Raw genomic sequence first — 113995 nt, 5'->3', positions numbered from 1 at the left:
CAGTCCCAGATCTGGACGGCCGTGCCCGGGGTGGTGCTGACGCCGTTGACGTCGAGGCACTTGTTCGCGCCCACCGCGTGCACCGCGCCGGTGCTGCCCGTGCCACCACCGGTGCTGTAGCCGGCCGCGGTGACGCTGGCCTGCACCGCGTTCTCCGTGGCGTCGCTCGGGTAGCCGCTGGTCACCGCGCCTTCGAAGAACTCGCCGACCCCGGAGACGCTGTTGTCCCCGCCCGTGCCCAGCAGGATCGACGGCTCCAGCTTCATCGGCGAGTAGCCGTTGGGCAGCCCGCCCGAATACGGCGTGGTGAGGCCGCCGGTGGTGGCGTCGCCGTACTTCAGGGTGAAGTTGGAGGTGCCGTTGTTCTTCAGCCACGCGCTGACGAACGGGTGGTGCACACCCGGGTTGTTCGGGTCCTTGTTGGAGCCGGATCCGGTGTGGTACATGCCGTTCTCCAGGTCGGCCTCGACCCACGGGCCGGTGCCCGTGCAGCCGTTGAACCAGCAGGCGGTGCCCCAGTAGATGGCGTTCATGGTGGCGTTGCCGGTGTCGTTGTGGGAGGTTTCGCCGCTGCCGTAGTCGAAGCAGCACCACTGGTTGACGTAGTTCGACGAGGTGATCATGTAGATCCCCTCCGGCTGGGCCCCGACCGGTGCGCCCTTGGCGTTGTCGATCCGGTAGCCGACGCCCTGGGTGACCTTGATGCCGAACACCGGGTGCCCGCCGGCGGTCACCGGCAGCGCCATCGCGTCGGCGCCGACGTCCGAGCCGTTGGGGCCGGGGCCCTTCCAGAAGCCGCCCCACGAGATGGGCAGGTCGTTGTGGTTGGCGGTCTGGTCGTAGATCTTCGTGACCGTGCACTTGGCCCCGGCGCAGAAGGACACCTGCGGGGCGGAGTCGGCGTAGCCGCCCGCCTCCAGCAGGTGGATGTCGAGGTACTTCTGGTCCGACGCCCGCTGGATCTGGTACAGCGGGCCGTTGTAGGCCGCGAAGAGGGCACGGGTGGTGCTGTGCGCGGTGACGCACGGCGTGCCGCCGGCGGCGTAGAGGTCGCACGCCTGCTGGGTGGCCGCCTGGGCCGCGGGAGCCGTGGCGGCCACCGCGCCGGCGGTCAGCAGGAGGGCCGCCGCCACGGCGTGGAAGGTTCTGAGCAGGGAACGCTTGCGGAAGACCATGGCCGAACTCCTTCGTTCGTCAGCCGAGAGCCCACTTCTGGTTGTTCGCGCCGGTGCAGGCGGCGAGCTGGACGGGGGTGCCGTTCGCGGTCGCGGACCCGGTCACCTCCAGGCAGAGCCCGGACTGGACGCCGGTGATGCTGCCGTCGGTGCCGGGCTGCCACCGCTGGTTGGCCTGGCCGTTGCAGGTCCAGATGACGACCTTGGTGCCCGGCGTCGTGCCCTGGCCGGAGGCGTCGAGGCAGCGCGTGCTGTCGCCGCTGTAGACGGTCAGCTCGCCGGCGCTCGTGCGGGCCCAGGCCTGGTTGGTGCCGCCGTTGCAGTCCCAGATCTGCACGCTCGTGCCGGGGGTGGTGCTGACGCCGTTGACGTCGAGGCATTTGCCCAGCGCGCGGACCGGGCCCGCGGCCGGGACGCTGCCGCCGCCGGTGCCGGCCGCGGCGATGACCTGCTGGGCGCCCGTGGGCCAGTTCGTGCCGCTGACCTGGACGTTCCCGGTCAGCACGTTGTTGTGCGGTGCGCCGGTGGCCACCTGGGTCGCGCCGCCGTTGTACCAGTTGCCGCTGAAGGTGTTGTCGTTGGTGTTGTTGGACCCGTTGGCGTTCGTGAAGGCCCAGACCCCCGAGTCCTGGATGACGTTGGCCGACAGCGTCACGTACCGGGAGCCCTCGTCGAGGTACAGCCCGACCGTGCGGTTGTTGTCGTAGACGTGGTTGTGGTCGATGGAGCTGCCGGGGTTGGCGGAGAGGTTGTAGATGCTGCCGCCGTCGTGCATCAGCTTCTTGGTGCCGTGCACCTTGTTGTAGCTGACGACGGTGTCCCGCAGCGTGGTCGGCGTCGTGTAGACGGGCTGGTAGTCGTACAGGCCGCGGTTGCGGTAGTCCTGGCTGCCGCCCTGGTCGTTGGCGCCCCAGCCCCAGCCGACGTCGATGCCGTCGTAGGTCAGGTTCGAGACGTCGTTGTGCGTGATGACGGTGTGCGTCGCGTACGTAGAGAGGATGCCGGCCATCTCGCGGTAGTCGAGGGCGACCCGGCTGACCGTGTTGGAGGAGATGGTGACGTCCTTGTTCGTCATCGCCGGGTTCGAGGGGTGGTGGGCGTCGGGGCGCACGCCGCCGACGATGACACCGCCGCCGGAGTCCTCGGTGAAGGTGTTGTGGTCCACGGTGATCGACGACGCACCCAGGCCGACGCCGGTGGCGTGCGCGTTCGCGTCGTTGCCGATGCCCAGCGCCACCTGGCCGAGGTGGGTGAAGGTGTTGCCGTTGAAGGTGATCCCGGCGGCCGCCGACACCTGGACCGCGGCCGGTGCCTGGGCCCAGGTGTTGCGGGCGCCCTCGAACTGGCGGCAGCCCGACTGGCAGGAGGTCAGGAAGTCGCCCGGCATCGGGGCCGCGGCGGGGAGGAAGGTGCCGGTCTGCTGGTTCGCGTACCCGACCGACGTGCTCGGCGTGAGCCAGGTGGTGTGCTCGAAGTTCAGGCCCTGGAAGGCGAGGTTGCGCACCGGGCTGTCGTAGGTGCCGCCGATCTGCAGCAGCGACGTCAGCCGCGGGAGCTCGACGTCGTGGCTGCCCGGCTCCCAGCCGCCGGGTGCCTTGTAGTACAGCTTCCCGGCCTGCGGGTCGAGGTACCACTGGCCGGTGTTCTTGAGGAAGGAGTAGGAGTTCTCGAGGAACAGCTGGCCGCCGCCGAACGGCTTGGCGAGCGTGTCGTAGCCCCAGTTGTTGTTGTTCCAGGCGGGCTGCTGCATGACGATCGAGGTGCCGCTGATGTGGTCGACGGGGGAGTACCGGTCGGTGAAGGAGTTCTGGCTCTCCACTTCGATCCGGTTCTGCTGCGGCAGCGTGGCCAGGTAGTTCAGCGCGGAGTTCGTGATCGTCATCCCGCTCGTGGTGAACTGCACGTCGTTGCGGGAGATCGTGATCCCCGCCCGCGGGGCGAGCGCGCCGTCGACGAACAGCTGCCGGGAGTCGGCGCCCGCCGGCACGGAGGCCACCCAGATGTTCTGGCCCGCGTCCTGCACCGACCAGCCGGTGACCTGGCTGCCACCGGAGAGGACGGGCCGCTGGCCCGGGGCGGCCTGCCAGGTGACGGTGTGGCCGTTCTGCCCGGAGTCGGCGGCGGCGAACCGCAGCGGGGCCGCCAGCCGGTAGGTGCCGCCGGCCAGCTGCACGACGACGTCGCCTGAGGCCGACTGGGCGCGCGCCAGCTGCTGGGCCTTCGCCGGGGTGGCGACCGGCTGGGCGGGGGTGCCGGGGTTGGCGTCGTCGCCGCCGGGCGCGACGGCGATCGTGACGGTCGCGGCGTGGGCGGACGGCGTGGCGAGCGCGGTCACCACGAGGGCGGTGACGAGCGCGGTGGCGATGCGCGACGGCATGGGCGGGGACCTCTCCGGGGACGGGGTGCGCCCGGTTCGGCAAGTCGTCCACTGTGGACAGCTTGCGGGCACCCGGCGCCGGGTCGCCCGGGCGCCCCGCCGTCGGCGGGTCTCGGTCCGGCGGCGGACCGGGCAGATGTGTCAGACTCATCCGCGGCGGCAAGGTGGGTCGGCGATCGAAAGTTTCGCCGTCCGCCGCCGGATTTCCGTTGGTGGGTCGGTGATCTATGAGAACAGTGCACCACCCCGGCGTCAAGCGATGAGCACGCTCATTGCTCCGTACTGCCGCTGCACCGGTTGTCCTTACTGTAAGTTTCAGGCCGCTCTGACAAAGATTGACCGGGTGGTGGGTCGGCGAGGTAAGGTGCTGCCCGGAGTTGCTGAGTCATACTCATTGCGTGACCAGTGACGAGGAAGTAGCACCGCCTGTCCCGTACCGCCCCGGCTACGAAGTGGTGGCGGAGCAGATCCTTCGGCTGATCGCCGAACTGGAGCTGCGGCCCGGCGACCGGATGCCGACGGAGAACGAGCTGGCGGCGCGGATGGGAACCAGCCGGACCGTGGTGCGGGAGGCCGTCAAGATCCTCTCGGCCATCGGCCGGGTGCGAGCGCACAAAGGACGTGGGCTGTATGTCTCCGACGACGAGGGCATGCTCGGCGGGTCCCGGTGGGGCGCGTTCTTCCTGCCCGCCGATCTCGACCACGTCTACATGCTCTTCGAATTCCGCCGGATCCAGGAGACCGCGGCGAGCCGGCTGGCGGCGGCCAACGCCACCCCGGCCGAGCTGCGCGCGATCGAGGCCGCCGCCGAGACCTGCCGGCACGGCCACCTGACCGGCCAGACCTCGCTGTTCGACCGGGGCGACGACGCTTTCCACGCCGGGATCGCCACCGCTTCGCACAACCAGTTCCTCGTCGCGGCCGTGCGCGAAGCCCGCCGCCTGCAACGCCAGTCGAACATCATCGGGATGTCCGGCGCCATCGGCGGGCACGCGGTGGGCGCGATCGAGGAGCACGCCGCGATCTACCGGGCGATCTGCGACGGCGACCCGGACGCGGCGGCCCACGCCGCCGGCGTCCACCTGGACAACACCCTGGAGGACTACCGCCGGGAGATCCAGCGCCGGCTCTTCGGCCGGTGACCGCAGTGACATTCCATTGTGGACCATTCTGCTCCCGGGCCCCACCCGCCCGGGGGGACGACGACGTCCGTTGACAGAGGGAGCCGTAAATGGTGAAGCCGAGATCCCTGTTCGTCTCAGCCGTGATCGGAGCCGTGCTCGCACTGCTCGCCGGCGGCACCGCCCAAGCCGCTCCGCCCGGCGGGAACACCCCGGCCGCCGCGGCCGCCGCCACCGCCGGCTGCGGGAAGGCACCCGGGCTGGCGAGCGGCAACCACACGATTTCCAGCGGCGGCCAGAACCGCAGCTACATCCTGCGGGTCCCGAACAACTACGACAACAACCACCCGTACCGGCTCTTCGTCGGGCTGCACTGGCGGGGCGGGACCGCGAACGACGTCGACTCGGGCGGCACCGACGGCTACAACTGGTCCTACTACGGGCTGCGCCGGCTGGCCGACAACGCGGGCAACGGCACGATCTTCGTGGCGCCGCAGGGCAACGGCAACGGCTGGGCCAACCCCGGCGGCCAGGACGTCACCTTCATCGACGACCTGCTCAGCCAGCTCGAATCCGCGCTGTGCGTCGACACCTCGCAGGTCTTCGCAGGCGGCTTCAGCTACGGCGCCGCGATGAGCTACGCCCTCGCGTGCGCCCGGCCCACCGTGTTCCGCGCGGTCGCCGTCTACTCGGGCGCCAACCTCAGCGGCTGCAGCGGCGGCACCCAGCCGGTCGCCTACATCGGTCTCCACGGCCTTCGCGACAACGTGCTGCCCATCGCCTCGGGCCGCGCCCTGCGCGACCAGTTCGTCCGGAACAACGGGTGCACACCGCAGAACCCGCCCGAGCCGGCCAACGGCAGCCTGACGCACATCGTGACGGCCTACTCCGGCTGCAAACCCGGCTACCCGGTGGTCTGGGCCGCCTTCGACGGCGCCGGGCACGACCCCGGCCCGCGGGACGGCTGCACCTGCGACGGCTGGCAGACGTGGACCTCGGGCGAGGTGTGGAAGTTCATCACGCAGTTCGATTCGAACACCCAGCCGCCGGGACCGCCGGTCCAGACCGGCGTCAACTACAAGCTGGTGGCCCAGCACAGCAACAAGCTCGTCGGGATCACCGGTGCCTCGACGGCGGCCGGTGCGCTCATCGAGCAGGAGCCGGCCACCGGCGGGCTCAGCCAGCAGTTCGACTTCGTCGACTCCGGCGACGGCTACTACCGGGTCCGGGCACGCAACAGCGGGCTGGTGCTGCAGGCCGCGAACGCCAACAGCGGTGCCGACATCAGCCAGCAGGCCGACACGAACGCCACCGCCCAGCAGTGGCGGGTCGTCGACCAGGGCGGCGGCGCGGTCAGCCTGGTCAACCGGCTGAGCGGCCTGGCCCTGGACGTCTGGGGCGTCTCGACCGCCGACGGCGCGCGGATCTCCCAGTGGACGTTCACCGGGAACCCCAACCAGCGGTTCCAGCTCCAGCGTGCCTGACGCCGTGTCCGTCGCCGAACAACCGCCGGGGTTCCGTCCCACCCTGGCCGACGTCGCGCGGGCGGCCGGGGTGTCGATCGCCACGGCCTCCCGCGTGCTGAACGGGTTCCCCCGGGTCAGCCCGGAACGCCGCAAGCAGGTCGAGTCCGCGATGCTGGCGCTCGGGTACGCCCGGCAGCGGGCGGCGAAGGCCGGCAGCGCGCGGCAAACCGGCTCGATCGCCCTGGTGGTGTGCGAGGAGGTGCCGCGGCTGTTCACCGACCCGTACTTCCCGCGGATCGCCGCGGGGGTCGGCCGGGAGCTGACCGCGGTGGGCGTGCAGCTGGTACTGCTCACCGTGCCGGCCACCGACGACTACCAGTCGCCGGTGGTGCGGTACCTCGACGGCGGCCACGTCGACGGCGCGCTCGTCGTCGGCATGCACGGCCGCCGCCCGCTCGACCTGGACTGGCTCGGCATCCCCGTCGTGTTCGGCGGGCGGCCGGTCCAGGCGGGGCGGACGGCCCGCCGGCCGTACGTCGACGCCGACAACCAGGGCGGCGCGCGGCTGGCGACCCAGCGGCTGCTCGACGGTGGCCGCCACACCGTGGCGACCGTCGCCGGGCCGCAGGACATGACCGCGGGCGTGGACCGGCTGGCCGGGTACCGGCAGGCGATGACGCGGGCCGGCCGGTACGACGAAACGCTCGTGGTGTGCGGGGACTTCGGCCAGGCGTCCGGCGAGTACGCGACGTCCCGGCTGCTGACCCGCCGCCCGGACGTCGACGGCATCTTCGCGGCGTCGGACATGATGGCGGTCGGCGCCCTGCGCGCGCTGCGCCGCGCGGGCCGGCGGGTGCCGGAGGACGTGGCCCTCGTCGGGTTCGACGACCTGCCGATCAGCTGCTGGACGGACCCACCGCTGACCACCGTGCGCCAGCCGGTCGAGGAGATGGGTGCCCGGATGACCGCGGAACTGCTGGCGATGATCGACGGCGCGTCACCGCGCCGGTGCACGGTGCTCGACACCGAACTGGTGCCGCGCAAGTCGGGGTGAATGTGGGAGGAATAGTGCGGGTATTCGTGATGGTCGCCGCGCTGCTGCTGGCGGCGCTGGCCGGGGCGCCCCCGGCTTCGGCGGCTCCGGCGCCGCTGGTGGGTGCGGCGTCGGGGCGGTGCTTGACCGTCCGGGGCGGCACCGACGCCACCGGAACGGCACTGGAGATCCAGGACTGCGGCGGGCAGGCCGGGCAGGCGTACGAGTTCACCGCGGCGGGGGAGCTGCGGACGGTGAACGGCACCCGGTGCGTCGACGCCTACGGGGGCCGGACAGCGCCGGGGACCGCGGTCATCATCTGGTCCTGCAACGGCCAGGCGAACCAGCAGTGGCGGCAGAACGCCGACGGGACGATCACCGGTGTCCAATCCGGACTGTGCCTGGACGTGACCGGCGCCGGCACGGCCAACGGCACCGCGGTCGAGCTGTGGACCTGCAACGGCCAGAGCAACCAGCGGTGGAGCGCGGGAACGACCCCGCCACCCCCGAGCGGCACGGCGCCGTGCGACATCTACGCGTCCGGGGGCACGCCGTGCGTCGCCGCGCACAGCACGGTCCGGGCGCTCTACGGCAGCTACGCCGGAAACCTGTACCAGGTCCGGCGGTCGTCCGACAACGCGACGAAGGAGGTGGGCGTCCGGGCGGCGGGCGGGACCGCCGACGCGAGCGTCCAGGATTCCTTCTGCGCGGGCACGTCCTGCGTCATCACCGTGGTCTACGACCAGTCCGGACGCGGGAACGACCTGTGGTACCAGGGATCGAGCGCGGTACCGGGGTCCAGCCAGAGCAGCCCGGCGAAGGCGACGTCGGAGTCGCTCACCGTCGGCGGCGCGAAGGCGTACTCGCTGTACATCAACCCCGGCAACAGCTACTGGCGCGACGGGCACCTGACCGGCGTGCCGACCGGCAGCGCACCGGAGGGCATGTACATGGTGACCAGCGGGACGCACGTCAACAGCGGCTGCTGCTTCGACTACGGCAACAGCGAGACGACCCGCAAGGCCGACGCGGCCGGCGCGATGGACGCGATCAACTTCGGCACGGAGTGCTGGTTCGGCGGCTGCACCGGCGGCGGCCCGTGGGTCCAGGCCGACCTCGAGTGGGGCCTGTACCCGGGCGGCAGCCAGCAGTGGAACCCGAACCAGCGGCCCCTGCCGAGCAAGTTCGTCACGGCGGTGTTGAAGAACAACGGCACGTCACGGTTCGCGCTCAAGGGCAGCAATGCGCAGTCGGGCAGCCTGACGACGATGTGGGACGGGGGGCTCCCGAGCGGGTACAGCCCGATGAAGAAGCAGGGTGCGATCGTGCTGGGCAGCGGTGGTGACTGCTGCAAGCCCGGTGGTGGGGCGAATCTGAGTGCCGGGACGTTCTACGAGGGTGCGATGGTGGCCGGTTATCCCTCGGATGCGACGGAGAACGCCGTGCAGGCGAATGTTGTGGCGGCTGGTTACCGCTGAGCCCGGTGGGGTGCGGGAGGGGGCTTTCCTCGCCTTGGTGCGGGGGAAGCCCCTTCCGTTGCTCGTGTGGCTTTGGATCTCGGTGCCGGGGTTTCGGCTTTGGGAAGGTTTCGGCTTTGGTGGAGGGCTCGGCTTTGGTGGACCCTCCACCCCGAAGCTTGATTGTGACTACGGACGGTGGCGCCGGGTCAAGGCGGGAAAGCGTGCCTTGACCCGGCGCCACCGTCCGTGTTTTTGGCTTCGTATCGGGGTGGCGGGGGAGGTCTGGGTGGGGTGCCGGTCGTGCTTTCGGGTGGCGGTCGCGTTGGGGGTAGTGCCTGGACACTTGCGTTGCGGGTCTGCCGGACTTTGCTGGGCCCCGGCCTGCGGCCGGAGCCGGATTGCTGCCGGAGCTGGGCCGCCGCCCGCCGCCCGCGGCCCGCTGGCCGCGGCCCCGGGCGCGGTGAGCCGTGGCCGCGGTAAGCCTGCCGCAGCCGTCGGCTCCCGGTCGCCGCCGCCGAACCGGTTCGCCTCCATTCGGCCGATTGTCGGTGAATTGCCCGCAGGCGTACCGTCTTCGTTAGTCGAACCGGTTCGATGATTGCGTTCGCTCACCGTCGTCCACCGCCAAAGGAGTCGTCTGTGGACCTCTTGCGTCAGCGGCCTCGCGCTCGGCGCGGCCTGGCCGCCCTTCTGCTCGCCGGGGCACTGCTCGGTGCCTCCGCCGTGGCCCTTCCCGCGCCGGCCGGGGCCGCGGACGAATCCGTCTCCGTGGACTTCTCCGTTGTCGGCGGCTCGCCCACCTTCCGGGCGTCCGGGTGGATCTACGGCATGACCGAGAACGCCTCGAACCCGCCCGATCACTTCTACCGGGACGTCAACTTCCAGGCGATGCGGGCCGGCGGGGCGCAGCTGGACAGCCCCGGCGGCTGGGTGTCCGGCCGGTACGACCGGCGGTGGAACGCCACCCGCGCCCAGCTGCTGCGCACCCGGTCGCTCGGCGGGCAGTTCGTCCTGCTCGTGCACGATCTCTGGGGCGCCGACGGTTACCCCATCTCCCGCTTTCCCGGCGACAACGGCGACTGGTCGGACTACGACGCCTTCCTCACCCGGCTGATCAACGATGTGCGGGCGACCGGCGCCCCGGTGGAGTGGGACATCTGGAACGAGCCCAACATCTCGCTGTTCTGGAACCGGCCGCAGAGCCAGTACTTCGCGATGTGGCAGCGCGCGTACCAGCGCATCCGGGCGGCCTTCCCGGCCCAGGCGATCGTCGGTCCGAGCCTGGCCGGGGTGCCGTCCACCTCGGCGAGCTGGTGGACGCAGTACCTCGACTTCGTCCGCGGCTCGAACACGGTGCCGGACATCGTCAGCTGGCACTCGCTGCCGGGTGATCCGGTGGCGAACGTCGCCGCGGCCGATGCGTCGCTCGGCTCGCGCGGCATCGCGCACCCGCGGCCCTACCAGATCAACGAGTACGGCGCTTCGAACGAGCAGAACCCCGGGGACGGCGCCTGGTACATCGCCCGGCTCGAACGGGCCGGCGCCGACGGGCTGCGCGCCAACTGGGCCAGTGCCGGGAACCTGCACAACGACCTCGCCAACCTGCTCGTCCGCAACTCCGCGGGCCGGTACCAGCCCAAGGGCGAATGGTGGGCCTACCGCTTCTACGCCTCGCAAACCGGCCAGCTCGTCGGCACGAAGGCCAGTCCGGCCTACGACCCCTTCGCCACGAAGGCGCCCGGCGTCGCGAAGGTCCTCGTCGGCGGGGGCGGCACGACCGGGAACGTCGCGGTCGCCCTGCAGCGCCTGGACACGACCACCGGCGTCGTCCAGAACAACCAGGTGCGGGTCGTCGTCCAGCAGATCCCGTTCAACGGCGGTGCCGCCGTCCAGAGCCCGGTCACCATCCGGGACTCGGTGGTGGCCGTCTCCGGCAACGCCGTCACCGTGAACCTCCCGCACACCACCGTCGACGACGCGCTCGACATCACGCTGCTGCCGCCGTCGGACGGGAGCTTCCAGTCCGTCGCCGTCGCCCAGCACTCCCAGCAGTGCCTGGACAACACCGACCTCGGCACCGCGGACGGCAACCGGCAGCAGCAGGACGTCTGCGAAGGCGGGGGCCAGCAGCTGTGGAACTTCCGGCCGGTGGCCGGGGCCGCGGGCACGTACACCGTCGTCAACCAGCAGAGCGGCAAGTGCCTCGAGGTGGCCGGCGCTTCCGCCGACGACGGTGCCGCCGTCCAGCAGCGGACGTGCACCGACGGGGCCGCGAACCAGCAGTTCTCGCCGCGCCGGGTGACCTACGGCGGCAACGACGTCCACGACTACCAGCTCGTCGCCCGGCACAGCGGCAAGTGCCTCGACGTCAACGGGGTTTCGACGGCCACGCGTGCCCCGGTCATCCAGTGGACGTGCAAGCCGGTGAACCAGAACAGCCCGCTCAACCAGACCTGGCGGCTGTGGGGGCGGGGACCGGCCTGACCCCGGCTCCCGGCCGGCCCGGCGTGCTCAGGCGCCGGGCCGGTTGCCGGTGGGGATCGTGATGGGCGTGCTCGTCGGGGACGTTCCCTTGTTGAGGAACAACATGGCGAGCGCGCGGATGAACTGGTCGAAGAGGTAGAAGCCGGCCGGGGCGATGGGCAGCAGGCCTTCCCGGAAGGCGATGTACGCGGGCCAGCCGGTGCGGACCAGGGTGGCGGCCGCGTAGTCGCGCGGCAGGCCGAGCCAGTCGCCGACCTCGTTGCTGAGCACGTACCGCACGAACTCGTTCAGGAAGCCGCGGGTGACGCCGAGGTCGACCTGGGCCGTCAGCCCGAGCAGGTCGGCGGCCAGCTCCTTGCCCTCCGGCGTGGGGGCGAGCAGCGGGGTCAGCACCTGCGCCGACTGCGCGTCGGCCGCGGCCCACGTCTGCGGGATGAACTCGTCCCGCACGCCGAGCAGGTGGATCGCGACCTGCCACTGGTGGAGGAAGGCGTCCTCGTCCGCGGCGGACATCGGGACATGCCACTCTTTGAGCTTGCGGTGCACGAAGGTGCCGAGGCTGTGGAAGGTGACCAGGATGTCGCCGTTGCTGATCGGCACCCGCTCGTCGGCCACCGCCCGCCAGTGCGGCGACTGCGGCAGCAGGTGGCGCACCGCGGCGTGCACCAGGCGGGTCTTGTTGGCGGTGACCACGAACTGGCCCGAGGGTTCGAACGCGCCCGCTTCGCCGAGGTCGTAGCCGAAGGTGAACGTCTTGGCCGCGCGGTCCTGCATGGCGGCGCCGCCCGCGGACCAGTAGACCGACCGCGCCTCCCGCGGGATCACCGTGCTCATGATGCCGCTGCCGAGGCCGTAGAGCACGAACAGGTAGGTGTCCTTGCGCCGGTTGAAGTCGGCGGCGCGGCGCAGCTTGGCGGGGTCGGCCCAGGCGGGCAGCCGGTTGACCCGCTGCAGCCAGGCGGTGAGGTCGGCGGGCAGGCCGGACGGCAGCGGGTCGGCGTTGTCCACCCACGACCGCAGCGCGGTGTTGACCGCGGGCACCCGGCCGCTGTCGACGACGCCGGCCATCAGCGGGTCGAGCTCGTCGTCCCAGACCCACCACGGGTCGGCGCCCGCCGGCGTGGCCGTGGTGGACACGGTGGCCGCCCCGGCCGGGACGACGTTCGCCGCGCCCGCCAGGCCCAGCGCGACACCGAGCGAGAGCGCGTTCCTCCTGCTGAGATTGCTCATTTACTTACCTAGCTTCCTTGGTAGGCAGTAGCCGGTTCGACGTGCGTATGAGCGGTGCTTGAGAGGAGATTCCTCATTAACATAGAAGCTCGCTCGCGGGTCGGCAAGACCCCGCGCGCCTGTGGTTGACTGGCAGGCATGGCCCGAACCCCGCGCACCGCGGCCCGGCGGCCGCGGTGACCGCCGAGCCGGCCGCGGCCCTCCGGCCGCGCAACCGCAGGCAGCTCGTCGTCGAGGCGGGCGCCGCGGTGTTCAGCGAGCGCGGCTACCACGCGGCGTCGATGGAAGAGATCGCGGCGCGCGTGGGCATCACCGCGGCCGCGCTGTACCGGCACTTCCCGAACAAGTACGCGCTGTTCGCCGAGTGCGCGAACGTCATGGCGGACCGGCTCGTCGCCGCGCTCGCCGAAGTGCCCTCCGACGCGTCCCTCGCGGCCGTCTTCGCCGCCGTCACCCGGGTCACCGTCGCCCACCGGGAGACCGGCGGCGTGTACCGCTGGGAGGCCCGCTACCTCGAGCGGGCCGACCGCAAGCAGCTCGCGGAGAAGTTCGCGCACGTCGTCGAGCGCGTGGCGGACGCGGTGCACCGCGAGCACCCGGGTCCCGAAGAGCACCTGCGGGCCGTCGCCGCCCTCGGGGCCATCGGGTCGGTCACGATGCACCACAACGCGATCGCCCAGCGCCGGGTCGGGGAACTGCTGCAGGCCGCCGCCCGGCGGGTGGCCGCCACCGAGCCGGCCGCGGCGACGGCGCCCGCGGTCGAGATCCCGGCCCCGCCGGTGCCCCGGACCCGGCGTTCGGAGATCCTCGCGGCCGCCGTCCCGATGTTCGAACGGGACGGGTTCGCCACGGTGACGAACGGCCGGATCGCCGAAGCGGTGGGGCTGGTGCCGTCCGCGCTCTACCGGTACTTCCCCGGCAAGGCCGACATCCTGGCGGCGGCGTGCCTGCAGGCCGCGGCGCTGCTGGCCCAGGCGGTCGAGCACAACCTGCGCGGGAGAACGGATCCGCACGAGGCCCTGAGCGCGTTGACGGCGACGTACGTGGCGTACAGCTTCGAGCACAGCGCCCTCAACAGCGTGGCCAACGCGGAAATCGCCGGGTTGCCCGACGGTTTGCGCCGCCCGCTGGTCGCGGCGCAGCGCGAGCACATCGCCGTCTGGGAGCAGTACCTGCGCCAGGCCCGCCCGGACCTCGACCCGCGCCAGGCCCGCGTGCTGGTGCACGCGGGCTTCGGCGTGGTGGTCGAGGCGGGCCGCCGGCTGCGCTGGGCGGACCGCCCCGAGCACCGGGCGGCGGTGGCCGCCTTGCTGGTGAGTGCGCTCGGGGTGTGAACCCCTCAGGCGCAGGGCAGCGTTCCCGTGCGCAGGGCGTGGCCACCGTCGTTGCCGTCGTCGGACCAGACGACCGCGCGGCGCCCGGCGGAGCAGCGCGGGGTGATCGCGAACCCTTCGTTGTTGTAGTTCGGCATCTTCGACGGCCGTGCGTAGGTCGCGGTGACGGTGAACTTGCCGCCGCTGAGCTTCAGCGTCGCCGTCTTGCCGGAGCAGGTGTCGTCGCAGACCGACCAGAGGCTGCCGCTCGCGGGGTCGAACTCCAGCTCCATCACCTTCGGGAAGCCGGCCGGGAAGGACGCCACCCGGGTGAAGCCGCCGCCGGTCTGGTCGAGGGCGTAGGCGTAGATCCGGCCCGCGTCTTCGAGGCCGAGGAAGTAGAGGCCGGTGCCGTGGCGCGGGTAGGCGGCTGGGTCGTACGGCGCTTTCGCGTGCTCGTCGCGGAAGCCGCCGGCGGTGAGGAAGGAATCGGGGATCCACGCGATGCCCTCGAAGCCGCCGTTGTCGTCGACGGCGGGCAGGTCGCCGGTGAGGTCCCACTCCGCGGCGGCGTCGAGCTCGGTGGCTGCCGCCCGCGGGGCGTACCGCAGCACCTTGAGCAGGCTGCCGTCCCCGTCGTTGTCGCGCTCGGTCGCGGCGAGCACGCCGTCGGGCGTGACCACGACCCCTTCGGCGTCCGGATCGCCGTGGCCGTCGCGGTAGTGCAGCTTCCAGTCGTCGGCGGGGCGCCAGCCGCTGCCGTCGCGGACGAGCCGGTAGAGGGTGCCCGGGCCGTTCTTGACCGCCCAGAGCACATCGGGGCCGTCGAAGGAGAGCCCGCTGACGTTGTCGCCGAGGACACCGGCGGCGTCGGCGACCGCGACGGCCGGATCGCCGGGCCACTTCAGCGGCGTGGCGGCTTGGGCGGTGCCGGTGGGAACGAGGAGAAGGACAGCGGCGAGAGAGAGGAGGGTACGCACGTCGTGCTCCAGGGGCCGGAGGGCGGGGGGCAGCGCGGCGTTGTTCCGGACTGTACCGAGCCGATCACCTCGCGGGCAACTTCGTCTCGCACCGCACCTGCGGCGCGGCCTCGGTCCCGGAAGCCACGCAGTCGACGCCCCGCCCGGGCGCCGGAACGGGGTAGCCGAAGACGACCGGCGCGTCGGAGTCCGCGCCGGCGGCGAACTTGAGCACGGTCGGCTTCCGGGTTCCGGTGCCGTGCAGGGTTTTCGAGTAGAACGTGGTGTGCGGACCGATGGCGGTGCTGATGCCCTCGCCGTCGTCGTCGAGTTCGTGCACGGTGAGCACGTAGTCCCCGGTGGTGTACTTGCCTTCGTCGCCGTGCCCGGCGTCGGCCGGGGTGGCGCCGAGGACTTCGGGGGAAACGGGATCGGCGGCGGTGGCGATCACGGTGGCCCCGACGGCCACCACGGCGGCCCCCGCCACGGCCGCGGCCACGACGATGATGCGCTTCACGGGTCCCCTCCTCCCGGCTTCGGTGCTCAAGCTAGGGGAGCGGAGGGCCGGGCCACCTCGGCCGAAGGGGCGGTTCGGCGGCCGCGGCCTCGTCCTTTCGGCCGAGGTCGCCGGGCGCGGTCAGTCGGTGCAGACGGGCGCGGTGTAGGCCAGCTTCGCTTCGTCGACGTACCCGCTCACGCCGGTCCGGGCGACGGTGCCGAAGTACCGGTGCGGATACCGGTCGTGGGCCAGGCTGCGGACCTGCACGACATCGGCGACGCGCACCTCGCCGACGGGACTGCCGACGGCGTCGAGCACGGCCCCGTCCCGGGTGACCCGGTATTCGCGCGCGGGCACGCACGGTTCGCCGCGCGCACCGAGGAGAGCGACCGCGCCGCCGAGCAGCCCGGCAACGGCGCCGGCGACCAGCGCGGTGACGACGCTGACCCGGCGAGCGCGCAGCCACCCGTCACGACGGGGTGGGGGTTCGCCGAGGGCGGTGGAGACGGTGGGCGATCCGCCGGATGATTCCGGACGGCCGCCGGACACCGCCGGACGCGCGTGTGGGGCGCTGGGCCGTTCCGCGGCACTGGTGGGGGCGACCTGAGGCGCGGGGTGCTGTTGGTCGGGGCCGCCAGGGTGTTCCACTGGGACCGCTTCGAATGCCGGGTGTCCTTCGCCTGGGATGTGGGGGTGGTCGCCGGAGTTGGCTGGGGCTGGTGGTTGTCGGCCGCCAGGGGCGGGTCCGGGTGCCGGGGGCGGTTCGACCTCGGCGGAGGCCGCGATCCAGCGCTCCTTCCACGCCGGACCCGGTTCTCCGCACGCTTCGGCCAGTGCCACCACCAGGTCGCACGCCGGCAGGCGGCCACCCTTCAGGGCGTCGTGCAGCGTGCTGCGGGGGTAGCCGGTTCTCCTGGCCAGCTCGGAGAAACTCGGCATGCCGTTTCTTCGGCGGATCCCGCGCAGATCATTGATCAATTGTTCGGTCGTTCCGGTCGGCATCTTCTCCCCGTTTCCGTCCGGATCCATCCGGATGCGTCCCGAACCCTAGCCGCGGCCGCCAGCCGTTCACTAGGAACCATTCGGTGAGGTCACCGATTACCGAATGAGAGGAGGGAGCGAATGGGGAAACTCCGAATGCCGGCCGGGCTCGTGGCGGCGGTGCTCGCCACATCGGCGCTGCTGACGGCCGGGCCCGCGGCGCACGCCGGGGAAGTGCACCGGATCGTCACGGCGCCGTCGCCGAGCACCGGCGCGCCGATCGACGGTGGCGGCAGCTGGATCGTCAATAAGCCGAGCGGGTACTACCTCGGCCGCGCCATGCCGGGGGACAGCTTCGACGACGAGGTCACGACGAGCGCCAATTGGCACTTCGGCCGGGCGCAGTCGACGGTGAACATGTGCGGCTGGGTGCTCCCCGGCTCGATGGGCGCCGATCTCGGGCCGACCGCGGACAGCTGTTCCACCACCACGCAAGGGACGATTTCCCACCGCCTGACGGTGGGCCGGGACTACAACGCCCCGGCGCACCAGGCGACCGACGGGAGCCCGGTGCCGGCCAACACGGCCTGCACCCTGTCCTTCAACTACTTCTACGGAACCGATTTCACGGCGAACGGCGGCCACTGGGCCACGCCGGCGGGCGCACCGCAGAGCAGCGTCCGCTACCGCTTCACCACGCGCGACGGCCAGGCGGTCGTCGTCCGCGATCCCGTGCTCGGCTGGGGTTTCCTGCCGATCGGCTGCGTCCAGCGGCCGGCCTCGCTCTACAACGACGACGACTGAGGAAGGAACCATCATGCGCAGTGCGAAGACCGTGATCGCCGCCGGTGTCCTGGCGGCCGCGACGCTCGGCCTGACCCCCGCCGTCGCCGGGGCTTCGGTGCAGGAAGTCCGCTGGCAGTGCGGCGCGCCGGACAGCGTCACCGTCCGGTATTCCCCCGGCGGGGCGGCCATCCCCGGCGAGACGATCGGCTACGGCGTCCGCGTCAACGTCGACAACCACAACGACAACGTGTGGTGGCACATCAACTCGCCCTACGGCGGCTACGTCCTGGCCCAGTACTTCTGCTGACCCGGACCGGCCACGGCCCCGGCCCCCCGCCGGGGCCGTGGCGCGGGCGGGGTCACGACCGGGCCCGCCGCCAGACCGCCAGCGCCGCCGCGGCCAGCGCGCCTCCCGCCGCGGCCACGACCCCGTGGTGCCGGCTCGCCCACAGCTGCGCGCTCCTCGGGGTCGCTTTCGCGTCGAACTGGCCGTGCGCCCCGAAATCGCGCGCCTGGTCCGCCGGCGACCACAGGTTCTCCGGCTGGTCCGCCGGCTTCTTCTCCCCGGTCTGCTGGGAGCGGTAGCCGGTCCGGGCCAGGTACCGGTCGAGGACGCCCGGCGCCACGGCGTTCGCGATCAGCGTGCCCGCCGTGCTGCCGCCGACCCAGTACTCGCGGCGGCGGGGGTGGTCGGCCGCGTGCAGCACCGCGCGGGCGGCGACCTCCGGCTGGTAGATCGGGGGTACCGGCTGGGCCTGGTCCGGGAGCTTCGACCGGACCCAGGAGAACTGCGGGGTGTTGACCGCCGGCATCTGGACCATCGTCGTGCGGATGTGGCTGCCGTCGTGCAGCAGCTCGCAGCGCAGGGCCTCGTTGAACCCCTGGATCGCGTGCTTCGCGCCGCAATACGCGCTCTGCAACGGGATCCCGCGGTACGCCAGCGCCGAGCCGACCTGCACGATCGTGCCGCGGTCACGGGACTTCATCCGGCGCAGGGCGGCCATCGTGCCGTGGACGTAGCCGAGGTAGCTGACTTCGGTGACGCGCCGGAACTCGGCCGGCTCGATCTCCCCGAACGGCGCGAACACCGACGTGAACGCCACGTTGACCCACACGTCGATCGGGCCGAGTTCCCGCTCGACCCGGGCCGCCGCCGCGTCGACCTGGTCGAAGTCGGCGACGTCAGTGGGGATGGCCAAGGGCGTTCCGCCCTCGCGGGTGACGTCTTCCGCGGCCGCTTCGAGGCCTTCCTTGCCCCGGGCCAGCAGGGCGACGCTGGCCTGGCGGGCCCCGAACGCCCGCGCGACCGCGCGGCCGATGCCTCCGCTCGCCCCGGTCACGACGACGACCTGGTTCATTTCTGCCTCCGTTCTCCGGTGCGGGCCGCGCGGGCCCAGGCGGCCGCGACCACCGCGTTCGCCAGTGCCGCGGCCCGCCACCGGCGGGACACCGCGGCCAAGCCGAGCATGCTGGCGCTGTGCGCCACGTCGATCGTCCAGCCCCAGCGGGCCACCACCCCGTCCGGCCGCCGCAGGACGGCCGTGGCCTGGGCCAGGTGGCGGACGCCCAGGGCCAGCGCCACTTTCCGCGGGACCGGCAGCACCCGCGAGGCGGCCACGATCCCGCCGCCCCACAGCGCCCGCGCCGTCGCGACCCGGCGCGTCATCGGGCCCACCGCCAGACGGCGATCCCGAGCGCCGCGACGCCGACCGCGGCGGCCATCGCCCTGCGCCGGCGCCGCGGTGGCTCCGCCGGGGTGTCGAGCCCGCGGGCCAGCAACTCGGCCAGGTGGACGCCTTCGCGGCCGCCGCTGTCGAGTTCGTGCAGCTGCGTGCGGCAGCTGAAGCCGTCGGCCAGCACCGCCGTCTCCGGCGAAGCGGCCCGCACGCGGGGCAGCAGGACCCGCTCGGCGCACGCCTTCGAGACGTCCAGGTGGCCCTTCTCGAAGCCGAAGTTGCCGGCCAGGCCGCAACACCCCGAGTCGAGGTGCTCGGCGTCCACACCGGCGGCCTGCAAGAGCTTCCGGTCCGCGTCCCAGCCCATGACCGCGTGCTGGTGGCAGTGGACCTGCGCGATCGCCTCGGCGTCCAGGCGCGGCGGCCGGTAGCCGGGGGAGTGCTCGGTGAGCAGCTCGGCCAGGGTGACCGTCTGCGCGCGCAGCCGCCGGACGTCGTGGTCGCCCGGGAAGAGCTCGGCCGCGTCCGAGCGGAACACCGCCGTGCAGCTGGGTTCCAGGCCCACCACCAGCCCGTCGTCGTGCAGGTGCGCGGCCAGTTCGCGGACCGTGCGCGCCAGGATGTGCTTGGCCACGCCCAGCTGCCCGGTCGAGATCCAGGTCAGCCCGCAGCACAGCGGCGCGGACGGCAGCCTCACCCGCCACCCCGCGTCCTCGATCACCCGGACCGCGGCCCGCCCGACGTGCGGGTGGAACGAGTTGGTGAACGTGTCCGGCCACAGCAGCACCGTCCCGCGGGCGCCGGTGCCGGACGGCCCCCGCCGGGCGAACCACTGCTGCAGCGTTTCCCCGGCGAACATCGGCACTTCGCGGTCCTCGACGCCGGCGATCCGGGTCGCCAGCCGGGCCAGCCCGGGCGCGTACGTCACGGCGTTCACGACACGGCCGGCCCGTAGGCGGCCCACGATCTGGGCGAAGGCGGGCAGCCAGCCCATCGTGAAGTCCGACCGCGGCCGCCGCCACGGCCGGCCCTCGTAGTGGTGGGCGAGGAACTCCGCCTTGTACGTCGCCATGTCCACATTGGCCGGACAGTCGGTCTTGCACCCCTTGCAGGCCAGGCAGAGGTCGAGTGCCTCGCGCACGTCGGTCGAGCGCCAGCCGTCGCCGACCGGGCTGTCGCCGTGGCCGTTGAGCATCTCGAACAGCAGCCGGGCCCGGCCGCGCGTGGAGTGCTCCTCCTCGCCCGTCACCTGGTACGACGGGCACATGACCTGCCCGCCGCTCGTGGTGTGCTGCCGGCACCGGCCGACGCCGACGCAGCGGTTGGCCGCCTCGGCGAACGAGCCGCCGTCGTGCGGGAAGCGGAAGTACAGGTCCTGCGGGTCGGCGGGCGTCCAGCCGCTGCCCAGGCGCAGGTTCTCGTCGAGCCGGTAGGGGGCGACGACCTTGCCGGGGTTCATCCGGTTCCCCGGGTCGAACACCGCCTTCAGCCGGCCGAACGCCGTCACCAGGTCTTCGCCGAACATCTTCGGCAGCAGTTCGCCGCGCGACTGGCCGTCGCCGTGCTCGCCGGAGAACGACCCGCCCAGCTCGGCGACGAGGTCGGCGGCGCGCTCCATGAACCGCCGGTAGGTGGCGACGCCGTCGGCGGTGTAGAGGTCGAACGGGATCCGCGTGTGCACGCAGCCCTGCCCGAAGTGCCCGTACAGGCTCGGGCCCGTTTCGCCCGCGTAGCCGAACTCTTCGTACAGCGCGGTCAGCTTCCGCAGGTACTCGCCGAGCCGCTCCGGCGCGACGGCGGAGTCTTCCCAGCCTTCGAAGGTGTCGGGCCGGCCCGGCAGGTGCGCGGTGGCCCCGAGCCCGGCTTCGCGGACCTGCCACAGCTCGTCTTCGCGGGCCGGGTCGTCGAGGAACTCGGCGTCGGCCTCGTGCTCGGTGCCGTGCAGGGCGTCGAGCATCTTGTGCGCCTGCTGCTCGGCTTCCTCGTGGGTGGCGGCCGCGAACTGAACCATGAGGAACGCGCGCCCGTGCGGCAGCTCGCGGAGGGCGTCCGGGTTCATGTCCTTGAGCTGCTCGTCCCGGATCAGCTTGTGGTCGACGCCTTCCAGCGCGACCGGCTCGTGCGGGAGGACCGCGGGCACGGCATCGGCGGCGGTGGCGATGTCGCGGTAGCCGAGCACCACCAGCGTCCGCTCCGGCAGCACCGGGACGAGCTCCAGCTCGGCCCGCAGCACGGTGACCAAAGTGGACTCGCTGCCGACGAGCAGCCCGGCGACGTCGAAGTGGTGCTCCGGCAGCAGGGAATCGAGGTTGTAGCCCGAAACCCGGCGCGGGATGCCGGGGTAGCGGCGGCGGATCTCCTCGGCGTAGGTGTCGCGCAGCCGGCGCAGCTGCCGGTAGATCGCCGCGCGCGGGTCGCCGCGGCGCTCGATTTCGGCGTACTCCTCGTCGCTGGTTTCCCCGCACCAGAAGCGGGTGCCGTCGGAGGTGACGACTTCCAGACGGGCGATGTTGTCGACGACCTTGCCGGTCCGCTGGGCCGTCGCCCCGCACGAGTTGTTCCCGATCATCCCGCCGAGCGTGCAGTTCATGTGCGTCGCCGGTTCCGGCCCGAACCGCAGCTTCGTGTCGGCCAGTTGCCGGTTGAGCTCGTCGAGCACGATCCCCGGCTGGACAATGCAGGTCCGGGCGTCGGCGTCGACCGACTCGAGCCGGTGGCAGTACTTGGAGAAGTCGAGGACGACGGCGGTGTTCGTGCACTGGCCGGCGAGGCTCGTGCCGCCGCCGCGCGAGAGCACCGGGGCGCCGAACTCCCGCGCGACCGCGAGCGCCGCCACAGCGTCGTCGGGCGTGTGGGGCAGCACGACGCCGAGGGGCACCTGCCGGAAGTTGGATGCGTCGGTCGAGTACGCGGCGCGCGTACCGCGGTCGAAGCGCACTTCGCCGTCGACGCGTTCACGCAGTGCCGCGGCGAGTGCGTCCGTGTCGATGTCTTCGTGGTCCGCGTGGCGCACCACCGGATCGGGGAGCTGGACGGGTCCCATCGCGGATCCTCCTTCAGAGTGCGAATTCGGCCGCCGCGTCGGCGCGGAAGGTCAAGCCGTGCCCGGGGGCGGCCATGGACGGCGTCACGGTGCCGCCGACCGGGTCGAGGCAGCCGTCGAAGAGGCGCTGTTCGATGCGGTCGTGGTCGGCGAACCACTCGATGTGCCGGAAGTTCTGCGTGGCCACGGCGGCGTGCGCGGAGAGGTTCGGCGCGCAGTGGGCCGAGACGTCCCGGTTGGCCGCGGCGGCCAGCGCGGCGGCCCGCCGCCATTCGGTGTAGCCGCCGCAGCGGGTGACGTCGACCTGCAGGCAGTCGACGACCGGCACCATGCGCGCGAAGTACGGCAGGTCGTAGCCGTACTCGCCGGCGGCGATGTCCGGGCCGCCGGGCAAGCGCGTCGCCGCGAGCCCGGGCAGGTCGTCGCTCGAAACGGGCTCCTCGAACCACGTGACGTCCCACTCCGTCAGCCGCTTCGCGACGCGGCGTGCCCGGCCGGGGGAGTAGGCGCCGTTGGCGTCGACGTACAGCGCCGCGTCGTCGCCGATCGCCGTGCGAGCCAGCGCGATCCGGTCGTAATCGCGGTCCGGCGACTCGCCGATCTTGATCTTCACCCGCGGGATGCGCTGCTGCCGGACCCAGTGGTCGAGCTGCGCGGTCAGTTCGTCACCGGACAGCGTGGTGAAGCCGCCGCTGCCGTACACGGCGACCTCGTCGTGCACCCGGCCCAGCAGCCTGCTCAGGGGCAGCCCGAGCGAGCGGGCCGCGGCGTCCCACAAGGCGATGTCGACGGCGGACATCGCGCACGAGACCAGGCCGGGCCGCCCGAGGTTGCGGATGGCGTGCTGCATGGCCGCCCAGCAGGCCGGCACGTCGAGCACCGGGCGGCCGCGGACGGCGCTGGAGAGCACGCCTTCGACCAGCGGCACGCAGGCCGCGTCGGCGTACGTCCAGCCCAGCCCGCGGATCCCGCCGGCCTCGACGTGCACGACGACGATCGTGGTGGCGTCCCAGGCCAGGGTGCCGTCGGCCTCGGGCGCCGGAGCCGGCACCCGGTAGGCCCGGGCGTCGACCCGTTCGACGCTCGTCACCGGTTCTTCCCGGGCAGGAACTCCTGCAGCTTCGTCTTGACGCCCTGGGCGACGAGGTGCAGGGCGTCCGGGTCGCCCTTCAGGACGGCTTGGGCGGCCGACTTCACCTGCTCGAAGGTGGCGTGCGGCGGGATCGGCGGTACGTCCGGGTCGCAGCGGACGTCGAGCACCGCCGGCTTGCCCGCGGTGAGCGCGGTGTCCCAGGCCGAAGCCAGCTGGTCCGGCTTGTCGACGGTGACGGCCGCGAGCCCCAGCGACAGGGCGAAGCCGGCGTAGTCGACGTCCGGCAGGACCTGGGACTCCTCGAACTTCGGGGCGCCGCCCATCGCGCGCAGCTCCCAGGTGACCTGGTTGAGGTCGTTGTTGTGGAAGACGCAGACCACGCAGCGCGGGTCGCTCCAAAGGTGCTGGTAGCGGGCGATGGTGATCAGCTCGGCGAGGCCGTTCATCTGCATGGCGCCGTCGCCGACGAGGGCGATCACCGGCCGGTCCGGGTGGGCGAACTTGGCGCCGATGGCGTACGGCACGCCCGGCCCCATCGTGGCCAGCGTGCCCGACAGCGACCCGCGGATGTCACCGCGGATGCGCAGGTTGCGGGCGTACCAGTTGGTCGACGAGCCGGAGTCCGCGGTGACGATGGCGTTCTCCGGAATCCGCTTGGACAGCTCGGACACGATCGCCATCGGGTTCACCGGGTCGGCGTCGACGGCGGCTTCCTTCTCGACGGTTTCCCACCAGGAGGCCACGTTCTTCTCGATCGTCCCCCGCCACGACCGGTCCGGTTTGGACTGCAGCCGCGGCAGCAGGGCACGCAGGGTGGCCGCGCTGTCGCCGACGAGGTTGACCTCGGTCGGGTAGCGCATCCCGATGAACCGGCCGTCGAGGTCGATCTGCACCGCCCGCGCCTGCCCGAAGTCCGGCAGGAACTGGCTGTACGGGAAGTTCGAGCCGACGATCAGCAGCGTGTCGCAGTCGCGCATCATCTCGTAGCTCGGCCGGGTGCCGAGCAACCCGATCGAGCCGGTCACCCACGGCAGGTCGTCGGGCAGGACGTCCTTGCCCAGCAACGCCTTCGCCACGCCCGCGCCGGTGACCTCGGCGACCTCGCGGACCTCCTCGGCCGCGCCGCGCGCGCCCTGGCCGACCAGGATGGCGACCTTCTCGCCCGCGTTGAGCACCTCGGCCGCCGCCTCGATGTCCGCCTCGGCCGGGACCGGCCGCGACCACGCCGTGCTCGGCGGGCTGGAGGGCACCTGCTTGAAGGCGTGCTGCGGCGGCGTGTACTCCTCTTCCTGCAGGTCGGTGGGGATGATCAGGGCGGTCGGGCAGCGGGACGCCTCGGCCGTCCGGATGGCCCGGTCGAGCGCGTTCGGCAGCTGCTCGGCGACGTTGACCTCGACGAGGTATTCGCTCGCGACGTCCTTGTAGAGCGCCTGGAGGTCGACCTCCTGCTGGTAGCTGCCGCCCATCGCGCTGCGCGCGGTCTGCCCGACGATCGCGACCACCGGGACGTGGTCGAGCTTCGCGTCGTAGAGGCCGTTGAGCAGGTGGATCGCGCCCGGGCCCGAGGTGGCCATGCAGACGCCGACCTTGCCGCTGAACTTCGCGTAGCCGACCGCGGCGAAGGCGGCCATCTCCTCGTGCCGGGCCTGCACGAAACGCGGCTGGTTGTCGGCCTTGCCGAAGGAGGCGACGATCCCGTTGATGCCGTCGCCCGGGTAGGCGAAGACCTGCTCGACGCCCCACTCGCGCAGGCGCTGGAGCAGGTAGTCACCGACTGTCTGGCTCATGAGTACTCCCTTTGGCGTGCGGTGCCGCTTCGGTGAGCGCCTCGTGCACCCGGCGGGCCACCACGGCGGGGTGCGGCTGCACCGGTTCCGGCCACCGGGCCAGTACCGACGGCGTTTCCGCGCCGTCCGGCTCCACGGCCAGGGACCACCCGCTGCGGTCGGTCCACGACAACATCAGGAACCGCCCCGCGCGCCGGGCGGCGAGGGCGATGTAGGCGGTGGACGGACTGCCGTGTTCGCTCCACGATGCGGCCGGCTCGACCCGCAGCAGCTCGGCGACGGTCTCGACGTAGTCGCGCAGGGCCGTGGCTTCGACGTGCCCGGGATCCGGTTTCACCGGCGCGGACGCCTCCTTTCGCTCTCGCCTTCGGCGCTCACGATTCGCTGTACCCGCTTTCGCCGTCTACCATACTTGCGTGACGCAAATTTGGCCGGACGACGACGGCACGGGTGCGGCGCTGGCGGCGTTGCGGGCGATGGTGCTGATCGCCGACTCGACCGTCGAGCGGAACACCGAGCAGCTGACGCTGACCCAGTTCCGCGCGCTGCGGGTGGTGGTCGACCTGACCCCGGTGACCATGGGCCGGGTCGCGCGCGAACTGGCGCTGAACCCGTCCTCGGTCACCCGGGCGTGTGACCGGCTGGTCGCCCTGAAGTTGCTGGAAAAGGCGCCAAACCCGCTGAACCGGCGGGAGACGCTGCTCGCCCCGGCCGCGGCGGGGCGGCAGCTGGTGGACCGCGTCGACCACGACCGCCGCCAGGTGCTGGCCGGCGTCCTCGCCCGGCTCGACCCCGGCACGCGCCAGGCCGCGATCGCCGCGTTCGCGCGGTTTGCCCGGGTCGTCGAAGCGGACGAATCGGATTCGCGATCACCGTTGCGTCGCGCAAATTAAGTCGGACGGAAAGAGGTTTGGCCCGGGACGATCGGGGTATCCGGTGCCAGCTCAGGCACGATCGGAGGTCCCTGCCGTGGGAAAGCGCGACGGAATCGGCCGGCCCTGGGGGACCAGGACGCCGTACGGGCCGGGGGAGACGTGGCCGGTCCGGGTGGACAGCCGCCTCGCCGACGGCCTGGCGGCGGCGGACGTCGACCGGTGGGTCCGCAGCGCCGCGGTGCTGCACTCCAACGGCGACGGGCTCGACATCGCGGTGAAGGACGGCCGGATCGCCGGCGTCCGCGGCCGCGCCGACGACCGCGTCAACCACGGCCGCCTCGACCCGAAAGACCTCTTCGCCTGGCAGGCCAACTCCTCGCCCGACCGGCTGACCACGCCGCTCGTGCGCAAGGACGGCGAGCTCGTCGAAGCGAGCTGGGACGAGGCGATGGACCTGGTCGTCCGGCGCAGCAAGGAGCTTCTCGACGAGCAGGGCCCGGCGCGCTCGGCTTCTACACCAGCGGCCAGCTGTTCGCCGAGGAGTACCACACGCTCGCCGCGATCGCCCGTGGCGGCCTGGGCACCAACCACCTCGACGGCAACACCCGGCTGTGCACGGCGACCGCGGCCGCGGCGCTGAAGGAGTCCTTCGGGTGCGACGGCCAGCCGTCGTCCTACACCGACATCGACCACGCCGACGTCATCGCCCTCTTCGGGCACAACATGGCCGAAACGCAGGTCGTCCTCTGGTCGCGCATCCTCGACCGGCTCGCCGGGCCGAACCCGCCGGCGGTGCTCTGCGTCGACCCGCGCGACACGCCGGTCGCCCGGGCGGCGACGCTGCACCTGGCGCCGCTGCCCGGGACCAACGTCGCCCTGATGAACGGCATCCTGCACGAGCTCATCGAGCACGGCCGGATCGACCGCGAGTACGTCGACCGCTGCACGATCGGCTACGACGACGTCGCCGCGATGGCCGCGCAGTACCCGCCCGAGCGCGCCGCGGAAATCTGCGGCGTCGACGCCGGGGAAATCCGCGAAGCCGCCCGCCTGCTCGGCTCGGCGGAACGGCTGTTGTGCACGGTGCTGCAGGGCTTCTACCAGTCGCACCAGGCGTCGGCGGCCGCGGTGCAGGTCAACAACGTCGTGCTGCTGCGCGGCATGCTGGGCAAGCCCGGTGCCGGCGTCCTGCAGATGAACGGCCAGCCCACCGCGCAGAACACGCGCGAATGCGGCGCCGGCGGCGACCTGACCGGCTTCCGCAACTGGGCGAACGACGCGCACGTGGCCGAGCTCGCGTCGGTTTGGAACGTCGACCTCGAGAAGCTGCCGCACTTCGCGCCGCCGACGCACCTGATGCAGATGCTGCGCTACGCCGAGACCGGCTCCATCCGGTTCCTCTGGGTGTCGGCCACGAACCCCGCCGTCTCGCTGCCCGAACTCAACCGCATCCGGTCCATCCTGGACTCGCCGCGGTTGTTCCTGGTGGTGCAGGACGCGTTCCTCACCGAGACCGCCGAGCTGGCCGACGTCGTGCTGCCGGCGGCGATGTGGGGCGAGAAGACGGGCACGTTCACCAACGTCGACCGCACGGTGCACCTGTCGGAGAAGGCGGTCGAGCCGCCCGGGCAGGCGCGGGCGGACCTCGACATCTTCCTGGACTACGCGCGGCGCATGGACTTCCGCGGCAAGGACGGCGAGCCGTTCCCGCAGTGGCACGACCCGGAGACGGTGTTCGAGGCGTGGAAGCGGGCGTCGGCGGGCCGTCCGTGCGACTACAGCGGCCTGAGCTACGCGAAGCTGCGTGAAGTCAGCGGGGTCCAGTGGCCCTGCACGGCCGAGCACCCGGACGGGACCGAGCGGCTCTACACGGACGGGAAGTTCCCGGCCCGGCCGGACTACTGCGAGAACTACGGCCGGGACCTGATCACCGGAACCCCGCTCGACCCGGTCGAGTACCAGGCGAAGAACCCCGAGGGCAAGGCGATGCTCAAGGCCGCCGAGTACTTCCCGCCGCACGAAACACCCGACGACGACCACCCGTTCCACCTGATCAACGGCCGCACGATCTACCACTTCCACACGCGCACGAAGACCGGCCGAGCGCCGCAGCTGCGCGCGGCGGCGCCGGAGGTGTGGCTCGAGGTGTCCGAACGGGACGCGGCCGCGGCCGGGCTCGCCGAAGGCGACCTCGCGGAGGTGTCGACACCCCGGGGCGCGGTCCGGGCCCGCGTCCGCATCGGCGGCATCCGCGACGGCGTGCTGTTCCTGCCGTTCCACTACGGCTACTGGGACACCGACCACCCGGCGGGCAAGGACGGCGACCGCGCGGCCAACGAGCTGACGTTCACCGACTGGGACCCGGTGTCCAAGCAGCCGCTGTTCAAGACGGCCGCGGCCGCGTTGCGCCGGGTCGGCCCGGTGCCGGCCCCGGCCGTCGAGCCGGTGCCCGCCGACGTCGAGGAGGAGGTCGTCCGATGAAGCTGGACCTCGTCCTGCGGGAACTGCACCGCGCCGAGACGGCGCTGGCCAAGGACCTGCGGAAGGCGTCCGACCGCCACCACGCGGAACACGAGATCCACCACCTCGCGCGTGACCTGGCGGGCTGGTCGGCGGCGCACGTCCGCGACATCGCGCGCGCGGGCCGGGCGCACGGCCTGGACCTCGCCGAGGACGTCCCGGGCCCCGGCCCGCTGGAGCCGCTGCGGACGGCCCTGTCCGAGCTGGGCGGCCGCCGCCCGGAGCCGGGCCTGGTGCTGCTGGCGGACCTGCGCCGCCTGCACCGCCGCGCGGCGGGCGTGTCGCTCGACTGGGAGCTGCTGGCGCAGGCCGCGCAGGCGGCGCGCGACCGCGAGCTCGAGGAGCTGGCGAGCCGCTGCCACCCGCGGACGCTGCGGCAGCTGAAGTGGACGAACGCGATGTTGAAGGTGCTCTCGCCGCAGATCCTGACCAGCTAGGTTAGCGACCACGCGCCCGGGTACAGCGTGATCATGCTGCCCACCGTGCGGGACCTGACCGAGCTGACCCGGCTCTTCGAGGCCGGTCGCGACGAGGAGCTGTACGTCCGGTGGTCTCGGGGCCCGGAGGTCGACCTGGCGGACTCGGGCACGAGCCGGGACGGGCTGACCGGGATCGCGCTGCCGGGTCTGTCGGCGAACTCCCTGCGGCTGGAGCGCTGGTGGCACGACCGGTCGCTGCGGCTGTGGCTGGCGCGCCGGCTGTACGACTACGAGCACCTGCGCGACCTGCGCAGCCCGGGTGTGCGGCCGTGGGTCCTGCGCGGCCGCGAGATCGCCCGCGGCCCGGACAACGAGCCGCTGGTCGTCGACGTGCAGCCGCTGGCCTGGGTGGCGGACGAGGTCCTGCAGGAAGCCCAGCTGCTGGTAAACGAGCAGGGGTCCCGCGAGTGGGGCCCGATGGACCGCCGAGTACCCCGCTGACCCGCCACCCCAGCCCAGCCCCGCAACTCGCGAGTTCCGGCTCCAATCACGCGAATGACGGCTTCAATCACGCGAATGACGGCTTGGATCACGCGAGTTACGGCTTGGATCACGCGAGTGACGGTTTGGGTCACGCGGGTTGCGGACTCCGTCACGTGCGGGTTTCCGGTCCGGCGTCGCCGTCGGTTCGGTGCTGGTCGGCGACCTGCCGGAGGAAGGCCACCGGGTCCTCGTCGAGGCGGGTGAGGCTGCGGTGGCGGAGCACCGCCGTCACCACGGCCATCGCCACCGCCCACCCCGCGACCGCCAGCACCACCGCCGGGGCCGGCAGGACCCGGTCCAGGAACGCCAGGCTCACCGTCGCCGCCAGCGTCGCCACCCGGGCCAGCGCGAAGTACCAGCGGTGCGAGCCCGCCGCGAAGACCCGCGTTCCGGTCAGGTAGATCGCCAGGCCCACCGTCGTGAACCACACCGCCGCCGAGGGCGGGGACTCGTGCAGGGCGAGGTTCACCCCCGCCGCCATCAGCACCAACGCGAACGCCGGCGGCAGGTGCCCGCCCGCGTACAGCGAATACGCCAGCGCCGGGTTGCCGCCCGAAAAGCCGAGCAGGCGCTCGTAGATCTCCACCGCCGAGGAGAAGTACACCCACCACAGCGCGCCCGCCAGGACGAGCCCGCCGGCCAGGGCCAGCCAGTACCCCAGGTCGTCGGCCGGGCGCTCGAGCGCCGCCGTGCCCACCGTGATCACCAGCTCGCCGAGCAGCAGGATCAGGAACAGCCCGAACCGCTCGGCGAGGTGCGCCGAGTCGACCGTCAGGCTCGGGTCGCGCGGCGGCGTCAGCATGGCCCGCCACCGCGTCTCGCGCGTGGGCCGTTCGCCGCGGCGCCGGTCGTGCCGGTCGCCGAGCAGCAGGAAGCCGGCCTCCTGCACCAGCGCCAGCGTCCACAGCAGCCCGTAGTGCGGCAGGATCGCCGAGACGCCGAACAGGACGGCCGAAAACGCGTAGCCCCAGCTGATCCGCCGCTGGTCGGCCCCGCCGCGCGGCCACCGGTGCGCGGCCGCCAGGATCAGCCGGACCGCGGCCATCGCCGCGGCGAAGATCGCCGGGTGCCCCTCGAAGACGTGGTGGGCCTGCGTCGCGGCGATCCCGCAGGGGATCGTGCCGGCGAGCACGAACAGCCGGTCGGCGACGCGGCTGTCGTCGCCGCGCCGGTTGTACAGCACCGCGAAGCCGATCCACGTCCACCAGAGCGTCGCGAACAGGCCCAGCGCCGCGGCGGCGCGCGCCCAGTGCGGGTCCGCGACGATCCCGTGCGCCACCTGACCCACCGCGAACACGAAGACGAGGTCGAAGTACAGCTCGACCCACCCGACCCGCTTGCCGCTCCGTTCGTCTGTTTCGGTCACGGGCAATTAATAACACACCGTCCGAACAATGCCCGAATTCGCCCCGCCGATGGCTGTGGGTAATTCTGCCGCCAGTGTGAAGTTGGTGCTTGGATGCCGTTTGACAGGCCCCGGAGCTGCGCGAATTCGCTTGTACGATGTGCAAGCAGCGACCGCCGGAACACGATGCGTGAACCGCGCAAACAATTCGATCCCCGCGTTCCGAAACGCCGCTCCGCAGGGTTGACAAGGACGCCGGACGTGTTGTCTTCTGCTGATCGGCTCGATCAACGCCACGTCTTCCTGGGGTTCCTCGTCCTGTCCGAGTTCGACGTCAGCCGCCCGCGCGGCTGGGAATCGAGCGGTTCCGCCATGCACGAAAGCAGATCCACGTCCCGCCGCCCGGCGGACGCCGCGTGGTGGCCGGCGCACTGGAGCGTCCGCACGAGGATCAGCGTCGTCCTGCTGCTGCCGGTGCTGGTCGCGGTCGCGCTCGCGGAAGTCCGGATCCAGGGCGAACTCGACCGGGCGACGGCGCTCAGCGCGGCCCGCGACCGGCTGCCGGTGCTGCGCGACACGATCGACCTGACCGGCTCGCTCGGCGAGGAGATGGTCGCCGCGGTCGCGGTGCCGGCGGGCGCGCCGGACACGCTGACCGCGGCCGTCGACGCGAAGGTGGCCGCGATCCAGCGCGACGCCGGCTTCGCGCCCCTGCCCGGTGACACCGGCCGGGCGTTGAACACCGCGCTGGGCAAGCTTTCCGGGATCCGCGCGGCCGGCGCCGGTGGCGGCGACGTCCGCACGAAGGCCGCGGGCTACAACGACGTCATCGCCACCCTCGGCGACCTCGTCCCGGCGTTCGTGCCGTCCGACGCCGGCCCGGAAACCGCGGCCGGTGCCGAAACCGCCCGGCTGCTGGTGCACCTGCGCGGCGAGCTGGCCACCGAAGAGACCTACCGGCGGGCCGCGCAGAACAGCCCGGACGACGCTTCCCTGCGCCCGGCCGTCATCCAGACCGCCGCCGAGCAGGAGGTGCTGGCCGAACAGGCGGAGCACCAGCTGACCGGCGACCAGCTGGCCCGGTTCACCGCGGCCACCGGCGCCGCCGACGGCCGGCTCGACGCCCTGCAGGAGCCGGGCGGCGGCCGCCCGCTCGCGGCGCTGCTGCCCTCGATCACCGCCGAGGCCGCGGGCGTGACCGGCGTGCTGAACGACGTCACCGGGCGGCTGTCGGCGAACCTGGGGACCGCGGCCGACGAAGCCCGGTCGGACTCCCTGCGCGACACCGCGCTGGTCTTGGGCGCGCTGCTCGGCGCGCTCGCGATCGCGCTGCTGGTGGTGCGGTCGCTGGTCACGCCGGTGCGCCGGCTGCGCGCGGCCGCCCTGCACGCGGCCAACGACCAGCTCCCGGAGACCGTCCGGCAGATCCGCGAAGGCCACGAGGTCGACTGGCGCGCGGTGCCCGGTTCCGGCGTCGAGACGGACGAGGAGATCGGCCAGCTGGCGCGGGCGTTCGACGACATGCACCGCCAGGCGGTCCGGCTCGCCGTCGAACAGGCCGAGCTGCGCAAGCAGGTCAGCGAGATGTTCATGACGCTGTCGCGGCGGAGCCAGTCGCTGGTCGAGCAGCAGCTGTCGATCATCGAGGACCTGGAGGCGGGCGAGGAGAACCCGCGGCGGCTCGACGAGCTGTTCCGCATCGACCACATCGCGACCCGGCTGCGCCGCAACGGCGAGAACCTGCACGTCCTGGCGGGCGGCCGCCCGGTCCGCCACGGCCGCGAACCGGTCCCGACGCGCGACCTGCTGCGCGCGGCGACGTCGGAGGTCAAGGACTACCGGCGGGTGGCGCTGGGCAACGCGCCGCGCAGTTCGGTCCAGCCCGAGGCGGCCGCGGACGTGGTGCACATCCTCGCGGAGCTGCTGGAGAACGCGACGCGCTTTTCGCCGCCGGAGCAGAAGGTGGCGCTGACGGCCGACCGCGGCGCCGACGGCGGCCTCCTCATCGAGGTCGTCGACCAGGGACTGGGCATGACGCCGGCCGAGCTGGCCACGGTGAACGACCGCCTGGCGGCGGCGGGAACGGTCGGCCCGGAGACGACCCGCCGCATGGGGCTGTTCGTGGTGGGCAGGCTGGCGGCACTGCACGGGGTGACGGTCCGCCTGCGCGCGACGGGAGCGGCGGGCCGCCACGCGGGGGTGACGGCGAGCGTCCACGTCCCGGGCGCGCTGGTGATCGCGGACCTGGCCCGCCCGATCGGCGCGGGCCGCCTGGTCCCGGCGAACCGCAACGGCCACCCGCGCCCCCCGGTGGTCCCGGCCCAGGCACCGACGCCGATCTTCGAGCAGGTGGTGACGAGCTGGTTCACCGAGCCGGCGGCGAAGCCGGTGGTCCGCCGCAACGGAACGGCGGGACCGCTCGCGTGGCCGTCGGTGGGGGAGCGGCCGCCGCTCGAGCTACCCGCGGCCTCGGTGGCTTCGGAGACCTCGGTCAATTCGGTGGCCTCGGTGCATTCGGTGCCGGAGGAGGAGCCTGCGCAAGAGTCCGCCGCGGCGTACCGCGCGTCGGCGGTCGAGCAATTGGGCCTCGCGGAGGCGGTGGACTCGGGTGCCCTCGATGCAGCGGCGGACCGGGCGAGCGGAGGCGGATCTCTTGCCGCGCCTCGAGCTGCCGAGCTGGTGGATTCGGGTGCTTCGGATGCCGCGGGTTGGTCGAGCGTTGCGGGATCTCCCGCGGTACATCGCACCGCCGAGGCGGTGGACCCGGCTGCTTCCGATGCGGCGGCGGGTTGGTCGAGCGTTGCGGGATCTCCCGCGGTACATCGCACCGCCGAGGCGGTGGACCCGGCTGCTTTCGATGCAGCGGCGGGCCAGTCCAGCCGAGCGGGATCTCCCGCCCTACATCGCGCCGCCGAGGAGGTGGCCTCGCCCGCTCTCGACGCAGCTGCAGGCCGGGTGAGCGAAGCCGGAGCATCCGCCGCGCACCGAGCCGCCGAGCCGGTGGATCCCGCCGAACCGGCGGAGTGGGCCGGAATCACCGGAACCTTCGCAGTACCGGCCGAGCCGAACCGGCCAGGCCGAGCCAAAGCCTCTCCGGCGCACCGAGCCCCGGCCGAGCCCGTGGCCGCGACCGCGGACCAACCGGCGGACGGGCGTGCGCCGGCGGAGCCGAACCAACCCGAACCCGCCGCCACCCCCGCGCACCCGGCCGAAACCCGCGACCAACCCGTCGTCGGCGGGTGGGACACCCCGGCCGACCGGACCCGCCAAGCCGCCGAAAGCGCGCTCGCGCCGGCGGCCGCCCAGCGGCTCACCGATGCCGGGCTGCCGACCCGCCGTCCCGGGGCCCAGCTCGCGCCCGGGGCCGTCGTGCCCCGCGTGCGCGAACAGCCCGGCGGGTCCTTCCGGGACGCCGCCGCCGTGCGCAGCAGTCTGTCCCGCCACTACCAAGGCATGCGCGCCGCCCGGCTCGAAACCGCCGCGCGCGCCGAACGAAAGGACGAAGTGGATCCGCGATGACGGAACTGCACCCCCGGCGCGCCGCCACCGAGGCGGCGGCCCGGTCGCTCAGCGGGACGCTCCCCGCGCCGCCCGAACGGTCCGCGACGCTGAACTGGCTGGTCAACGGGTTCGTCCAGGACGTCTCGGGCGTCGCGCACGCCGTGCTCGTCTCCGCCGACGGCCTGCTCGTGGCCGCCGACGAGGCCCTGCCACGTGAACGCGCCGACCAGCTCGCGGCCATCGCCGCCGGTCTGTCCAGCCTTTCGCTCGGCACCGCCGAGCTGTTCACCGCCGGGCGGGTCGTGCAGTCGGTCATCGAGATGGAGCAGGGGTTCCTGCTGCTGATGAGCGTCGGCGACGGCTCGAACCTCGTCGTGCTCTCCTCGACCGGCTGCGACATCGGGCTGGTCGGCTACGAGATGACGATGCTGGTCGAGCGGGTGGGGCAGAAGGTCGACGTGCCCGCGCGCGAGATACCGGTGGCCCAGGACCACCGGTGATCGACGACCCGCCCGGGGACGAGCCGCGCCGCAGCCCGGCGCTGGCCCGTCCCTACGCGTGGACGGAAGGCCGGACGGCCCCGGCGGTCGAGATCGCCGTCGAAGCGTTGGTCGAGACCACGGCCGAGGGCCGGGCCGAAGCCGGCTACCAGCCGTCGAGCGCGCTGGCGGAGGTCCTCGAGCTGTGCGCCCGGCCGCGGTCGCTGATGGAGATCGCGGCGCTGCTGGCGCTGCCGCTCGGCGTGGTCCGCGTGCTCGTGGCGGACCTGATGCAGGAAACCCTGGTGATCGTCCGCGGCACGCTGTCGGACACCGCCACCTGGGACGAGCGCCACGACCTGATGGAACGCGTGCTGCACGGGCTGCGCGACCTGTAGAGAGGACTCGCCATGGAGCACTTCGCCCTGGGGCACTGGCTGCTGGTGCTGGCGTACCTGACGTCGGTGGTCGGCTGCGCGCTCGGGCTGGCCTGCGCGGTCCAGGCCCGCCACGCGGCCGATCCCCGCCACCGCGTGCGGTGGCTCGTGCTGGCGGCGATTTCGATCGGCGGCGTCGGCATCTGGCTGATGCACTTCGTGGCGATGCTCGGCTTCAGCACCCCCGGCATGCCGGTCCGCTACGACATCTTCCGCACGGTGCTGTCGGCGGTCCTCTCGGTGACGGCGGTGTTCGCGGGCCTGCTGGTGGTGGGCGGCCGCGCGAAGTTCGGCTGGTGGCGCCTCGCCGTCGGCGGGGTGGTCACCGGCCTGGCGGTGAACGTCATGCACTACACCGGGATGTCGGCACTGCGGGTCAAGGGCGACTTCGGCTACGACGGCGGCCTGGTGGTGCTGTCGGTGGTGATCGCGGTGGTGGCGGCGACGGCGGCGCTGTGGTTCGCGGTGTTCCTCGACCGCCTTTCGCTGCGGCTGCTGGCGGGGTTCGTGATGGGCGCGGCGGTGACCGGCATGCACTACACGGGCATGGCGGCGGTCCGGATGCACATGGACATGTCCGCCCCGGACCCGGCCGGCGCCGAGGTGTTCTCCTTCCTGTTCCCGGTGTTCGTGCTGGCGGCGATCGCGATGGCGGTCCCGCTGTGCGCGGTCCTGATGGCGCCGGCGGTCTCGCCGAAGGCCGCCGAGCCCGTCGCGGAAGCCTCCGTCACGGTGTGAGCCGGGCCCACGGGGGGACTCCCGCGGGCCCGGCTGTCTCACCTCCTCACAGGCTGCACAGCAGCGAACAGGCCTTGGCCGACGACCAGTCCGTTGTGGACGGAGGCGTCCCCGGCGGCACGTTCACCGGCACGTAGGTCACCTTCGCCTTGTTGGTGATCGGGAACAGGTTCAGCAGGGCGTAGGTGGCGCAGTACACCTGCTTCGACTGGCCCGCGGCCAGCGCGAACGGGCCCGTCTGGCACGACGGCTCCACGGTGTCCACGACCTGCGCGGACGTGATGCCCACCGGACCCTGGTTCGTCACCGTGATCCGCCAGTACGCCGAGGCCGCGAGCACCCCGAGCAGGCCCACCGGGGCCTGTTTCGCCCACGGACCGGCGCCGCCCGGACCGCAGTCGGCCGGGTGGATCGCCGTGCAGATCTCCTTCTCCACGGTCACCTTCGGGGTGCAGGACGCGCCCGGCGCCACCGGGAGCGTCACCGTGTTGGACGTGAACGAACCCGTCGAGTCCGACCCCGTCGCCGTGTCGGCCACCGAAGTCACCGTGCAGTCCGCCGAGATCGTCGTGCGGAAGCACAGCTGGGGCGCGTCGCCCGCGAAGTCGACCACCAGCGAACCGCTGAAGCCGGCCGCGCTGTGCAGCACCAGTGTCGTCGTCACGGTGATCGACGGGTGCGCCGCCACCGAGACCCCGGTCAGGTCGACCGAGCCGTCCGGGGCGAAGCCCGGGGTCGGCACGACCGCCCCGTCCTGGTCGACCACCGTCACCCGCGACGCCGCGAAGTCGACGTTCGCCGGATCGACGCCGGTCAGCCGCGCGGACGTGTAGCCCTGGACGTGGCTTCCGCCGTCGCAGTAGAAGTCACCCGGACGCAGGGTCACCTGCCCGCCGGAGCGGACGCACGGGCTGGCGCCGGTCGCCGGGTCCATCGAGAACAGCACGCCCGCGTCGCCCAGGCCGATCAGGCAGCCCGACGGCGGGTCGTACGTGTAGCCGTAGTCCCGCGTGGCGCCGCCGTTCACCGACGGGTGGGTGATCCGTGCCGGAAGTCCCGCGCACGCCGTCCCGGTCGTCCAGTCGTGGCAGACCGCGGCACCCGCGATCCCGCCGTTCCAGACCGGGAGGTAGCTGCGCACGTGGCCGCCCGGGTCGGTGACGACCTCCGGGTTGAAGACGTAGGTCCCGTTCGGCAGCGCGGCCGCGCCCGGCGGTGCGGCCAAGGCCGAGCCGTCGAGGGCGAAGCACGTCGTGACGTTGGTACCGCCGGTCGTCGACGAGCACACGCCCACCGGCGCCCCGGCCGTGCTGAACGCCGTGTAGGCGTTGTAGGTGAAGTTGCCCGCCGGTCCCGTCGGCCGCCAGGTCGCCCAGCCGGCGCACGACGTGGCCGTCGCCGGGTCGAAACAGCCGAGCGAGGGCTGCTGCGCGGTGCTGGGGTTCGACGACGACGCGAACACCTTGCCCGCGATGACGTCCAGCGCGCCGTAGACGTAGGCGTTGCCGCTGATGGCCGGCGCGATCGGCGCGTACGGCTGGCCGCCGCAGGCGCTCTGCGTGGCGATGGTCCAGCAGACCACCGCGCCGCTGCTGATCAGGCCGTAGACGTTGCCGCCGGTTTCGACGAGCCCGGTGATGCTGTTCACCGCGGGCGAACCGCCGGTGGCGGCCAGCGGCCAGTACCCGCAGTTGGCCGCGGCGGCCATGTCGAGGCAGCCGACGCCGACGGACGCCGCCGTGACGGCCGGGTAGTAGACCTTCGCCGGCGTGGCGGGATCGCGCACGTACTGCTCGACCATCGTGCTCGCGATGTCGCCCGTCGCCCCGGAGCCGAGCGGCCCGGTCGCGGTGTTGAGCGGCTTCGGCCACGGGCCGCCCGCGCACCGGGTCCCGGTGGCGAGGTCGGTGCAGACCACCTTCGGCGAAGTGGCCCCCAGGTGGTGGTAGATGTTCCAGGCCTGCAGCGCGCCGCCCGGCGTGCGGTACAGGATCGGCGAGAAGCCGTCGCCGCCGGTCGCGGTGGTCACCGCCTGCACGGGCGGGGTGAGGGCGCCGGACAGCTGGGTCGCGTCGGGGCCGGCAGCGGGGTTGGTCGCGCGGACGGCGGTGACCCCGGACGCCGGTTCGGTGCCGGTGAACGTGGTGCCGTCGGTGGACCACGCCGGCGTCCAGCCGGGCGGGGCGTGCAGCGAGCCGGACTGGTAGGCCTGGCCCGCGCCGACGGCGTCGGTGATGGTGGCGGGCCCGGTCGTGGTGGCGTGGTCGTCGTAGCCGATGACCCAGTTCGCGGTGGCGCCGTGGTCGGCGGGGGAACCGGTGCCCTGCACGGACTTCGTCAGCGCCGAGACCGCCGGGGCGGGGTCGGCGGCCGCGGGCAGCGGGACGGCGGCGGCCGCGGCGAGCACCAGGGGCAGGACCGCCCCCAGCATGCGTCTTCGCATGGTTGGTCCTCGATTCTTTGTTTTCCGGGAAACGTTTTCCCGGCCGAGGGAAAATCCTATGTCGAACCGGCAGTCCGGTTGAAGAAGTCTCACCCGGGCGCCGAAAAGGCGATGCCAATAGCGCAGTTTCGGGCCGATTCATCGGCGGACGCACTTGGCCTGACGAAGGAATTTCCGGCACGGGTCACCCGGATGCCGACCGCGTTCACTCGATCGGGTAACGAGGGCACGCTAAAAACCGGTGTTTCCGGAGGCCGGTGAAGAATTATTTACCGGAAGCTAACCGGATTCGGCGTCGAAGCGGAGTTTCGACGTGATGCGGTAGCGGTCGCCGCGGTAGACCGACCGGGTCAGTTCGACGGCCCGGCCCGTCGTGTCGCGGGTCAGCCGTTCGATGTGCAGGATCGGGGCGTACACGGCGGTTTCCAGGAGCTCGGCCTGGCCGGGGTTCGTGACGGCGGGCTCGATCGTCTGCACCGCGTCCTGCACCGCGATCCCGAAGCGTTCCCGCAGCAGCCGGTAGAAGTTGCCGGTTTCGAGGTCCGCCGGCTTCAGCCCGGGGACCAGCCCGGCGGGCAGCGCCAGGTCCTCGATGGCGATCGGTTCGTCGTCGACGTCCCGGACCCGGGTGACGCGCAGCACCGGCGTCCCCGGCTCGAGTTCCAGCTCGGCGGCCAGCGACCGCGCGGCGGGGGAGACGGCGAACGCGACCACCCGGCTGGTCCAGTGCCCTTCCGCCGGTGGCACGGCCAGGCCGGTCGCCAGTTCCTGGGTGACCTTGTGCGGGCTGGTGAAGGTGCCGCGGCCGCGCTGGCGCACCAGCAGCCCGGTGCGGGTGAGCTCGTCGATGGCGGCCCGCACGGTCGGGCGCGAGACGCCCAGCTCCGCGGCCAGGTCGCGTTCGGAGGCGAGTCCGGTGCCGGGACCGGCGTTTTCGATCACCTTGAGCAGGTGCCGCCGGACGCGGTCGCGCTTCACCGTGGGCGGCCGGTCCGCCGGCTCACCAGCCTCTTCGCGGCTCCGGGTGGTGGAGCTCGCGGCCGCGGATGCCGCAGCTTCTTTCCCGGTGGGTCGGGCGGTGGGCCGTCCGGCGTGGGGTGGAGTCGCGGTGGTCGTGGTTTCTTTGCGGGGGTTGCGGGCGGTGGGGCTCGCGGCCTCAGGTGTGGCCGGGGATGCCGGGGCTTCTTTCCCGGTGGGTCGGGCGGCGGGCCGCCCGGCGCGGGGTGAAGTCCCGGTTGTCGCGGTTTCTTCGCGGCGGTTCCGGGCGGTGGAGCGCCCCGCCTGAGGTGTGGTCGCCGGTGCCGCAGCTTCTTCTCCGGCGTTGCGGGTGGTGGAGCGTCCGGCTCGGGATTTCACGGCTTCTTTCCTGCCGCGTCGCCCGGTGGGCGTCCCGGCGTGGAGCGAAGCTCCGGTGGCCGCGGTCTCTTCGCCGGGGTTCCGCGTGGCGGGTCCCTCGGCGCGGGGCGAAGCCCCGGATGTCACAGCGGTCAAGGCACCGTCTTCCCGGGTACTCCGAGCGCGCCGGCGAACCGGACGCGCTCCTTCGGCAGGGCGCCCAGTGCCCGCAGCCGGGGGAGGTGCCCGGTCAGGCGCTGGTGGAAGTCAGCATAACCGCGGCCCGGCGGGGACCACGCCCGTTCGGCCAGCGCGCACAGCCGCGGGAACGCCAGGTGCCGCACGTGATCAGGCGTCGGTGCGTGTTCCGTCCACAGCTGGGCCTGCGTGCCCAGCACCCCGGGCGTCGTCCCGTCGCTCACCGGCAGCCCGCCCGCCAGTGGGTCGAAGCGGTAGACGTCCGCCAGTGTCGTCACCGGCTCGCGCGGTGGCTCGCCGGGGTCCTCGCTCTGCCGGTAGTCGAAGTACGTCGCCGTGTGCGGGGCCATGACCACCTGGTGGCCGCGGGCGACGGCGAGCGCGCCGTGGGCGGCGTCGCGCCAGGCCGTGACGACGAGGTCCGCCGGCAGCCGGCCCGCCGCGTGGCCGGTCTCGTCCCAGCACACCGCCCGGCGGCCCAGGTCCGCGACGATGTCGTGCAGCCGCCCGAGGAACCACGGGTGCAGTTCGGCGGGGCGCACTCCGAGCTGCGCCGCCTTCTCGCGCGCGAACGGGTTCGCCTCCCACTGCGTCGTCGGGCACTCGTCCCCGCCGATGTGCAGGTACGGCGCCGGGAAGACGTCCGCGACCTGGCCGAGCACGTCCCGGCAGAACGCGAACACCCCGTCGTGGACGCCGAGGATGTCCGGGCTGATGCCCCACTCCGTCCACACCGGCAGCGCCACCTCGGGCCGGTTGCCCAGCGCGGGGTAGGCGGCCAGCGCCGCGCGGACGTGCCCGGGCAGGTCGATCTCCGGCACGATCCGCACGCCGCGCGCGGCGGCGAACGCGACCAGCTCGCGCAGCTCCCGCCGCGTGTAGAACCCGCCGTGCGGGACGCCGTCGAAGACGCCGCTGCCCGCGGCCCCGACCATCGATTCGGCCCGCCAGGCGCCGACCTCGGTCAGCCGCGGCCATCCGGCGATTTCGATCCGCCAGCCCTGGTCGTCGGTGAGGTGCAGGTGCAGGACGTTGAACTTGTGCAGGGCCAGCAGCTCGACGAACTCGCGCAGGAACGCCGGCGGCATGAAGTGCCGGGCGACGTCCAGCAGCACCCCGCGCCAGGGCAGGCGCGGCGCGTCGCGGATGCTCAGGCACGGCAGCCGCGGGTGCAGCTGCCGGACCGTCTGCACGCCGGCGAGCAGCCCCGCCTCCGTGGACGCGGTGAGCAGCGCGCGGCCCGGCGTGACCTCGAGGGTGTACTCCTCCGGCCCGAGTCCCGGTTTCCGCGCGAGCCGGATGACGGGCCCGTCGGCGACCAGCGGGAGCCCGGTGTACGCGGCGAGCAGCCGGGCCGCGCCGTGGGTGCCGGGGCCCGCCAGGATGCCGGTGGGCACGCAAGAACCGGCGCGGCGGGTCAGCCGCGCGGGGAACGGGATGAGCATCAGCCCTTCACCGCGCCCGCGGTCATGCCCTCGACCAGGTGACGTTGCACGAGCGCGAAGAAGACGACGACGGGCAGCGCGAACAGCGTCGACGCGGCGATGAGGCCGCCGTAGTCGGTGCCCGTGCTGGTGCTGAACGAGACCAGCCAGACCGGCAGCGTGTAGCCCGAGCTGTCCTTCATGATCACGTAGGCGAACAGGAAGTCGTTCCACGCGGTGATGAAGGCGAACACGCTGGTCGCGATCAGCCCGGGCAGCACCAGGGGCAGCAGGACCGAGCGCAGCACGCGCCCGCGCGTGGCGCCGTCGACCATCGCCGCTTCCTCCAGTTCGACCGGGATGCCGTGCAGGAAGCCGCGCAGGGTCCAGATCGTGAACGGCAGCACGAGCGCCACGTAGGTCAGGATCAGCCCGGGCAGCGTGTCGAGCAGGTGCGCGCTCTTGAGGCCGAGGAACAGCGGGATGACCAGCGCGGGCACCGGCACCATCTGCAACACGAGCACGCCGACCAGGAAACTTCGGCGGCCGAAGAACCGGAACCGCGTCAACGCCGTCGCGGCGAGGAAGGCGACCACGACGGACAGCGCGACGACGACCACGACGACCACGACGCTGTTGAGGAGGTCCTGGGCGAAACCGGGTTTGGCGAGCGCGCCGGCGAAGTTGTCCAGCGTGACGTCGAAGGGCAGGAACTGCGGGGTGGGCTGCAGGATCCGGCCCGCGGGCTTGAACGCCGTGAGCACCATCCAGTAGACCGGGAAGATCCACACGAGGCAGAAGAGGACGGCCGCGGCGTTCCGGCCGAAGCGCCCGATCACAGGTCCTCCCCGGAGCGGACGAGCCGCCGCACGTACACGGCGGTCAGGCCGACGAGCAGCGCGACCGAGACGACGGCGATCGCCGCGCCCTGGCCGAAGTCGTTGCGGCTGAAGGCGCGGGTGAACGTCCAGATGCCCAGTGTCGTCGTGCCGCCGCCCGGGCCGCCCTGGGTGAGGATCCAGATCTGGTTGAACACGGTGAAGTCCCAGATGACCGAGAGGATGGTGACCAGCCCCAGGATCGGCTGCAGGAACGGGACGGTGATCGTGCGGTGCACCCGCCACGGCCCGGCGCCGTCCAGCTCCGCGGCTTCGTAGTAGGACCGCGGGATCTGCGAGAGGCCGGCGTGCAGGGTGAGCGCCACGAACGGGACCGACTGCCACACGACCAGCAGCCAGACCAGGGTGAACGCCGAAGCCGGCGTCGTCGTCCAGTCGTGCTGGGTCAGGTCCCCGAACCCGAGCCGGGTCAGCAGCCAGTTCACCACGCCGTAACCGGGCTGGAAGAGCCACTGCCAGACCAGCGTGGACGCCACGTTCGGCAGCGCCCACGCCGCGATCAGGCACAGCGTGACCGCCGTGCGCATCCGGCGGCCCAGCCGCCGCAGCAGCAGCGCGACGCCGAACCCGATGACGAGCGTGCCCGCCACCAGCGCGGCGCAGAACCCGAGGCTGCGCACGAGGACTCCGACGAGCTGCGGGTCGCCGAGCACGGCGGTGTAGTTGTCCAGGCCGGCGAACCCCGTCCTGCCGGTGAACAGCGACCGCAGGCCGTACTGCTGCAGGGAGATGACGACCAGCCGGACGAGCGGGTAGCCGAGCACGAGCCCGAGCAGCACGGCCGCGGGCAGGAGCAGGCCGTAGGGGAGCAGGGACGGACGTCGCGTTCTTTCCCGGGTGCGCGCCTTTTCGAGCAGCACGGGGACTCCTTCGCGGAAGCAGGGGCGGGGTGGCCCGGTGGGGACGGCGGTCGGCCGGGCCACCCCGCCGGTCAGCGGGCGCCCAGCGCCTCGGTCAGGTGCGCGTCGAACTCCCGGGCGGCGTCGGCGACCGGCCGCCGTCCGGTGGCGATGTCGGCGAAGAAGGTGTTGATGGACTTGTCGCTTTCGATGGTCGCCCAGCCGGGCGCGGCCGGGGTGGCCACACTGGTCTTCGCCGCGGTCGCGAAGGCGGCGTTGAGCGGCGGCAGCGCCGGGGTGATCCGGTCGATCAGCTCGGTCGAGATCGGGGTCCAGCCGTCGATGCCGGCGATGGCGGCCCGCTGCACGGCCGGGTCGGCCGCCGCCTTCAGGTAGGCCAGCGCGAGGTCTGGGTTGCGGCTCTTGGCCGCGACGGCGAGGTCCGAGCCGCCGAGGAACACCGGCTGCGTCTTCCCGGGCGTGGCGCCGGGGAAGGGGAACGTGCCCAGCCGGTCCTTCAGCTCCGGCTTGTTCTTGAGCACGGTGTTGACGCTCGTGTCGAGGATGGCCGCGGCGCCGCCGGAGGAGAAGATCGCGGCCTGGTCCGGGGCTTTGGTGTCGACGTTGCGGGACGCGGGCGAGGAGTAGGCGTTCTGGAAGTCCTTCCACGCCTGCAGGCCCTTCAGCGCTTCGGGGCTTTCGAGAGCGCCGGTCCACTTCCCGTCCTTCTGCGTGGCGAGCTGCCCACCGGCGTCCCAGACGAACTGCAGGGCGCCGAACCAGTACCGGCCGGGGAAGTGGAAGGCCGAGTAGTCCGGCGCGGGGTGCTTCGCCTTGATCTTGCCGAGAGCGGCGGTGAGTTCGGCGAACGTCTTCGGCGGGGCGGTGACCCCGGCGTCGGCCCAGACCTGCTTGTCGTAGATCACCGCGCGGTTGCCGGCGAACAGCGGCGCGGCGTAGAGCTTTCCGTCCACAGTGGCCGGTCCGGCCAGGCCGGGCAGCCAGGTCTGGCCCGCGGCGAGCTCGTCGCGGTGCGGGGTGAGGTCGGTCAGCGCGCCGTTGGCGGCGAACAGCGGGACGTCGGTGTTGCCGATTTCGATGACGTCCGGCGTGTTGTCCTGGGCCAGTGCGGTGCTGATCTTCGTGTTGATGTTGTCCCATTCCTGGATCTGCACGGTGACCTTGGCGCCGGTGGCCTTCTCGAAGGCCGCGCCGATCGCGGCCGTGGCCTTGTCGCTGAGGTCGCCGTTCATCAGCCAGACGGTGAGCGTGCCGCCACCGGCGGCGGGTGCGGGGGTGTCGGTGCCGCAGGCGGTGGCGGTGACGGTGACGGTGACGGTGGCGAGCGCCAGTGCGGCGGCGAGGGTGCGTCTGCGCATGGAGGACTCCCGGGAGATCAGCAGTGGCCGAGGTCGCGCCACTGGGCGGTGAGGCCGGGTTCCGAGCCCTGGGTCCACCAGTTCGCCTGCCACAGGTGGGCGTTGTGCCGCACGCGCTGGCCCTCGAGGTAGACCGTGCCCCAGTCCCATTCCGGCGCCGTCGAACAGTTCGCGGGCTGCGACGGCGTGGTGGGAGTGGTCGGCGTGGTCGGGGTGGTGGGCTGGGTGGTCGGGGTCGTCGGCGGCGGGCTGGCCGGGGTCGTGCAGCCGTTGACGGTGTCCACATGGGACGTTCCGGCCGAGCGGTACTGCCCGGCCTGCGCGACGGCGTCGGCCGGCGAGACGACCTGGTTGCCCGCGTAGTACGTCCAGTCGACCTGTTCGGTGTAGACGCTGTTCCCGCTCGTGTGCCCGGCGGTGTCGATGAACCACATGTTGTAGTTGATGGACATCGGCGTGCGCGGGTAGACCGGGTCGCCCTGGGCGTCGGTGGTGTGGTCGGCGGTGAGCGCGCCGTCGATGTAGTACTTCACGTGCCCGCCCGACACCTGCGTGACGACGTCGTGCCAGCCGGCGAAGCTGCGGTTCTGCGCGGTGGACGTGCGCAGCCCGTCCCACGTCGGGTTGTTCCAGTAGGTGTACCAGCTGGTCTGGTAGTCCGCCTGCGGCCCGCCCCAGCCGCCGTTGGGCAGGTACTCGGAGAAGTCGAGTTCGCTGTAGAGCGGGTCGCGGTCGTACCGCAGCGGGGAAATCGTGAAGTAGGTTTCGTTGACGTGGTCGCCGTCGGAGCCGCTGTCGGGCGCGTCGGTGAAGCGGACGCGGCTGGCGTACGTGCCTTCCAGGAACCGCAACTGGTTCTGGTACAGCTCGGCGTGCGTCGTGCCGGCGGCGCTGCCGTCGGTGGTGGCGGTGAGCTGGGCGACGCGTTCGCCGCCCACGGACGGGAAGCTGATGTTGCTCGTGAGCCAGCGCGCCCCGGGCACGCCGGGGCTGCCGACGTCGTTGCGCGTGGTCCACCCGGCCTGGCCGAAGGCACCGTCGGTCGGCGAGGCGTAGTGGAAGTCGTCGAAGAGCACACCGCAGCCGGCCGCCGCGGCCGCGGGGCTGGCGTCGGCTCCGCCGGAAAGGATCACGGCCGTCGCGGCCGCGGTCGCGAGGCTCGTCAGGGCTGCTGTGGTGGTCCGGGTGCTGCGGGACATGGGTCTCCTCCTGGGGGTGGCCGTACCGCGGGGAGCGCCGATTGGTCTAGACGAATCAGGTGGCCAGTACCTTCCTCTTGACCATTGGTAAAGTCAAGAAGGCGGCAGAACTTACCTTTGGTAATTTCGGTGGTCAGCCGAGCCAGCCGCGGAAGGCGGCCGGGTCGGCGTTGCCGCCGCAGACGATGGTCGCCACGTGCCGGCCGGCGAAGCGGTCGGGGGCTTCGAGGATCGCCGCGATGCCCAGTGCCGCCGAGGGTTCGGCGACGAGGCCGGCGTGGTCGAAGAGCAGCCGCACCCCGGCGGCGATCGACGCCTCCGTGACGAGGACGGCGTCGTCCGCGACGAGCAGGAGGTCGGCCAGCACCTCCGGGATCGGCCGCCGCCCGGCGACGCCGTCGGCGATGGTGTTCGTCGGGCCGGTGGTGATGACGCGCCGGGCGTGCCAGGAGCGGGTCATCGCCGGCGCGCCCGCCGGCTGGACGCAGATGACCTCGGTGGCGGGGGCCAGTGCCCGCAGGACGTGCCCCACCCCGGTGGCCATGGCTCCGCCGCCGAGCGCGATCAACACCGCGTCGAACGCCGTCGCGGCCTCGGCCAGTTCCAGTCCGATGGTCGCCGCGCCCTCGCAGGTTTCGAGGTCCAGGCTGTCTTCGACGAGCCGGATGCCGTCGCGGCGGGCGATGGCCGCCGCGCGTTCGCGCGCGAGTTCGTGGTCGCCGTCCACCAGTTCCAGCCGGGCCCCGAGCGCGCGGATGCGCTCGAGCTTGGCCGCCGTCGCGTGCCGCGAGGCGACGACGGTGACGTCGAGGCCCCGGCGGCGCCCCGACCACGCCAGCGCTTGCCCGAGGTTGCCCGCGCTGGCGCACACCACCGCGCCCGCGAGCCCTTCGGCGACCAGTTCGGTGCCGCGGCCCTTGAAGCTGCGCACCGGGTTCGCGGTCTCGAGCTTGATGCTCACCGCGCACCCGAGAACGGGCTCCAGCGCTTCGCAGCGGTACAGGGGGGTGTCGAGGAAGACCGGGTCGATGACCTGCCGGGCGGCCCGGATCCGGGCGAGGTCGAGACGCGTCTCCGGCACGAGGGGCAGCCTAGTTGTGGTGTCCAGGGGACGACGTCCCCGGACACACAGCTAGAACGCGTACCGGACGCGCAGGTAGGGAGCGTGGACGGCGATCAGGTCGAGGAGCTCGTCGAGGAGCGCCCGCTTCTGGCCGGCGCGGTAGCGGACGTTCACGCCGCCGCCCTCGCTGCGCTTGGTCTCCTGCAGGTCGGGCCGCCACAGGACCTGCTCGGCCTTGGGGTGCCAGCCGAGGTTGACCTCGTGCAGGCCCTGGTTGTGCGTCAGCATGATCACCTCCGCGGCCAGCTGGGCCTTGGTGGCGGCGTTCGTGGCGTCGCCGAGGTCCTGCAGCAGCCGGGTCCAGTCGGCGAGCCACCCGTCGTAGACGACGACCGGGCTGAAGTTGACGTGCACCTCGTACCCCGCCGCCACGAAGTCGTCCAGCGCGCGCAGCCGCTCGGCGATCGGGCTGGTGCGCAGGTCCAGCAGCTTCGCGGGCCGTTCGGGCATCAGCGAGAACCGGACGCGGGTGCGGCCGCGCGGGGCCAGGTCCAGCAACCCGCGGTGGACGTACTTGGTGGCGAAGGACGCCTTCGCCGTCGGCTGCCCGGCGAACAGGCCGATCAGGTCGGCCACGTTGTCGCTGACCAGTGCGTCGACCGAGCAGTCGGAGTTCTCGCCGATGTCGTAGACCCACGCGACGGGGTCGCACTGGTTCGGCTCCGGCTTGGGACCCTGCCGGGCGATGTGCCGGGCCAGGTACCCGGTGATCTGCTCGATGTTGGCGAAGACGGTGATGGGGTTGGAATAGCCCTTGCGGCGCGGGACGTAGCAGTAGGCGCACGCCATCGCGCAGCCGTTGGCCGTCGAGGGGGCGATGAAGTCGGCGGAGCGCCCGTTGGGCCGGGCCGTCAGCGACTTCTTGACCCCCAGCACCAGGGCCTCGCGCTTGATGCGCACCCAGCGGCGGACGTTGGTCTCGTCGCCGTGCAGTTCGGGGATGCGCCAGTGGCTGGCGACTTCGACGACGGTGGCGTCGGGGAAGCGCGCCAGCACCTGACGGCCGCGGGGGAGCTCGGCGGCGGCGGGTTCGACGTAGATGCGCGAGGGCGCCAGCAGCTTCTCCCGCTCGAGGGTCACGTCGGTCACGGAAGTTCACCTGCGCAGTCTCGGGAACCGTCAGTCTACTCGCCGGTACGGACGTCTCCGGAGGCGAAAGCCTCCTTGCCGGTGCTGCGGCGGAACGGTTCCAGCGCGTTGCGTTGCGCGTCGGCCCGGGCGATCAGGGCCGGGAAGTCGATGTCGGGGAACCGTTCCTGCAGGCCCGCGATCTCGCCGAGGGTGTGCCAGAGGGTCTTCTTGCCGTCGATGCCCATGACGAGCACCTCGAGTTCGAAGAACCGGCTCAACGGCGAGAACCCGGTCAGCTTCCCGTTCAGCTTCAGCCGGCCGAGCCGCTCGGCGACGACGGCCGCGGCGACCTTCGCCGGGTTCGCCCGGACCTCCAGCCGCCGCATGATGTCCTCGAAGGTCCGGACGTCCTCGGCGATCGCGTCGGCGACCTCGGCGAGCGTCCGGCCGAGGTCGGTGCCGCGGTTGTGGTCGCGCGCGCGGCGGGCCAGCTCGCGCCAGGTGACGCCGAGGGCCAGCTGGTCCCGCAGGTAGATGGCCAAGTAGCCGCTCATCGGGCGCCCCCCTGCCAGCGGAAGAACCCGGCGCCCTGCGCGTACGCCAGGTGGCCGCCGAGCGCCCCGCCCGCGCTCGTCACGGCGAGCCCGAGCGCACCGAGCACCCGGCCGCGGGCCACCCGGCCGCGCGAGCGGGCGGCGTAGGACGCCCCGAACAGCGCGATGGCGACGGCATTGCCGGCGGCGTGGGCGAGCCCGACCCGCCGTTGCCGTTCGTCGAGGTCGGCGTAGTCGAACAGCCCGAGCAGGACGGCCGCCGGCGCGGCCAGCAGCCCGGTGCCGACGAGCCGGCGGGCCGCGTCCTCCTGGCCGGGCACCAGGTCGAACAGCGCCGAGCACACCCAGGCCCCGATCGGCACGGTGACGGCGAGCGGGTGCAGCGGATGCCCCAGCCACCGCCCGCGCAGCAGCCGCCCGGGCACGCTAGCGGCGGCACCCCGCAGCGGCCGCACGAGAGCGGCAGCGGGAGCATCGAGCACACGAGCACCTTCGACGGCGGTCAACGCACGGTGCGGCGGGGCGGGAGTTTCGTCGGCGGTCGGCATGCTGTCCCGGCTACCCCCGCGGCCGCGGTCCAACCGTGGAAGGTGGAGGCGGTTGGTGGCTGCGTGGACTCGGTCGGATTTGCGCCACCCGCGGGCTTTGAGCTCCGGTCGGCGCGGCCGGGTGCCTCGACGAGTGCGGTCCGCCCGCGAGGAACCCAGCCCCATCGCCCCCGCGGAGGTCCCATCCCACCGCGCGCAAACCCACCTCCGGTCGTGGTGCATACCTCCGCCGCGCGCTACCGTGAGCGTCTTGGGCAACGCTCTGCGTGACAGTGGCCGGCCTGGGGGTGGGGATGAGTGCGACGCGCTCCGCGTTCGCCGTGCCGGGGTTCCGGTTGCTCTGGCTGGCCGGGCTGCTCTCCGTCGCCGGGGATCAGCTCGCTCGGGTCGCCTTGTCGATACTCGTTTTCCAGCGCACCGGCTCCGCCGCGCTGAGCGCCGCCACCTACGCACTCTCCATGCTGCCCGCGCTCGTCTCGGGTGCCCTGCTGTCCTGGCTGGCCGACCGGTACCCGCGGCGGCGGGTGATGGTCGCCTGCGACGGGGTGCGGGCGGGGCTGGTCGCCGTCATGGCCGTGCCCGCCGTTCCCCTGCCGCTGCTGGCCGGGCTGCTCGTGCTCGTCCAGCTGGCCGAAGCGCCGTTCTCGGCCGCCCAGGGCGCCGTCCTCCCCGAACTGCTCGGGGCGCGGTACGAGGCCGGGCAAGCGGTCCAGCAGGTTACCACCCAGCTGTGCCTGGTGCTCGGGTTCGCCGCGGCCGCGTTCGTCGTCACCGGCGTCGGCGCGCACGCGGCACTGGCCGTCGACGCCGCCACCTTTGTCGCCTCCGGCCTGCTCATCCGCGCCGGCCTCGGCCGTCATCCGCCGGACGGTGGCGCCGGACGCGAGACGAGCTGGTGGCGGCGGATCGCCGCGGGTGCCGTCGCCGTCGGGCGGGACCGGACCCTCGGCACGCTGCTGTGGCTGGGCTGGCTGGCGTTGTTCACCGTCGTCCCCGAAGGGCTCGCGGTTCCCTTCGCGCAGCAGGCCGGGGTGGGCGGCGAATGGATCGGGGTGCTCCTGGCCGCGGAACCGGCGGGCGCGGTCGCCGGGGCGTTGCTGCTGCGGCGCGTCGCCCGGACCGTCCGGGTGCGCGCGCTCGGCGTCCTGGCCGTCGGGACGTCGGTGCCGCTCGTGGCGTTCTGGGGCCGGCCGTCCCTGGGCGCCGCGCTGGCGTTGCTCTTCGTGTCCGGACTGTGCTCGGCCTACCAGGTCACGGCGGGCGCGACGTTCGTCCAGCTGTCCCCGCCGCCGGTGCGCGGGCGGACGCTCGGCTTCGCCCGGACCGGCATGATCGCCGGGCAGGGGCTCGGGATCGTGGCCGGCGGCGTGCTGGCCCAGCGGGTCGGGCCGGCGGCGGCGATCGCCTGCGCGGGAACCGCGGGAGCGCTGGTCGCGCTCGCCGCGGCCGCGGCCTGGGCCCGCCGCCGCCCGGACGCCGTTTCGGCCGCGTTGCCGGCCGAGGCCTGAAGTCACCATCCCTTGTCGCTCATCGCGGGCTCCTTCCGGTGGCAGGGGAGGGGAAGAGGGGCTTTTCACCAGCCTTTGTCGGTCATCGGCTCGCCTTTCCGTGCGGTTCGTCCGGTACCGGATACCCGCGAATGGTCGCAGCCGCCCGGTCGGGTCGCGCTGCCGGGAATCACCTGACATCCGGCCGCCACGCGACTACCCTGGGCGATCAGGGGATCACCGGCGCGGGGGAGGCGCTGCGATGGGGGAAGACGCGGGCACCGGCGGCGGCCGGACGCCGTGGGAGCTGTGGTCGTTGCCGGGGCGGGTGCGGGTCCTCGTCGTGGGCGTGAGCCTGGCCGCCGCCGGCCTGCTGGCGTTCGCGGCCCGGGCGGCACCGACGTCGCACGAGTGGGTGACGGCGGGTTGGCTGGCGGCGGCGGCTCTGCCGCATCTGCACGCATCGCACGTCATCGAACGGCGGCGGCGTGACCGCACGGGCGCGCCGTACGTCGACCTGTGCAGCGTGTGGATCTTCGCCGGGGTGGTCGTGCTGCCCCTGGTGCTCGAGCTGGTGCTGGTGGCGGCGATCTACGTCCACCGGTGGGTGCTGGTCAACCGGTTCGACGCGGTCCGCCCGCCGCACCGCACCGTGTTCACCGCCGCCACGCTCGCGCTGGCCGCGGCCGCAGCGGCCGCCGTGCTGCACTCGACGGGCGTCCACGAGCGCCTCGCCGGCGGCGCGCGGCCCGGCTGGGCCGACCTGGCCGCCGTGGTCGCCGCGGCCGCGGTGCAGTGGGTGGTCAACACCGGGCTGATCGGCACGGCCATCGCCTGGACGGTCCCGGTCGAGCACCCGCGCCAGCTGCTCGGCAGCGCCTCGGACAACCTGCTGGAGGTCAGCCAGCTGGCGCTCGGCGTGTTCGTCGCGATGGCCCTGCTGTGGTGGCCGCCCGCCGCGCTGCTGATGATCATCCCGACGTTCGCGCTGCACCAGTGCGTCCAGCTCGACCAGCTGAAGCTCGCCGCCCGCACGGACCAGCGCACCGGCCTGCTCAACGCGATCGCCTGGCACGAGCAGGCGGAGCACGCGCTGGCGCGCACCCGCGGCCGGATCGGGGTGCTGATGATCGACCTCGACTGGTTCAAGCGCATCAACGACACGCACGGCCACCCGGTCGGCGACGACGTGCTCGCCGAGGTGGCCACGGTGCTCACCCGCGCGGTCCGCCGCGGCGACACGGTCGGCCGGTACGGCGGCGAGGAGTTCGCCGTCCTGCTGCCCGACGTCGAGGAAGCGGAGGTCCGCGCGATCGCCGAACGCATCCGCGTGCGCATCCGCACGCTGCGCATCACGGCACCGACGGGCGAGCCGGTCCAGCTGTCGGCGACGATCGGCGCGGCCCTGCCCCCATCGGAACCGGGCGCGGGCCTGGACGAGATGATCCGCGCGGCCGACGAGGCGTTGTACGCGGGGAAGAAGGCGGGCCGCGACCGGGTCGCGGTCGCCGGCTGGTGACGGCGGCGGGTTCCGGCTGAGCCGGGGTGGCCGGGGCCGGGTTGCTTTTGCCGGGCGGCTGGGTGCCCGGGTGGCTGGGCGGCCTCGGTCGGCTGGGCGGCCTGGGGTCGGCTGGGCGCAGCGGCCGGGAGCCGCAGGCCTCAATGGCCGGTTCCGCCGAAGGTCGGCCACGTCGGGCGTCGGTCGAGCGGTGGCTGGCTGGTGACGGCGGCGGGTCCCGGCTGAGCCCGGGGTGGCCGGGGTCGGGTCGCTTTGGCCGGGTGGCTGGGTGGCCCGGTGGCCGGGCGGCCTCGGTCGGCTGGGCGCAGCGGCCGGGAGCCGCAGGCCCCAATGGCCGGTTCCGCCGAAGGTCGGCCACGTCGGGGGAAGGTCGAGCGGGGTGGCCGAGGGCCGAGGGCGGTTCTGCCGGGGTCGCCCAGGCCGCGGTGGCCGAGGCCGCGAGTCAATCCGCGGACGGAATCGGCCGGGCTGCGGTAGCTGAGGGCCGCGGGACACTCTCGGTCGGGCCCGGTGGCCGAGGATCGGCCGGGCCGGGGCGCCGCGAATCAGTTCTGACCTGGATCCGCCGGGCCGCGGTGGTTCTGCAAAGCCAACCCCCGGTCGCGGTCGAACTTCACCGAGACTTCCGCACCCACCAACGGACACAGCCGCAGGGCCTCCCGGGTGACCGTGTCGTACAAGTCGTCGGTCGCGGCGCCCGGCAGGTAGATGTCCACCGCCGCGCTCAGCTCGTAGCCGCCGTCCTGGTGGGACAGCGTGGCCTTGGCCGTCACCACGCTTTCCGCCGGCTCCACGTCCAGCGACGTCGCCGCGATCGTCAGCGACTGGTGCAGGCAGGTCGCCAGCGCGGCGGCGTAGAGCCGCTCGGGGTTGAGTGCGTCGGCCGTGCCGTCGCCGGACGGCTCGCCGACCGGGTACGCGAGGTCGCCGCGGCCGTCCACCCGGACGCTGCCGCGGCTCGACGTCGCTTCCGCCGAATAGATCTCCATCGCGTCCTCCGCTGGGGTCGTTCCGGCGCGATTACCCGGCGGAATCCGCTCCACACGTTTCGCGCACCACCAGCGAGTGCGGCGCGACGATCGACCGCGGCGGTTCCGGATCGGCGGCCTGCCGGACCAGCCGGTCGAGGGCGAGTTCGGCGATGCGGTCCTTGTCCGGTGACACCGTCGTGAGCGCCGGCACGCTGTAGCGGCCGTCTTCGATGTCGTCGAACCCCACCAGGGCCACGGCTTCCGGCACCGCGAGACCGCGGTCGGCCGCCGCGCGGAGTGCGCCCAGTGCCAGTTCGTCGGTGAAGCAGAAGACGGCGTCGGGCGGCCGGGGCAGGTCCAGCAGCCGCAGCATCGCCTGGTGGCCGTCGGCCCGGTGCAGGCGCCGCACCGGCACCTCCAGTTCCGGCTCGGCCGGCAGGCCCGCCTCGGCCAGCGCCTGCCGGTAGCCGGCCAGCCGCTGCCGCGCGGTCGCGTTGAGCGAGCGCGGCTGGATGCCCAGGGCCGCGACGCGGCGGCGGCCCGCGGCGATCAGGTGCCGGGTGGCCTCGCACGCGGCGGCGACGTTGTCGATGGCCACGTGGTCGACGCCGCCGGTGCCGTCGTGCTCGCCGAGCAGCACCAGCGGGACGGTGTCGGTGCGCGCGGCCAGCTCCGCCGGGGCCACCGCCCACGGGCTGAACAGGACGCCGTCGACCAGCTGGCTGCGCCGTCCGTGCAGCAGTTCCTTCTCCCGCTCGGCGTCGCCGTCGGTCTGGTCGATCAGCACGGTCAGGCCGCGGGCGCCGGCGATCCGGACCGTCCGCGCGGCGAGCTCGGCGAAGTACGGCGAATCGATCTCCGGGATCACCAGCGCCACCAGCCCGGTCCGGCCGCGCCGCAGCGTGCGGGCGGCCAGGTTGGGCCGGTAGCCGAGGGCGTCGATGCTCGCCTGCACGCGTTCGCGGGTCGCCGGGGCCACGTACCGGAACCCGTTCACCACGTTGGACACCGTGCGCACCGAGACGCCGGCGTGCTCGGCGACGTCACGCAGTTTCGGGTTCACCGGCGCATCGTACCTCTTGCAACGTGGCATGCCACGTTGCAAACTGGGCTGCCACGCCGTCGTGCTCCCAGGAGGTTTTCCGATGACCGCGCACCAGACCACGCCCGCGCCGCTGCCCGCGGCCGAACTCGCGTCGCTGACCGAGCGGCTCGGCACCGACGGCATCATCGGCCTGCCCGGGGCGTTCTCCCGCGACTGGGTGCGGCAGCTCGGCGAAGACATCGACACGGCGTTCGCCGAGGCCCGCGCCCGGCCGGACGGCGCCGTCGGCCGCGGGCCGAACCGCTTCTACGTCGAGATCCACCCGGAGCAGCTGCGCGGGTTCACCGACCTCGTCACCCACCCGTGGATCACCGCCGTCGCCGAGTCGGTGCTGGGCCCGGAGTACCGGATCGTCGAGGTGGGCTTCGACGTCCCGCTCGCCGGCGCGGTCGACCAGCCGTGGCACCGCGACTTCCCGATGCCGGACGAAACCGCCCGCGAACGCCGGCTGACGTCGCTGGCGGTGAACGTCACCGCGGTCGACACCGAACCCGACATGGGGCCGTTCGAGATCGCGCCCGGCACGCACTGGGACGACGGCAGCGCCTTCGAGCACGGCATGTTCCCGCCGCGCGAGGCCTACCCGCGCTACCACGAACTGGCCGCGCGGAAGTTCCCGCGGATGGGCGACATCTCGATCCGCTCGGCGCTGACGGTCCACCGCGGTACCGCGAACCACTCGGCGAAGGCGCGGCCCGTCCTGGTGCTGGGCCTCGACGCGCCCGGCGCGGGCAACGACGAGCGCCACGACACCGCGGTGACGAAGGACTTCTGGGCGGCGCTGCCGGAATCGGTGCGCGCGCACCTGCACTGCCCGGTCGTCGACGTCCTGACGCCCATCACCCAGAAGCACACGATCGAAGGGCTCGTGATGGGTGCCTAGGTTTGGGGGCTACGGGGCTGGGCACCTTCAGGCCATGGCTGATGCGGGAATCACCGAAATGACGGGCCGGGCCGGCGTCGTCGCGGCGCTGCGCCGGGTGCTGCTGGCCTTCGGGGTCGGCGGTGCGCTGGCGTGCCTCGCCTGGATGGCGTTGTGGCTGGCCATGCACCTCTAGGTCTTCAGGCTCCGGCCACGAGTGCTGCGCCGTGGCCGGAGCCTGGTCTCACTGGCAGGCTTCGCAGTCCGGGTCGTCGATCCGGCAGGCGGCGCCGTCGGTGAGCGGGAAGTCGAAGTCCTCCAGCTCGGGCACGGCGACGGATTCTTCCCCGGTGGTGGTGGCGGACATGGGCCCTCCCTTGTGGACGAACAGTTCTCCTGTGTGTAGCGCCGAAGATCGCCGCGCATTCCGTGACGCGCGCCACAGCCGTCCGGCCAGGTGATCCCGGGCGCCGCCGAGCCGTGACGGTGCGATGTTCGGCCGCGGTCGAGCGTGGGTAGCCCGTTCCCGGACGATCGCGGACCGGCGGAAGGTGGCTCACGTGCCGCAATGGGCAGAGGCGGGGCTCTGGGGCCTCGTCGGCGGGGTGGCGCTCGTGCTCGGGGCCGCCATCGCCTGGTGGGCGCGGGTGCCGCGGCGGGTGGTCGCCGGGATCATGGCCTTCGGGGCCGGGGTGCTGATCTCCGCACTCGCCTTCGACCTCGTCGACGAAGCGCAGCGCTCCGGCGGCCTCGCGCCGACCGCGGCCGGCTTCCTCGGCGGCGCCGTCGTCTACGTCCTGATCAACGTGCTGCTGGCCCGCCGCGGGGCCCGGCACCGCAAGCGTTCCGGCGGGCAGCAACCGTCCGAACAGGACACCGCGGGCAGCGGCGCGGCCATCGCCGTCGGTGCCCTGCTCGACGGCGTACCGGAATCCGTCGTGCTCGGCGTCTCCCTGCTCGGGGGCGGCGGCATCGGCGTCACCGTGCTCGCGGCCGTGTTCATCTCGAACGTCCCGGAAGGCCTCTCCAGCGCCGCCGGGATGAAGACCGCCGGGCGCAGTGCCCGGTACGTCTTCGGCGTCTGGGCCGGCATCGCGGTCATCAGCGGGGTCGCGGCCCTGGTCGGCAACCTCCTGCTCCGGACGGCGTCGCCCGCGACCGTCGCCGCCATCACGGCGGTGGCCGCGGGGGCGATCCTGGCCATGATCGCCGACACGATGATCCCGGAGGCGTTCGAACGCACCGAGCTCTACACCGGCCTGCTCGCCACCCTCGGCTTCCTGACCGCGTTCGTCATCGGGCACGCCGGCTGAGGGCGACCGCGACGACGACGCCCGCGGCGGTGAGCACCGCCGTGGCGACCGGGCTCAGGAACTTCGACAGGCTCGGCGCGGTGCTCGGGCCGGCCAGCCACGCCGTCACCACGGCGGCGTAGCCCGCGGCGAGCGCCGCGGCCCACCAGCGGTGGGTCCGGTGGTGCCGGGACCCGATCAGCGCGACGGCGACGGGCACGCCGGACAGCAGGGCGAACTGGCCGGCCACCAGGACCGGGACGGCCCAGGCCGCGGCGAGCACGGCCGTCGAGGTGCGGGGCGGGGTGGTGACGGTCATCGTTGTCTCCTCGGCGAGGGTCAGCGGGTTTCGGCGGTCGTCTTCAGCGCGGCGAGCCAGGCGTCGAGCCCGGCGGCCAGGTAGCGCAGCGCGGTGGCGGGGTCGGCTTCGATCTGCGCGCCCGTCCAGCTCTCTTCGGTGCGCACGTGGACGCCGCCCGGCACCGGCGTGAACGTCCACACGTGCACGCCGCGGTCGATCCGCAGCCCGTCGCCGATCGCCGGCCCGGTCCAGCGGACACACCGGCCCGGCTGCAGCTCCCCGACGGCCGAGGTGATGACCAGCGTGGTCGCCGGCGTCATGGGTGTCGGTGGCGCCGGAGTCGTCCAGCGGAACCGCGCACCCGGCCGCAGCGGCCCGGTGTCGAGCCGCTGCGCGCTGGTGACGGCCGTCTGCCACGCGGGCCAGTGCGCCACGTCGGTGTGCAGCCGCCAGACCCTGGCGGCGGGGGCGTGGATCAGCGTTTCGGTGCGGTGGTGGAGCCGGGCGGCGGGGTCGATGCCCACGCCCTGGCAGCTCGCGGCCGTGGTGGCGGCGGCCGAGGTGGCGGTGCCCGTGAGCCCCGCGGCGACGGAAAGGGCGAGCAGCAGGCGGGTCCCGAGCATGTATCCTCCGGTTGGTTAGTAGCTGTCTTGTTTGTTAGAAGCTATAACTCCGCCGAAGTGAGTGTCAATAGGAAAAGTGATAATCTCTAACGGTGATGAGCGAGAGCCCGCGAGAGCGCTACCGAGCCCAGGTGCGCGCGGAGATCAAGCGGCACGCGTGGGAGCAGATCGCCGCGGCCGGGGTGCCCGCGCTCTCGCTCAACGCGATCGCCAAGCAGCTGGGCATGAGCGGCCCCGCGTTGTACCGGTACTTCGCGAGCCGCGACGAGCTGCTCACCGCCCTGATCCGCGACGGCTACCGCAGCCTGGCCGACACCGTCCGCGCGGCCCGGGACGCCGGCGCCGGCCTGCTCGGGCTCGCGGAGGCGATCTGCGGCTGGGCGCGCAGTGACCCGCAGCGGTACTTCCTCGTCTACGGCACGCCCGTACCCGGCTACCACGCGCCCGGCGACACGACGGCGATCTCGTCCGAGGTGATGGCCGTGCTGGTCGAAGCGTGCGCCGAGGAGGCCGGCGACGAGCCGCCGACGGCGTTCGACACCCACCTCGAGACCCACCGCGAGTGGGCGGGCGGCCATCCCGCACCACCGGCGGCCCTGCACCGCGCGCTGTCCTTCTGGACCCGCCTGCACGGCGTGCTCTCGCTCGAGCTGGCCGGGCACTTCGCCGGCATGGAGTTCGACCCCGGCCTGCTGATCACCGAGGAACTGGCCGCCCTGCGGCGGCGGTGACTCAGCCGGTCTGTGCGCGGATCCAGTCCGCCACGACGTCCACCCGGGCGATCGTCTCGGGTCCGGGCTGCGGGCACGGCGGCCCGGTGTTGACGATGGCCACCAGCGTCCCGGTGCGGTCGTCGCCGGAGAGGAAGAACGGGCCGCCGGAATCCTCCGGGCACGGGCCGTTTTCGACCGTGCGCGTGCCGACCGGCTGCGCCTCCAGGGTCGCCTGGCCGATGCCCGACACCGTGAACCGCCCGCGCTTGAGGTGGTCGGACGGGCCGAGCACGGTCGCCGAGTGCGAACCCCAGCCGGCGAACTGCAGCTCCTCGCCGAGCGGCGGCCGGGTCGTGGCCAGCGCCACCGGGGCGATGTCGTCGACCGGGCTCGCGAGCTTCGCCACCGCCAGGTCGTTCAAAGGCGACTGCCGGACGTCGACGACCTCGCTCGTGTGCCCGCCGGGGTCGGTGTCCTTCAGCCGCCCGACGGTCACGGTCATCGTGTACGGCGGCCGCCCGCCGATCCGGGCGTCCTTCAGGTCGTGGAAGCAGTGCCCGGCGGTGACGACCCACTGCGGCGCGACCAGCGAGCCGCTGCAGGCGCCGCTGCGCACCCCGCCGCCCGGGACGGGGATGTCGTCGGAAGTCAGCTTCGCGTTGAACGGCAGGACCGGGTTCGGCGCCGGCCGGGCGGACGTCGTCACGGGAGCCGGGGCCGGGGCGGCGGGATCCGGCAGGCTGTGCCCGCCGGATCCCGCGGCCAGGACGGGGCCCGCGAACGGCAGCCCGGCCACGGCGTGGGCGAACGCGAGGCCGGCCCCGGCCAGCACCGCGACCGCCACCGCTCGTGCCCGCAACTGCCGTCGTCGATCCGCAGAGGTCCTCACACCTGTAATGCACGGGTGGGAGCGCCGAATGGTTGCGAGAACCGGGCGGCCGGTGCGTTCCCGCCGGTCAGCCGCCCGGTCCGGTGGGACGTCAGGGCCGCTGACCCACCTCGTCGACGTAGGTCTTCACCGTCACCGCCGTTTCGGGGGTGCCCAGGAACTGGTACGTGGTGGCGTCGAAGACGATCACTTCCGGCTTCGCCGCCGGGCTCGAGCCGGGAGGCACCGGCCAGGTGATCCCGACGCCGGGACGACCGGCGCCGTCGGTGACGTGGTCGAGCGCCGTCAGGCCCGGCACCCTCGCCGCCGCCTCGAACAGCGCCGCGTAGGACGCCGGCGGCAGGACCTGCTCGTAGGCGAGGTCGTAGACGCTCTTGCCCATGGAGTTGACGTTGCCCTTCTGGTCGCCGGCCTGGGCCTCGAGGTAGGCGAGCATCGCGTCGGCGGTCGTCGGCAGGTCCGTCCGGTAGACCGGCCGGGGGGTGCAGTCCTGGAGCGTTCCTTCCTTGCGCGGGTCGTTCGTGCCGTACATCGGCGCCTTGCCGTTGCGGCAGCCGCCGTCCTTGACGCCGGCGATCAGGCTGTCGCGGGTGCCGTCGACCGAAAACCAGACCTCGCGGATGTGGTGTTCCGGCTCCTCCGTCTTCACGTACAGGAACTGGTCGGGCCGCGGCGGCTCGGCCGGCTCCTTCAGTGCGTGGTGCGCCGCCGCGGTCAGCACCTTGACCGGGTCGGCGTGCGCGACGCCGGCCCCGACGCCGACCTGGTCGGCGGGGGTCAGCGCGACGACGGCGGTGATCGCCGCGGCCAGGCCCACCGAGGCGCCGGCCACCCAGAGCCGGCGGCGCGGCCGGTGCCGTCGCGGCCCGCGGGCGGCGGCGAGCAGCCGCTCGCGGGCCGGGGCGAGGCGCTCCGCCGGTGCGAAGCCGACGGTTTCCGCGCGGGTGCGGATCAGGTCCAGTTCATCCATGACCCGAGGTCTCCTTCACGAGGTCGAAGGCGCCGAGCTCGGCGCGGACGCGGCCGCGAGCCCGGTTGAGCCGGGATTTGACGGTGCCGACGGGGATGCCGAGCGCTTCGGCGACTTCCTGGTAGGCCAGGCCTTCCGCGGCGACGAGCAGCAGGACGTCCCGCTCGCGGGGCCGCAGGCCGGCCAGGGCCCGGTCGAGCCGCGTGCCGAGGGCCTGCGCGCTGACCTGGTCGGCGACCCGGTCGGCGTGCCCTTCGTCGGCGGGCGGCGGTCCGACGGCGAGCCGGAGCTTCAGTTCGCGCACCTCCGCCCGCCGCTGCCGCGAGACGAGGTTCGTGGCGATCCCGTACAGCCACGGCCGCGCGTCGCGCCGGGCCGGGTCGAACTTCGCCCGCTTGTCGAACGCGATCAGGAAGGTGTCCGCCAGGACGTCGTCGGCGGCCGCCGGGCCGAGGCGCCGGGCCAGGTAGCGGTGGATGTGGCGCGAGTGGCGGTCGAAGATGACCGCGAACAGGCTCGGCTCGTGCCGCGACCGCGCGATCACGCTCGCGTCGTCGTCGGAATCGGTGTCTTCCGGGGTCATCGCCCGCCTTTCGGTCCAGCCGGTGTCACAGGCTGTTCCCGGGCGGGGCGGCGTGGGTTCCGGAAACGGCGGCGGGAGTGACGCAGCTCACTCACGCGCAGTCGATGGCGTCCCCGGTCGCGAGCATGCGCCGGTTCGCCTCGCCGAGGCCGTCGGCCAGCGCGTGCAGCTGGTCCGGGGTGAGGACGTCGATCAGCAGCTCGCGGACCAGCTCGACGTGTCCGGGCGCCGCCTGTTCCAGCAGGGCCGTGCCTTCGTCGGTCAGCACGGCGTAGACGGCACGCGGATCGCTCTCGCACGCGCGCCGGCGCACCAGGCCGGCCCGCTCCAGCTGGCCGATCTGGTAGGTCAGCCCGCTCTTGGAGTTGGCCACCGCGCAGGCGAGCTCGGTCATCCGCAGTTCGCGGTCCGGGGCGCCGCTGAGCCGGGCCAGGATCACGTACTGGAGGTGGGAAATCCCGGAATCCTGCTTGAGCTGCTGGTCGAGCCGCCGGTTGAGCAGCTCGTAGGTGCCGAGGAACGCGTTCCAGGCGCGCTTCTCCTCGGCGTTCAGCCACCGCGGACGACCCATGTCACCACGGTACCTGTTGTTCAAATTCGAACTCAAGCTGCGCTTCGCCGACGGATACGCCGCCACGGCGGACGTCGTCACCTTCGACGGCTTGGCCGACGGTGCCGGGCCCTGGTGTTCGGCGACCCGGTCCGGCCGCTGGTGCGCCTGCACCCGGAGTGCCTGACCGGCGACGTATTCGGCTCCGCCCCCTGCGGTACCTCGCGGCGAAGGGCCGGCACACCGACCACACGCTCGCCCTGCCCGAACTGGCCGGGTGACGCCCGATCCGCCGTTAGGATCGGGGCGTGACGGAGGCGATCGACCCGGGTGGCCGTGTGCGGCTCTTCCGCCGCTGGCCGTCGCTGCTCGTGCGGCTGCTGGACAACGCCGAAGCCGCCGAGGTCGACGTGCCACCCGTCGACGAGCAGGTGCTGGTCCTGGTCAGCGCCGGGACCAAGACGATCGAGTCGCGCCACGGCGCCCGCTGGCGACGCGCCGAATACGGCCCCGGCTCGATCGGGCTGACGGCGCCGGGCCACGAGGCCCGCATCCGCTGGCGCGGCGACGGCCGCACCCGGACGACGCACGTCCACCTGCCGTCCGCGCTGATCGACCGCACGGCCCTCGACCTCTGGGGCCGCGACGCGAACCGGCTCGGCCGCCCGGACGCCCTGGCGGTCGAGGACCCGGTGCTGGCATCGGTGGCGGGAGCCTTGGGCGCGGCGGCGCTGGCCGGCGCGGACGAGCTGTACGCGGAATCGGCGGCGACGTTCCTGGCGGTGCACCTGCTGACCCACCACACGGCGGCGCCCCCGCCCCGCGAGTTCGGCCGCGACGAAGTGCGCATCCGCCGCGCGGTGAAGTTCATCCGCGACAACCACCCCCTCCCGCTGACGCTGGCCGACATGGCGGCCGCGGCGGACCTGAGCCCGTTCCACTTCCTGCGCGTGTTCAAGACGGCGACCGGGCAGACGCCGTACCGCTACCTGACCCGGGTCCGGGTCGAGCGGGCGTGCCGCCACCTGGAGCGCGGGGACCTGTCGGTGACGGAGATCGGGCAGGCGTGCGGGTTCGCGACCCCGTCGCGGTTCGCCGCGGCGTTCCGCGCCCAGATCGGCCAGTCACCCTCGGCGTACCGGGCCGCGGTGCGCGGCTGAGGCGCAATAAACGGTGTCTCCGGCAGCAATCTCGGGAAAGCGCCGCCCAGTGCGGGCCGGTTAGCGTCGGCGGGTGTCCACTTCGGAAATCAGCGTCGAAGCCACCGTCAACGGCGAACGCGTCCGGTTGGCGGTCGATCCGCGGGAGTCGCTGCTCGACGTGCTGCGCGAGCGGCTCGGGCTGACCGGTACCAAAAAAGGCTGCGACCAGGGCCACTGCGGGGCCTGCACGGTGCACCTCGACGGGCGGCGGGTGGTGTCCTGCCTGACGCCCGCTGTGCAGGTCGCCGGGCAGGACGTCACCACCATCGAAGGCGTGGCCGGCCCGGACGGGGCGCTGCACCCGCTGCAGCAGGCCTTCGTCGACCACGACGCCCTCCAGTGCGGCTACTGCACGCCCGGGCAGATCATGTCCGGCCTCGCCTGCATCGCCGAGGGCCACGCGGGCGACGACGACGAGATCCGCGAGTACCTCAGCGGCAACCTCTGCCGCTGCGGGGCCTACGCGGGCATCGTCGCCGCCGTCCGGCAAGTCGCGGGGGAGTCCTGATGCGCCCCTTCGCCTACTACGCGCCCGACAGCGTCGGCTCGGCCGTCGCCGCCCTCCGGGACGCCGGGCCCGGCGCCAAGGTGCTCGCCGGCGGCACCACGCTCTACGACCTGATGAAGCTCGGCATCGAGACCCCGCCCGCCGTCGTCGACGTGCACCGGCTGCCGGAGCTGGCCGCGATCGAACACGGGGAGCGCGAACTCGTCTTCGGCGCCGGCGCCCGGATGGCCGACGTCGCCGAGCACCCCGCCGTCCGCGCGGAGTACCCGGCACTGGCCGAATCGCTGTGGCGGGCCGCGTCGCAGCAGCTGCGGAACATGGCCACCGTCGGCGGGAACCTGCTGCAGCGCACCCGCTGCGGCTACTTCCGCGGCGGCCCGGAATTCCCGTGCAACAAACGGGAACCCGGCAGCGGCTGCGCCGCGCGCGAAGGCCACGACCGCACCCACGCCCTCCTGGGCACCAGCGCCGCCTGCATCGCGACCTACCCCGGCGACTGGGCGGTCGCGCTGCTGGCCTTCGACGCGGTCGTCGACGTCGCCGGCCCGGACGGCGAACGCACCGTCCCGCTGGCGGAACTGCACGTCGAACCAGGGGACGACCCGGCGCGCGAACACACCCTCGGCGACGGCGAACTCATATTGCGGATCCGCGTCCCGGTGACGGCCGCCGGCCGCGGCTCCACGTACCTGAAGATCCGCGACCGCGAGTCCTACGCCTTCGCCCTGGCCTCGGCGGCGGTCGCGCTGACCGTCGAGGACGGCGTCGTCGGCGACTGCCGGATCGCGCTGGGCGGGGTCGCCACCCGGCCCTGGCGGGCGGGCGAAGCCGAACGCGTCCTGCGCGGGGCCCCGCTGACCGTCGAAAACGCCCGCCGCGCCGGCGAAATCGCCTTCGCCGGGGCGCGTCCCGGTACCCACAACGGATTCCGCGTCGAGCTCGGCATCCGCACGGTCGCCGACGCCGTGCGCACGGCCGGAGAGAGGGCCACCCGATGACACCTCGTGTCGACGCCTACGAGAAGGTCACCGGCCGGGCCGCCTACGGCACCGACCGGGTCCCGGACGGCCTGGCGCACGCCGTCCTCGTGCCGGCGCGCACCGGCCGCGGCCGGGTATCCTATGTGGACACCACGGCGGCGGAGGCCGTGCCCGGTGTCCTGCTCGTCGTGACCCGGTTCGACGCGGCGGAACTGCGCGGCCCGGGCTTCATCATGGGCGGCGGGTTCTCCTTCCAGAGCCTGCAGCCGCTGCTGGACGACCGCATCGCCTACCGCGGCCAGCCGATCGCCCTGGTCGTCGCGGAGACCCTGGTCGCCGCCACCGAGGCCGCCGAACTGGTCACCGCGGAGTACGAGCCCGAACCGGTCGCCGTCGACCTCGACGCCGAGGGCGCGACCACCCTGGTGCAGGAAGAGGCGATCCCGCTGCCGTTCCTCGCCGACATCGACTTCGGCGACGCCGACGCGGTGGTCGACGCCAGCCCGGTCCGGATCGAGCGCACCTACGAGCACGCGGCCCAGCACGCGGTCCCGATGGAGCTCAACGGCGCCGTCGCCGAGTGGCGCGGCGACACCCTGGTCGTGCACGAGGGCACGCAGAACGCGGCCGCGGTCCGGCACGGGCTCGCGCAGCAGCTCGGCCTCGACCCGGCCTGCGTCGAGGTCCGCTCGCCCTACGTCGGCGGCGGCTTCGGCCAGAAGAACTCGCTGCAGCCGCACCTGGCGCCGCTCGCACTGGCCGCCCGGCGCCTGGGCCGGCCGGTCAAGCTCGTGCTGACCCGCGCCCAGACCTTCCACAACGGCAGCTTCCGCCCGGCGACCCGGCACCGCGTGCGCCTCGGCGCGGACGAGACCGGCAAGATCCTCGCCGCCGTGCACGAGGTCGACCAGCAGACCTCGCGCCACGACCTGTTCCCGGCCATGCACACCGAGGTCACGTCCCGGCTGTACGGCTTCCCGGCGTTCCGCGGCCGCCACCGCCTGGTGCAGACCGACGTCCAGACGCCCGGCTACATGCGGGCGCCGTTCGAGAGCTCGGCGATGTTCGCGTTCGAGTCCGCGGTCGACGAACTCGCCTACGCCACGGGCCAGGACCCGGTCGCGCTGCGCCTGGCCAACGACACGATGACCGACCCGGTCACCGGACGGCCGTTCTCCACCCGCTTCCTCGCCGAATGCCTGCGCCGCGGCGCCGGCGGCTTCGGCTGGGCCGCGCGCGACCCGCGGCCCGGCTCGATGCGCGCCGACGACGGCTCGCTGATCGGCTGGGGCGTCGCCGCGGGCACCTACCCGGGCCACGCCGCACCCGCCGTCGCGCACCTGAGCGCCACCGCCGACGGCCGCGTCGCGGTCGGGGTCGACGGCCACGAGATGGGCCAGGGCATCCGCTCGGCGATCGCGCTGCTCGTCGCGAACGACCTGGAGATCGACGTCCGTGCCGTCGAGGTTCGCGTGGGCGACACCCGGTACGCGCCGCAGCACCTCACCGCCGGTTCATGGGGCACCGCGACCGCGTTGCCCGCCGTCCACGCGGGACTGCGGGAGCTGCGCGAGCACCTCGACGCCGCCGGCACCGGCGCGGTCGACGTCGCCGCGGCGGTGGCACGGCTCGGGCACCCGGTCGACGTCGAGGTGGCCACGGTCGCGCCCGGGCAGCCGCCCGAGGCGGTCGGGCAGTCGAAGGCCGGGCACCTGGCCATCTCCGGCCCGGTCTACCCCGAATTCAGCACGTTCAGCTGGGTCGCCCACTTCGTCGAGGTCCGGGTCGAGCCGGCGACGTGCCGGATCCGGGTGCCGCGGGTGGTCAGCGTCGTCGACTGCGGGCGCGTCGCGAGCCCGGTCACCGCGGCGAGCCAGGTCCGCGGCGGCGTGGTGTGGGGCATCGGCGGGGCGCTGCGGGAGGAAAGCCTGCCCGGCGCGCGGACCGGCGGCTTCCTCAACGCCACGCTGGAGGAGTACCCGGTCATGGTGAACGCCGACGTCCACCGCATCGACGTCGGCTTCGTGGACCAGCCCGACCCGCGGTTCAACCCGGTGGGGGTGAAGGGGCTCGGCGAGGTCGCGATGGTCGGGGTCGCGGCGGCGGTGGCCAACGCCGTCCACCACGCGACCGGCAAGCGCCACCACCGGTTGCCGATCCGCATCGATGACGTCCTCTGAGCCGGACGACCGACCGGCGGTCTGCCGTCCGGACGCGCTGAGCCCGGCCGGTGCCCGCCGGGCCCAGCCGCGGCGGGGCCTGCTCGGCCTGGTCTTCGTGTTGCCGGTGGCGGCGCTGCTCGCGGCGGGAGCGGGCGGTCCGGTGCGGACGCTGGAGCTGCTCGGGCCGCCCATCACGTTCGCGCTGCCGATCGTGGCGATGATCGCCTTCTGGTGGGAAGACCGGCCGGGCAGCCTGTTGCGCGGCGGCTGGACGGGCGTGGCCGACACGGCGCTCGTGGCCGCCGGCGGAGTGGTACTGGCGCTGCTCGGCCGGGGGAGCGTTCCACTGGCGGCGGGCATCTTCACGCTGATGCTGCAGCTCACCCTCGTCGGCGAAGGCCGGCCTCTCCGCGGCCGCGGCACGTATTGGCCCGGTGTCGTGGCGCTGGTTTCGTGCTGGATCGCCGGGCTGGCGCTCTACCTGGGCATCGTCGGGACCGGCCTGGTGCCGGCCGAGGACTACGCGGGGGTCTTCGCCGTGCTGGGGGCCTGGCAGCTGGTCTTCTTCGTCGCGCTGCGGGGCCGGCCGTTCGCCCGCATCCGGCGGCGCGCGGTCCGCCTGGCGACGGCCCACGGCGTGGTCATCGCCTGCGCGGCGGCGACCCATCGGGTGCCGGCCCCGGTCGCGGGCGCGGCCATCGCGTCGGTGCTCGTGGTGGCGATGCTGTTCGAGGCCTGGCCGGCGATCCGGCTGCCGCCGCTGCCGGGGCGGAGCCTCGTCCTGGTGCTGGTGGCGCTGCTGACGGCCGCGCTGGCGTTCGGGTTGCCGCAGGTCGCGCGCTGGGCCGGCGTGCCGGAAGGCCTCGTCGGCGCGTGGGTCACCCACACGACGCTGACCGCGCTGAGTCTCGCGGTGATCCTGCACGTCGCCGTGTGGCGGCGCTGGCCCGCCTCAGCGGCGTGAGGCCACCGTCGCCAGCTGTTCGGTGATCTCGGCCAGCAGTTCGGTGGCCGCGTCGCCGAGCGCGGCCAGGTCGGCCAGGGTCGTTTCCTCGGTGGTCACGGGCACAGCTAGGCCTCCACGGCTGCGTGGCGCGCGACGACGGCTTCGGCGAAGGCGGTGTGCACGCGCAGGTACTCGTCGCGGCCGACCGCGGTGTCGGCCCATTCGTGCCAGCGGATGTGCGCTTCGGCGACGTCGACGTTCGCGGCGGCGGCCACCGTGGCGGGCGACGTGCCGGCGAGGATCGCGTGGTGCATCAGGGACGGTGACGAGCGCCGGGCGAGTTCGGCCAGCGCGGCGAGGCGGGCGAGCTCCGCGAGCGTGTCGGACGTGACCGGACGCGGGCGCGGCCGGGGCACCGGACGCGAGTTCCCGATGTTGTCGGTCAGGACGCTGGTCATCAAACGACTCCTGGGGCGGAAAGCAACTGGAGCAACCCGAACGGCGGATGTTTACCCCGGCCACAGTGGGGTAAACCTCGTCGCTCGTGATCTCCGTCTCACCGCATCGGGTGGACCACCCGGACGAGCGGCCCACCCGCGCCTCAGCCGGCCCGGACGGCCCCGCAGTGCCACGGGATCCGCTGCGGCCGCACGCTCTCCAACGTCGGGACGACCGGGGCGATCGTGCCGTCGCGGCGGAACGTCAGCTTGTCGATCGTCGTCTCGCGGTGGGTGCCGTCGCCGCCCGGGATGCCGAAGCGGTGGTAGGCGATGTACCAGTCGTCGGTGCCCGGGACCTGCAGCATCGAGCTGTGCCCGGTGCCGAGGACACCCAGGTGGGCGTCCTTGCTCAGGAGCACGCCGCGGTTGGTGAACGGCCCGGTCGGGCTCGGCGCCGTCGCGTAGCCGACGCGGTAGTCCGGGCTGCGGGTGTCGTCGATGGACCAGCTGAGGTAGTACGTGCCCTTGCGCTCCACCATGAACAGTCCCTCGCGGAAGTCGTCGAGGCCGGTCAGGCGGGTGATCTTCGCGGGGTCGTAGGACACCATGTCGTCGTTCAGCGGGACGACGTAGGCGTTGCCGTTGCCCCAGTAGAGGTAGGGCTGTCCGGTGTGGTCGAGGAACACCGCCGGGTCGATGGCCTGGCCGCCGTCGGGGTTCCGGGCGATCAGCGGCTTGCCGGAGTCGACGAACGGGCCGGTCGGGGAGTCGCTCACCGCCACGCCGATCTTGGCCTCGGCGCAGAAGTAGAAGTAGTACTTCCCGCCGCGCTTCGCGATCGTCGGTGCCCAGGCGTTCTTGTCGGCCCAGCCGACGTCCTTGCCGAGGTCGAGGACGACACCCTCGTCTTTCCAGTCGACGAGGTTCTTCGACGACCAGGCCGAGAACTTCGTCCCGCTCCAGCCGTCGAAGCCGTCGGTGGTCGGGTAGAGGTAGTAGGTGTCGCCGAACGCGACGATGTTCGGGTCGGCGTGGTAACCGGGCAGCACGGGGCTGCGGGTTTCGTGCGCCTCGACCGTCCAGACGCGACGCTCGCCGCCGGCGCCGGTCACCGTGAACTGCCTCGGCGAGCTGAGGTTCACCGGCTTCCCGTTGGCCGGCTTGATGGTCGCCCCCGGCGCCAGGCCGAACTCCGGCGCGAGCCGCCGCAGGTCGGTGCCCGGCTCGACCGGGAGCACGACCGTGCCGGCGCCCGCGTCGACGACGGCCGGCGTCTTGAGCGAATCGAGCCGCACCGAGCGGATCGCGGTGCTGTTGGACGGCAGCGTGGCGACCTCGAGCCCGGGCAGCGCCCGGTTGTAGAGCCGCACGTCCTTCATCTTGCCGGTCAGCGTCTTGTCGCCCGCGTACACCGAGCGGCCGAGGTAGTTGGCGGCCGTGACGCCGCCGCCGAGGTCGGCCGGCTTGGTGGTGGCGTTCGCGTTGCGGCCCACCTCGACGCCGTCCAGGTAGAGCACCTCGACCCCGTTGCCGACCGTGAGCGTCACGTTCTTCCACACCCCGCGCGGTAGCCCGCCGCCGGCGTCGGCGGCCTGTTCGGTGGTCCAGTTGCCGGTCGCGATGGCGCCGCGGAACCCGCCGCTCGCCGTGCCGCCGGTGGTGAAGAGGTAGCCGTTGCCGGTGCCGTCCTCGGCCGTGTTGCCCAGGCCCCACAGGAAGTACGGCGTCTGCTGGTTCGGGTCCACGAGGACGTCGGCCGACACGGTCGCCGCCGAAGCGCCGGTGAGCAGGTTGTCCGGCAGCTGGACGTGGCCGTTCTTGCCGCCGAACGCCAGCGAGCCGCCGGCCCAGGAGACGTCACCGGCGAGGGCGCCGTCGTAGCCGTGGCCGGTCGTGTCGGCCGCGACCGTGCCCGACTTCGCGTCGAGCGGCCAGTGCGCGACGAGCCCGGCCGAGTCGGCCTTCGGCGCCGCCGGTGGCGCGCTCAGCCGGTCCATCTCGGCCTGCGTGACCGGCAGGACGGTGCCGTGGCGCGGGGAGGCGGGCAGGTGCGCGCCGGTGGACATCGTCCACTTGCCGGAGTTCAGGTCGGTGGTCTCGAACGGGACGTAGCCGCGGCCGCCGAACTCGTCGATGAACAGGTACCACTTGTTCTCGGTGTTGGACTTGAAGCCGGTCGGCCCTTCGCCGGCGGACAGGCCCGGGCTGGTCGCGGTGGCCTTGCCGAGGCAGTCGGCGACGAAGCCGTAGTGCGGGTCGAGCAGGTCGGTGGCTTTTTCTTCGGTGATGAACTTGCTGCACGGGGTGGACGAGGTGTTGTTGCGCTCGTCCTTGGTGAACCGGTAGTAGGTGTCCTGGTTCTCGAGCACCGTCGAGTCGATCACCGAGTAGCCCGGGTCGATCCACACCTGCGGCGCGCTGAAGGTGACGAAGTCGCGCGTGGTCGCGTACAGCATCCGGTTGTAGCTGTCGCCCGTGTGGTTCGGGTCGTTTTCCGCGTAGAGCTTCGAGGCCCAGTAGACGACGTACGTCCCGCGCTTGGCGTCCCAGAAGGCCTCCGGGGCCCAGGTGTTGCCCGCGGTCGGCGGGGAGACCTGGACGCTGCGCTGGCGCGACCAGTGCGCCAGGTCGGTGGACTCCCAGACCATGATCGACCGGCTGCCGGTGCGCTGGGCGGCGTCCCAGCCGCGGCCGGCGTAGATCCGCAGGTCGGTGGCGAGCAGGTAGAACTTGTCGCCGTCGGGGGAGCGGAGGACGAACGGGTCGCGCACGCCCAGTTCGCCGAGGCTCGACTTGAGGATCGGCCGGCCGTTGTTGAGCTCGGTCCAGTTCAGCGGGTCGTTGCCCTTGCTGAGGGCCGAGTAGATCTGCTCGCCGTCGGACGTGCCTTCGCCGGTGAAGTAGAAGAAGCTGTAGCCCGCCAGGGGTTGCCGGACGGGCTTGGGCACCACGGTGGCGGTGAACCGCCGCGTGGTGCTCTCGCGCCCGAGGCTGACCTTCGCGGTGAGGACGACCTTCGCGGGCGCGGCGCCGGGTGCCGGCCGGGTCACCTCACCGGTCGGCGTGATCACCGACGGCGCGGACGAAGCCCAGGCGACGCTGGTGCCGTCCGGGCCGCTCGTGGGCAGCGTCAGGTTGCCGCGCACGTCGTCGACGCCGGGGACGGACAGCGTGCCCGCGGCGGCGCGGAGGGCGGACCCGGTGTCGGTGGACGGCGCCGCACCGGCGCCGGCGCCGCCGAGCGGGACGAGCGCGGCCGCGACGGCCAGCACGACGCCGAAACGGCGTGGGGAGAACAACTTCATCGTTGTCGGTTCCTTCGGAGGCACGTCGGGGACCGCTCATGTTAACGTTAACATGATTCGGGGTACGCTGACTGTAGGTCGGCGCAGGCCGGTGGTCAAGGGCCTTCGGGATGGCGGCCCAGCTGCTCGGCGATCGCGTCGCGCGGGTACGGCGTCTTCCGGCTCGCGGTGTGCAGGGCGAAGTAGAAGTCGTTGACGACGGCGGCCAGCGGCGCGTACCGGCGCAGCAACGGGGTCTGGTCCGGGACCTCCCCGGCGGCGCAGGCGCGGACGAAGTCGTTGCGGGTGCGGGCATCCGGCCAGTCGCGCAGGCCGCGGACGTGCCGGTTGAGCAGGTGGGTCAGCACGTAGGCGCGGTCGTGGCCGTCGTGCTCGGCGAGGAACTGCGCTTCGGTGTCCGAGAGGTCGAAGCCCGGCGCCACGGTGAGGCCGAAATCCGTGAGGTAGAGCCGTTCGCCGTCGGTGACGATGTTGGCGAAGTGCGCGTCGAAGTGCTGGACGCCTTCGGTGGCCAGGAAACCGGTGATGTGCTTCAGGTCTTCCTCGAGCGGCAGGTCGTCACCCGGCCACCCGGCGACGCTGTGCGGGAAGTGCTCGAGGAACAGCACGAGGTCGGTGGTCGACCCGGTAAGCGCTTCCAGCCGTCGTCGCACGCCGTCGTCGTGGTGCCAGAACGCGATGTCGGCTTCGATGTCGGTGCGCGGGCGCGGCAGGCCGGGTGCGATCCGCCAGTGGTGCAGCAGCGGGAAGTTCTCGCACTCGCCGCCGAGCGCCCACGCGGTCGTCATCAGGTGCGCTTCCAGTTCGCGCCAGGCTCCGCCGCCGGCGGAACCGACCCCGTAGTGCGACCACGGCGGCAGCCCGTAGAGGTCGGCCGTCGAGCGGGGGTGGGCCAGTTCCACGTCGGTGAGGGGCACCCGTTTGACGAAGACCGGCTCGCCGGCCACCCGCAGCCGCCACGAGGAGCCGCCGATGCCGGTGCCGAGCGGGCGGGCCGCGGCCAGGAGGTCGTCGCCCGCTCCGGCCAGTGCGGCGGCGATCTTCTCGTGGCGAGCGCGCCGGGACGTCATGCGCGCACCAGGGGCAGGTAGACCTCGTCGACGATCTCGACGAGGACCTCGTCGTCCACTGTGGTCAGTCCGCGCGTGAGGTACTCGTTGCGCAGCAGCACCAACGCCGTGGTGGCCACGCGGGGATGCAGTGCGCCCGGCCGGGCCTCGCCGCTGGCCACCGCCTGCCCGGCGATGGCCAGCCAGGGGGCCGTGCCGCCCGCGGCGGCCTGTTCGTGGAGCTGTTCGCGGAGGTCCGGTTCGTCGCCCACGCCGGTGAGGAGGCTGCGCAGGACCCGGGCGGCCGGCGACGTCTGGCCGCAGTTGATCGCCCGCAGCAGCGTCAACGCGTCTTCGCGGAGGTTGCCGGTGTCGGGTGGCTTGAGGGTCTCCTCGGCGAGGTGGCGGTAGGCGGCGACGGCGAGGGCGGCGCGGTGGGGCCAGCGCCGGTAGATCGCGTTCTTGTTGGTGCCCGCGCGGTGGGCGACCCGCTCCATGGTCAGCCCGGGGTAGCCCGCCTCGGTGAGTTCGGCCGCGGCCGCGCGCAGGATCGCGTCCTCCAGTTCGGCGCCCCGGCGCCGGGTGTTCGCCATGGCGCCAGTATAGAGTACGGTACGGACCGTACCTTAACTACCGGAGGAATCATGCGCGCCAAGGGCATCGGCTACGACACGGGATTCGAACTCGGCGGGAGCTTCAACCGCCCGTTCGACCCGGACCTCGTGCGCCGCGAACTGACGATCATCCGCGACGACCTGCACTGCACGGCGGTGCGGCTGATCGGCACCGACCTGGACCGGATCGAGTCCGCCGCCCGCCAGGCGGCCGAGCTCGGGCTGGAGGTGTGGTTCTCGCCGTTCCCGTGGGACCGCGGCCCGGAGGAGGTCCTGGCCCTCTTGGCCGACGGTGCCGGGCGGGCCGAACGCCTCCGCGAGGCCGGCGCCGAGGTCGTGTTCGTCACCGGCGCCGAGCTCAGCCTGTTCTGCCACGGCTTCCTGCCGGGCGAGAGCCTCCCGGAGCGGCTGGAGAACGTCCTGGCCTCGCGGGAACTCCTGGCCGGGCTCCCCGAGCGGATCAACGCGTTCCTCGCCCGCGCGGTGGCGGCGGTCCGCGCCCGGTTCGGCGGCCGCGTCACGTACGCGGCGATCCCGCTGGAACGCGTCGACTGGGCGCCGTTCGACATCGTCTCGGTGGACGCCCACCGCTCGAAGGAGGTCGAGCACCTTTACCGCGACGGCGTCCGGAACCTGGTGGCGGCGGGCAAGCCGGTGGCGATCACGGAGTTCGGCGTGACGCCCTACCGCGGCGCGGCCGACCTCGGCGCGCGCTCCGGCGAAATCCTCGAGTACGAAGACGGCCTCCCGGTCCGGCTGAAGGGCGACCACGTCCGCGACGAGGAAGAGCAGGCCCGCTACCTCCGCGAACTGGTGGAGATCTTCGCGGCCGAAGGCGTCGACGCGGCTTTCGCGTGCACGTTCGTCTGCTACGGCCTGGTCCACCGCGCCGATCCCCGCACCGACCTGGACATGGCGAGCTGCGGCGTGGTGAAGGTGCTGGAGGACGGCGTGGGGGAAACGTACCCGGGTGTCCCGTGGGAGCCGAAGGCGGCGTTCGGCGCGCTGGCCGGGTGCTACGCCTGAGCCAGGAAGTCCGCCATCGCCGCGGTCAGTTCCGGGCTGCTCATCGCCGTGAAGTGGGTGCCCGGCACCCGGGCGAAGCGGCCGTTCGGCAGGGTCGCGGCGAGGGCGTCCGCGGTGGCGTGGCCGTCGTCTTCGGCGCCCACCAGGACCAGCGTGGGCGTGGTGATCCGGTGCAGGCCGGCCGTCGGCACGTGGGTGCCGAGGACGTGCCGCAGCGCCACCGGGTCGCTCCCGGCCTGCCGGATCCAGTACGCCGGCGAGCCGGGCGCCACGGGCCGGCCCTCGATCAGCGTGGTCAAGGCGTCGTGGAGGACCCCGGTCCGGGACGTCGCGCGCCGGACCGCGTCGAGGCCCTGGCCCGCCACGACCGCGCGGCCCGGCCGGGCGCCGCGGGCGAGGAGGCGCACCACCACCCGGCCGCCGAAGGAGTAGCCGCCCAGGTCGTAGTCGTCGGGGCTGTAGTGGTCGGGGCTGTGGTCGTCGAGGACGAGATGGTCCAGCAACGCGAAGCCGTCGTCGGCCAGGACGTCGGGCGGGTACGCCGCGGGATCGCGCGGGGCGGCGCTCGCCCCGTGGCCGCGCAGGTCCGGCAGGATCACGCGGTGCCCGTGGCCGGCGAGCACCTCGGCCGGGGCGAGCCAGTCGCGTCCCGAGCCGCCGAACCCGTGGAACAGCACCAGGGTCCGTCCGCGGCCGAGGGCGCGGTAGGCGAGTTCCCGGCCGTCGCGGGCGCGGAAGTGCTCCATGTGCCCGATCGTACGGCGGGTCGACGGCCGCGAACCCGGGCGTGCCGTCCTGCCCGGTGCCGTTCTGCACGGTGCCTTCGACTCGGTGCGCCGCCGCCGGTTTGTCGCGATGCCCTCGAGCGGGCCCGGGTGCCGCGGCGGCCTCGCAACCACCCGGCGGCCCGCCAGTGGGTGCGCGTTCGCGCCGCCAGGGTGACACTGGCGGCATGAAGGTCGTCGACGGGCAACGGGGTTCGGTCCGCCCGCCGTCGACCGCGCCACCGGTGCTGCGCCGCGGTCCGGTGCTGGTCACGGCCGTTCTCGCGGCCCTCGGCGGCGCGGTGGTCCCGGCGGCCGCACTGCCCGCGCTGTGGCGGGTCTGGCAGCTGTACGCGATGCTGTTCGGCCTGGTGGCCGCCGTCGGGATCGTCGCCGCCGTGGCCGTGCTCGGGTGGCCGACCCGCAGAACGGCGCACTTCGGTGCGTTCGCGGCGGCACTGGCGCTCGTCCTGTGGGTGCTCAGCCGCCCGCTCGGACTGCTGACCCGCTTCGACCCGTGGCAGCCGGCGGACACGGTGGCCGGCTTCACCGACTACGTGGCCGCCGGGCTGCAGGTCGTCGCGCTGTTCGGCTTCCTCGTCGTGGCCCGGCGGCGGGCGCACCCGTGGCCGTCCGCGCTCCGGCGGGTGACGGCGTGGGTCCTGTGGTTCCCGGTGGTGGTGGCGGTGCTCGCGACCGGCGTGGCGGGCGCCGTCGCGGCCGGCGACAGCAGCACCGGGCCCGCCGCGTCGACGTTGCTCGACGCGGGTCCCGGCACGGTCGAATACTGCCGCTCCGACGGGATCCCGCTGACCATGGACATCTACCGGCGCAGCACGGGCGCGCCGCCGGTCCCGGTGGTGCTGTTCCTGCACGGTGGCGGGCTCGTCCTCGGCAACCGCAAGCCCGCCGGGCCGGGAGCGCTGCTCGCCGGTTCGCGGTTCGGGCCGCTGCGGGACGCGCTGACGGCCCGGGGCTTCGCGGTCGCCGTCATCGACTTCCGGCTCGCGCCCGCGGCACCGTGGCCGGCCCCGCTCACCGACGCCCGGTGCGCGGTGCGGTTCCTCAAGGCCAACGCCGCCGCGCTGGCCGTCGACCCGGGCCGGATCGCCGTCGCGGGCACCGGCACGGGCGGCACCCTGGCGTCGCTGCTCGGCGTCGCGCGCGGCCAGGACGCCGGCCCGTACCCGGGCCAGGACAGCACCGTCCGCGCGGTGGCGGCCCTGGCGGCCCCCGCGGACTTCGACCTCGCGGGCCTGGACCCGCTGACCCGCGCGTCGGTGCTCATGGCGCTGGGGCGTTCACCGTCGACCCTGCGCGAGGCGAGCCCGCTGACCCACGCCGGCCCGGGCGCCCCGCCGTTCCTGCTCGGCGACGGCGGCCGGAAGTCGGGCGAGTTCGCCGCCCGCCTGCGTGCGGCCGGGGTGCCGGTGACCGAAGGTCCGGTGTCCGAGCGCCGAGTTGCGGACTTCCTCGCCTCGGCCGACGGGTGAGACTTGCCCTGGAGCGCACTCCAGGTCCTAGCGTGAGGGGCACACCGACCACCTCAGGAGCTGTTTCATGGAACTCGGTTTCCACCTGCCCATCTTCGACATCGACGGTGGGACGCCCGCCATCGCCGGCGAGCTCGCACGCGTGGGCGCCGCGGCGGAGGAGGCGGGCGCGACCTGGCTGTCCTTCATGGACCACTACTTCCAGATCGAGCCCACCGGCCTGCCCGCCGAGTCGAACATGCTGGAGGGCTACACGACGCTCGGCTACCTCGCCGCGCACACGTCCCGCATCGAGCTCGGCCTGCTCGTCACCGGCGTGACCTACCGGCACCCGGGTCTGCTGGCGAAGATCGTCACGACGCTCGACGTCCTCTCCGGCGGCCGGGCCGCCCTCGGCATCGGGGCCGCGTGGTTCGAGCGCGAGCACCAGGGGATGGGCGTGCCGTTCCCGCCGGTGGCCGAGCGGTTCGAGCGGCTGGAGGAAACCTTGCGCATCTGCGCGCAGATGTGGGACCCGGCGGACAACGGCCCGTTCGAGGGCAAGCACTACCGGCTGGCCGAAACGCTGTGCTCGCCGCAGCCGATCCACCGGCCGAAGGTGCTCATCGGCGGCGCCGGCGAGCGCAAGACGCTGCGGCTGGTCGCCCAGTACGGCGACGCGTGCAACCTCTTCGGCAGCTCGCCGGAGGACGTCGAGCACAAGCTGGACGTGCTGCGCCGCCACTGCGACGACGTCGGCCGCGACTACACGGCGATCCGCAAGACGATCGTGGCCAACAACCCGCGCCCGACACCGGAAACCCGCGACGACTTCGTCCGGTCGATGGCCGGCTACGCGAAACTCGGCGTGCAGCAGGTGATCATCACCCCGACGACGGGTTCGCCCGCCGCGTGGATCGAGGAGATGGCCCCGGCGGTGCCGCAGCTGGCGGAACTCTAGGACCCGCGCGGCCGCCGCAGCGGCTCGCGGACATCGTGTCCACAATGGACATAAGTGGTCCGGTGAACCGTTGCGGCGGTTGGGCCGTGTACCTCGGTGAGGTGGCGACCCGAGAGGAGGGGCTGATGCCCCACGCGCGCACGACAGGACGACACCGCAAACCGGCGACGATCGGACTCGCCGCACTGGTGGGCGTGGCCGGCGCAACGGCGGCGGCGATCGCGTTGACCAGCCCGGCGAGCAACGCGGCCACGGAGCAGTGCGGTGGTCTGGACACGGCGCTGCGGAACAACCTGACGTTCATCGCGAGCCAGCGCACCGCCCCGGACGCCCAGTCGGCGGCCCGCATCGCCAACCGCCAGGCGGTGGTCGAGCAGATCGAGCAGAAACGCCAGGCCGCGGGCTGCGCGAGCCAGGTGGCGGCGAACGAGGTGGCCGTCAAGTGCGCGGCGGTCGCCTCGACCGGGCAGGCTGCGGAGGCGAAGGACGAGGCCGGGCGGAACGGCATGGCGGCCGGGAAGGGTGCTGCGGGTAAGAAGAAGGCGGCTGAGTCCGGCGCCGGAAACGGCAAGGCGCAGCAGGACGGCACGGCCGACGAGAACGGGATGGCCGCGAACCAGGGCGCGGCGGCCGAGAACGGTGCCGCCGACGGCAGCAGCATGGGCGCAGCCGACCAGAACGGTATGGGCGCGCAGAAGAGCGCGGCTGCGGGCAAGAACGGCATGGCAGCGAAGAAGCACGCGGCGGCCGAGAAGAGCGCCGCCGACGGGAACGGCATGGCCGGGCAGCAGGACGCCGCTGCCGCCCAGGCCTGCGAGGTAGTCCAGAAGTGCCTCGCCCAGGCCGCCGGCACCGGGGACGCCAACGCCATGGCCAACCAGAACGGCAAGGCCGGTCAGAACAACGCCGCCGGTCAGGACGCCAACGGCATGGCCGCCGACAACGGCATGGCCGCCCAGCAAGGCGCGGCCGACCAGAACGGGATGAGCGCGGACAAGGGCTCTGCCGACCAGAACGGCATGACCGGCGAGAACAGCAGTGGGAACGAAGCCGCCGAGCAGGGCAAAGCCGCCAAGGGCGGTGCTGCCGACCGGAACGGCACGGCCATGGGCAAGGCCGCAGATCAGCAGGATGCCGAGCAGAACGGCATGGCCGCGCAGCAGGACGCGGGCAAGATCGTCCTCAACGCGCAGGACTGCGCCACCATCCTGAACTGCGTCGCCCAGGCCGCCGATCCCGCCGCCGCGCAGCAGCAGGGCATGGCCGCCGAGGAGAGCCAGAACGCCCAGGACCCGAAGGCCGAAAGCCAGAAGGCCCAGGACAAGAACGCCCAGGACCAGCAGAAGAAGGCCAAGAACAAGGCCGCCGACAAGACCGGCGCGGCCGCCGATAAGGCCGCCGACAAGGCCGCCGGCGCGGCCGCAACCCAGTGCGTCGCCACCGCGGTGAGCGCCGCAGGGAAAGTACCGGCAGGACGCTGACCAGCACCGGACCCGGACCGGCGGCACCCGCCGCCCGGTCCGGGCCCGGACGCCGCCCCCACCCGAACAGGTGACCCACGGGAACTTCCGCCCGTCGCCGTTCGTTCTCCACCTGGAGCGCAGTACCCTGGCGCTCGGACCACGACCGACGACAGCTTGAGGCTCCAGTGACCACCGACCCGGCGGCCGGGGATCTGCGCGAGGCGGCCGACGAGCTCGCCGTCGCCGGGCAGCTCCCGCGGTTCCTCCTGATGTACAAGTTCGCCATCGAAGAGCTGATGACGAAGCTGCGGATCCTCAGCGAGGAATTCGACTTCGTCCACCAGCACGACCCGATCGAGCACATCACGAGCCGGGTGAAGCGACCGGAAGCCATCCGGGAAAAGGTCCGCCGCCGCGGTCTGGGCGGCGATTGGGTGTCCGCCGCGCACGTCCTCGACGACATCGCCGGCGTCCGCGTGGTCTGCCCGTTCGTCTCCGACGTCCACGAGGTCGCCCGCATGCTCACCGCGCAGGACGACGTCGAGCTGCTGCGCACCAAGGACTACATCGCCACCCCGAAGGCGAACGGCTACCGCAGCCTGCACCTGATCGTCCGCATCCCGGTGTTCCTGTCCGACCGGGTGGAAAACGTCAAGGTCGAGGTGCAGCTGCGCACCATCGCCATGGACTTCTGGGCCGCCGTGGAGCACAAACTTTCGTACAAGTACCGCGACAGCGTCCCGGCCGACTTCGCCGGCGAGCTCGCGGCCGCGGCCCGCACGGCCGCCGACCTCGACCGGCGGATGGCCGCGCTGCACGAACGGATCCGCTAGGGCGCGTCGAGCGCGTCGAGCAATATCCGCAGCCCGAATTCGAACTCCGCTTCGTGGTCGCACACCGCCAGGTAAGGCGCGGCCGCGGCGACCGCGGGCGCCGAAAGGTCCGCCACGCGCTGGACGCTGCCGCCGAGCGTCGGGGCCGCCTCGACCTCCCGCATCAGCGTGCCGATCAGGAACGCCAGCACCGCCCGCAGCCCGTGCACCGCGCGCTCCGGCGGGAAACCGGCCGCGAGCAGCGGGGCGAGCACCGCCTCCACCGGCGCCAGCGCCGTCAACGACGCGAGCCGGCGGGTGAGCACCAGCGGCGCCGCCCGCGGGTGGCCGAGCATCGCCGCCCGGAAGCCGTGCGCCAGCGCGGACATCGTCTCCCGCAGGTCCGCCTTGGCCGGCGGCACCGGGATCGAGGCCACCAGCACCTCGGCGATCCCGTCCAGCAGCGCGTCCTTGCCGTCGACGTGGTTGTACAGGCTCATCGGGTCGACGCCGAGCCGGCGCGCGAGCTTGCGCATGCTGACCGCGGCCAAGCCGTCTTCGTCGACCAGGGCGAGGCCGGCGAGCAGGATCCGTTCGCGCGTCAGGACGGCCTGGGAGGGACGACCTCGCCGGGACGTCACGGCCTCAGCACCGCCGGCAGGTGCTCGTAGCCGCGCAGGATGCGCGTCGACCGGCGCCGGGCCCCGGGCAGCACGCGCAGGCCGGGGAACCGGTCGAAGATCGTGCGCAGCCCGATTTCGCCCTCCATGCGCGCCAGCGACGCGCCCAGGCAGTGGTGGCGGCCGGCGCCGAAGGACACGTGGTCGCGCGCGCCCTCCCGGGCGACGTCGAACACGGCGGGGCCGTCGAACACGCCGGGGTCGCGGTTGGCGCCCGCCAGCACGGTGGTGACCAGCCCCCCGGCCGGCAGCGGGACGCCGGCGACCTCGGTGGCGCGGGTGGCCACGCGGCCGGTCAGCAGCACCGGCGGGTCGTACCGCAGGACTTCCTCGACGGCGTTGCCCCACAGCTCGGGGCGTTCGCGCAGCACGGCGAGCTGCCCGGGGTCACCGGCGAGCAGGGCGATCCCGCTGCCGAGCAGGTTGACGGTGGTCTCGAAACCGGCGGCCAGCACCAGACCGGCGGTCGACTTGAGCTCGGTTTCGGTGAGGCCGACGCCGTCGTCGCGGGCCGCGACGAGCTTGCTGAACAGGTCCTGGCCCGGGTGCCGGCGCAGGTGCTCGAGGTGCTCGCCGAGCCAGGCGTCGAACTCGGCCAACGCGCTTTCGACGTGGCGGAACGTGCGCCAGCCGAGCCCGAGGTCGAGGCTCGGCGCCGCGGCCGCGCCCAGCGACAGCACCTTGCCCAGGTCCGACGGCGGCACGCCGAGGATCTCGCTGATCACCGTCACCGGCAGCAGCCCGCAGTAGGACTCGACGAGGTCGAGCGGGCGGCTCGGGTCGAGGTCGTCGAGCAGGCCGTCGGCGATCTCCTGGACCCGGCCGCGCAGCTGCTCGACCGCGCGCACGGTGAACACGCCGGTGACCAGCTTGCGGTACCTCGTGTGTTCAGGCGGGTTGACGGCGAGCAGCGACGGCGGCCGCACCGGGTGCAGGTGCTCGCCCGCCGCCCACTCGCCCAGCCTGCCGAGCGCCGAGCCGTCGGACGCCATGACGCCGACGCGGAAGTCCTCGCTGGAGAGCACTTCCCGGACCGCGGCGTGCGTGGTGGTCATCCAGCCGAAGCGGGTGCGCGCGAGCGGGCCGGCGGCGCGGATCTCCTCGAACAGCCCGCTCAGGTCCTGCCCGTCGGCCGCGGCCACCACCATCCGGCCCTGCAGGTCCCCGCGCTTGGCTTCGCGGCGCAGCACGGTCCGGGGGAGCGCGTGGCCGAGGCTCCAGCGGACGACGGGCTTCGCACGGGCCAGGGCTCCTTCGAGCACGGCGTTCCCCCTTCGGTCGGCGTGCCTACAGTGTAGGTTATCGACGGCCGGCGCGGGGTTCACCGCGGTTGTCCGGGCCTTTCCCGGACCGGCGCCAGCAGCACGCCGAGCGCGAGCAGTTCGGTCAGCGCCATCCCGCGTTCCACCAGGCCGAGCGGGATCAACGTCCACCAGCGCCCGCCCGAGACCGCCGCGACCACGACCGCGCCGAGGATCACCGCGAACCAGCCCAGCGACCCGATCGCCAGCACCCGCGCCAGCCACCGTCGCCCGGCCGCGGCCGGGAACGCCGGGCGGGCCGCGACCAGCACCGCCAGTGGCAGCGCCACGAACGCCACCACGCTCGCGATGCGGTGCAGCGTGCCGCCGAAGTCCGCGCGGGAGACCGTCGCCCAGTCGGGCTTGGGGAACGCCACGATGACCAGCAGTCCGAGTGTCCACAGTGTACCGAGGAGGGCCGCGGGCGCGGGGAGCCGCCGCTGGCTGCGCAGGGCGGCCAAGCCGGCCGCCGAGCCGAGGGCGACCAGCACCACCGCGAGGTCGAAGACCCACTTGTGGTCGGACAGGCCGTACTCGCTGATCGTGCGGCGGGTGACGCTGATCCGGTCGGTGGGCGGGATGACCTGGAGCAGCAGCACGAGGCCGGCGCCGATCACCAGGGCCGCGATGCCCGTCAGCGAGACCGCGACCGACACTCGTCGCGCAGGGAGCGTGACCATGGACCGACAGTAGCCGACCGGCGGTTGACTCCCCGTGAAAGCGGGACCTTGTACGACTTACGGCGGTGTCCACGGCCGGATTTCCTCCATTATGGTCCACCGCTACCGGTACGTCCGTGCGTGCCGGCCTGGTGTCGAGGAGGTCTCTTCCTGTGGGGAATTCACCAAGACGGCTGGTGATGCTGGCTTCGGCCGTCGCACTGGCCGGAACGTTCGTCGCGTTGCCCGCCGGTACGGCGGGTGCGGCGCAGAACATCCTGCGCGCGGACAAGTCGGTCACCCGCTCGTGCTTCGAGAAGCTGCTGCCCAAGGGCACCTCGGGCACCGATCGCCGCGAAGTGACGTCCACGGTGGACGGTCTCGTCCAGGCCCGCCTCAAGGCGGTGCCGGGCGCCGAAGGCGACTGGGACGTCGCCGTGTTCGACAAGGCCACCGGGACGGTGGTCGCCGCTTCGGCGGCGTTGCGCAGCCACGAACTCGCCGAGAGCTTCGTGAAGAAGGGGCAGGAGCTCGTCGTCCAGGGGTGCCGGTACGGCGGCCCGGCCGGCCAGGTCCAGCTCGGCGTCGACTTCCTGGCGCTGACGCCGCAGGGGACGCCGACCGGCGCGGCCGCGGCCGCCCAGCGGGCGGAACTCGTGCGCGTCGAGACGCCCACCCGCGCCGACAAGAACAAGCTGACCGCCCTGGGCCTCGACGTCACGGAGAAGGGTGACGCGAGCGGGGTCGAGGTCGTGCTCGCCGGTGACGCCGATCGCCAGACGCTGAAGAACAGCGGCTTCAAGTCGAAGGTCATCGAGGCGGACCTGTCGGCCAAATCGGTCCAGGACGCGCAGACCGACCGCCGGTACGCCGCGACGACGGCCGCGTCGGCGCTGCCGTCCGGGCGCACCAGCTACCGGCACCTCTACGAGTACAACTTCGAGATGAAGGAACTCGCCCGCAAGAACCCGAACCTGGTGTCGGCGTTCACCATGCCGGAGTCGACCTGGGAAGGCCGGGACGTCGTCGGCGTCGAAATCGCCACGGACGTCAAGAACGTGACCGACGGCAAGCCGGTGAACTTCACCATGGGCGTGCACCACGCCCGGGAGTGGCCGGCCGGCGAGCACGTCATGGAGTGGGCGTACGAGCTGGTCAACGGCTACTCGCGCGACGCGTCGATCCGGTCGCTGGTGAGCAAGACGCGCAACATCGTCGTGCCGATCATCAACCCGGACGGCTTCGAGATCTCCCGCGAGGCGGAGCCCAAAGGCGACTTCACCCGCTTCGACTACGAGATGAAGCGCAAGAACTGCAACGTCAACGACTCGCCGCCGCAGTACGCGACCGGCGTGTGCAAGGCCAACCCGGGCGGCCGCCTGCGCGGCACCGACCCGAACCGCAACTACGCGGGCTTCTGGGGCGGCGCCGGCGCCGAGGTGGCCTGGAGCGGCGACACCTTCCGCGGGTCCGCGCCGTTCAGCGAGCCCGAGGTGCGCAACGTGCGCTCGATCGTGTCCTCGCGCCAGGTGACGAACCTGCTGACGATGCACACCGTCGCGGCGCTGGTGCTGCGCCCGCCGGGCGTGGCCGACGTCCGCCCGCCGCTGGAGGAGCCGCAGTACAAGGCCCTCGGCGACAAGCTGGCCTCGCGCAACGGCTACACCAGCGAGCCGAGCTGGGCGCTCTACGACACGACCGGCACCACCGAGGACTGGTCGTACTGGGCCACCGGTGGCTGGGGCTTCACCATCGAGGTGGGCGGCAACGGTTTCCACGGGCCCTACGCCGACAGCGTCGTCGCCGAGTACGAGGGCCTGGCGCCCGCGGCCGGCGCCGGCAAGGGCGGCAACCGCCAGGCGTTCCTGGACATGCTGGGCAACGCGGCCGACCCGCAGCAGCACTCGACGCTGATCGGCTCGGCGCCCAAGGGTTACCAGCTCAAGCTGCACAAGACGTTCCAGACGCCGACGTCGCCGGTGGTCCAGCCCGACGGCTCCACCAAGCCGCCGATCTACGTCACCGACGACCTGAACTCGAAGTTCACCGCCAGCGGCGGGCGCTTCGCCTGGTCGGTCAACCCGTCGACGCGGCCGTACGTGGCCGGCCGGTACGGGCGCGACCCGCAGGGCCCGGCGCAGCAGGGCTTCGCGGTCGCCAACCCGCCCGGCGTGCCGGCGATCAACCAGAACTACCCGGCGGACGCGACGGCGGAGTCGTTCACCTTCCACGTCGACGGCATGCCGAAGGTCGACAACGGGAAGTTCAGCGTCAACATCAACTGGAAGAACACCACGACCGACTGGGACCTGTACGTCTACGACTCGGCGGGCAACCTGGTCACGTCCTCGGCCAACGGCGGCACGACGTCCGAGCACGCCGTGCTGTTCGACCCGCCGGCCGGCGACTACAAGGCCGTGGTGGTCAACTACGACCAGACCGACCCGAACGCGCCCGACGACTGGACCGGTGACGTCTCGTTCTCGTCGCCGATCCCGCCGACCTACGGGACGAAGGAGGCCTACCAGCTGACCTGCTCGTCGCCGAACGGCAAGCTCGTCGGCGTGGCGGACGTCTTCGCCGACCGCGGCCAGACGGTCGACGTCGGCGAGGTCTGCACCCGGTCCGCGCACGCGCAGAAGCAGCGCGCCTCGGGCGGCATCCGGTAGTTTCCGGTTCGATCTCGTGAAGGCCTCCTCGCTCGCGCGGGGAGGCCTTCACGGCGTTGCGGCGAGGGTGAGGCCCAGGACGACGAGAACCGTGCCCACAACGCGGTTGAGGGCCGGTTTCGCGTGGGCGTACCAGCGTTGCGTGGCGGGCGAGGAGAAGAGCAGGGCAACGCTCAGGTGCCACCCGGCCGACGCGGCGACGATCAGCGCCACGGCGGCGGCCTTGACGGCGGTGGGTTCGGTGGGCGGGAGGGCCGCGGTGAGGACGCTGCCGAAGAAGGCGGCGGCCTTGGGATTGGTGAGGTTGCTGAGGACACCACGGCGGAATGCGCTGCCGCGAGCTTCGTCCGGCGCGGTTTCGGGAGCGCGGGCGGTCAGCCAGAGGCGGACGCCGAGCCAGGCCAGGTAGGCACCGCAGACGACGCGGAGAGCGGTGGCCAGCCACGGTTCCCGGGCCAGGAGCGCCCCGAGCCCGAAGACGGCCACGGCGGCGAGCAGGCCCCCGGCGGCGACAACGCCGAGCGCAACGCCGACGGCGGCCCGCCGCGTGCCGGCGGCGGCGGTGTGCGCGATGAGGACGAAGTTGGGGCCGGGGGAGATGGCGGCGGGCAGGTAGGCCAGGAGGACGGTGCCGAGGGTCGCGGCGGGGCTCACGCCGACGGGCCGCCTTCGGTGATCGCGGGGGTGGGCCCGGTGCGGAGGCAGGGAGCGGCGCCAGAGGCGGTGGCGGGAGGTATGCCGACGCCGTTGCGGGGATCGATGCCGGTGCCGGTGGCGATGGCGGCGCTGATGCCCTTGCGCGGGGCGTGGCCGCTGCCGTTGCGGGGATAGGGGGCGGCGCCCACGCCGGAGCTGATGCCGATGCCCTTGCGCGGGTCGATGCAAGTGCCGGATCCGCCGGGGCGCGGCAACATCGGCAAAGCCGCCGCGACGGCGGGGATAACCGTGGTTGCCGAAGCGGCGTCGGTGCCAGGGGCGGTGCCGCTTCCGGCGGCAACAGGCGTGGCGTCGGGAACGGGGTCAGCACCGGGACCGGGTTCGGTGCCGCGTCGCGTGCGGTGCCGGCGATGCGCCGGAACTGTCGGTGCCTTCCGGTAGCGTGGAAATCGGGGGCTGCTCATCCAGGTCCGCACCGCCGGACTCACGCGGCCCGGCCGCCGCCGACCACCTGGTCGCGCAGCGTGCGCAGCGTCTCGTGGTCCACTGTGGACGGATCCGCGGCCAGCCACGCGCCGATCTCGTGCAGGAACTCCTCCGGCGTCATCGGCGCGACCGGCAGGTCCCCGGGGTCGGCCGTGGTCAGGTCGCCGCTGCGGCTGGGGTACAGGATCATCGCGCCCCGCAGCGTCACCCCAGGCAGCAGCTCGCGGAAGGCCGCCAGGCTCTCGGCGAGCCGGCTGCCGCCGCCGCGGAACGGGCGGCCGTTGCGCAGCAGCCTGCCGTCCTCCGCCGTCTCGTAGTGCCCGGGCAGCCACAGCTTCGACTCGATCAGCACCAGCCGCTTCCCGCACAGCACCGCGTGGTCGACGTCGGCGAAGACCGACCCCGGCCAGGCGAGCCCGTGGAAGATGCGGGCGCCCGGCAGCCGGGTCAGGTAGCCCTCGAGCAGGTCGGCGGTGAGGCGCTCGGCCAGCTCGTCGCGCTCGGTGCCGGGCGCGCCGAACACCGTGCGGCCGCCGAACTCCTCGGCGTACGCCTCGCGCGCCTTCGCGGCTCGCAGGTAGCCGCGCGCCAGCCGCTGGACCAGCAGCGCCGTGCCGGCCGTCAGCAGCAGCCAGACGATGAGCACCGGCGTGCTGAAGCCGACGCCGGTGACCAGCGGCAACAGCACCAGCACCATCCCGGCGACCGCGGCCACCACCGGCGTGTGCCCCGGCTCGCGGTGACGGCCGTGTCGCATCCGGGTGTCCTCGCCGGCGAAGTGCCACCAGGTCAGGTCTTCGGCGTCGAGCTCGGGCAGGTCGGGGACGAAGCCGGGCTCGTCGCCGAAGCGCCGCCGGGGGCGGGGCCGGACCGGGACCGGCACGACGGTCGCGCCGGCGGAGTCGTACCGGGCGCGCGCCACGGGGTCGCTGAGGACGTCGTAGGCCTCGCGCAGCAGCCGGAACGTGCCGACCGTGCCGCCGGCGTCCGGGTGCATCGTCTTGGCGAGCCGCCGGTAGGCCGTCTTGACGTCGGCCGCCGTGGCGTCCCGGCGCAGGCCGAGCAGCTCGTAGTAGTCGACGTCGGGCACGCGGGCGGTCACCTCCGATGGCTGCGCGAAGACTTTATGGGGTCGGCTCACCGGGTTCTTCACCGCCTCGCCCGGCGCGCCCGGGTGACGGTCTCCGGTGCAGGTCACGGGGTTTGCGTGCCCCGGTGGGTCGGGATCGTCGGTCCGGGTGACTACGTCCCGCGTGGCGGCGGTGTGTCGGTGGCGGTGGCCGGAAAGCGTCCACTTAGGACTTCGCATCACCCGGAAGTGTTGCCGGGCCGGGGAAATTCGGCGGCTCAGTGACGTTTCGTAGTCGCAACCCACCCGAATGGCTGTGAACATGTGTTCGAACGCTCGGCTATGCTCGACCCATGACCTCGACACCCCTCAGACGTGACGGGCCCACCGCCACCCCACCTCGGCAGCGGGCCCGTCACCCCCGTCAGCGCTCGCGCAGCAGGTACCGCTGCAGCTTGCCGCTGGCGTTGCGCGGCAGTGCGTCGAGGAACCACACCCGGCGCGGGTACTTGTACGGCGCGGCAACGGCTTTGGCGTGCTCCTGCAGGGCGTGCACGACGTCCGGGCCCGGGGCCACGCCGGGCCGGAGCACGACGAAGGCGGTCACGACCGCACCCCGGTCCGGGTCGGGCGTGCCGACGACCGCGCACTCCTCGACGTCCGGGTGCGTCAGGAGCACCTCTTCGACCTCGGGAGCCGCGATGTTGTAACCGGAAGAGACGATCATGTCGTCGCTGCGCGCCACGAACCGGAAATAGCCGTCGGGCTCGCGGACGTAGGCGTCGCCGGTGATGTTCCAGCCGTCGCGGACGTAGTCGGCCTGGCGCGGGTCGCCGAGGTAGCGGCAGCCCGTCGGGCCCTGGACGGCGAGCAGGCCGGGCGTGCCGTCCGGGACGGGCCGGCCGTCGACGTCGAGGACGGCGGCGCGGAAGCCGGGGACGACCTTGCCGGTCCGGCCCGGGCGGGCGTCGTCGCCGGCCGCGGAGATGAAGACGTGCAGCATCTCCGTGCTGCCGATGCCGTCGATCAACGGCGAACCGACGACCTCGCGGTACCGCTCGGCCACGGCGGCGGGCAGTGCTTCCCCGGCGGAGACGGCACGGCGGACCCCGGCCAGCAGGGGCCCGTCACCGGCGGCGAGGATCGCGCGGTAGGCGGTCGGGGCGGTGAACAGCACCGTCACACCGTGTTCGGCGACGGTCGACGCCAGCTCCTTGGGCGTCGCGCGGTCGACCAGGAGCACCGACGCGCCGGCGCGCAGCGGGAACACCAGGAGGCCGCCCAGGCCGAAGGTGAACGCCAGCGGCGGGGTCCCGCAGAACACGTCGTCCGGGGTGGGGCGGACGACGTGCCGGGAGAACGTGTCGGCGATGGCGAGCAGGTCGCGGTGGAAGTGCACGGTGGCCTTCGGCGTCCCGGTGGTGCCGGAGGTGAAGGCGAGCAGCGCGACGTCGTCGTCGGCGGTCGGCACGTCGGTGAAGGTCGCCGGGTGCCGGGCGCAGCGTTCGGCCAGTGCGGAGTGCCTGGAGTCGCCGGACAGCGTGATGTCGGGCGTTGTGGTGCCGGGTGCTGTGGCGTGGGGCCCTTGGTCATGGGGCGCTGTGTCGTAGGGCGCTGTGTCGTAGGCGACCACGGGCAGCCCGGGTGGTAGTTCGCCGAGCAGGCGCTGCTCGCACAGGGCCACCGTCGGCCGGGCGCGGTCGGTGATCTTGTCGAGCTCGCCGCGGCGCAGCATCGGCATGGTCGTCACGGCGACGGCGCCGGCCTTGAGGACGGCCAGCCAGCACGCCGCCAGCCATGGCGTGTTGGTGCCGCGCAGCAGAACGCGGTTGCCGGGCACCACCCCGAGTTCGGCGGTGAGGACGTGCGCGATCCGGTTGGCGCGCGCCACGACCTCTCCGTAGGTCCATGTCTCGTGCGGCGAGCGCAGGCAGGGGCGGTCCGGGCCGAGGCGGGCGGCGGTTTCGTCGAGCAACGCCGTCGCGGCGTTGAGGCGCGCCGGGTAGCGCAGCTCCGGCAGGTCGAACACCAGCCGCGGCCACTGGTCGGCGGGTGGCAGGCGGTCTCGGCAGAACGAGTCGACGTGAGCGCTGGGAGAAAGCTTCATCGCAGCTCCTCGATCTCGGCCTGCACCGTCTCGGCCCGCCCCTCGTGGAACGTAGCACTCGTTGCGATCGTCGAGAAGGCGCAATGTCGTATCGATGACGACGGCAACCGGCAAGCCAGGCGCCAGGTGGCCACGTTGATCCGGCGCTGGCGATCACCCCGTCGTGGGGGCGCGGGAACACCGGGTCGCGCATCGCCGCCCACTAGCTTTTTGATCATGGTCGAGACGCCCGAACCCCCGCCCACCCTGGCCGATCCGCGTGCGCTGCTGCTCGGCTACCTCGACCACAGCGCCGCCGCGGTCCTGCGCAAGCTCGACGGTCTTTCCGAACTCCAGCTGCGCCGCAGCGTCCTGCCCTCGGGGTGGACGCCGCTGGGCATGGTCAAGCACCTCGCGTGCACCGAACGCTTCTGGATCCGGTACCTGTTCGCCGGCGAGGACGTCGACTTCTCCTGGCCCGCCACGACCGAACAGGAGTGGTTCGTCGCGCCGGAGGAACCGTCGGCGGACATCACCGCGTTCTTCCTCGCCGAGCGCGAAAACTGCGCCCGGCTCGCCGCGGTCACACCGCTGGAGGGCCGGGCCGTGCGCACGACCCGCCGCGGCGGCGCCGAAGAGCACCCGACGTTCGCCTGGATCCTGTGCCACCTGGTGCAGAACTTCGCCCGGCACGCCGGGCACGTCGACGTCGGCCGCGAGCTGATCGACGGCGTGACCGGCCGGTAGCGCCCCTCAGGCGGGCGGGGCGACCGTGGCGTCCTGGTTCGCGCGCCGCAGCGCCTCGGCGACGAATCCGGTCGCCTTCAGCTCTTCGACCAGGTCGTGCAGGAAGGCGACTGTCTCCGGGCGGCGGTCCGGGGTGGTGCAGACGGCCTGCCGGATCTCCATGAACCGCCCGGGGAGCACGTGCGTGCCCGGGTGCTGGGCGGCGTAGGCGGTCAGCGGCTGGCGGATCCCGGCGGCGACCTCCAGGTGCTCGTCCTCGAACGCCGTGACGCCGTCCTTGCCGCGGACGATCGTGGCGTGCTGCAGCGTCCGCGTCAGGTAGAGGTCGTAGGCGGAGCCCTGCTTGACCCCGATCCGGACACCGGCGCGGTCGACGTCGTCCGGCGTGGCGAACGGCGAGCCGTCCGGCACGACGTACACGCCTTCGATGACCACGTACGGCGCCGTGAACGTCACCTGGGCCGCGCGGGTGGGTTCGATCGCCAGGAAGGCCAGGTCGGCCGCACTCGAGGTCAGCGCCTCGAACGACTTGCGGGCCGCGTCGAAGCAGGCGAACTCCACGGGGACGTCCAGCCGCGCGGCGACCTCGCGCGCGAGGTCGACCGTGACCCCGCCCGGCTCGGCCGGCGTGCCGTGGGCGAGCACGGGATTGCCGAGGTTGACGGCGGCGCGCAGCGTGCCGGTGGGTGCGAGGTCCCCGGCGACGGCGGATAGGTCTCCCATGGGCGGCGAGGCTAGCGGCGCGACCGGGCACGCGCCCCGCGAATGTCGCTCACGCCACCGGCGGCTCGTCCGCGGTGGTCAGGGCGAACACCGTCTCCTGGTGGTAGACGTCGCCGGGCCGCAGCACCGTGCTGGGGAAGTCCGGGCGGTTGGGGGAGTCGGGGAAGTGCTGCGCCTCCAGCGCGAACCCCGCACCGCGGTGGTAGGCGCGGCCGCCGGTGCCGGTGAGGGCCGCGGTGAGGTAGTTGCCCGAGTAGAACTGCAGGCCCGGCTCGGTGGTCCACATGGTGAGCAGCCGGCCGGACGCCGGGTCCCACACCCGCGCGGCGAACGGCGCGCCTTCGTCGAGGACCCAGTTGTGGTCGTAGCCCTGGCCGATCACCAGCTGGGGGTCGGGCTCGCCGATGCGCGCACCGATCCGCGCGGACCGCCGGAAGTCGAACGGCGTGCCCTCGACCGGTACCGGGTCGCCGGCCGGGATCAGGTCTTCGCCGGTGCGGCAGAACCGGCTCGCGGCGATCTCCACCCGGTGGTCGTGGACGTCGCCCGTTCCTTCGCCGGCCAGGTTCCAGTAGGTGTGGTTGGTCAGGTTGACGACCGTCGGCGCGTCGGTGGTGGCGAGGTAGGTGATCCGCAGCCGGTCGCGCGCGTCGAGCCGGTAGGTGACCTCGGCGGTGAGCCGGCCGGGGTAGCCCTGGTCGCCGTCCGGGCTGACCAGGGTGAGCCGGACGGCGACGCCGTCGCCGTCCCGGACCTCGGTGGCGCGCCAGACCCGCGTGTCGAACCCGGCGGGGCCGCCGTGCAGGCTGTTCTTGCCGTTGTTCAGCGGCACCCGGTGCTGCACGCCGTCGAGGGTGAAGGTGCCGCCGGCGATCCGGTTGGCGAACCGGCCGATCACCGCGCCCAGGAACACGCGGTCCGCACCGGGCCGGTTGTTGGCGACGTACCCGTCGAGGTCCGCGAACCCGAGGACGACGTTGCCGGGCCGGCCGTCGCGGTCCGGCGCCTCCAGGGACTGGAGCACCCCGCCGTAGTCGAGCACGCGCACGACCGGCCCACCGGGCCGCCCCAGCGTGTACCGGTGGACATCGGCGCCGTCGACCCGGCCGAACGGCTCCCGGGTGAGTGCGGGTGCGGTCATCGTGTGCCCTCCCAGCGACTGTTAGCGCTAACAGCCCGTAGCGACTTTAGAATCACGACCGCCCCGGGTCAAGAAGACGGCGGCGAGCGGCTCGGAACCGCCCGGTCGGAAGGGTTCGCGCCCGGCTGCCGGAACCGAAGTCGGGCGCGTAAGTAGGCATGTCCGCGGCAAGGCTGGGGATAACTCGGCTGCCTGCGCCGGGGCTGTGGACAACCACGGTTCGCGGGCCCGGAATTGTCGGTGGCCGCGAGTAACGTTGAAACCGGGGGTCCCCCGAGCGGCGTGGGGCATCGGCCCGCCGTCCGGGCCGAGCGCGTCAGCGCGCGCAGACCTCGCCGCTGGCGGCCGCGGCAGGGCTGGGGATAAGTCGGTGGCCCGCGCAGGGATTGTGGACAACCGCGGTTCGCGGACCCGAAACTGTCGGTGGCCGCGAGTAACGTTGAAACCGGGGGTCCCCCAAGCGGCGCGGGCGGTTTCAGCCGTGGCCGGGTGACTGGGGGCGGGTGCCCAGCAGGTGGTGGGCTCGCAGCGCCATCTGGATCTCCAGGCGCTTCGCCGGGTCGGCCAGCCGGTCGCCGAACAGGTCCGTCAGCTGGCTCACCCGGTAGCGCACCGTCTGGGGGTGGATCCGCAACGCCTGGGCGATCTCCGGGGTGCTGCCGTTGTGCTCCAGCCAGCTCAGCAACGTCTCGGCCAGCCGGGTCTGCTGCTTCACCGTCAGGCCGGCGAACGGGGCCAGGGCCTTCGCCGACAGCTCGTCCAGCAGGAACCGGTCGATCAGCAGCCAGTGCGTCGCCAGGTGGTCGGCCGTGTGGACCACCGGGCCGTCGCCGGCCAGGCCGCGGCGGAGCAGGTCCAGCGTGCGGCGGGCCCACTGCAGGGACGTCGCCGCGTCGGGCGGGCGGACGCGGGGGCCGACCGCCGCGCGCCAGCCCGGGAGGCGGGCTTCGAGGCCGCGCAGGTCGCGGTCCGGGTTCGGCGTCAGCAAGCACGGCTCCGGTCCCTCTAGGTCCAGCAGCACGTCTTCGCCCACGCGCGGGGCCGGCGGCGGGTGCCGGTCGGTGCGCGGGTCGAGCGCGATGACCGTCACCCACTCCGGCATCCGCCACTGCGCCGCCTTCGCCATCGTCGCCAGGGTGGCCGGGGACGACGGCGGGCTGGCCAGCAGCAGCTCGGCCAGCCGGCGGCGCCGCCGTTCGAGCGTGCCCGTCGCCATCGCCTGCGCCAAGGTGTACCCCTCGACCGAATACGACGAAATCTCCTCCACGTACGCGAAAATCGCTTCCGCGCCGACGCAGAGCACGGCCGCCGGGAAGCGGTGAGCCTGCCCGAGTTCGGCGACGTAGCGCCACGCCGCGCGGCCGCCCGCGCGGTAGGCGGCCTGGAGGGAATTGAGGCTGCCGCCGTCGTGGTGGACGCGCTTCCCGACCTCCACGAACAGCTTCGGCCAATTGTCCTGTGTGGACGCCAGCTCCTCGATGCTGTCGATGCAGCTGAGCACCGCCTGCTCGATCGCCAGGACGATCATCTTCCCGAACTCGCCTTCGAGGGGCTTGGCGTACTCGGGAACCGCCCGCTGGACCTCCTCGAGGATGCGCGGGGCCAGCGGGTCGGCGTGCGGGCGGAACCGCCGCGCGAGTTCGGTCGGCAGCGAGCACCACAGCTGCCGCGCGCGGCCGGCGCCCCGCGGCTGCGGGATCGCCGGGACCGCCGCCTGCGTGGTCGTCCGGGTCATGGTCACACCCCTTGCCGCGCGTGGTGGGGAAGTTCGCGCCGTCGTCGGCGCGGACGTCATGTACTCACACGGGATCGGACTTCGCAACCGCCGTCCCTGCACCCGGAGCGGGTTCTGTCACGCCGGGACCAACGGCCGCCGCGGAGTTTGTCACCCGGCGGACAAACTCCGGAACACTAACCGCGGCAAAGGTTTTCCGGATCCGATTTGTGAACCGCGGCGGTATCTTCGCGCCCCGTCCCGTTGTTAGCGTGATCAACCGGTCCGCGGGAGGAGGAACACCGATGACGGCGCTCGTTTCCTGGTGCTTCCGCCGGGCCGGCGTCGTGCTCGTGCTGTGGCTGGTGGCGCTGGGCGGGCTCGGCGCCGCCGCGCTGCACGCCGGTGCGGCCTTCCGCGACACCGTGGACCTGCCCGCCGCGGACAGCACGGCGGTGGCGAACCTGCTGCGCACGAGCGGCGCCGCCGGTGCCGGGGAACGCGTCGTCGCCCGGTCGCCGGACGGCCCGGTCGACCGCGGCCCCGGCCGCGCCCGGCTCGACGCGCTCACCGCCCGGCTGGCGGCGCTGCCGCACGTCGTGGCCGTCGACCCACCGCCGGGCCGGGTGTCGGCGGACCGCGGTGCTCACCGTGCGGTTCGACGCCCCGGCCGCCGACCTCGGGCCGGGCACGGCCGACGCGCTCGCCGCCACCGTCCGCGACGCCGGCGGCCTGACCGCCGGGGCGTCCGGCGAGCTCGCCGCGATGACGGCCGCCGCGCCCGGCCTGGGCAACGCCGGCATCGGCCTGCTCGCCGCGGCCGTGGTGCTGCTGGTGACCTTCGGCTCGGTCAGCGGGGTCGTGCTCCCGGTCCTCACCGCGGCCGTCCCGGTCGGCTGCGCGCTGGCCGCGGTGACGCTGGTGTCGCACGTCATGACCGTGCCGGAGATCAGCACCGAGATCGCCGCGCTGCTCGGGCTCGGCGTCGGCGTCGACTACGCGCTGTTCGTGCTCACCCGCTACCGGCAGAGCCGCCGCGAAGGCGCGGAACCGGCGGCAGCGCTCGCCGTCGCAGCCGCGACTTCCGGCCGCAGCGTGGTCTTCGCCGGTGTCACCGTCTGCGTCTCGCTGGCCGGGATGGTCACCGTCGGCCTGCCGTTCCTGGACGGCATCGCGCTCTCCGCCGCGGTCGCAGTGCTGCTGACCGCGTTCGCCGCGCTGACCCTGCTGCCCGCGCTGCTGCGGCCGGTGGCCTATCGGACGAGCCTTGGCCGGGACGCTCGCGCCGGTCGGTGGGCTCGGCTCGGCGGGTCGGTGACCGCGCGCCCCGGGCTGTACACCTTCGCCGCGCTGCTGCGGCCGGTGGCTCATCGGGCGGGTCCGGGCCGTGATGCCCGTGCCGGTCGGTGGGCTCGGCTCGCCGGGTCGGTGACCGCGCGCCCCGGGTCGTACACCTTCGCCGCGCTGCTGCGGCCGGTGGCTCATCGGGCGGGCCCGGGTCGTGATGCCCGTGCCGGTCGGTGGGCTCGGCTCGCCGGGTCGGTGACCGCGCGCCCCGGGCCGTACACCCTCGCCGCGCTGCTGGTCGTCGCCGTGCTCGCGCTCCCGGTGGGTGGGCTGCGGCTCGGCGTGCCGGACGCCGCCTCCGACCCGCCCGGCAGCGTCACGCGGACCGCCGCCGAACTGCTGGCCGCGGGCTTCGGGCCAGGCGCCGACGCGCCTTTGCTGGTGGTCGGGACCGGCGGCCGCTCGGTGGGCGCGCTGCGGGAAGCGCTGCTCGCGAGCGCCGACGTCGGGCTGCCCGCCGTGCTGCCCGGCGGGGGGTGGCTGCTCACGGTCGTCCCGCGGACTGCGCCCGCCGACCCGGCCACCGGCGAACTGCTCGCGTCGACGCGGGTGCTGGCCACCGTCCTCGGCAGCCCGGACGCGCACGTCGGCGGGGTCGTCGCGGCGCGGGCGGACTTCTCCGCGGCGATCACCGCCCGGCTGCCGCTGTTCTTCGCCGCCGTCGTCGGGATTTCGGTCCTCCTGCTGGCCTGGGTGTTCCGCAGCGTGCTGATCCCGCTCACCGCGGCGGTGATGAACCTGCTGACCGCGGCGGCCACGACCGGCGCGGTGGTGTTCGCCTTCGGCGATCCGATCGAGCCGTACCTGCCGGTGTTCCTGTTCGCCGGGCTGTTCGGCCTGTCGATAGACTACGAGGTCTTCCTCATCGTCCGCATCCAGGAGGCGTGGCGCCGCCACGGCGACACGCGGGCGGCGATCGTCGACGGCGTCGCGGCGACCGGCCGGACCATCACCGCGGCCGCGCTGATCATGGCGCTGGTGTTCGTCTCGTTCGCCTTCGTCGACGCCCGGGTGGTGCGGGAGGCGGGCGTCGGGCTGACCGTCGCCGTGCTCCTGGACGCGGTCGTCGTGCGCTGCGTGCTCGTGCCCGCCGTGATGGCCCGGCTGGGCGCGGCGAACTGGTGGTTCCCGCGCCGGAAGGCCGGCACCCCCGGCGAGCTCGTGGGGAGCCCGTGATGACCCGGCGCACCCTGGCCCTGCTCGCCCTCGGCGCGTTCGTCACGACGCTGGACAACACGATCGTCGCCGCGGGTGCGCCGTCCATCGGCCGCGCCCTCGCCCTGGACGTCGGGGCGCTGTCGTGGCTCGCCCTCGGGTACATGCTGCCGTTCGCCGGGTTGCTGCCGGTGGCGGGCGCGCTGCTCGATCGCCGCGGCCGGCGCCCGGTCCTGACCGGTGCCCTCGTCGCGTTCGGCGCCGGGGCGGCGGCGGGCGGGCTGGCGGACGCGGCGTGGCTGCTGGTCGCCGCCCGCGTGCTGCAGGGGACGGCGGCCGCGTTCCTGGTGCCGGGCCTGCTGAGCCTGCTGCGGACCAACCTCGACGCGCGCGGCCGGACGCTCGGCGCGGCGGTGTGGACGGCCTGCCTGGCGGCCGCGCTGGCGCTGGGCCCCGCGCTCGGCGGGGTGCTGAGCGAATACTGGGGCTGGGCGTGGATCTTCTTCGTCAACCTGCCGTTCGTCGCGGCGATGCTCGTGCTGCTGCCGGGGACCGTGCTGCCCGGCCGCGACGCGGGCACTCGCGCGCCACCGGCGTCGGCCATGGTCCTGGTGACGGCGAGCCTGGTGCTGCTCACCACCGCCTTGGCCGAGCCGCGGCTCCGGCTGCCGCTGCTCGCCGCGGGGACCGTGGCGGGCGTGGCGTTCCTCGTCCGGGAGCGGCGGGCACCGGACCGGCTGATCCCGCCGGCCCTGACCGGGAACCGCGTGTTCGCCGGCTCGCTCGGCCTGCAACTGCTGTGGGGACTCGGGATTTCCGGGATCTTCTTCTTCACGCCGTTGCTGCACCAGCAGTTCCTGGGCCTCGGGCCGGCCGGTGCCGGGCTGCCGCTGGCCGGGGTCGCGGTGGCGGTCGCGGCCGCGACCCCGCTGGTGCCGCCGTCGGTCGCCCGGTATGGTCCACTTCGGACGGTCGCTGCGGGGCTGGTCGCGGTGGGCGTGGGGCTGCTGGCCCTCGCCGCGGTGAACCCCGTGCCGGCGCTGTGGCCGCGCGTGCCGGGCCTGGTCCTGATCGGCGCGGGCTCGGCGCTGACCGTTCCGATGACGTCGCACGCGCTGGACGTGGTGGCCCCGCGCTATTCCGGCACGGCGTCGGGATTGCTCACCGCGGCGCGGGAACTGTCGAGCGCCCTCGGCGTCGCCCTGATCGGTGCGGTGCTGACCGCGGTGCGCTCGGCGCGGCTCGAAGCCGGTGTTCCCGCCGGTCCGGCCCTGGCCGGCGGCTACACCGCGGGCCTGCTCGTCGCCGCCGGGCTGACGTTCGCCGGCGCCGGGCTGGCCGTGCGCGTGGCGGGACCCCGGCCCGCGCGAACCTCGTCGCCGCATGACAAACGTGCGGTGCCCTGACCCGCTTCCCCGTGAGTATCCGAGTCCGAATCGTTGACAACCGCATCGGCGCGGCTATTCACTGCGCCGGTAAACGCTCTCTGCGAGGATGCATGGAAACCATTTCTCAGCCGGTTCCCGTCACCGGTGCCACTGCTGCCGCCGGCGAGTCCTTCGCCACCCTGCTCGGGCACTGGGCGCGCCGGCTCGGCGACCGGACCGCCGTGACCCACCTCGACCACCGCGACGGTGGAGACGGCCGGGCCGTGACGCTGACCTGGCGCGAGCTCGACGAGCGGGTCGAGGCGGTGGCGGCGCGGCTGTCCGAAGTGGCCGGTCCGGGGGAGCGGGCGGCGGTGCTGGCCGCGCAGTCCACCGGGTACGTCGTCGCGTTCCTCGGTGCGCTGCGGGCCGGGCTGGTCGCCGTGCCGCTCTTCGCGCCCGGCCTGCCCGGGCACGCGGGCCGGCTGGCCGCGGCGCTCGCCGACTGCGGCCCGCGGGTCGTGCTGACCACGGCCGGGGAGCTCGACGCGGTCACCCGGTTCCTCGCCGGTTCCCCGGCCGAGCCGGTGGTGGTCGACGTCGACGCCGTGCCGACGGCCGGGGCGCGCGACTGGCCCGAACCCGATCCGGACGCCCCGGCTTACCTGCAGTACACGTCCGGGTCGACGCGCTCGCCGGCCGGGGTCGTGCTGACCCACCGCAACGTGCTCGCCAACGCCCGCCAGGCGTGTGCCGCCTACGGCGCCGAAAGCGGGACGACGTCGACGGTCAGCTGGCTGCCGCTCTTCCACGACATGGGGCTGATCCTCGGCATCGGCGCGCCCATGGCCGGCGGCTTGGAGTCGGTCCTGATGGACCCGCTGGCGTTCCTCGAACGGCCCGCGCGCTGGTTGCGCGCGCTCTCGGCCAGTCCCGGCGCGATCAGCGCGGCCCCCAACTTCGCCTACGGCTACTGCGCTTCCCGCGTCACCGAATCCGACAAGCTCTACCTCGAACTGAGCCGGGTCGTCTCGCTGATCAACGGCAGCGAACCGGTGCTGCCGGCCACCATCGCGAAGTTCCACGACGCCTTCGCCGGGTGCGGGCTGCGGCCGGAGGTGCACCGGTCCTCCTACGGCCTGGCCGAAGCCACCGTGCTCGTTTCCGTGACGGACGCGGGAAAGCCGCCGCGGCAGGTGGCGTTCGACCGCGACCGGCTCGCCGCCGGTGCGGCGAGCCCGGCCACGGACGCCGCGGCCACGACGCTGGTTTCGTGCGGCCGCCCGGTGGGCCAGCGGGTGCGGATCGCCGACCCGGTGACCGGAGCGCCCGCCGGGCCCGGCGAGGTCGGCGAAATCCGGGTCAGCGGCCCGAACGTCGGCCGCGGCTACTGGGGCCGGCCCGCGGCTTCGGCGGCCACCTTCGGCCTGCCCCCGCTCGACCCCGGCACCGGTGCGGGGTGGCTGGCGACCGGCGACCTCGGCGTCGTCTTCGACGGCGAGCTGTTCGTGACCGGCCGCCTGAAGGACCTGGTCGTCGTCGACGGCCGCAACCACTACCCGCAGGACATCGAGCAGACCGTCGAGGCGCACCCCGCCGTCCGGCCGCATTCGGCCGCGGCCTTCGCGATCGGCAGCGACGACGGCGAAGCCGCGGTCGTCGTCGTGGAACGCGCCAAGGACACCGAGGCCGACCTCGCCGCGGCGACGGCGGCGCTGCGGGCGGCGGTGTCGGCCGGGCACGGCCTGCGTCTGCACGACGTCGTCTTCCTGGCGCCGGGCGAGGTGCCCCGGACCTCCAGCGGCAAGATCAGCAGGGCCCGCTGCCGAGAGTCCTACCTGGACGGTGCCTTCGCCGGCCGGCGGCTCGCATGAGCGCGCCCGACGCGGCCGCGATCCGTGCCTGGCTGACCGCGCGGATCGGCGCCGTCGACCCCGACCGGCCGTTGCACGAAACCGGACTGTCCTCACGGGACGCGACGAGCCTGGCGGCCGACCTCGGCGCGTTCGTCGGCCGCCCGCTGGCGCCGACCCTGGTGTGGCAGTACCCGACGATCGCCGCGCTCGCCGACCACCTGTCCACAGTGGATGACGCTCCCGAGTACGTGCCGCTGCCGGAGGACGGCGAGCCGATCGCGGTCATCGGCCTCGGGTGCCGGGTGCCGGGCGGGATCGAGTCCCCGGAGGCGTTCTGGCGGTTCCTCGACTCCGGTGGCGACGCCATTGGTGACGTCCCCGAAGGCCGCTGGGAGACGTTCGCCCCGGCCGAGGACCTCGCCGGTGTGCCCTCGCGCGGCGGGTTCCTCGACGACGTCGCCGGGTTCGACGCGGAGTTCTTCGGCATCACCCCGCGCGAGGCCGCGGCGATGGACCCGCAGCAGCGGATCCTCCTGGAGGTCGCCTGGGCCGCGCTGGAGCACGCCGGGATCCCGCCGTCGTCGCTGCGCGGCAGCCGGACCGGGGTGTTCGTCGGGCTGTCGGCCACCGAGTACGGCTCGCTGACGATGACCGACGTCCCGGGCGTCGACGTCTGGGCCGGGACCGGCGCCGCGGCGAGCATCGCGGCGAACCGGCTGTCCTACCTGCTCGACCTGCGCGGGCCCAGCCTGACCCTCGACAGCGCGTGTTCGTCGTCGCTGGTCGCGGTGCACCAGGCGGTGCAGAGCCTGCGCCGGGGGGAGAGCGAGACCGCGCTCGCCGCCGGGGTCAACGTGCTGCTTTCGCCGGGCATCACCGCGGGGTTCCACCGGGCCGGGGTGCTGGCCGCGGACGGCCGCTGCAAGCCGTTCGACGCCGCTGCCGACGGCATCGCCCGCGGCGAGGGCTGCGGCGTGGTCGTGCTCAAGCCGCTGCGGGCGGCGCGGCGGGCGGGAGACCGGGTGCTGGCCGTGCTCCGCGGCAGCGCGGTGAACTCGGACGGCCGGTCGAACGGCCTGACGGCGCCGAACCCGGACGCGCAGGTGGCGTTGCTGCGGGACGCGTACGCCACGGCCGGGATCGAGGTGTCCACAGTGGACTACGTCGAGGCGCACGGGACCGGGACGCCGCTGGGCGACCCGATGGAGGCGGGCGCGCTGGCGGCGGTGCTCGGCGCGGGCCGGTCGCCGGAGCGGCCGCTGCTGCTGGGGTCGGTGAAGAGCAACCTGGGCCACCTCGAAGGCGCGGCCGGGATCACCGGGCTGCTGAAGGTGGTGCTGGCGATGACCCACCGGCGGCTGCCGCCGAGCCTGCACTTCCGCGAGCCGAACCCGCACATCGACTTCACGGGGTTGCGGGTGGTCGCGTCGCGAACGGACTGGCCGCGCTACTCGGGGACGGCCCGGGCCGGGGTGTCGGCGTTCGGTTTCGGCGGGACGAATGCGCACGTGGTGCTGGAGGAGTGGCCGGCGGCGTCGTTCCCGGTCCGGGTTCAGGAGGACGGTCCGCAGGTGTTCGCGGTGTCGGCCCGGTCGGCGGAGGGACTGCGGGCGCGGGCCGGTTCGCTGGCGGACTGGCTGGCGGAGAGCGAGCTGCCCCTGGCCGCGGTCGCGGCGACGCTGGCGCACCGGCGGGATCACCTGCCGGTGCGCGGTGCGGTGGTGGGGGAGAGCCGGGCCGAGGTGGTCGAGGCCCTGCGAGGTCTGGCTGCCGGTCTCGAGCGCCCCAATGTGGCCTTCGGTGCGTGTGACGCACCCAATGTGGCCTTCGGTGCGTCAGACGCACCCAAGGCGGCCTTCGGTGCGTCAGACGCAACCAAGGCCGCCTTGGGGCGCTCGGGTGAGCCTGGCGTGGTCTTCGTCTTCTCCGGCTACGGCTCGCAGTGGTCCGGCATGGGCCGCCTGCTCCTGCGCTCCGAGCCCGCCTTCCGCGCCGAAATCGAGGCGCTCGATCCCGTCTTCCGCGCCGAAGCCGGGTTTTCCCTGCGCGAGGCGCTCGAGCGCGACCTCCCCGACCTCGCCGCGACGCAGCTCGCCCTCTTCGGGATGCAGCTCGCCCTGGCCGCGCTGTGGCGGGCGCACGACGTCGTCCCGGCCGCCGTGCTGGGGCACTCGATGGGCGAGGTCGCCGCCGCGGTGGTGGCGGGGGCGCTCGACGTCGCCGGTGGCCTCAGGGTCATGGCCGCCCGGGCGCGGCTGCTCGACGCGCTCGACGCGCGGGGTGGCGGGGCGATGGCCGTCGTCGAACTCTCGCCGGCCGAGCTCGCCGCGTTCCCCGACGTCACCATCGCGGTCTACGCCTCGCCCACCCAGTGCACCGTCAGCGGGGCGGCCGACCGCGTCGAGGCCGTCGTCGCGCACGCCGAACACCTCGGCAGGCTCGCGCGGCGGCTGCCCGTCGCGGGTGCCGGGCACTCCGCCGCGGTCGAGCCGCTGCTCGATCCCTTCCGCGCCGCGGTGGCGGGGCTCACTCACGGGACGCCGGAAATCCGGTGCTACAGCAGCGTTCTCGACGATCCGCGCGCCCAGCCCGCGTTCGACGTCGAGTACTGGGCGGCCAACCTGCGGCGGTCGGTGCGGTTCGGCCAGGCGCTGGCCGCGGCGGTGGCCGACGGGCACACCGTCTTCGTCGAAGTCTCGCCGCACCCGGTGGCACTGGCCGCGATCGAGCAGGCGGGCGCGCTCGGGCTGCCCTCGGCGAGCCGCCGGATCGACGAACGGACGGCGTTCCTCACCAGCCTCGCCCGGCTGCACGTGCGCGGCCGGCCCGGCGTGCTGGCCGCCCGGCCGCAGACGCCGCCGGTCGAGCTGCCCGGCCCGGTCTGGCGGCACGAACGGTTCTGGCCGCGCCGGACGGTCCGCACCGGCGGGGCGCATCCCTTGCTCGGCGTGCACGTCGACGACCCCAACGGCGGCCGGCTGTGGCGCGGCGACGTCGGCACCGCCGCGGTGCCGTGGCTGGCCGGCCACACCGTCCGGGACGTCCCGGTGTTCCCGGCCACCGGTTTCCTCGAGCTCGCGCTCGCCGCGGCGGGCCCGGGCGGGCGCGTCCACGACCTCGAACTGCGGGAAGTCCTGCCGCTCGGCGAGCACACCGAAGTGACCACGACGCTGCGCGGGACCGAACTGAGCGTCCACACGCGGTCCGGGTCGTGGGTGCGGCACGCCACCGCGCGGATCGGCACGGGCGGCACGCCGTCGCCGCCGTTCGGGAAGACCGACGGGGAGCCGGTCGACGTCTACCGGGCGCTGGCCGAGCTGGGGCAGTCCTACGGCCCGGCCTTCCGCGGGTTGCGGCGGGTGGTCGCCGCACCCGGCCGCGCGTCGGCGTCGGTCGTGCAGCCGGACACCGACCACCCCGCGTACGTGCTGCACCCCGCGCTCGCCGACGCCTGCCTGCACGCGCTCGCCGCGGCCGTCGGCCGGGCCGATGCCCTCTACCTGCCGCTCAGCGTGGGCGAGGTCGTGGTCGACGGCGATCCGCGCCGCGGCGTGCGCGTGGACGCCGTTCTCCGGGAGTCCGGCGAGGGAGTGCTCGGCAGCATCCAGCTGGTCGACGCCGACGACGTCGTCCTGGTCGAGTTCCGCGACGTCTACTGCCGCCGCTACCGCGACGCGGCCCTGACGCGGTTGCTGTACGGGGCGGCCTGGCAGCCGGTTCCGCTGCCGTCCGCGCCGGCGCGGGCGCACCGCTGGATCGTGCTGTCCGACGACGACCGGGAGTTCGCGGGCGAGGACGTCCGGACCGCCCGGCTCGGCGACCGGGCCGAGCTGGCGAAGCTGCTGCGCGACGGCGAGCCGACCGCGGTCCTCGCGCTGCTCGGCGGGGCGGCCGCGCCCGACCCGGCACGCGGCGCGCGGCTGGTCGAGACGGTGGCCGGTGTGGTCGCCGAACTGGCCGAACTGCCGGTCGCGCCGAGGTTGTGGCTGGCCGGCGACGGCGATCCCGGCCTGGCTGCGCTGCGCGGGCTCGTGCGCGTGCTGGCCTTCGAGCACCCCGAACTGCGGGTGAGCCTGGTCGAGGGCGCTGCGGACCGGCTGCGGGCCGAGGTCCGCGCGGACGGCCCGGACGACGAGGTCGCCTGGCGCGACGGCGTGCGGTACGCGCGGCGCCTGGTCCGCCCGGACCTCGGCGACCCGGTGCGCGAGCCGGTCCGCGACGGCGCGTACATCGTCACCGGCGGCCTCGGCGGCCTCGGCTCGACGGCGGCGAAGTGGCTGGCCGGCCGGGGTGCGACGCGGCTGGTGCTGAACGGCAGGCACGCAGCGGATCCGGGGCTGACCGGCGTGGACGTGCGGGTGGTGCCGGGCGACATCGCCGCGCCGGGCACGGCGGAGGCGCTGGTCGCGGCGGCCGTCGAAGGGGGCGTGCCGCTGCGCGGGGTGCTGCACGCCGCCGGCGTCCTGGCCGACGGCGCCGCGATCGGCCTCGACGCCGAGGCACTGGACGCCGTCTGGCGGCCGAAGGCGCTGGGCGCGTGGCGGCTGCACGAGGCGACGGCGGGCCACGACCTCGACTGGTGGCTGGTGTACTCGTCGGCGGCGGCGCTGTTCGGCTCGCCGGGCCAGGCCGCGTATGCGACGGCGAACGCGTGGGCCGACGCCCTGGTGGCGTGGCGCCGCGACCGCGGCCTCCCGGCGGCGACGATCGCGTGGGGCGCGTGGGGCGAAGTGGGCGCGGCGGCCGGCTCGGCCAACCCGGTGCTCGACCCGCTGGGCACGGAGGAAGCGTTGTCGGCACTGGAGTTCGTGCTGGCGCGCGACAGTGCGGCGACCGGGGTGGCGCGCGTGGACGCGGGGACGGTGCTGGAGCTCTTCCCGCGACTCGGGGAGCGGCCGTTCTTCACGCTCTTCTCGCCTCGGGTCTCTTCGTCCACGTGGGACGGTTTGGCCGCGCTGCGCGAGGCCGCACCGGAAGCGGCCCGCGCGGCGATCGCCTCGCGGTTGGCGGAGACGGTCGGGGACTTGCTGGGGCTGGCGGAGATCGACCGGACGGTGCCGCTCACGCGGCTGGGGCTGGACTCGCTGGCGGCGATGCGGGCCCGGGGTGCGGTCGAGCGGGACTTCGGGGTGCCGCTGCCGATTCCGCTGCTGTTGCGGGGAGCCAGTCTGGCGGAGCTCGCCGAGCACCTTGCGGAGCAGGCGGGGTTCGCCGAGCCGCGGGAGGACGCGGGGCTCGCTTCGCCGGGCGAGGCCCGGGCGGCGGGTCTCGCCGAGGCTGTACCGCCCGCAGGCGGCCGACCGCGCGACTTCTCCGTCCAAGCCGCGCCCCCTGAACCGGTCGTCGCCGGGCCGCGGGACCCCGCCGAGCGGTGGGTGGCCCGGCACTGGCGGGCCGTCCTCGGCGGCCCGGAACCCGTTGTCTACGAGCACTTCCACGGAAGCGCCGCCCAAGCCCGTGAGCTCCACGCGCTGTTCGTCGAGCACCTCTCGGCCGTTCCCGGCGAACGGCGGCTCTTCGCGACCCCCACCGTCGCCGCGATGGCCGATCTGCTGCGGGCCGAACTCGAGGGACACGGCGGCGGTCCCGTGCGCCTGCTGCGGGACGGTGTCGGCGGGGCACCCGTCTTCCTCTTCCACCCGGCCGGCGGCACCGCGAGCGTCTACCGGGAACTCGCCCGCCTGCTCCCGGAAGGCCCGCCCCTCTACGGCTTCGAACGCCTCGACGACGAGGACACCGTCGAAGGCAAGGCCGCCCGCTACGCCGAGCTGGTCCGGGGCATCCAGCCCGACGGCCCCCACCGGCTCGGCGGCTGGTCGTTCGGCGGCTGCCTCGCCTACGAGACCGCCCAGCGCCTGGGCGGCGCCGAACTCGTCTTCCTCATCGACACCATCCTGCCGCTGGGCGCGCCGGGCGAAGACCACCTGCTGGACCGCTTCGACCGGTTCGCCGCCCACATCTCGCGGACCTACGGTGTGCCGTTCGAGGTACCGCGCGAGGAACTGGTGAGCCTCGACGAGGACGCGCAGATCCGCTGGGTGCTGGCCGAACTCGCCGAGCTCGTGCCGGACATGGGGGCGGGCGTCCTGCGGCACCAGTACGAGTCCTATGTGGACGCCCGCGTCGCCGAGCGGTACACGCCCCGGCCCTACGCCGGGCGCGTGCTCCTCCTGCGCGCCCAGGACCCGCACCCGCTCACCACCGCGCTGGACCCGCGGTACCTGCGCACCGACGACGCCCTCGGCTGGGACACCCACTGCGCCGCGCTGGAAGTCGTGCGCGTGCCCGGCGATCACGTCTCGATGATCGATCCGCCGCACGTCGCCGTGCTGGCCGACCGGCTCGGGGCGGTGGTGCGGTGATGGACGAGCTGGCCCCGACCACCGCGTTCCGGATCGCCGACCTCGCCGCCCGGCAGGACGAAGCCGTGCGGATCGCCGAAAAGCGGGCCGTCGACCGGCAGCACGCCAAGGGCAAGCTGACCGCGCGGGAGCGGATCGGGCTGCTGCTGGACGCCGGGTCCTTCGTGGAGCTCGACCAGTTCGCCCGGCACCGGTGCGCCGAGTTCGGGATGGACGCGAACCGGCCGTGGGGCGACGGCGTCGTCACCGGGCACGGCACCGTCGACGGACGGCAGGTCTGCGTCTTCTCCCAGGACTTCAGCGTCTTCGGCGGCAGCCTCGGGGAAGTGTCCGGCGAGAAGGTCCTCAAGCTGATGGACCTGGCCATGACCATCGGCTGCCCGGTCGTCGGCATCAACGACTCCGGCGGCGCCCGGATCCAGGAAGGCGTCGTCTCGCTGGCCTACTACGCCGAACTCGGCCGCCGCAACGCCCACGCCTCCGGCGTCATCCCGCAGATCTCGATGATCATGGGCCCGTGCGCGGGCGGCGCGGTCTACGCGCCCGCGATCACCGACTTCACCGTGATGGTCGAGGACACCTCGCACATGTTCGTCACCGGGCCGGACGTCGTGCACGCCGTCACCGGCGAGCGCGTCACCGCGCAGGAACTCGGCGGCGCGGTCGTGCAGAGCGAGGTCGCCGGCAACGCCCACCACCGCGCGGCCGACGAGCGGGACGCCGTCGACTGGGTGCAGACCTTGCTCGGCTACCTGCCCGCGAACAACCTCGACCCCGGCCCGTCGTACGCCGACGAGACCAGTCCCGGGCTGACCGCCGCCGACCGCGAACTCGACCGGCTGGTGCCCGATTCGCCGCACGAGACCTACGACATGGCCGAGCTGATCGCCCGGCTGGTCGACGACGGCGAGTTCACCGAGGTGCACAGCGCGTTCGCCCCGAACGTGCTCTGCGCCTTCGGCCGGGTGCAGGGGCACACCGTCGGCGTCGTCGCCAACCAGCCGCGGCACCAGGCCGGCGTGCTCGACATCGACGCGTCGGAGAAGGCCGCGCGGTTCGTGCGCTTCTGCGACGCGTTCTCGATCCCGCTGCTCACCCTGGCCGACGTCCCCGGCTACCTGCCGGGCACCGGCCAGGAACGCGGCGGGATCATCCGTCGCGGCGCCAAGCTGATCTACGCCTATTCCGAAGCGACCGTGCCGAAGGTGACCGTGGTCGTCCGCAAGGCCTACGGCGGCGGCTACGCGGTGATGGGGTCCAAGCACCTCGGCGCGGACGTCGTGCTGGCCTGGCCGACGGCGGAGATCGCGGTGATGGGCGCCGAAGGCGCGGTGCGGGTGCTGCACCGGCGGGAGCTGGCCGCGCTGCCGCCCGAGGAGCGGGAGGCGACCCGCCGCCGGCTCACCGAGGAGTACCGCGAGCGCCACGGCGGCCCGTACCTCGCGGCCGAACGCGGGTACGTCGACCAGGTCGTCACGCCGTCGCAGACCCGCCTCCAGGTGGCGCGGGCGCTGCGGGTGCTGCGCACCAAACGCCAGAGCCTGCCGGCCCGCAAACACGGAAACATCCCCCTCTGAGGAGCCCCCATGAAGCGGATCGCCTTGCTGGCGCTGTCCGTCGTGCTGCTGAGCGCCGTCACCGGCGTGGCGCCCGCCCAGGCGAGCCCGGCGGTGGCCGACGACGGCGCGAAGGTCGTCGCGGAAACCTGGCTGGACGCGCGGACGGCCGACCTGCAGATCAGCTCGCCCGCACTGGGCACCACGGGGATGGTGCGGGTGATCGTGCCGTCCGGCTGGGCGGCCCAGCCGACCCGGACCTGGCCGGTGCTGTACCTGCTGCACGGCTGCTGCGAGCCGGTCGACTACCGGTCGTGGGACCAGTTCACCGACGTCAAGGCGTTCACCGCGGCCAAGGACGCGCTCGTCGTGATGCCGACGGACGGGCCGGCCGGGATGTACACGAAGTGGTGGAACTTCGGCCTGAAGAACACGCCCGACTGGGACACCTTCCACACCGCCGAAGTGCGCCAGATCGTCGAACGCGGGTACCGCGGCGGGACGCGCCGGGCGATCGCCGGGCTGTCGATCGGCGGGTACGGCGCCATGGCGTACGCGTTCAAGCACCCCGGGATGTTCGGCGCGGCCGCGTCCTACAGCGGTGTGCCCAACACGCTCTACCCGGGCATTCCGGTGTGGATCATCGGCATCCTGGCCCGTGCGGGCATCTTCAACTACCTGAACCTCTGGGGCGATTCGTTCGGGATGCAGCCGATCTGGTCGGCGAGCAACCCCTACGACCACGTCGAGCAGCTGCGCGGCACCGCGCTCTACGTCTCCTGCGGTGACGGGCGGACCGGTCCGCTCGACCCGCCGGGGCAGTCCGACGTCCTGGAGCCCTCGGCGCTGCTGTCCTCGCGCAGCTTCACCGACCGCCTGCAGGCGGCCGGCATCCCGGCGACCGTCGACTACTACGGGCCCGGCACACACAGCTGGCCGTACTGGCAGCGGGCCCTGCACCAGTCCTGGCCGGTCCTGGCCGGCGCGCTCGGCCTGCCGGCCTGAGCGCAATCCGTTCCCCCGTTGGAGGTTGTGGTGAGCCATGCCCGTTTCCGCGCCGTGCTTTCGGCGCTGCTGACCTGCTGCCTGGTGGCGCTGGGCGTCGCCGCCGCGAGCCCGCCCGCCGGGGCCGCGCCGCTGCTGCCCGGCCCGTTCGACGACTCCTTCTACACCCCGCCGTCGCCGCTGCCGTCCGGGAATCCGGGTGACGTCATCCGCTGGCGGCCGACGGTGCCGCTGCTGAACGCGCTCAACGCCGACGCCTGGCAGGTCATGTACCTCTCGACCAACGCGCTGGGCAACCGGAACGCGGTGACCGGGACGATCCTGGTACCCAAGGGGGTGGACCCGGCCCAGGCGCCGATCGTCGGCTACGCGGTCGGCACGCAGGGCCCGGCGTTCAAGTGCACCGCGTCGAAGGCGATGGAACGCGGCACGCCGTACGACCAGCCCGCCATCAACGACTCGCTCTCCAGCGGCTACGCGGTCGCGGTGACCGACTACGAGGGCTATTCGCCCGCGACCGTGCCGACCTACATCACCGGGCAGTCCATGGGCCCCGCCGTGATCGACTCGGTGCGGGCGGCGCAGGACTTGCCGTCCGCGAAGCTTTCGAAGAGCGCCAAGGTGATCTTCCAGGGCTACTCCCAAGGCGGCGGCGGTTCGATGTGGGCCGGGGAGAAGCAGCCCGCGTACGCGCCGGAGCTGAACGTCGTCGGCGTCGTCGCGGGTGGCGTGCCGGCGGACCTGACCGAGGTCGCCAAGGGCCTCGACGGCTACGTCGGGTTCGGGTTCCTGGCGTTCGCCGCGGTCGGCCTCGACGCCGCTTACCCGGACCTGAAGCTCGATTCGTTCCTCAACGACACCGGCCGCCGGCAGCTGGCGGATGCGAAGAAGAACGCGTGCACTGCGGAACTGCTGCTGAACTATTCGTTCAAGAAGATCAGCGACTACACGACGTCGAACCCGCTGGCGACGCCGCAGTGGCAGGCGCGGCTGGCGCAGAACGAGCTGGGCGCGCACCCGCCGCGGGTACCGGTGTTCCAGTACCACGCGAGCACCGACGAGATCGTCAACACCCCGCAGGCGGAGGCGCTGCACCGGACCTACTGCGCGGCCGGCGTGCGCGAGCAGTGGACCACCTACGCCGGCGAACACGCCAGCGGGATCCTGACCGGCAGCGCCGACGCGCACCGGTGGATCGTGCAGCGGTTCACCGGCGAACCGGCGCCCTCGAACTGCTGAGCCGGACGGCGTGAAGGCCACCTCGATCCCCTCGAGGTGGCCTTCACGGGCGTCAGACCCGGCCGGCGACGAAGGTCGCGGCGTCGCCGGCGTCACTGCCGTAGCTCAAGTGGGCCAGGATGTTCAGGCCGCCCGGCTGGCAGATCGGGTCGCCGAGCGCGCAGTAGTCCTTGGTGCGGCCGGCGTAGGTGCCGGTGACCGACCGGCCGATCGCCCGGATCGGGTTGCCGAACAACAGGATCGCCGCGATCCGGGGAGCCAGGTCGGCGGGGATCGTCGCGACGATCGGGCCGCCGACGACCGCGCCTTCGCTGCTGATGCCGATCGAGTTGTCCACGACGTTGGCGCCCTGGGAGTAGCCGACCAGGACGAACCGCTGGCCCGGGCAGGCCGCGGCCTGCGTCCGCACGTGGTTCACCAGATCGGTGTTGCCCCGCTGGACCGACGCGGGCTCGCCGAGGTCGGCGGGGTAGTCGACGCGGTAGCCGCTCACCGAGCGCGGGCGCAGCCGGTTCTGCACGGCCTGGAAGACCGGGTCGCCGACGATGAGCCCCAGCGTGCCGGGTTCGCCGGTGCCGCGGGCCACCGGGACGTCGATGTCGGTGCACGGCGCGGCCGAAGCCGACGGCGCCGCGGCCACGGTGAGCCCGGCGGTGGCGAAGCCGACGGCGGCCGCGGCGGAAAGCAGTTTCCGGGGAAAGCGAATCATGGCTGATCACACCTCGTTGTGGGAAAAGGGGTCGGCAAGCGCTTTTTCCGTGGGGGCGGAAATGCGTGCTCCGCTTGCGGTGATCGCAGCGTCGCAGTGCTCGCCGAACCCGGCAAGAGGCGGTTTCCCGGCGCGCCGGGAATTGTTCAGCCGGTGACAAACGGTCCGGTGTGGACGCTCAGGTGGCGCACTGCCCGGCGGGGCGCGGGGTGTCGAGGCGCTCCAGGAGCGCGGGGTCCAGCCCGCGCAGCGCGGCCATGACGAACCCGGTCGCCAGCTCGCCGGCGGCGATCGGGTCGACGCCGGGGGAGTGGGAGACGTGCATCGCGGCCCGCCCGACCAGGCCGACCATCATCGCCCCGAGCAGGTCCGCGCCGGCACCGGCCGGGCGGCCGTGCGCGAGCAGGTGCTCGCGCACCCGCCCGATCACGTGGGTGGCGATGGAATCGGCCAGCGCCCGGCGTTCGTTCGACATCTCGTCGACGGCCGAATCGAACAGCAGCCGGAAACTTTCGGGGTGGGCACCGGCGTAGCCGAACATGGCCATCACCGACAACCGGACCCGCTCCTCCAGCGGCCGTCCGTTCGCCGTTTCGTACGCGCTGATCACCCACGCCCGCAACGCGGCGACCTCGCGCCGGACGGTGGTGCGGAAAAGCGCCGCTTTGTCCCCGAAATGCGCGTACAGCGTCGGTTTGGTGGAATCGGCGCGGTCGGCGATCAGGCCCATGGTCGCCTGGGCGTACCCCCGCTCGGCGAACACGGCACGGGCGGCGTCGAGCAGCTCGTCGTCGGTGGGCCGGGCGGCCGGGCTGCGGCGGCCGCTGGATCGATCAGGGGGACTCTGCCGGCTCATGGAGGTGTACTGTACGGACTCCTTGCTTTACTGTCCGGTAAAGCACGCTCCGTCGCCGTCCCCGGTGGAGGAACCCTGGTGTCCCGCGACAGCGCTCGGCAACCCGGCCCGGCTCCGCGGGACGCCGGTGACGAAGTCGTCCGGCGGCGGGAACTGGCCGCGCTCATGCGTCCGGCCCTGCCCGCGCTGGCCGACTGGATCGTCCGGGAGGTCCTGCGGGCGGTGCCGGTCTACGCCCGGCCCGGCGACGCTTCCTACGGCCGGGTGACCCGGCACGGCGTCCAGTGCGCCGTCGAGCTCTTCGTCGACCTCGTCGAAGATCCGCTGGCTTCGCGCGAACGGCTGTACGAGACGTGCCGTCGGCTCGGCGTCGGCGAGGCCCGCGAAGGCCGGACGCTCGACGACCTGCAGGCGGCCTACCGCGTCGGCACCCGCGTCGGCTGGCGCTGGATCATGCGGCTGGGCCGGCGCCACCGGCTCTCCTCCGCCGTGATGGCGCAGCTGGCCGAGATGCTCTTCGGCTACGCGGACGAGCTCGCCCGGATGTCGAGCCGGGGGCACCGCGAAGCGTCGGCGGAGCTCGAAGGCACCCGGGCCGGCCTGCGGCGGCGGCTGCTGCGGCTGCTCACCGGCCCGGGCGCCGTCCCGGCCGCGGTCCTCGCCGAACTCGCGGCGGCGGCGGGCTGGCCGGTGCCCCGCGAGGTCGCCGCGGTCGCCGCCGAAACGGCCGTGAGCACCGCGTGGGGCTCCGACGTCCTCGCCGACCTCGACCCGCCGCAGCCCCACCTGCTGCTGCCCGCTCCGGTGGACGCGCGGACCCTGACCCGGCTCGGCACGCGCGTCGCGGTCGGGCCGGCGACGGACCTCGCCGCGGCGGCGCATTCGCTGCGCTGGGCGCGCGCCGCGCTGCGGCTGGTGGCCGACGGCGCGCTCCCGGACGTGCCCGTGACGTGGTGCACCGACCACCTGACCGAGCTGTGGCTGCTGTCGGACTCGCCGCTGGCCGAGCAGGTCGCCCGGCGGGAGCTGGCCGCGCTGGCGCAGTTCCCGGACCGGACGCGCCGCCGGCTGGGCGAGACCCTGCTGTCCTGGCTGCAGAACGGCGGCAACTCCGAGAAGATCGCGGTCGACCTCTCGGTGCACCCGCAGACGGTCCGCTACCGGGTGCGCCAGCTCAAACAGGCCTTCGGGGCCCGTCTCGACGATCCCGACGCGCGGTTCGCCATGCAGGCCGCGCTCCGGGCATCCGGGTTCCGCTCGCCCGGCGCCTGAACCCGGCTCGGCCCATCTGCTTGTCCCCAGCAAGAACATGTTCTAGTTTTGGGGCGGAAGGTGGTGTGCCGGTGAAGACCGATCTCGGGTTGACCGGCGCCGTGGTGCTGGTCACCGGCGGCGTCCGGGGGGTGGGCAAGGGGATAACCGCGGTGTTCCTGGCCCAGGGTGCCCACGTCGTGGTGTGCGCGCGGCGGGAGGCGGCGACCGAGGCGGAGTTCGTGCCGTGTGACGTGCGCGAGGAAGAACAGGTTTCCGCTCTGGTCGACGGGATCGTGGCTCGGCACGGGCGGCTCGACGTGGTGGTGAACAACGCCGGCGGGACGCCGTACGCGCCGGCGGCCCAGGCGTCGCCGCGGCTGCACGAAAAAGTCGTCCGGCTGAACCTGCTGGCCCCGCTGCTGGTGGCCCAGCACGCCAACGCGGTGATGCAGCGCCAGGGTGCCGGCGGCTCGATCGTGATGGTCTCCAGCGTGAGCGGGACCCGGCCCTCACCGGGGACCGCGGCTTACGGGGCGGCGAAGGCGGGGCTGGACAACCTCACCGCCAGCCTCGCGGTCGAGTGGGCGCCGAAGGTGCGGGTGAACGCCCTGGACGTCGGGATGGTGCGGACCGAGCGGGCGCACCTGCACTACGGCAGTGACGCGGCGGTCGAAGCGGTCGGCAAGACCGTGCCGCTGGGGCGGCTCGCCGAACCCGAAGAGGTGGGGGCGTGTGCGGCGTTCCTGGCCTCACCGCTGGCTTCCTACGTGTCCGGCGCGACCCTGCGCGTGCACGGCGGAGGTGAGGTCCCGGCGTTCCTCGCCGCGGCCGACGTCGATCATCGGGAGGATTCGTGAGCGGGTTGTGCCGGGACCGCGTGGTCGTGGTGACGGGCGCGGGCCGGGGGATCGGCCGCGCGCACGCGCTGGCGTTCGCCGCCGAAGGCGCGTCGGTGGTGGTGAACGACGTGGACGCCGAGGCGGCCGCGGAGGTCGTCGAGGCGGTCGAGGCGGTCGGTGGCCAGGCGGTGGCGAACAGCTCGGACGTGGCCGACTGGACCGGGGCGAAAGAACTCGTCGACGCGGCCCTGGACACCTTCGGACGGCTGGACGTGCTGGTCAACAACGCCGGGTTCCTCCGCGACCGGATGCTGGTCAACCTGGGCGAAGACGAGTGGGACGCGGTCGTGCGCGTCCACTTGAAGGGCCATTTCGCGCCGTTGCGGCACGCTGCGCAACATTGGCGGGCGCAGGCGAAGGCCGGGCGGCCGCCGCGGGCACGGGTGATCAACACCAGCTCGGGCGCGGGCCTGCTGGGCAGCGTGGGCCAGGGCAACTACTCGGCGGCGAAGGCCGGGATCGCCGGGCTGACCGTGGTGGCCGCGGCCGAACTCGCGCGCTACGGCGTGACGGTGAACGCGATCGCGCCGGCCGCGCGGACCCGGATGACCGAGGGGGTGTTCGCGTCGATGGCGCGGCCGGACACCGGCTTCGACGCGATGGCCCCGGAGAACGTCTCGCCGTTGGTGGTGTGGCTGGGCAGCGAGGAGTCCGCGCACGTCACCGGCCGGGTCTTCGAGGTCGAGGGCGGCAAGGTGGCGCTGGCGCAGGGCTGGCGGCACGGCCCGGCCGTCGACAAGGGCGAGCGCTGGGACCCGGCCGAGCTCGGTCCGGTGGTCAAGGAGCTGCTCGAGCGCGCGCCCGAGCCCGAACCCGTCTACGGGGCGAGCTGATGGGGATCCGGACCGAGCGCGACGGGCACGTCGAGGTCGTGACCGTCGACTTCCCGCCGGTCAACGCGCTGCCCGTAAAGGGCTGGTTCGATCTGGCCGACGCGCTCACGCAGGCGGGCCGGGACCCGGACGTGCACGTGGTGATCCTGCGTGCCGAAGGCCGGGGGTTCAACGCGGGCGTGGACATCAAGGAGATCCAGCGCAGCGCCGGTTACGACGCCCTGGTCGGCGCGAACCGGGGCTGTCACGCGGCTTTCGGCGCGGTCTACGACTGCGCGGTGCCGGTGGTGGCCGCCGTGCACGGGTTCTGCCTCGGCGGCGGCATCGGCCTGGTCGGCAACGCCGACGTGGTCGTGGCGTCCGAAGACGCGACCTTCGGGGTGCCGGAGGTCGAGCGGGGTGCGCTCGGCGCGGCGACCCACCTGGCCCGGCTGGTCCCGCAGCACCTCATGCGCACCTTGTACTTCACCGCGCGCACGATCACCGCGGCGGAGTTGCACGCGCACGGCTCGGTCTACCGGGTCGTGCCCCGCGCCGAGCTCGACGAGGCGGCCTGGGCGGTGGCGCGGGACATCGCGAAGAAGGACCCGCGGGTGATCCGTGCGGCGAAGGAAGCGCTGAACGGCATCGACACCCAGCAGGTGCACCGCAGCTACCGCTTCGAGCAGGGGTTCACCTTCGAGCTGAACCTGCTCGGCGCGTCCGACGAAGCCCGCGAGGAGTTCTTGAATGGCCGATAAGCGCACGACCGCCGACGAGGTGGCGGCCGAGCTGAAGGACGGCATGACGGTCGGCATCGGCGGCTGGGGTTCCCGGCGCAAGCCGATGGCACTGGTCCGGGCGATCCTGCGCACCCCGGTCAAGGACCTGACGGTCGTCTCCTACGGCGGCCCGGACGTGGGCTTGCTGTGCGCGGCGGGCAAGGTCAAGCGGGTCGTGTTCGGGTTCGTCACCCTGGATTCGGTGCCGTACGACCCGTGGTTCGGCCGGGCCCGCGAGACCGGCGCGATCGAGGTGACCGAGTACGACGAGGGCATGTTCGGCACGGCGTTGTCGGCGGCGGCGCAGCGGCTGCCGTTCCTGCCGACGCGGGCGGGCCTGGGCTCGGAGGTGATGCGCGCCAACCCGGACCTGAAGACCGTCCGGTCGCCGTACGACGACGGCGAGGAGCTGGTCGCGGTCCCCGCGCGGCACCTGGACGTGGCGCTGGTGCACCTCAACCGCGCGGACGCCCGCGGCAACGCCCAGTACCTGGGCCCGGACCCGTACTTCGACGAGCTGTTCGCCCTGGCGGCCGACCGGTGCTTCGTGTCGGCGGAGAAGGTCGTCGAGACGGCGGAACTGACGGCGGGCGGGCCGGTGCAGTCGCTGCTGCTGACCCGCGGTGCCGTCGACGGGGTCGTCGAGGCCCCGCGCGGGGCGCACTTCACCACGGCGGTCCCGGACTACGGCCGGGACGAACGCTTCCAGCGGTACTACGCCGCTTGCGCGAAGGACCTCGAGTCGTGGCCGGGTTTCGTGGACCGGTTCCTCTCGGGGGACGAGTGCGGATATCTGTCCGAAGTGGACAAGTTCGGGGCGGAGGCTGCCTAATGTTTTTGTCAAGCGGCCGTGGCGGAGGTGCGGTGGTCGGCTCGGTAGGGCTGGCGGGTGCGCAGCAGTGCGTGCAGGACGTTGATGCGGCGTCGGGCCAGTGCGATGAGG

The 113995-nt window shown here is 73.2% G+C and carries 97 protein-coding genes and 2 pseudogenes (1 of these 99 cut by a window edge); 48 read left to right on the top strand and 51 right to left on the bottom strand.

Annotated elements, in window-relative coordinates:
- Both ACLJPY_RS44425 and ACLJPY_RS44420 read right to left on the bottom strand, forming a co-directional pair.
- Window positions 1–1175 carry the 5' portion of an arabinofuranosidase catalytic domain-containing protein gene (locus tag ACLJPY_RS44425; RefSeq protein WP_410597012.1) on the bottom strand. Its footprint begins 301 nt before the window's first position, so 1175 of the gene's 1476 nt are visible here — the first part of the coding sequence; the start codon lies at window positions 1173–1175; its stop codon lies beyond the left edge, outside the window.
- A gap of 19 nt (window positions 1176–1194) precedes the next feature.
- Window positions 1195–3552, bottom strand: coding sequence for a ricin-type beta-trefoil lectin domain protein (locus ACLJPY_RS44420; RefSeq protein ID WP_410597011.1), 2358 nt, complete (start codon window positions 3550–3552; stop codon window positions 1195–1197).
- 398 nt (window positions 3553–3950) lie between these two features.
- On the opposite strand from ACLJPY_RS44420, the gene ACLJPY_RS44415 reads away from it, so the two are divergent.
- The 5 genes from ACLJPY_RS44415 (at window position 3951) to ACLJPY_RS44395 (ending at window position 11116) form a co-directional block, all read left to right on the top strand.
- Window positions 3951–4694, top strand: coding sequence for a FadR/GntR family transcriptional regulator (locus ACLJPY_RS44415; protein WP_410597010.1), 744 nt, complete (start codon window positions 3951–3953; stop codon window positions 4692–4694).
- Window positions 4695–4783: 89 nt separating this feature from the next.
- Window positions 4784–6157, top strand: coding sequence for an RICIN domain-containing protein (locus ACLJPY_RS44410; protein ID WP_410597009.1), 1374 nt, complete (start codon window positions 4784–4786; stop codon window positions 6155–6157).
- 4 nt (window positions 6158–6161) lie between these two features.
- A complete protein-coding gene (locus ACLJPY_RS44405) occupies window positions 6162–7193 on the top strand; it encodes a LacI family DNA-binding transcriptional regulator (protein ID WP_410597060.1) in 1032 nt (343 codons plus the stop codon).
- A 14-nt stretch (window positions 7194–7207) separates the two neighbouring features.
- Window positions 7208–8650: an arabinofuranosidase catalytic domain-containing protein gene (locus tag ACLJPY_RS44400; protein WP_410597008.1), complete on the top strand. Its 1443-nt coding sequence runs from the start codon at window positions 7208–7210 to the stop codon at window positions 8648–8650.
- A 621-nt stretch (window positions 8651–9271) separates the two neighbouring features.
- A complete protein-coding gene (locus ACLJPY_RS44395) occupies window positions 9272–11116 on the top strand; it encodes an RICIN domain-containing protein (RefSeq protein WP_410597007.1) in 1845 nt (614 codons plus the stop codon).
- A gap of 27 nt (window positions 11117–11143) precedes the next feature.
- On the opposite strand, the gene ACLJPY_RS44390 is transcribed toward ACLJPY_RS44395, so the two are convergent.
- Entirely contained in the window at window positions 11144–12346 is a 1203-nt protein-coding gene (locus ACLJPY_RS44390; RefSeq protein ID WP_410597006.1) for an oxygenase MpaB family protein, read from the bottom strand.
- A gap of 176 nt (window positions 12347–12522) precedes the next feature.
- Here ACLJPY_RS44390 and ACLJPY_RS44385 point away from each other — a divergent pair, with 176 nt between their 5' ends.
- The gene (locus tag ACLJPY_RS44385; RefSeq protein WP_410597005.1) at window positions 12523–13680 is read left to right on the top strand and encodes a TetR/AcrR family transcriptional regulator; all 1158 of its coding nucleotides are present in this window, start codon (window positions 12523–12525) and stop codon (window positions 13678–13680) included.
- A 5-nt stretch (window positions 13681–13685) separates the two neighbouring features.
- Here the strand turns inward: ACLJPY_RS44385 and ACLJPY_RS44380 are convergent, their stop codons facing one another.
- The 4 genes and pseudogenes from ACLJPY_RS44380 to ACLJPY_RS44365 all read right to left on the bottom strand — a co-directional run.
- A complete protein-coding gene (locus ACLJPY_RS44380; protein WP_410597004.1) occupies window positions 13686–14639 on the bottom strand; it encodes an esterase-like activity of phytase family protein in 954 nt (317 codons plus the stop codon).
- Between the two features lie 64 nt (window positions 14640–14703).
- Complete coding sequence (locus ACLJPY_RS44375) at window positions 14704–15135, bottom strand: hypothetical protein (protein ID WP_410597003.1); 432 nt, start codon at window positions 15133–15135, stop codon at window positions 14704–14706.
- A gap of 120 nt (window positions 15136–15255) precedes the next feature.
- On the bottom strand, window positions 15256–15666 hold the full coding sequence (locus tag ACLJPY_RS44370) for a hypothetical protein (RefSeq protein WP_410597064.1): 411 nt from the start codon (window positions 15664–15666) through the stop codon (window positions 15256–15258).
- 267 nt (window positions 15667–15933) lie between these two features.
- Window positions 15934–16119 (bottom strand): annotated as a pseudogene (locus tag ACLJPY_RS44365) (helix-turn-helix domain-containing protein); the annotation flags it as partial.
- Between the two features lie 120 nt (window positions 16120–16239).
- Here ACLJPY_RS44365 and ACLJPY_RS44360 point away from each other — a divergent pair.
- The gene (locus ACLJPY_RS44360; RefSeq protein WP_410597002.1) at window positions 16240–16902 is read left to right on the top strand and encodes a hypothetical protein; all 663 of its coding nucleotides are present in this window, start codon (window positions 16240–16242) and stop codon (window positions 16900–16902) included.
- Between the two features lie 13 nt (window positions 16903–16915).
- Window positions 16916–17191 carry a hypothetical protein gene (locus tag ACLJPY_RS44355; RefSeq protein WP_410597001.1) on the top strand — a complete coding sequence of 92 codons (276 nt, stop codon included), beginning with the start codon at window positions 16916–16918 and terminating at the stop codon, window positions 17189–17191.
- Between the two features lie 52 nt (window positions 17192–17243).
- On the opposite strand, the gene ACLJPY_RS44350 is transcribed toward ACLJPY_RS44355, so the two are convergent.
- The 6 genes from ACLJPY_RS44350 to ACLJPY_RS44325 are packed head-to-tail and all read right to left on the bottom strand — an operon-like array spanning window position 17244 to window position 24820.
- Window positions 17244–18242: an SDR family oxidoreductase gene (locus tag ACLJPY_RS44350; RefSeq protein ID WP_410597000.1), complete on the bottom strand. Its 999-nt coding sequence runs from the start codon at window positions 18240–18242 to the stop codon at window positions 17244–17246.
- Window positions 18239–18550: a hypothetical protein gene (locus tag ACLJPY_RS44345; RefSeq protein ID WP_410596999.1), complete on the bottom strand. Its 312-nt coding sequence runs from the start codon at window positions 18548–18550 to the stop codon at window positions 18239–18241. Before ACLJPY_RS44345 ends, ACLJPY_RS44350 begins: the two co-directional genes overlap by 4 nt.
- A complete protein-coding gene (locus ACLJPY_RS44340) occupies window positions 18547–21603 on the bottom strand; it encodes an FAD-binding and (Fe-S)-binding domain-containing protein (protein ID WP_410596998.1) in 3057 nt (1018 codons plus the stop codon). The genes ACLJPY_RS44345 and ACLJPY_RS44340 overlap by 4 nt, the downstream gene beginning before the upstream one ends.
- A gap of 13 nt (window positions 21604–21616) precedes the next feature.
- Window positions 21617–22693: an enolase C-terminal domain-like protein gene (locus tag ACLJPY_RS44335; RefSeq protein ID WP_410596997.1), complete on the bottom strand. Its 1077-nt coding sequence runs from the start codon at window positions 22691–22693 to the stop codon at window positions 21617–21619.
- Window positions 22690–24483, bottom strand: a complete 1794-nt coding sequence (locus ACLJPY_RS44330) for a thiamine pyrophosphate-requiring protein (protein ID WP_410596996.1) — start codon at window positions 24481–24483, stop codon at window positions 22690–22692. Before ACLJPY_RS44330 ends, ACLJPY_RS44335 begins: the two co-directional genes overlap by 4 nt.
- Window positions 24464–24820, bottom strand: a complete 357-nt coding sequence (locus ACLJPY_RS44325) for a DUF6292 family protein (RefSeq protein ID WP_410596995.1) — start codon at window positions 24818–24820, stop codon at window positions 24464–24466. Before ACLJPY_RS44325 ends, ACLJPY_RS44330 begins: the two co-directional genes overlap by 20 nt.
- 79 nt (window positions 24821–24899) lie before the next feature.
- Between ACLJPY_RS44325 and ACLJPY_RS44320 the strand changes: the two genes are divergently transcribed.
- The 4 genes and pseudogenes from ACLJPY_RS44320 (at window position 24900) to ACLJPY_RS44305 (ending at window position 28798) form a co-directional block, all read left to right on the top strand.
- Window positions 24900–25376, top strand: a complete 477-nt coding sequence (locus ACLJPY_RS44320; protein ID WP_410596994.1) for a MarR family winged helix-turn-helix transcriptional regulator — start codon at window positions 24900–24902, stop codon at window positions 25374–25376.
- Between the two features lie 94 nt (window positions 25377–25470).
- A pseudogene (locus ACLJPY_RS44315) lies at window positions 25471–27839 on the top strand (molybdopterin oxidoreductase family protein).
- The gene (locus tag ACLJPY_RS44310) at window positions 27836–28315 is read left to right on the top strand and encodes a hypothetical protein (protein ID WP_410596993.1); all 480 of its coding nucleotides are present in this window, start codon (window positions 27836–27838) and stop codon (window positions 28313–28315) included. The pseudogene ACLJPY_RS44315 and the gene ACLJPY_RS44310 overlap by 4 nt, the downstream one beginning before the upstream one ends.
- A 33-nt stretch (window positions 28316–28348) precedes the next feature.
- Window positions 28349–28798 (top strand): DUF6098 family protein, encoded by a 450-nt coding sequence (locus ACLJPY_RS44305; RefSeq protein ID WP_410596992.1) that lies wholly within the window; start codon window positions 28349–28351, stop codon window positions 28796–28798.
- A gap of 151 nt (window positions 28799–28949) precedes the next feature.
- On the opposite strand, the gene ACLJPY_RS44300 is transcribed toward ACLJPY_RS44305, so the two are convergent.
- Window positions 28950–30206 (bottom strand): low temperature requirement protein A, encoded by a 1257-nt coding sequence (locus ACLJPY_RS44300; RefSeq protein WP_410596991.1) that lies wholly within the window; start codon window positions 30204–30206, stop codon window positions 28950–28952.
- Window positions 30207–30446: 240 nt separating this feature from the next.
- Between ACLJPY_RS44300 and ACLJPY_RS44295 the strand changes: the two genes are divergently transcribed.
- Genes ACLJPY_RS44295 through ACLJPY_RS44280 form a run of 4 tightly spaced genes read left to right on the top strand, consistent with a single transcriptional unit; the run spans window position 30447 to window position 35340 of the window.
- On the top strand, window positions 30447–33704 hold the full coding sequence (locus ACLJPY_RS44295; protein WP_410596990.1) for an ATP-binding protein: 3258 nt from the start codon (window positions 30447–30449) through the stop codon (window positions 33702–33704).
- Window positions 33701–34186 carry a roadblock/LC7 domain-containing protein gene (locus ACLJPY_RS44290; RefSeq protein ID WP_410596989.1) on the top strand — a complete coding sequence of 162 codons (486 nt, stop codon included), beginning with the start codon at window positions 33701–33703 and terminating at the stop codon, window positions 34184–34186. Before ACLJPY_RS44295 ends, ACLJPY_RS44290 begins: the two co-directional genes overlap by 4 nt.
- Complete coding sequence (locus tag ACLJPY_RS44285) at window positions 34183–34563, top strand: DUF742 domain-containing protein (protein ID WP_410596988.1); 381 nt, start codon at window positions 34183–34185, stop codon at window positions 34561–34563. The genes ACLJPY_RS44290 and ACLJPY_RS44285 overlap by 4 nt, the downstream gene beginning before the upstream one ends.
- A gap of 12 nt (window positions 34564–34575) precedes the next feature.
- A complete protein-coding gene (locus ACLJPY_RS44280; protein WP_410596987.1) occupies window positions 34576–35340 on the top strand; it encodes an MHYT domain-containing protein in 765 nt (254 codons plus the stop codon).
- 46 nt (window positions 35341–35386) lie between these two features.
- Here ACLJPY_RS44280 and ACLJPY_RS44275 read toward each other — a convergent pair whose 3' ends face one another.
- The 11 genes from ACLJPY_RS44275 to ACLJPY_RS44225 form a co-directional block, all read right to left on the bottom strand.
- Window positions 35387–37783, bottom strand: coding sequence for a hypothetical protein (locus tag ACLJPY_RS44275; RefSeq protein WP_410596986.1), 2397 nt, complete (start codon window positions 37781–37783; stop codon window positions 35387–35389).
- A 279-nt stretch (window positions 37784–38062) separates the two neighbouring features.
- Complete coding sequence (locus ACLJPY_RS44270; RefSeq protein WP_410596985.1) at window positions 38063–38761, bottom strand: GntR family transcriptional regulator; 699 nt, start codon at window positions 38759–38761, stop codon at window positions 38063–38065.
- 509 nt (window positions 38762–39270) lie between these two features.
- Window positions 39271–40761 carry a beta-N-acetylhexosaminidase gene (locus tag ACLJPY_RS44265; protein WP_410596984.1) on the bottom strand — a complete coding sequence of 497 codons (1491 nt, stop codon included), beginning with the start codon at window positions 40759–40761 and terminating at the stop codon, window positions 39271–39273.
- Window positions 40761–41579 (bottom strand): carbohydrate ABC transporter permease, encoded by an 819-nt coding sequence (locus tag ACLJPY_RS44260; RefSeq protein ID WP_410596983.1) that lies wholly within the window; start codon window positions 41577–41579, stop codon window positions 40761–40763. Before ACLJPY_RS44260 ends, ACLJPY_RS44265 begins: the two co-directional genes overlap by 1 nt.
- Window positions 41576–42499: a carbohydrate ABC transporter permease gene (locus tag ACLJPY_RS44255; RefSeq protein WP_410596982.1), complete on the bottom strand. Its 924-nt coding sequence runs from the start codon at window positions 42497–42499 to the stop codon at window positions 41576–41578. Before ACLJPY_RS44255 ends, ACLJPY_RS44260 begins: the two co-directional genes overlap by 4 nt.
- 71 nt (window positions 42500–42570) lie before the next feature.
- A complete protein-coding gene (locus ACLJPY_RS44250) occupies window positions 42571–43857 on the bottom strand; it encodes an extracellular solute-binding protein (RefSeq protein ID WP_410596981.1) in 1287 nt (428 codons plus the stop codon).
- A gap of 17 nt (window positions 43858–43874) precedes the next feature.
- Window positions 43875–45056 carry a carbohydrate-binding protein gene (locus tag ACLJPY_RS44245; protein WP_410596980.1) on the bottom strand — a complete coding sequence of 394 codons (1182 nt, stop codon included), beginning with the start codon at window positions 45054–45056 and terminating at the stop codon, window positions 43875–43877.
- A 133-nt stretch (window positions 45057–45189) separates the two neighbouring features.
- Window positions 45190–46137: a threonine/serine dehydratase gene (locus ACLJPY_RS44240; protein WP_410596979.1), complete on the bottom strand. Its 948-nt coding sequence runs from the start codon at window positions 46135–46137 to the stop codon at window positions 45190–45192.
- A 51-nt stretch (window positions 46138–46188) separates the two neighbouring features.
- On the bottom strand, window positions 46189–47268 hold the full coding sequence (locus ACLJPY_RS44235; protein WP_410596978.1) for a spore photoproduct lyase family protein: 1080 nt from the start codon (window positions 47266–47268) through the stop codon (window positions 46189–46191).
- Between the two features lie 35 nt (window positions 47269–47303).
- Window positions 47304–47804 carry a hypothetical protein gene (locus ACLJPY_RS44230; RefSeq protein WP_410596977.1) on the bottom strand — a complete coding sequence of 167 codons (501 nt, stop codon included), beginning with the start codon at window positions 47802–47804 and terminating at the stop codon, window positions 47304–47306.
- A complete protein-coding gene (locus tag ACLJPY_RS44225; RefSeq protein ID WP_410596976.1) occupies window positions 47801–48352 on the bottom strand; it encodes a DUF2231 domain-containing protein in 552 nt (183 codons plus the stop codon). Before ACLJPY_RS44225 ends, ACLJPY_RS44230 begins: the two co-directional genes overlap by 4 nt.
- A 293-nt stretch (window positions 48353–48645) precedes the next feature.
- Between ACLJPY_RS44225 and ACLJPY_RS44220 the strand changes: the two genes are divergently transcribed.
- On the top strand, window positions 48646–49860 hold the full coding sequence (locus ACLJPY_RS44220) for an MFS transporter (RefSeq protein ID WP_410596975.1): 1215 nt from the start codon (window positions 48646–48648) through the stop codon (window positions 49858–49860).
- A gap of 241 nt (window positions 49861–50101) precedes the next feature.
- Window positions 50102–51358: a diguanylate cyclase domain-containing protein gene (locus ACLJPY_RS44215; protein WP_410596974.1), complete on the top strand. Its 1257-nt coding sequence runs from the start codon at window positions 50102–50104 to the stop codon at window positions 51356–51358.
- 545 nt (window positions 51359–51903) lie between these two features.
- Here ACLJPY_RS44215 and ACLJPY_RS44210 read toward each other — a convergent pair.
- Together ACLJPY_RS44210 and ACLJPY_RS44205 are read right to left on the bottom strand one after the other, a co-directional pair.
- Window positions 51904–52347, bottom strand: coding sequence for an OsmC family protein (locus ACLJPY_RS44210; RefSeq protein ID WP_410596973.1), 444 nt, complete (start codon window positions 52345–52347; stop codon window positions 51904–51906).
- A 31-nt stretch (window positions 52348–52378) separates the two neighbouring features.
- The gene (locus ACLJPY_RS44205; RefSeq protein WP_410596972.1) at window positions 52379–53392 is read right to left on the bottom strand and encodes a LacI family DNA-binding transcriptional regulator; all 1014 of its coding nucleotides are present in this window, start codon (window positions 53390–53392) and stop codon (window positions 52379–52381) included.
- 82 nt (window positions 53393–53474) lie between these two features.
- On the opposite strand from ACLJPY_RS44205, the gene ACLJPY_RS44200 reads away from it, so the two are divergent.
- Both ACLJPY_RS44200 and ACLJPY_RS44195 read left to right on the top strand, forming a co-directional pair.
- On the top strand, window positions 53475–54317 hold the full coding sequence (locus tag ACLJPY_RS44200; protein ID WP_410596971.1) for a phytanoyl-CoA dioxygenase family protein: 843 nt from the start codon (window positions 53475–53477) through the stop codon (window positions 54315–54317).
- Between the two features lie 34 nt (window positions 54318–54351).
- On the top strand, window positions 54352–54492 hold the full coding sequence (locus tag ACLJPY_RS44195) for a hypothetical protein (RefSeq protein WP_410596970.1): 141 nt from the start codon (window positions 54352–54354) through the stop codon (window positions 54490–54492).
- A gap of 48 nt (window positions 54493–54540) precedes the next feature.
- Here the strand turns inward: ACLJPY_RS44195 and ACLJPY_RS44190 are convergent, their stop codons facing one another.
- The gene (locus ACLJPY_RS44190) at window positions 54541–54663 is read right to left on the bottom strand and encodes a hypothetical protein (RefSeq protein WP_410573747.1); all 123 of its coding nucleotides are present in this window, start codon (window positions 54661–54663) and stop codon (window positions 54541–54543) included.
- 193 nt (window positions 54664–54856) lie between these two features.
- Here ACLJPY_RS44190 and ACLJPY_RS44185 point away from each other — a divergent pair, with 193 nt between their 5' ends.
- Entirely contained in the window at window positions 54857–55609 is a 753-nt protein-coding gene (locus ACLJPY_RS44185; protein WP_410596969.1) for a ZIP family metal transporter, read from the top strand.
- Here the strand turns inward: ACLJPY_RS44185 and ACLJPY_RS44180 are convergent.
- Window positions 55590–55907, bottom strand: coding sequence for a hypothetical protein (locus ACLJPY_RS44180; RefSeq protein WP_410596968.1), 318 nt, complete (start codon window positions 55905–55907; stop codon window positions 55590–55592). The genes ACLJPY_RS44185 and ACLJPY_RS44180 overlap by 20 nt on opposite strands.
- Before the next feature lie 20 nt (window positions 55908–55927).
- Window positions 55928–56512, bottom strand: a complete 585-nt coding sequence (locus tag ACLJPY_RS44175; protein WP_410596967.1) for an SRPBCC family protein — start codon at window positions 56510–56512, stop codon at window positions 55928–55930.
- Between the two features lie 95 nt (window positions 56513–56607).
- Between ACLJPY_RS44175 and ACLJPY_RS44170 the strand changes: the two genes are divergently transcribed.
- Window positions 56608–57243 carry a TetR/AcrR family transcriptional regulator gene (locus ACLJPY_RS44170; RefSeq protein ID WP_410596966.1) on the top strand — a complete coding sequence of 212 codons (636 nt, stop codon included), beginning with the start codon at window positions 56608–56610 and terminating at the stop codon, window positions 57241–57243.
- A gap of 1 nt (window position 57244) precedes the next feature.
- Here ACLJPY_RS44170 and ACLJPY_RS44165 read toward each other — a convergent pair whose 3' ends face one another.
- The 4 genes from ACLJPY_RS44165 to ACLJPY_RS44150 all read right to left on the bottom strand — a co-directional run bounded on the left by ACLJPY_RS44165 (window position 57245) and on the right by ACLJPY_RS44150 (window position 60238).
- On the bottom strand, window positions 57245–58114 hold the full coding sequence (locus ACLJPY_RS44165; RefSeq protein ID WP_410596965.1) for a S1 family peptidase: 870 nt from the start codon (window positions 58112–58114) through the stop codon (window positions 57245–57247).
- Between the two features lie 91 nt (window positions 58115–58205).
- The gene (locus tag ACLJPY_RS44160; protein WP_410596964.1) at window positions 58206–59084 is read right to left on the bottom strand and encodes a CU044_5270 family protein; all 879 of its coding nucleotides are present in this window, start codon (window positions 59082–59084) and stop codon (window positions 58206–58208) included.
- Entirely contained in the window at window positions 59077–59667 is a 591-nt protein-coding gene (locus ACLJPY_RS44155; RefSeq protein ID WP_410596963.1) for an RNA polymerase sigma factor, read from the bottom strand. The genes ACLJPY_RS44160 and ACLJPY_RS44155 overlap by 8 nt, the downstream gene beginning before the upstream one ends.
- A 91-nt stretch (window positions 59668–59758) precedes the next feature.
- Entirely contained in the window at window positions 59759–60238 is a 480-nt protein-coding gene (locus ACLJPY_RS44150) for a MarR family winged helix-turn-helix transcriptional regulator (protein WP_410596962.1), read from the bottom strand.
- Between ACLJPY_RS44150 and ACLJPY_RS44145 the strand changes: the two genes are divergently transcribed.
- The 7 genes from ACLJPY_RS44145 (at window position 60237) to ACLJPY_RS44115 (ending at window position 66033) form a co-directional block, all read left to right on the top strand.
- Window positions 60237–60404, top strand: coding sequence for a hypothetical protein (locus ACLJPY_RS44145; RefSeq protein ID WP_410597063.1), 168 nt, complete (start codon window positions 60237–60239; stop codon window positions 60402–60404). The two genes, ACLJPY_RS44150 and ACLJPY_RS44145, sit on opposite strands and share 2 nt — an antisense overlap.
- Window positions 60353–60529, top strand: a complete 177-nt coding sequence (locus ACLJPY_RS44140) for a hypothetical protein (RefSeq protein ID WP_410596961.1) — start codon at window positions 60353–60355, stop codon at window positions 60527–60529. The genes ACLJPY_RS44145 and ACLJPY_RS44140 overlap by 52 nt, the downstream gene beginning before the upstream one ends.
- Window positions 60526–61377: a helix-turn-helix domain-containing protein gene (locus tag ACLJPY_RS44135; protein WP_410596960.1), complete on the top strand. Its 852-nt coding sequence runs from the start codon at window positions 60526–60528 to the stop codon at window positions 61375–61377. The genes ACLJPY_RS44140 and ACLJPY_RS44135 overlap by 4 nt, the downstream gene beginning before the upstream one ends.
- 73 nt (window positions 61378–61450) lie before the next feature.
- Entirely contained in the window at window positions 61451–61927 is a 477-nt protein-coding gene (locus ACLJPY_RS44130) for a (2Fe-2S)-binding protein (RefSeq protein ID WP_410596959.1), read from the top strand.
- Complete coding sequence (locus ACLJPY_RS44125) at window positions 61927–62925, top strand: FAD binding domain-containing protein (protein ID WP_410596958.1); 999 nt, start codon at window positions 61927–61929, stop codon at window positions 62923–62925. The genes ACLJPY_RS44130 and ACLJPY_RS44125 overlap by 1 nt, the downstream gene beginning before the upstream one ends.
- Window positions 62922–65087, top strand: a complete 2166-nt coding sequence (locus ACLJPY_RS44120; protein ID WP_410596957.1) for a xanthine dehydrogenase family protein molybdopterin-binding subunit — start codon at window positions 62922–62924, stop codon at window positions 65085–65087. Before ACLJPY_RS44125 ends, ACLJPY_RS44120 begins: the two co-directional genes overlap by 4 nt.
- Entirely contained in the window at window positions 65074–66033 is a 960-nt protein-coding gene (locus ACLJPY_RS44115) for a hypothetical protein (RefSeq protein WP_410596956.1), read from the top strand. Before ACLJPY_RS44120 ends, ACLJPY_RS44115 begins: the two co-directional genes overlap by 14 nt.
- Before the next feature lie 107 nt (window positions 66034–66140).
- Here the strand turns inward: ACLJPY_RS44115 and ACLJPY_RS44110 are convergent, their stop codons facing one another.
- The 4 genes from ACLJPY_RS44110 to ACLJPY_RS44095 all read right to left on the bottom strand — a co-directional run bounded on the left by ACLJPY_RS44110 (window position 66141) and on the right by ACLJPY_RS44095 (window position 71402).
- Window positions 66141–66473: a hypothetical protein gene (locus ACLJPY_RS44110; protein ID WP_410596955.1), complete on the bottom strand. Its 333-nt coding sequence runs from the start codon at window positions 66471–66473 to the stop codon at window positions 66141–66143.
- A gap of 143 nt (window positions 66474–66616) precedes the next feature.
- Window positions 66617–69760 carry a family 43 glycosylhydrolase gene (locus ACLJPY_RS44105; protein WP_410596954.1) on the bottom strand — a complete coding sequence of 1048 codons (3144 nt, stop codon included), beginning with the start codon at window positions 69758–69760 and terminating at the stop codon, window positions 66617–66619.
- A 95-nt stretch (window positions 69761–69855) separates the two neighbouring features.
- Window positions 69856–70830 (bottom strand): hypothetical protein, encoded by a 975-nt coding sequence (locus tag ACLJPY_RS44100; RefSeq protein ID WP_410596953.1) that lies wholly within the window; start codon window positions 70828–70830, stop codon window positions 69856–69858.
- A complete protein-coding gene (locus tag ACLJPY_RS44095; protein ID WP_410596952.1) occupies window positions 70827–71402 on the bottom strand; it encodes a TetR/AcrR family transcriptional regulator in 576 nt (191 codons plus the stop codon). Before ACLJPY_RS44095 ends, ACLJPY_RS44100 begins: the two co-directional genes overlap by 4 nt.
- A 51-nt stretch (window positions 71403–71453) precedes the next feature.
- On the opposite strand from ACLJPY_RS44095, the gene ACLJPY_RS44090 reads away from it, so the two are divergent.
- On the top strand, window positions 71454–72449 hold the full coding sequence (locus tag ACLJPY_RS44090; protein ID WP_410596951.1) for a hypothetical protein: 996 nt from the start codon (window positions 71454–71456) through the stop codon (window positions 72447–72449).
- On the opposite strand, the gene ACLJPY_RS44085 is transcribed toward ACLJPY_RS44090, so the two are convergent.
- Entirely contained in the window at window positions 72440–73195 is a 756-nt protein-coding gene (locus tag ACLJPY_RS44085) for an alpha/beta fold hydrolase (protein WP_410596950.1), read from the bottom strand. The genes ACLJPY_RS44090 and ACLJPY_RS44085 overlap by 10 nt on opposite strands.
- Before the next feature lie 206 nt (window positions 73196–73401).
- On the opposite strand from ACLJPY_RS44085, the gene ACLJPY_RS44080 reads away from it, so the two are divergent.
- From ACLJPY_RS44080 to ACLJPY_RS44065, 4 genes are all read left to right on the top strand, one after another.
- Window positions 73402–74706: an alpha/beta hydrolase gene (locus tag ACLJPY_RS44080; RefSeq protein ID WP_410596949.1), complete on the top strand. Its 1305-nt coding sequence runs from the start codon at window positions 73402–73404 to the stop codon at window positions 74704–74706.
- A 67-nt stretch (window positions 74707–74773) separates the two neighbouring features.
- On the top strand, window positions 74774–75646 hold the full coding sequence (locus tag ACLJPY_RS44075) for an LLM class F420-dependent oxidoreductase (protein ID WP_410596948.1): 873 nt from the start codon (window positions 74774–74776) through the stop codon (window positions 75644–75646).
- Between the two features lie 125 nt (window positions 75647–75771).
- The gene (locus tag ACLJPY_RS44070) at window positions 75772–77127 is read left to right on the top strand and encodes a hypothetical protein (protein WP_410596947.1); all 1356 of its coding nucleotides are present in this window, start codon (window positions 75772–75774) and stop codon (window positions 77125–77127) included.
- A gap of 167 nt (window positions 77128–77294) precedes the next feature.
- The gene (locus tag ACLJPY_RS44065) at window positions 77295–77942 is read left to right on the top strand and encodes a GTP pyrophosphokinase family protein (RefSeq protein ID WP_410596946.1); all 648 of its coding nucleotides are present in this window, start codon (window positions 77295–77297) and stop codon (window positions 77940–77942) included.
- Here the strand turns inward: ACLJPY_RS44065 and ACLJPY_RS44060 are convergent.
- The 3 genes from ACLJPY_RS44060 to ACLJPY_RS44050 are packed head-to-tail and all read right to left on the bottom strand — an operon-like array spanning window position 77939 to window position 80582.
- Window positions 77939–78562, bottom strand: coding sequence for a TetR/AcrR family transcriptional regulator C-terminal domain-containing protein (locus tag ACLJPY_RS44060; protein ID WP_410596945.1), 624 nt, complete (start codon window positions 78560–78562; stop codon window positions 77939–77941). The genes ACLJPY_RS44065 and ACLJPY_RS44060 overlap by 4 nt on opposite strands.
- Window positions 78559–79863, bottom strand: a complete 1305-nt coding sequence (locus ACLJPY_RS44055; RefSeq protein ID WP_410596944.1) for a cytochrome P450 — start codon at window positions 79861–79863, stop codon at window positions 78559–78561. Before ACLJPY_RS44055 ends, ACLJPY_RS44060 begins: the two co-directional genes overlap by 4 nt.
- Window positions 79864–79922: 59 nt before the next feature.
- Window positions 79923–80582 (bottom strand): DUF998 domain-containing protein, encoded by a 660-nt coding sequence (locus ACLJPY_RS44050; RefSeq protein WP_410596943.1) that lies wholly within the window; start codon window positions 80580–80582, stop codon window positions 79923–79925.
- A gap of 179 nt (window positions 80583–80761) precedes the next feature.
- Here ACLJPY_RS44050 and ACLJPY_RS44045 point away from each other — a divergent pair, with 179 nt between their 5' ends.
- Window positions 80762–83230, top strand: a complete 2469-nt coding sequence (locus tag ACLJPY_RS44045) for a M14 family zinc carboxypeptidase (protein ID WP_410597059.1) — start codon at window positions 80762–80764, stop codon at window positions 83228–83230.
- 48 nt (window positions 83231–83278) lie between these two features.
- On the opposite strand, the gene ACLJPY_RS44040 is transcribed toward ACLJPY_RS44045, so the two are convergent.
- From ACLJPY_RS44040 to ACLJPY_RS44025, 4 genes are all read right to left on the bottom strand, one after another.
- A complete protein-coding gene (locus tag ACLJPY_RS44040) occupies window positions 83279–83884 on the bottom strand; it encodes a LysE family transporter (RefSeq protein ID WP_410596942.1) in 606 nt (201 codons plus the stop codon).
- Window positions 83881–84351, bottom strand: a complete 471-nt coding sequence (locus tag ACLJPY_RS44035; RefSeq protein WP_410596941.1) for a hypothetical protein — start codon at window positions 84349–84351, stop codon at window positions 83881–83883. The genes ACLJPY_RS44040 and ACLJPY_RS44035 overlap by 4 nt, the downstream gene beginning before the upstream one ends.
- 20 nt (window positions 84352–84371) lie before the next feature.
- Entirely contained in the window at window positions 84372–85463 is a 1092-nt protein-coding gene (locus ACLJPY_RS44030; RefSeq protein WP_410597058.1) for a J domain-containing protein, read from the bottom strand.
- Between the two features lie 403 nt (window positions 85464–85866).
- On the bottom strand, window positions 85867–87549 hold the full coding sequence (locus tag ACLJPY_RS44025) for an AMP-binding protein (protein WP_410596940.1): 1683 nt from the start codon (window positions 87547–87549) through the stop codon (window positions 85867–85869).
- Window positions 87550–87765: 216 nt separating this feature from the next.
- Between ACLJPY_RS44025 and ACLJPY_RS44020 the strand changes: the two genes are divergently transcribed.
- Window positions 87766–88275: a DinB family protein gene (locus tag ACLJPY_RS44020; protein WP_410596939.1), complete on the top strand. Its 510-nt coding sequence runs from the start codon at window positions 87766–87768 to the stop codon at window positions 88273–88275.
- A gap of 6 nt (window positions 88276–88281) precedes the next feature.
- Here ACLJPY_RS44020 and ACLJPY_RS44015 read toward each other — a convergent pair whose 3' ends face one another.
- From ACLJPY_RS44015 to ACLJPY_RS44005, 3 genes are all read right to left on the bottom strand, one after another.
- Window positions 88282–88998, bottom strand: coding sequence for a transporter substrate-binding domain-containing protein (locus tag ACLJPY_RS44015; RefSeq protein ID WP_410596938.1), 717 nt, complete (start codon window positions 88996–88998; stop codon window positions 88282–88284).
- Between the two features lie 49 nt (window positions 88999–89047).
- On the bottom strand, window positions 89048–90139 hold the full coding sequence (locus tag ACLJPY_RS44010; protein ID WP_410596937.1) for an aldose epimerase family protein: 1092 nt from the start codon (window positions 90137–90139) through the stop codon (window positions 89048–89050).
- A 475-nt stretch (window positions 90140–90614) separates the two neighbouring features.
- Window positions 90615–91874 (bottom strand): helix-turn-helix domain-containing protein, encoded by a 1260-nt coding sequence (locus ACLJPY_RS44005; protein ID WP_410596936.1) that lies wholly within the window; start codon window positions 91872–91874, stop codon window positions 90615–90617.
- Window positions 91875–92504: 630 nt separating this feature from the next.
- Here ACLJPY_RS44005 and ACLJPY_RS44000 point away from each other — a divergent pair.
- The 7 genes from ACLJPY_RS44000 to ACLJPY_RS43970 all read left to right on the top strand — a co-directional run bounded on the left by ACLJPY_RS44000 (window position 92505) and on the right by ACLJPY_RS43970 (window position 107740).
- Entirely contained in the window at window positions 92505–94376 is a 1872-nt protein-coding gene (locus tag ACLJPY_RS44000) for an MMPL family transporter (RefSeq protein ID WP_410596935.1), read from the top strand.
- Window positions 94376–95761 (top strand): MFS transporter, encoded by a 1386-nt coding sequence (locus ACLJPY_RS43995; protein ID WP_410596934.1) that lies wholly within the window; start codon window positions 94376–94378, stop codon window positions 95759–95761. The genes ACLJPY_RS44000 and ACLJPY_RS43995 overlap by 1 nt, the downstream gene beginning before the upstream one ends.
- Before the next feature lie 92 nt (window positions 95762–95853).
- Window positions 95854–97596, top strand: coding sequence for a fatty acyl-AMP ligase (locus tag ACLJPY_RS43990; RefSeq protein ID WP_410596933.1), 1743 nt, complete (start codon window positions 95854–95856; stop codon window positions 97594–97596).
- Complete coding sequence (locus ACLJPY_RS43985) at window positions 97593–103940, top strand: beta-ketoacyl synthase N-terminal-like domain-containing protein (RefSeq protein WP_410596932.1); 6348 nt, start codon at window positions 97593–97595, stop codon at window positions 103938–103940. Before ACLJPY_RS43990 ends, ACLJPY_RS43985 begins: the two co-directional genes overlap by 4 nt.
- The gene (locus tag ACLJPY_RS43980) at window positions 103940–105517 is read left to right on the top strand and encodes an acyl-CoA carboxylase subunit beta (RefSeq protein ID WP_410596931.1); all 1578 of its coding nucleotides are present in this window, start codon (window positions 103940–103942) and stop codon (window positions 105515–105517) included. The genes ACLJPY_RS43985 and ACLJPY_RS43980 overlap by 1 nt, the downstream gene beginning before the upstream one ends.
- A gap of 9 nt (window positions 105518–105526) precedes the next feature.
- Window positions 105527–106501 carry an alpha/beta hydrolase gene (locus ACLJPY_RS43975; protein ID WP_410596930.1) on the top strand — a complete coding sequence of 325 codons (975 nt, stop codon included), beginning with the start codon at window positions 105527–105529 and terminating at the stop codon, window positions 106499–106501.
- Window positions 106502–106531: 30 nt separating this feature from the next.
- A complete protein-coding gene (locus ACLJPY_RS43970) occupies window positions 106532–107740 on the top strand; it encodes a lipase family protein (protein ID WP_410596929.1) in 1209 nt (402 codons plus the stop codon).
- A 52-nt stretch (window positions 107741–107792) separates the two neighbouring features.
- Here ACLJPY_RS43970 and ACLJPY_RS43965 read toward each other — a convergent pair whose 3' ends face one another.
- Entirely contained in the window at window positions 107793–108449 is a 657-nt protein-coding gene (locus ACLJPY_RS43965; protein WP_410596928.1) for a cutinase family protein, read from the bottom strand.
- 178 nt (window positions 108450–108627) lie between these two features.
- A complete protein-coding gene (locus ACLJPY_RS43960; RefSeq protein WP_410596927.1) occupies window positions 108628–109305 on the bottom strand; it encodes a TetR/AcrR family transcriptional regulator in 678 nt (225 codons plus the stop codon).
- 78 nt (window positions 109306–109383) lie between these two features.
- Here ACLJPY_RS43960 and ACLJPY_RS43955 point away from each other — a divergent pair, with 78 nt between their 5' ends.
- From ACLJPY_RS43955 to ACLJPY_RS43935, 5 genes are all read left to right on the top strand, one after another.
- Entirely contained in the window at window positions 109384–110577 is a 1194-nt protein-coding gene (locus ACLJPY_RS43955) for a PucR family transcriptional regulator (protein ID WP_410596926.1), read from the top strand.
- A 71-nt stretch (window positions 110578–110648) separates the two neighbouring features.
- On the top strand, window positions 110649–111416 hold the full coding sequence (locus ACLJPY_RS43950) for an SDR family oxidoreductase (RefSeq protein WP_410596925.1): 768 nt from the start codon (window positions 110649–110651) through the stop codon (window positions 111414–111416).
- Window positions 111413–112291, top strand: coding sequence for an SDR family oxidoreductase (locus ACLJPY_RS43945; RefSeq protein WP_410596924.1), 879 nt, complete (start codon window positions 111413–111415; stop codon window positions 112289–112291). Before ACLJPY_RS43950 ends, ACLJPY_RS43945 begins: the two co-directional genes overlap by 4 nt.
- Window positions 112291–113031 (top strand): enoyl-CoA hydratase family protein, encoded by a 741-nt coding sequence (locus tag ACLJPY_RS43940; RefSeq protein WP_410596923.1) that lies wholly within the window; start codon window positions 112291–112293, stop codon window positions 113029–113031. Before ACLJPY_RS43945 ends, ACLJPY_RS43940 begins: the two co-directional genes overlap by 1 nt.
- A complete protein-coding gene (locus ACLJPY_RS43935) occupies window positions 113021–113884 on the top strand; it encodes a CoA transferase subunit A (RefSeq protein ID WP_410596922.1) in 864 nt (287 codons plus the stop codon). Before ACLJPY_RS43940 ends, ACLJPY_RS43935 begins: the two co-directional genes overlap by 11 nt.
- Window positions 113885–113995 lie beyond the last annotated feature (111 nt).

This window comes from Amycolatopsis sp. lyj-23, from assembly GCF_046549135.1.
In the GTDB taxonomy this organism is placed as follows: Bacteria; Actinomycetota; Actinomycetes; order Mycobacteriales; family Pseudonocardiaceae; genus Amycolatopsis.
Note: the sequence above shows the minus strand (reverse complement) of the source record. Positions and strands in the feature narration are given on the sequence as shown.

Bases quoted from the DNA above. Each gene is read 5' to 3' on its own strand.
- ACLJPY_RS43985 (WP_410596932.1), top strand. From the start codon at position 97,593: ATGAGCGCGCCCGACGCGGCCGCGATCCGTGCCTGGCTGACCGCGCGG.
- ACLJPY_RS44345 (WP_410596999.1), bottom strand. From the start codon at position 18,550: ATGACGCGCCGGGTCGCGACGGCGCGGGCGCTGTGGGGCGGCGGGATC.
- ACLJPY_RS44190 (WP_410573747.1), bottom strand. From the start codon at position 54,663: ATGTCCGCCACCACCACCGGGGAAGAATCCGTCGCCGTGCCCGAGCTG.
- ACLJPY_RS44125 (WP_410596958.1), top strand. From the start codon at position 61,927: ATGCGCCCCTTCGCCTACTACGCGCCCGACAGCGTCGGCTCGGCCGTC.
- ACLJPY_RS43960 (WP_410596927.1), bottom strand. From the start codon at position 109,305: ATGAGCCGGCAGAGTCCCCCTGATCGATCCAGCGGCCGCCGCAGCCCG.
- ACLJPY_RS44115 (WP_410596956.1), top strand. From the start codon at position 65,074: ATGACGTCCTCTGAGCCGGACGACCGACCGGCGGTCTGCCGTCCGGAC.
- ACLJPY_RS44170 (WP_410596966.1), top strand. From the start codon at position 56,608: ATGAGCGAGAGCCCGCGAGAGCGCTACCGAGCCCAGGTGCGCGCGGAG.
- ACLJPY_RS44200 (WP_410596971.1), top strand. From the start codon at position 53,475: ATGACCGCGCACCAGACCACGCCCGCGCCGCTGCCCGCGGCCGAACTC.
- ACLJPY_RS44175 (WP_410596967.1), bottom strand. From the start codon at position 56,512: ATGCTCGGGACCCGCCTGCTGCTCGCCCTTTCCGTCGCCGCGGGGCTC.
- ACLJPY_RS44180 (WP_410596968.1), bottom strand. From the start codon at position 55,907: ATGACCGTCACCACCCCGCCCCGCACCTCGACGGCCGTGCTCGCCGCG.
- ACLJPY_RS44305 (WP_410596992.1), top strand. From the start codon at position 28,349: ATGCTGCCCACCGTGCGGGACCTGACCGAGCTGACCCGGCTCTTCGAG.
- ACLJPY_RS44275 (WP_410596986.1), bottom strand. From the start codon at position 37,783: ATGCGAAGACGCATGCTGGGGGCGGTCCTGCCCCTGGTGCTCGCCGCG.
- ACLJPY_RS44220 (WP_410596975.1), top strand. From the start codon at position 48,646: ATGAGTGCGACGCGCTCCGCGTTCGCCGTGCCGGGGTTCCGGTTGCTC.
- ACLJPY_RS44110 (WP_410596955.1), bottom strand. From the start codon at position 66,473: ATGACCAGCGTCCTGACCGACAACATCGGGAACTCGCGTCCGGTGCCC.
- ACLJPY_RS44100 (WP_410596953.1), bottom strand. From the start codon at position 70,830: ATGACGTCCCGGCGCGCTCGCCACGAGAAGATCGCCGCCGCACTGGCC.
- ACLJPY_RS44330 (WP_410596996.1), bottom strand. From the start codon at position 24,483: ATGAGCCAGACAGTCGGTGACTACCTGCTCCAGCGCCTGCGCGAGTGG.
- ACLJPY_RS44215 (WP_410596974.1), top strand. From the start codon at position 50,102: ATGGGGGAAGACGCGGGCACCGGCGGCGGCCGGACGCCGTGGGAGCTG.
- ACLJPY_RS43995 (WP_410596934.1), top strand. From the start codon at position 94,376: ATGACCCGGCGCACCCTGGCCCTGCTCGCCCTCGGCGCGTTCGTCACG.
- ACLJPY_RS44195 (WP_410596970.1), top strand. From the start codon at position 54,352: ATGGCTGATGCGGGAATCACCGAAATGACGGGCCGGGCCGGCGTCGTC.
- ACLJPY_RS43940 (WP_410596923.1), top strand. From the start codon at position 112,291: ATGGGGATCCGGACCGAGCGCGACGGGCACGTCGAGGTCGTGACCGTC.
- ACLJPY_RS44120 (WP_410596957.1), top strand. From the start codon at position 62,922: ATGACACCTCGTGTCGACGCCTACGAGAAGGTCACCGGCCGGGCCGCC.
- ACLJPY_RS44290 (WP_410596989.1), top strand. From the start codon at position 33,701: ATGACGGAACTGCACCCCCGGCGCGCCGCCACCGAGGCGGCGGCCCGG.
- ACLJPY_RS44210 (WP_410596973.1), bottom strand. From the start codon at position 52,347: ATGGAGATCTATTCGGCGGAAGCGACGTCGAGCCGCGGCAGCGTCCGG.
- ACLJPY_RS44420 (WP_410597011.1), bottom strand. From the start codon at position 3,552: ATGCCGTCGCGCATCGCCACCGCGCTCGTCACCGCCCTCGTGGTGACC.
- ACLJPY_RS44095 (WP_410596952.1), bottom strand. From the start codon at position 71,402: ATGGCGAACACCCGGCGCCGGGGCGCCGAACTGGAGGACGCGATCCTG.
- ACLJPY_RS44145 (WP_410597063.1), top strand. From the start codon at position 60,237: ATGTCACCACGGTACCTGTTGTTCAAATTCGAACTCAAGCTGCGCTTC.
- ACLJPY_RS44230 (WP_410596977.1), bottom strand. From the start codon at position 47,804: ATGAGCGGCTACTTGGCCATCTACCTGCGGGACCAGCTGGCCCTCGGC.
- ACLJPY_RS44410 (WP_410597009.1), top strand. From the start codon at position 4,784: ATGGTGAAGCCGAGATCCCTGTTCGTCTCAGCCGTGATCGGAGCCGTG.
- ACLJPY_RS44105 (WP_410596954.1), bottom strand. From the start codon at position 69,760: ATGAAGTTGTTCTCCCCACGCCGTTTCGGCGTCGTGCTGGCCGTCGCG.
- ACLJPY_RS44340 (WP_410596998.1), bottom strand. From the start codon at position 21,603: ATGGGACCCGTCCAGCTCCCCGATCCGGTGGTGCGCCACGCGGACCAC.
- ACLJPY_RS44225 (WP_410596976.1), bottom strand. From the start codon at position 48,352: ATGCCGACCGCCGACGAAACTCCCGCCCCGCCGCACCGTGCGTTGACC.
- ACLJPY_RS43990 (WP_410596933.1), top strand. From the start codon at position 95,854: ATGGAAACCATTTCTCAGCCGGTTCCCGTCACCGGTGCCACTGCTGCC.
- ACLJPY_RS43980 (WP_410596931.1), top strand. From the start codon at position 103,940: ATGGACGAGCTGGCCCCGACCACCGCGTTCCGGATCGCCGACCTCGCC.
- ACLJPY_RS44310 (WP_410596993.1), top strand. From the start codon at position 27,836: ATGAAGCTGGACCTCGTCCTGCGGGAACTGCACCGCGCCGAGACGGCG.
- ACLJPY_RS44005 (WP_410596936.1), bottom strand. From the start codon at position 91,874: ATGACCCGGACGACCACGCAGGCGGCGGTCCCGGCGATCCCGCAGCCG.
- ACLJPY_RS44045 (WP_410597059.1), top strand. From the start codon at position 80,762: ATGCTGGCTTCGGCCGTCGCACTGGCCGGAACGTTCGTCGCGTTGCCC.
- ACLJPY_RS44085 (WP_410596950.1), bottom strand. From the start codon at position 73,195: ATGGAGCACTTCCGCGCCCGCGACGGCCGGGAACTCGCCTACCGCGCC.
- ACLJPY_RS44090 (WP_410596951.1), top strand. From the start codon at position 71,454: ATGCGCGCCAAGGGCATCGGCTACGACACGGGATTCGAACTCGGCGGG.
- ACLJPY_RS44010 (WP_410596937.1), bottom strand. From the start codon at position 90,139: ATGACCGCACCCGCACTCACCCGGGAGCCGTTCGGCCGGGTCGACGGC.
- ACLJPY_RS44245 (WP_410596980.1), bottom strand. From the start codon at position 45,056: ATGTCCCGCAGCACCCGGACCACCACAGCAGCCCTGACGAGCCTCGCG.
- ACLJPY_RS44280 (WP_410596987.1), top strand. From the start codon at position 34,576: ATGGAGCACTTCGCCCTGGGGCACTGGCTGCTGGTGCTGGCGTACCTG.
- ACLJPY_RS44070 (WP_410596947.1), top strand. From the start codon at position 75,772: ATGCCCCACGCGCGCACGACAGGACGACACCGCAAACCGGCGACGATC.
- ACLJPY_RS44035 (WP_410596941.1), bottom strand. From the start codon at position 84,351: ATGAGCAGCCCCCGATTTCCACGCTACCGGAAGGCACCGACAGTTCCG.
- ACLJPY_RS44250 (WP_410596981.1), bottom strand. From the start codon at position 43,857: ATGCGCAGACGCACCCTCGCCGCCGCACTGGCGCTCGCCACCGTCACC.
- ACLJPY_RS44150 (WP_410596962.1), bottom strand. From the start codon at position 60,238: ATGGGTCGTCCGCGGTGGCTGAACGCCGAGGAGAAGCGCGCCTGGAAC.
- ACLJPY_RS44075 (WP_410596948.1), top strand. From the start codon at position 74,774: ATGGAACTCGGTTTCCACCTGCCCATCTTCGACATCGACGGTGGGACG.
- ACLJPY_RS44265 (WP_410596984.1), bottom strand. From the start codon at position 40,761: ATGCTCATCCCGTTCCCCGCGCGGCTGACCCGCCGCGCCGGTTCTTGC.
- ACLJPY_RS43935 (WP_410596922.1), top strand. From the start codon at position 113,021: ATGGCCGATAAGCGCACGACCGCCGACGAGGTGGCGGCCGAGCTGAAG.
- ACLJPY_RS44355 (WP_410597001.1), top strand. From the start codon at position 16,916: ATGCGCAGTGCGAAGACCGTGATCGCCGCCGGTGTCCTGGCGGCCGCG.
- ACLJPY_RS44390 (WP_410597006.1), bottom strand. From the start codon at position 12,346: ATGAGCAATCTCAGCAGGAGGAACGCGCTCTCGCTCGGTGTCGCGCTG.
- ACLJPY_RS44020 (WP_410596939.1), top strand. From the start codon at position 87,766: ATGGTCGAGACGCCCGAACCCCCGCCCACCCTGGCCGATCCGCGTGCG.
- ACLJPY_RS44080 (WP_410596949.1), top strand. From the start codon at position 73,402: ATGAAGGTCGTCGACGGGCAACGGGGTTCGGTCCGCCCGCCGTCGACC.
- ACLJPY_RS43965 (WP_410596928.1), bottom strand. From the start codon at position 108,449: ATGATTCGCTTTCCCCGGAAACTGCTTTCCGCCGCGGCCGCCGTCGGC.
- ACLJPY_RS44050 (WP_410596943.1), bottom strand. From the start codon at position 80,582: ATGGTCACGCTCCCTGCGCGACGAGTGTCGGTCGCGGTCTCGCTGACG.
- ACLJPY_RS44160 (WP_410596964.1), bottom strand. From the start codon at position 59,084: ATGGATGAACTGGACCTGATCCGCACCCGCGCGGAAACCGTCGGCTTC.
- ACLJPY_RS44350 (WP_410597000.1), bottom strand. From the start codon at position 18,242: ATGAACCAGGTCGTCGTCGTGACCGGGGCGAGCGGAGGCATCGGCCGC.
- ACLJPY_RS44025 (WP_410596940.1), bottom strand. From the start codon at position 87,549: ATGAAGCTTTCTCCCAGCGCTCACGTCGACTCGTTCTGCCGAGACCGC.
- ACLJPY_RS44360 (WP_410597002.1), top strand. From the start codon at position 16,240: ATGGGGAAACTCCGAATGCCGGCCGGGCTCGTGGCGGCGGTGCTCGCC.
- ACLJPY_RS44015 (WP_410596938.1), bottom strand. From the start codon at position 88,998: ATGGGAGACCTATCCGCCGTCGCCGGGGACCTCGCACCCACCGGCACG.
- ACLJPY_RS43975 (WP_410596930.1), top strand. From the start codon at position 105,527: ATGAAGCGGATCGCCTTGCTGGCGCTGTCCGTCGTGCTGCTGAGCGCC.
- ACLJPY_RS44155 (WP_410596963.1), bottom strand. From the start codon at position 59,667: ATGACCCCGGAAGACACCGATTCCGACGACGACGCGAGCGTGATCGCG.